This window comes from Curtobacterium sp. CFBP9011 (genome assembly GCF_034045095.1).
Classification (GTDB): domain Bacteria; phylum Actinomycetota; class Actinomycetes; order Actinomycetales; family Microbacteriaceae; genus Curtobacterium.
In genome coordinates this window covers 173,015-283,366 of record NZ_JAXCWN010000005.1, presented here as the reverse complement: position 1 = coordinate 283,366, position 110,352 = coordinate 173,015, and the positions used below count along the sequence as shown (strand labels likewise).

Genomic DNA, 110,352 nt, shown 5'->3' with positions numbered 1-110,352 from the left:
CCCGAACACGAGCGCGAGGACGGCTTCGAACCAGAGCATGACGCCGTTGCCCGCCGCGAGGGACTGCCCCACCGCCAGCGGCACCCACCCCGCCGTGAACCAGAGGGTCCACTCGCTCTGCACCAGTCGCAGCTGCGCCAGCCGTCGGAGCACCCGGACGCGGTGCGGCTCAGCCGGCGCGCGACCGCTGAGGACCCGCTCGATCCCGCGTCGCTCCCGCATCGTCATCCCCGACAGCGGATCGGACCACATCGTCCGCCACGAGCGCGCGCGGCTGATACGCACGACCCCGACCGCCCAGACGACCAGTGCCATCACGAAGGCGCCGGTGCCGATCAGGGACGACGTGTCCGACGGCTGCCGAGCCGGCGGCGTCGTCTGCACGGCCAGCAACCACCCGAGCGCACCGGCGAGCACGACCAGGGCCGCCGCCGCGACCAACCGGCTTCGGAGACGTCGTCCGCTGCGCTGCACCTCCTGCGGTTCGGCACCGTCCGTCAGGAAGGCGGAGCGCTGGTCGACGAACTCCCAGCGCCGGTCGTCGAACGAGAGCGGCGGGACGTCGGCCCAGGCGTCCGGCCGGGAGGCCCGGCTCACGTCGCCGCCGTCGTGTCGCCTTCGCCGGCCGCTTCCTTCGCCCGCTTCAAGCGTGCCTGCGCTTCCCAGAACTCGATCTCGCGCTCGAGCTCGGCGAGTTCCTGCTCGGTGCTCGAGACACGCTTGTCCCCGTGCGCGCTCTTCGCGGCGCCGAGGGTGGCGTACCGGTCCTCGTGACGTGCGGGCTCGAGGTACCGGCCGTGGTTCCGCGGGCCGGCAGCCCAGTCGTGCCCGATCGTGAACCAGACGATGCTGCCGACGACGGGCAGCAGGATCACGAGGATGATCCATGCGACCTTCGGCAGCCCGCGCACCTCGCTGTCGGTCCGCGTGATGATGTCGATCAACGCGAACACGAGCAGGACGACGCTCACGCCGGACAGCAGGATTCCCATGGCCCCGGATCCTATGGGTCCGCTGTGTTCTCCCGCTACACCCGCGGTCGTGATCCGGGCTGGCGCACACCCATCGCCGCCGCGGACGGGCTCACGCAGATGAGCCGGGGGCGTCCTCCGGGGTCGCCCCGGCTCGGAGCACTCGGCGCACGCGGAACACATCAGCCCCGACGACCCCGGCTCCGACGAGGACGAGGACGGCGGACACCGCGTACAACGCACCGAGCGGGAAGTCCGAGGACCCGGCCCCCAGGACGAGGGCACTCCAGACCGTCGCGTACCAGAGCGGCTGTTCGACGCGCAGGAGGTCCGCACGGAGCAGGGCTGCCGCGCGCACGACCCGCCGCCGATCGGCCGGTACCGGGGTCCGACCGGTGACCGCTCGCTGCACGGCCTGGCGTTCCCGGCTGGTCAACACCGTCGTCACCATCGGGTACGCCATGCCCAGGCGTCCGCGGACCCGGTTCCCCTGGATCGTGCGGACGACCACGACGCCCAGGGCCACGCCCACCACCGACAGTCCGGCGACTACGTGGAGGGTGTCGTCGTCTCCGCGGGGCAGGACGGCGAACCCGACCGTCACGACGAGCAGTGCCAGGACGCCGAGCCCCAGGCTCCACCGCGACCACGCACTGACCCGGAGGAGCGAGTCCTCCTCCGCGAGCACCGCTTCCGCGTCTCGGTCAGCCGCCGCCCATCGTCGGGTCACCAGGTCCTGGTCGATGCTCACGTCTCCCGATCGAACACCGTCCGCGACCTCAGAGGACGCATCACCCACGGTCAGAGGGCCGCGACCCACTCGTCCGACCCGTCGGTGAAGCGCTGGTGCTTCCAGATCGGCACCTGCTCCTTCACGAGGTCGACCAGGGCACCGCAGGCCGCGAACGCCTCGGCCCGGTGCCCGGACGCCACGGCTGCGGCGAGCGCGACGTCCCCGATGCCGAGGGCGCCCACACGGTGCAGTACGGCGATGCGGACCTCGGGGTGCTGTTCGGCGATGCTGCGAGCGACCGAGGCGATGACGTCACCGGCGCTCGGGTGCCGTTCGTACTCGAGGGCGGTGACCCCCTTGCCGCCGTCGTGGTCGCGGACGACCCCGGCGAAGGTGACGACGGCTCCGTCCTGGTCCGAGGCGACGACCGCCGACACCTCGTCGACGGTGATCTCCCGGTCGACGACGTCGGCCACGACGACCCGTTCGGCTGCGGTGCCGCTCACGGGGCGCTCCGCGGGGCGTGCCCGTCGCCGTGCAGCTGGGCGAGCAGGTGGTCGAGGAGTCCGTCGAGCACGGCCAGCCCGTCAGCGACCCCGCCGCGGGACCCGGGCAGCGTGACGACGAAGGCCCGACCGCCGACGACCCCGGCGACTCCGCGGCTGAGGAGTGCCGTGGGTCCGGCGCCGGCGAGACCGCGGCGGCGGATCTCCTCGACGATGCCGGGGAGTTCCAGGTCGAGCAGCGGCGCGACGGCTTCGGGGGTGCGGTCGGTGGGGGTGACGCCGGTGCCACCCGTGGTGATGACGACGCGGGCACCACCGCTGACGGCTGCGTTGAGGGTGTCGGCGACGGGGCCGCCGTCGGGGACGATCGCCGGGTCGCCGACGGTGAACCCGCGGGTGCGGAGCCACTCGGCGATGACGGGTCCGGTGCGGTCGAGCGCGGGGTCGGTGGCGGCCGAGGTGGAGACCACGAGGACGGCGGCGCGACCGCGGTCCGGGGTGTCGAGGGTCATGACGCGATCCAGTCGCCGGAACGTCCGCCGTGCTTCTCGAGGACGCGGACGTCCGTGATCGACGCTGCACGGTCGACGGCTTTGACCATGTCGTACACGGTGAGGGCGGCGATGCTGGCGCCGGTCAGGGCCTCCATCTCGACGCCGGTGCGTGAGGTCGTGCGGACGGACACGTGGACGATGACGCGGTCCTCGGCGCCGGTGATGTCGACCTCGACCCCGGCGATCGGCAGCGGGTGGCAGAGCGGGATGAGGTCGGCGGTCTTCTTCACCGCCATGATCGCCGCGATGCGGGCGGTACCGATCACCTCGCCCTTGGGCAGCGAGCCGTCGAGGATCCGGGCGACGACGTCCGGTCGGGTGACGAGCGTCGCGGTGGCGGTGGCGGTGCGTGCGGTGACGTCCTTGTCGGAGACGTCCACCATGTGCGCGCTGCCGTCGGCGCGGACGTGGGACAGGTCGGTCATCGGATGCTCCAGACGGTCAGGACGTCGCCCGGGTCGACCTGGCTTGTGCCGACCGGGACGTGGACGAGGTGCGTGGCTTCCGCGTAGTGCCAGAGCAGGTGCGAGCTCGGCCCGCCGACGAACTGCACACGGCCGTCCACGATGGTCCCGCGGCGGACCTGGTGCTTGCCTGCGGGCGAGGTCGCCGCGTCGGCACTCGGCAGGTCGGCACTCGGACGGGCCTCGGGCAGCCCGGCGGCCCGGGCGAGCACCGGGCGCAGGAACACCTCGAACGACACCAGTGCCGAGACGGGGTTGCCCGGGAAGGCGACGACGGGCACCGACCGGCCGGCGATCGTCACGCTGCCGAGGGCCTGGGGACCGCCCGGCTGCATCGCGACCGGTGTCACCTGGAGTCCCCGGGGCTCGAGCGCCTGGCGGACCACCTCGTACGCCCCGGCGCTGATGCCGCCCGTGGTGAGGACGATGTCCGCCCACTCCCCCACGGCCTGGTCGAGCGCGTCGACGAACCGATCGGCGTCGTCGGGCACCCGGACGCGACGGGTCTCGACGCCGACCTCGGCGAGCGCGGCGGACAGTGCGACACCGTTCGCGTCGCCGATGGCCGCCCCGGCGCGGAGGTCACCGGCCGCGGCGGGACCGCCGCCGTCGAGCAGTTCGCTGCCGGTCGACACGACGAGCACCCGCGGACGACGGAACACGTCGACGGTGGCGACCCCCGCCCCGGCGAGGGCGCCCAGGACGGCGGGGGTCACGGGCTGTCCGGCGCGGGCGATGGCCGACCCGGCGCGCAGGTCGGAACCTGCGACGCGGACGAACGTGCCCGCGACCAGGTCGTCCGGCACCGGCACGACCTCGGCGTCGAGCGCGGCGGGGAAGGCACCGGCGGGGGTCGACTCCACGGGGAAGACGGCATCGGCACCGTCCGGGATCCGCGCCCCGGTCATGATCGGGGCTGCGGTACCCGGCTCGAGGGGTGGGGGCACGAGGCCGGCGGGGATCGGAGCGACGACGCGCAGGGTGGTACCGGCGTCGGCAGCGCGGACGGCGAACCCGTCCATGTGGCTGTTGTCGAACGCGGGCAGCGGGGTCGGTGCGGGCACGGAGGCCGCGAGCACCCGGTAGCCGCGTCCGGCGCCGGACGCCACGGCCAGGTCGACGACCGGCACTGACTCGGCGTCTCCCCGCCCACCCGGCAGGGCCGGCTCGACGAGCGCCTGGACTGCTTCCCGGTGCTGACCGATCGTTCGCACGCGCGCCTCCGAATGGTCCTGACGCGGCGCATCGGACGACGCACCGCTCGCGGGCCGTTCCTGGCCTGCATCTGTAGCGTAACGACGGCGCCGACCAGCGCCGAGGACGACCGGAGGACCTGTGGACAACGAGAAGACGGCAACGATCGGTGTGATCGGTGGATCCGGCCTGTACGAGCTGTTCGAGCCCGGCACCGCCGACGAGATCGACGTCCCGACGCCCTTCGGTGCGACCTCGAGCCCGATCAGCGTCGGCACGATGTCCGGCCGCCGGGTCGCGTTCCTGACGCGCCACGGCCGCGCGCACTCGGTCGCCCCGCACCGCATCGAGCACCGCGCGAACCTCTGGGCGCTGCGCTCACTCGGCGTCCGGGCCGTGGTGTCCTCGAGCGCCGTCGGCGGCCTGCACCCCGACTACGCTCCCGGCACCTTCGTGGTGACGGACCAGCTGATCGACCGGACATGGGGCCGCGCCGACACGTACTTCGAGGACGAGGTGCAGCACCTCTCCTTCGCCGATCCGTTCGACCCGGTGCTCCGTCGTGCGGCGATCGACGCGATCGCCGCCCTGGACGTGCCGTTCCGCCCGACCGGAACGTGCGTCGTCATCCAGGGTCCGCGGTTCTCGAGCCGCGCCGAGTCGGTGTGGATGCGCGAGGCCGGCGGCCACACGATCAACATGACGATGTCGCCCGAGGTCCCGCTGGCGGCCGAGCTCGGCATCGGCACGGTCAACCTGTCGTTCGTCACCGACGCCGACGCGGGCCTGGCCCCGGCCACGGCCACGGACGAGACCACCAGCACCAGCACCGGCACCGGCAGCACCGAGAGCACCGCCAGCACCGACGCCCCGGTCACCCACCAGGCCGTGATGGACCGCCTGGCCCGCGCGAACGAGGTGATCGTCCGCGCGATCGGCTCGATCGTGGCCGCGATCCCCGACGACTACGCCCCGCGTGAGCTCGTGCCGGCGAGCGCCTCCGCCCGCGTGCTGGAGCTCCGCCCGTGACCCGCCTGCTCGTCACCGGCGGCGCCGGGTTCATCGGCTCGACGATCGTCCGGCAGGCCCTGGCCGCCGGGTACGAGGTCCGCGTCCTCGACTCCCTGCGTACCGACGTGCACGGCGATCCGGAGGCCGTGGTCACCGCCCACCGCACCGCCGGCATCGAGCTGGTGCACGGCGACGTCCGCGACCGGGTGGCGCTCGACGCCGCGCTGCACCAGGTCGACGTGGTCTGCCACCAGGCAGCGAAGGTCGGGCTCGGTGTCGACTTCCAGGACGCGCCCGACTACGTGTCGAGCAATGACGCCGGCACCGCGCACGTGCTGGCCGCGATGGACCGGCTGGACCTCGGCCGCCTCGTGGTCGCCAGCTCGATGGTCGTCTACGGCGAGGGCGCGTACACGACCGCGGACGGCGAGCCGCTGCGCCCGCCGGCCCGCCGCCGCGAGGACCTGGACGCCGGGCAGTTCGACCCGATCGGCCCCGACGGCCGCCCGCTGCTGCCGGGCCTGATCGACGAGTCGGCAGCCCTCGACCCGCGGAACGTCTACGCCCAGACGAAGGTCGCGCAGGAGCAGCTGGCCTCGTCGTGGACCCGCGCCACCGGCGGTCGCGCGGTCGCGCTCCGCTACCACAACGTCTACGGCCCGGGCATGCCGGCGAACACGCCCTACGCGGGTGTCGCGTCGCTGTTCCGGTCGGCACTGGCCCGCGGCGAGGCCCCCCGGGTGTTCGAGGACGGCGCACAACGTCGCGACTTCGTGCACGTCGACGACGTCGCGGGCGCGAACCTCGCGGCGATCACCGCGACGGAGTCCGCCCCGGCCGAGTCGTTCCGGGCGTTCAACGTCGGTTCCGGCACGGTCCACACGATCGGCGAGATGGCGGCCGCGATCGCCGGTCCGGACGGCCCGCAGCCGGTCGTCACGGGTGAGTACCGCCTGGGCGACGTCCGCCACGTCACCGCGTCCTCGGCCCGCATCGCCGAGGAGCTCGGCTGGCACGCGCAGGTGGACTTCACCGCGGGCATGCGCGACTTCGCGACAGCCCCGCTCCGCGCCGCGGTGCGCTGACCGGACGACCCCCGGCCACGCCGGTCGGACCCGGCGGTGGTGCCGACCCGACCGCCGGTCCCGCGCCGTCCGCTGGTCCCGATCCGGCCACCGGTCCCGACCCGGCCACCTGCAGGACGGGAGGCACGTCCCCCACTCGGGGCGCGCCTCCCGTCCGACACACTGTCGCGGCCACCTCCACGGTGCGGAGAACGGCCAGCCGGACGCGCCGACACGTACCCCGGTCAGAAACCTCGTGTTGGGTTGGGTGCATGACACAACACCCCGCAGCGGACGCCGTCGGCCCCGAACCGACGCGCCCGACTGACGAGGCGACCACCGCGACCCATCGCTCGGAGCACCCGCACCGAATGGTCTCCATGAGCGTCGACGTGATCCTCCCCTGCCTCGACGAAGCGGACGCGCTGCCGTCCGTCATCGGCCGCCTGCCCGAGGGGTACCGGGCCGTGGTCGTCGACAACGGCTCCACCGACGGTTCGGCCGACGTCGCCCGCGCGCACGGCGCCCTCGTCGTCACCGAGCCGGTCCGCGGATTCGGTTCCGCCTGCGCGGCCGGTGTCGCCGCGGCGACCGCCGACTACGTGGCCTTCTGCGACGCCGACGCGTCGATGGACCCGGCTGAGCTCCCCGCCCTCGTCCAGCGCGTCGCGGACGGCCGGGTCGACCTGGCCCTCGGTCGCCGCGTCCCCACCAGCCGCGGCGCCTGGGCGCCGCACGCACGGTTCGCCAACCGCGTCCTCGCCGTCCTGATGCGCCGCGCGACCGGCTACCGACTGACCGACCTCGGCCCGATGCGCGTGATGCGTCGCGAGGACCTGGTGGCCCTCGACCTCCGCGACCGCCGCAGCGGCTACCCGCTCGAGATGGTCCTCGCCGCGCACGCCGCCGGCTGGCGCGTCGACGAGTCGGACATCGGCTACGCGCAGCGCATCGGCGACAGCAAGGTCACCGGCACGCTCCGCGGCACCGTCAACGCCGTCAAGGACATGTCACGTCTGCTCCGCGCCTACCGACGGGAGGCCCGCACCCGGACCGTCGCGCCCGTGTCGGTCCGCCAGCGGGTCGCCGCCACCTCCGCGGCTGCGGAACCCACCACCGCCGAGGTGCGCTCGTGACCGGCATCACGGTGGCCGTCGTCGCCAAGGAGTGCCTGCCCGGCAAGGTGAAGACACGCCTGACCCCGGCCCTGACGCCTGAGGGTGCTGCCAGGGTCGCCGCCGCCAGCCTCGCGGACACGCTCGCCACGGTGTCGGCGCTGCCGGCGGCTCGCCGTGTCCTCTTCTACGACGGCGACGTCCTGCCCGACGGCGCGGACGGCTTCGACGTCCTGCACCAGCCCGGTGGCGGACTCGACGAGCGCCTGGGCTTCCTGTTCGACACCGTGCAGGAGCCCCTGCTGCTGGTCGGCATGGACACCCCGCAGGTCTCGGTCGACGCCCTCGCCCCCGTGTTCGACGGCGCCGAGCGTGACGCGTGGTTCGGTCCGGCGGAGGACGGCGGCTTCTGGTCGCTGTTCATGCGCCAGCCGACCGGCGACCTGATCCGTGGCGTCCCGATGTCGCAGGACGACACCGGCGCCGTGCAGCTCGAACGCTTGCGGACCGCCGGGCTGGACACGGGCCTCCTGACCGAACTGCTCGACGTCGACACGCTGCCGGACGCCGAGCGCGTCGCAGCCCTCGCCCCCACCACGCGGTTCGCGGCAGCCCTGGCCGACGAGACCACGACGACCACCGGAGGTGTCCGATGACCGACACGACGAGCACCATGCAGGCCTTCGGGGCCGGCGGCGACGAACCGTACGCTCGGGCCCTGCGCTCCGACGGCCGACTCCGGCTGACCGACCCCGACCGTCCGGGCGAAGTCGTCACGATGGACGTCGGACGCTGGAGCGCCGCGGCGGACCGGGTCGACCGGTCCCTGCTCGAGGGCGCCGACGGTCCGGTCATCGACCTCGGCTGCGGGCCGGGGCGCATGCTCGTCGCGGCACTGCGGATGGGGCTGCCGGCACTCGGTGTCGACGTCTCGGCCGAAGCGGTCGCGATCGCCACCCGCTCCGGCGGTCGGGCGGTCCAGGGATCGGTCTTCGAGCCGGTACCGGACGAAGGCCACTGGGACACCGCACTCATCATCGACGGCAACATCGGCATCGGCGGCGACCCGGTCGCCTTGCTCGCCCGTGCTGCCGAGATCGTCCGGGACGGCGGCCGTGTCGTCGTCGAGACGAACCGCGACGCCGACGCCGACCGCACCTACGTCGCCACCGTGACGGACGCCGACGGCCACGCGAGCTCCGCGTTCCCGTGGGCCGAGGTCGGGCTCACTGCACTGCACGCCCACGCCGCCACGGCCGGGCTCACAGCCCGCCAGAGCTGGACCGACGGCGGCCGGCACTTCTGTGAGCTCATCGCCTGACTCCCGTCTTCTTTTGCATGATGCAAGAGAACGACGTAGAGTGGTGCCCAGCAGTCGATGGTGTCGCGGACCCATCGGCTCGATGGTCGCGGCACCTCGGCATGACAGCGAGGAGAGCACCATGAGCACCTTCCCCCTCGGCGGGACCTTCGTCAGCGGACTCCGTCAGCACGACGAGCTCGGCACCTACACCTCGACCGGCCGTGCGATGCGCGTCGACGCGGAGACCGGCACCTACACGGGCGTCCCCGCCGGACACATCGGTCGGTTCGTCGACACCGAGTTCCGTCGTCCGAGCACGGCGACCTCGAGCACGCGGACCGTCACCGGGTCCGTCCGCACCGCGACCGGGTCGTTCCGGACGGCCTGACCCCGGCGCCCGGTGTCCCCAGCACCGTCGGCAGGTCGTCTCGATCCGCCCCCAGAACGGCTCGCCCGCGCGGCGAGCAGCCAGACCGCGAGCGGTCGCACTCCTCGGCTTCCCCCCAGCCCGAGGAAGGCGGCCGCTCGCGTTCGTCCCGGCGGTCCCCCGCGCGGTTCCCCGCAACGGCTCCGCACGGTTCCCCGCACCCGCTCCGCACGGTTCTCCACAACCGTGGGCGCATCCACCACGGCGATGCCAGGATGGGGTCATGAACGACCGTGCCGGAACCCCAGCGACCGCAGACGACCTCGTCGACCTCGATGCGCTCACCGCGGCGTACTACGACCGGGTCCCGGACGTCACGAACCCCGAGCAGAAGGTCGTGTTCGGCACCTCGGGACACCGCGGCTCGTCGCTCGACAGTGCGTTCAACGACACGCACATCGCCGCCATCACGCAGGCCATCGTGGAGTACCGCACAGCGCAGGGCACCGACGGTCCGCTCTTCATCGGACGTGACACCCACGCGCTGTCCGGACCGGCCGAACGCACCGCGCTCGAGGTCCTGGCCGCCAACGGCGTGCACGTCCTCGCCGACGCCGACAACGGGTACGTGCCGACGCCGGCACTGAGCCACGCGATCATCGCCTACAACACGGCCGGACACGACGACACCGCCGACGGCATCGTCATCACCCCGAGCCACAACCCGCCCCGCGACGGCGGCTTCAAGTACAACCCCCCGCACGGTGGCCCCGCCGACAGCGACGCCACCTCGTGGATCGCGGACCGCGCCAACGCGATCATCGCCGGCGGCAACGCCGAGGTGCAGCGCGCCGAGCACGCCACCCACGACGGCTACGACTTCCTGCACAACTACGTCGCCGACCTCGAGAACATCATCGACATCGCGGCGATCAAGCGTGCCGGCGTGAAGATCGGCGCCGACCCGCTCGGGGGCGCCTCGCTGCCGTACTGGAACCTCATCCGCGACCACTACGGCCTGGACCTCACCGTGGTGAACCCGGACGTCGACCCGACCTGGTCGTTCATGACGCTCGACTGGGACGGCAAGATCCGGATGGACCCGTCGAGCCCCTCGGCGATGGCGTCGGTCGTGGCCCGCAAGTACGACTTCGACGTCCTGACGGGCAACGACGCCGACTCCGACCGGCACGGCATCGTCACGCCCGACGGCGGCCTGATGAACCCGAACCACTACCTCGCCGTCGCGATCGAGTACCTCTACGCGCACCGTCCGCAGTGGCGCGACGACGCCGCGATCGGCAAGACCCTGGTGTCGTCGAGCATCATCGACCGCGTCGCCGAGTCCCTGGGCCGTCGTCTGTGGGAGGTCCCGGTCGGCTTCAAGTGGTTCGTCCCCGGGCTGATCGACGGCTCGGTGGCCTTCGGCGGTGAAGAGTCCGCGGGTGCGTCGTTCCTGCGCATGGACGGCACCGCGTGGACGACCGACAAGGACGGCATCATCCTGGCGCTCCTGGCGTCCGAGATCGTCGCCGTCACGGGCAAGACCCCGTCGCAGCTGTACGCCGAACTCACCGAGCGCTTCGGCGACCCGGTGTACCAGCGCGTCGACGCCGCCGCCAGCAAGGAGCAGAAGGCCCGCCTGTCGAAGCTCGACGGCGACGCCATCACCGCCGAGACCCTGGCGGGCGACCCGATCACCGCGAAGCTGTCGAAGGCGCCGGGCAACGATGCCGCCGTCGGTGGTGTCAAGGTCGTCACGGACAAGGCCTGGTTCGCCGCTCGCCCCTCCGGTACCGAGGACGTCTACAAGATCTACGCCGAGAGCTTCGTCGGGCAGGAGCACCTCGAGCAGGTCCAGCGCGAAGCCAAGGAGATCGTCGACGCCGCCCTCGGGTCCTGACAGGCGCTCGGTTCCGTGGAAGGCTGAGCAGCATGGCGTTGTTCGGACGGAAGAAGCCGGTGGCGGAGTCGCTGCCCCTCGTCGTGCTCGCGCAGCGCACCCTGGCGGAGCGCGGTGTCGAGACGACTGTGGACGGGCCGGGCGACGACCCCGCACACGTGCGTCTGCTCGGGGCGGACGGGCAGGTCTACCTGCTCGCGAACCTCGCCGCCCAGGTCCGCGGTGAGAACGACGAGCGCCGGACGGCCATCGTCCGGGCCCACTTCGACCGGATGCTGCAGGCGCACCGTGAGCCGACGCCCGAAGAACTGAGCGCCGACGAGCTGCGGGACCGCGTCCGGCTCCGCCTGCTCGCAGAGGACGGCTCCGACCCGACCGACCTGACGTACGCGCGACCGTTCGCCCCGGGGCTCGTCCTCGGGCTCTGCGTCGACTACCCGACGATGGTGAGCACCCTGGCGACGCAGACGCTGCCGAAGCTCGCGATCGGTGCGGACGAACTCTGGGCGATGGCCCGCTTCAACACGGACGCCGAACCGGTGGACGCGAACGCCGAACTCGCGCCGGGCGTGCACCTCGTCGAGGGCGAGTCGCTGTTCACTGCGTCGAAGGCCGTCAACCTGCCCGCCCTGTTCGGTGCCGCCCCGTTCGGCACCGTGTTCGCCGTCCCGCACCGGCACCTGCTGCTCGCCGTCCCGATCCGCGACGCCGACAGCCTGCAGGCGATCCAGACGCTCGCCGGCCTGCTCGTGCGGATCCTCGGCGACGAGGACGCCGGCCTGCCCGGTGGGCTCCTCAGCCCGCACCTGCTGTTCTCCCGTCACGACCAGGTGTCCACCGTCTCGTCGTTCGACCAGGAGACCGGCGAACTCCGCATCGAGGTCGACGAGCGGTTCCAAGAGGCCCTGGAGCAAGCCGTCGCCTGACGGGTCCCCGCCGGCCACCCCGGAGGTCTGCCCCACATCACGCTGTGGACGGCTGCCGATCTCCACAGGAACGCGTTCCCGGTGCGCGCTGCCGTTGCCCGAGTTGTAACTTTGCACGCAGCGCAAAATCTTCGGGAGTCCCGCACATGACACAGACCGCGACCGCACCCGCGGCCCCCACGACGTCGTCGAACGTCGTGATGAACCACCGCCAGATCCTGCTCGTGATCTACGGCCTGATGGCCGGTATGTTCCTGGGCGCCCTCGACCAGACGATCGTGGGCACGGCGATCCGCACCATCGGCGACGACCTGCACGGTCTCGACCAGCAGGCGTGGGTCACCACCGGGTACCTCATCGCCTCGACGATCACGACGCCCATCTACGGCAAGCTGTCCGACCTCTTCGGTCGACGCCCGCTGTTCATCACGGCGATCGCGATCTTCATCCTCGGCTCGCTCGCCGCGTCGTTCTCGACGTCGATGCTCATGCTCGCCGGGTTCCGTGCCCTGCAGGGTCTCGGCGCGGGTGGCCTGATGTCCCTGCCGCTCGCGATCATGGGCGACATGCTCGCCCCGCGTGAGCGCGCCAAGTACCAGGGCTACTTCCTGGCCGTCTTCGGCATCTCGTCCGTCATCGGCCCGCTCGTCGGCGGTGTCTTCGCCGGCGCGAACGAGCTCCTCTTCATCTCCGGATGGCGCTGGGTCTTCCTGATCAACGTCCCGATCGGCATCATCGCGCTGTTCATGGTGCTGACCTTCCTGCACCTGCCGAAGTACGGCGAGCGCCGCAAGCCCCGCATCGACTGGTGGGGCGCGTCCCTCGTCATCGTGACGCTCGTGCCGCTGCTCCTCATCGCGGAGCAGGGTCGTGAGTGGGGTTGGGGATCCCCCGGCGCCCTCGCCTGCTACGGGGTGGGTGCGCTCGGCCTGATCGCGTTCGTCATCGTCGAGCGGGCGATGGGCGACGACGCGATCCTGCCGCTGAAGCTCTTCAGCTCGCACGTGTTCTCGATGGCGGCCGTGCTGTCGGTGCTCATCGGCTTCGGCATGTTCGGCGCGATGCTGACCATCCCGCTGTACCTGCAGATCGTCAAGGGCGTGACGCCGACCGAGTCCGGGTTCGCGATGCTCCCGATGGTCCTCGGCCTGATGATCTCGTCGATCGCATCCGGTCAGATCGTGTCCCGCACCGGCAAGTACCGGATCTTCCCGGTCACCGGTACGGCCTTCACCGCCGTCGGTTACACGGTCCTGACGTTCCTGACCGCGGACCGGCCGCTCTGGTTCCTGATGACCGGCATGTTCCTCATCGGTCTCGGGCTCGGTCAGCTCATGCAGACGCTGACCCTCGCCGCACAGAACTCCGTCTCGCCGCGGGACATCGGCGTCGCCACGAGTGCCGCCACGTTCTTCCGTCAGATCGGCGGCACGATGGGCACCGCGGTGCTGCTGTCGGTGCTGTTCAGCCTGATGCCGACGAACATCACCGGTGCGCTGCAGAACGAGTCCGACCTGAAGAGCGCCCTGAACGCCGCCCTCAACCCCGCGGTGGCGAACGCCGAGGCGAACAAGGGCGTGATGAACCAGATCTGGGACCCGATCGTCACCCCGATCAAGAAGAACGTCCAGGACGGTCTCGACCAGGGCGCCGTGCAGGCGAAGCAGGCAGCCGACCAGGCCGTGACGAAGCAGGTGACCGCAGCCGTGCAGCAGCAGGTCGACGTGGGCACCATCCCCGCCGCGGCCGCCGACACGGTCATCGCCCAGCAGGTCGCCGACGCGAAGGGCGACGCCGAGCAGCAGGCGCTGCAGACCGCGGCCGCCAAGGTCGGGGCGGACGTCGTCGACGGCACCCTGCAGGTCGACTACTCGAACGCCTCGCAGCGCAGCAACATCGTCGACACGGTCGCGCCGAAGCTCGTCGACCAGCTGCGCGACGGCAAGGGCGGCACCTCGACGAGCACGTCGTCCACCAACGACACGTCGTTCCTCAACGGTTCCGACAAGCGTCTGAGCCGTCCGTTCCTGGTCGGGTTCAGCGACTCGGCGGTCACGGTCTACTGGGTCGGCCTCGCGGTCATCCTGCTGGCATTCGTCCTCACCTGGTTCTTCAAGGTGCCGCCGCTCCGCAAGACCTCGGCGCTGCAGGAGCAGGCCGACGCCGCGCGGAAGACCGCCGACGACGACCGTCTGACCGTCGACGCCCAGCAGGCAGCGGCCGGCTCCGGCTCGCTCGTCTCGCCGGACACCGGGTCGATGTCGATCGTGCCGACCTCGCCGGACGTGCCCGCGCAGCCGCGCTCGGCCCGCTCGGCCGGTGGTTCGCCGGTCTCGGTCCTGCCGACGACGACCACGAGTGCGACGTCGACGGACGACACCCGGGCACCCCTGCCCCACGCGTCCACCCACGGAGCGCACTCGTCGTCGACACCGGTGGACGAGCCTCCCGCAGCGACCGGTGCGATCCGGACGCAGCACGGCGCCCACGCCGCCGGCGACACCGAACCGCCGGCCGACGAGCACCCGCACGGTCGGCACACGGCCGGCTAGCCCCTCGCGGAACGCAACGTGGGCGGTTGCACGCAGCGGTACTCCGCGGTGTGCAGCCGCCCACGTTGCGTGTCGCGGGAGGTGTCCGGCGTAGCGTCCGGAGGATGAGTCTCGAAGTCCGCAACGACACCGACCAGAACCAGTACTCCCTCGTCGAGGACGGCACCGTCATCGGCCTCGCCGCCTACGAGGTCGACGGCGACGCGATCCACTTCGTGCACACCGAGGTCGACCCGGAGCACCGGGGTGGCGGGCACGCCTCGATCCTCGTCGAGCACGCCCTGGACGACGTGCGGGCGAACTCTGAACGCCGGGTCGTCGCCGAGTGCAGCTACGTCGCCGCGTGGCTGGACCGGCACCCGGACCACCAGGACCTGCTCACGCGCTGAGCAGCGTCGGCAGCGAGCCCGACGGCCTCCGCCGGCAGTGCGCCCAACGGGTCGCGCGACGTCTCAGTACGAGCGGTCGTGGGTGCCGGCCCGGTGCGCGCCGCTGCCGGCCCGCGCCGACGGCACCCGGATGAGCACGGTACCGCTGAGCAGGTCATGGTCGTCGCGCGCCGGCGTCGGAGCCTCTCGCGGGAGGCGCGACTGCCGCTCGTACTCGGCCTGCGTCTCGTGTCGGGTCGGCGCGAACACCTCGTCCATCATCGACACGACGCCACCGGATCCGCCCCCGCGTGTGGACTTGTTCGACAGGTCGATCCAGCCCACGCGGTCGGCGATCCACATCACGACGACCGCAGCGGCCACCGCCCCCAGGAAGATCAACCAGTTCACGGCAGCGACGTTACGTGGCCGTCCGGCGGAGGACATCCGCCGCGCGGCTGATCCTCGTGATCCGCACGGACGGCACCGCACTGCCCGCACCGAGTTTCGCGCCCAGCGACACCGCGCGCCACCTCGCGCCCGAGCCCTGTCGCCCAGCGCGAAACTCGGCGGGCGCAGCCGCAGCGGCAGCCCGCGCACCCGCGGCCCCGCGCTCAGGGCACGCGCTCGAGCCACTCCCGCGTCGCGAACTTCGTGTCGACGAGTTCCTGCGCCTTCTGCCGTTCGGCGTCCGTCACGTGCCCCTCGGTCGCGCCGTACAGCGTCGTGAACGTGCCGACGAGCCGGTCGATGATCTCCGCCCGGCTCAGTCCGGTCTGCGACCGCAGCGGGTCGACCCGCTTCGCGGCGCTCGTCGTCCCCTTGTCGCTCATCTTCTCGCGGCCGATCCGGAGGACCTCGACCATCTTCTCGCCGTCCATGTCGTAGCTCATGGTGGCGTGGTGCAGCAGCGACCCGGTGCCCAGGCGCTTCTGCGCGGCGCCGCCGATCTTGCCCTTGGTCGAGGTGATGTCGTTGAGCGGCTGGTAGTACGCGTCGATGCCGAGGGACTTCAGCGCCTCGATCACCCACTCGTCCAGGTACGCGTACGAGTCGGCGAACGTCATGCCCTGCACGAGTTCGGTCGGCACGTACAGCGAGTACGAGATGATCGCGCCGGCGTCCATGAACATCGCGCCGCCACCGGAGATGCGGCGGACGACCTGCACGCCGTACTTCTCGGCTCCGGCCGGGTCGACCTCGTTCTTCAGCGACTGGAACGAGCCGATCACGACGGCCGGCTGGTCCCACTCCCAGATCCGCAGGGTGGGCCCGCGGCGTCCGGCCCCGACCTCTTCGGTGAGGACCTGGTCGAGCGCCAGGTGCTCGTTCGGGCTGATCGGCCCCTCGTGGATGACCTGCCACTCGTAGTCCCGCCACGACGAGGCCCGCGACAGCGCCCGGCGGACCGCGACCCCGACGGACTCGGGCGTGAAGCCGAGCAGGACGGCGTCCTCGGGCAGTGCGTGCCGGACGGCGGCGGCGATGCCGGCCGCGTCGGTGTCGGCGCGCAGGCCGTCGACGGCCTTGTCGATCAGCGGCAGCGCGTCGTCGGGCTCGAGGAAGAAGTCACCCGCCAGGCGGAACTGGTCGATCTTGCCGTCGACGACCTCCAGGTCGACGACGACCAGCTTGCCTCCGGGGACCTTGTACTCACCGTGCATGCCGCCACCCTATTCCGGGAGGCCCGTGGCGGGCCCGGCACGTGCCTCCCGTCCGACAGGCGCGACCGTGCTCAACGCCGCGGGACGGCCCGGTCGAGCCACGCGACGAGGTCGGCGACCACCTCGTCCCGGTTCGTCTCCTTGTAGACCTCGTGCCGCGCCCCGTCGTAGACCTGCACGGTGACGTCGGAGAGCCGCCCACGCCGCCGGTACGCGCGGGCGAGCAACTCGACCGAGCGGGGCCCGCCGAGGGAGTCGTCCGAGCCGACCTGCAGCAGCACCGGCAGGTCGTGCGGGATCCGTCGGCGCGGCAGACCGAGCAACCGCAGGGTGTCGGGCAGCCCGAACAGGCCGATGACGTCCGCCTCGACGACCAGCGGGTCGAGCCCGATCGCCTCGATGACGGCGCGGTCCCGGGTGAGCCACTCGTGCTTCGTCGGGCCGGACGCTGCGTGCCGCCGGTTGAGGTCACCGCCGTTCATCAGCCCCGGGACACGGAGCGCACTGCCCGACAGGACCACGCCGGCGTACTGCTCGGACGAGGTGTTCACGATCCGCTGCGCCATCAGGGAGCCCCACGAGTGGCCGAGCAGCACGACGGGCAGGCCGGGGTCGTCGGCCTTCGCGACCGCGGTCATCTGCTCGACGGCGGCGATCGCGGCCCGGAGCCCGCCCGGACCCAGGCGACCGAGCTTGGTGTGGTCGCCGTCCCACTGCCCCAGGCCGGTGCGGCCGTGCCCGCGATGGTCGTTCACCTGCACGGTCCACCCCGCGCGGACCAGGTCCTGCGCGAGCGGCTCGTACCGGAGGCCGTGCTCCCCGACACCGTGGGCGATCTGCACGACGCCCCGCGGCTTGCCGGCACGCCAGGTCGAGTAGACGATCTCGACACCGTGGGCGTCGACGAACGAGGAGTCGCCGCGGGCGGCGGAGAACGTGGGCACGGCAGCATCCTGGCAGACCCCGGACCTGTTCACCCGGCGTTCACCCGGGGTCGCCTCCCCGGGGCATAGCGTCTCGCGCATGGACGTCCTCGTCACAGTCGTGTTGGTGATCGTGGTGGCCCTCGTGTTCGACTTCACGAACGGGTTCCACGACACCGCGAACGCCATGGCCACCTCGGTGGCCACGGGTGCCCTCAAGCCCCGCACCGCCGTCATCATCTCCGCCGTGCTCAACCTGGTCGGTGCGTTCCTGTCCACCGAGGTGGCGAAGACCGTCTCGCAGGGGATCATCCGCGAGGGTCAGGACGGCATCCACATCTCGCCGACGATGATCTTCGCGGGACTGGTCGGGGCGGTGCTCTGGAACCTGGCGACCTGGTACTTCGGGCTGCCGTCGTCGTCCACGCACGCGCTGTTCGGCGGGCTGATCGGGGCGTCGATCATCGGGGCCGGGCTGAACTCGGTCGACTGGACCACGGTGGTGTCGAAGGTCGTGCTGCCGGCGCTGCTCTCCCCCGTCATCGCGGGCGTGATCGCCCTGGTCGCGACGTACTTCGCCTACCGCCTGACCAAGAACGCCACCACGCACGGTGCCGCGACGGGCTTCCGGCACGGGCAGACGATCTCCGCGTCGCTGGTGTCCCTGGCGCACGGCACGAACGACGCGCAGAAGACGATGGGCGTCATCACGCTGACCCTGATCGCCGCGGGCTACCAGGGCGCCGGTACCGGTCCGGAGCTCTGGGTGATCCTGGCCTGCGGTCTCGCGATCGCTCTCGGCACCTACATGGGCGGCTGGCGCATCATGCAGACCGTCGGCAAGAAGATCTCGGACGTGCAGTCCCCGCAGGGCTTCGCGGCGGAGACCAGTTCGGCCGCGACGATCCTGGTCTCCTCGCACCTGGGCTTCGCGCTGTCGACCACGCACGTGACGAGCGGGTCGGTCATCGGGTCGGGGCTCGGCAAGAAGCTGGCGGACGTCCACTGGGGCGTCGTCGGCAAGATCGTCATCGCGTGGGTCATCACGCTGCCGTCGGCCGCGGTCGTCGGCGGACTCGCGACCTGGCTGGCCTCGACCTCGTCGATCGGCCTGGTCGTCGTGGCACTGCTGGCGCTGGCCGGCGGACTCACGTTCTACTTCCTCGCCCGGCGCAAGCCGATCAGCGCGGACGACGTCCACGAGGGCACCGCGGAGCGCGAGCCCGTGGCCGCCGGGAACTGAGAGGGACACCGATGGACATCGACTTCACCGCCATCGGCACCGTCGCGGGGGTCGGCTTCGTCGCCGCCGTCGGCGTGGTGCTGCTCTACACGCTCGGGCTGCGACTGCTCGGCACCGGTCAGCCCGCTGACGCCGCGGGCGAGAAGACGCAGTACTCCGAGGAGACGCAGCGGTCCGGCACGACGCCGCCGGTCGCGTACCTGGGCGCGGGCGTCTGCTTCGCGCTGTGCATCGCGGCGGTCCTGTACGGCATCTGGATGACGATCCCGCAGTTCCACTGACGCCGGCGTCCGGCTCCGCACGCCCGGAGCCGCGCCTGGGATGATCGGCCGGTGACCCACCACCGCATCGAGACCAGCTCCGACACCGCCGTCGACGTCCTGACCGCCGAGCGAGCGCCGGTGCTGACCGTCGAACCGGGCGACACCGTCACGGTCCACACCCTCAGCGCCGCCGGGTACACCGAACGGCTGTCGGAGCCGGGAGCCGAGGCACCGACGCTCATCGCCTCCCGCCGCGGCCACTGCCTGCTCGGTCCGATCGCCGTCACCGGCGCTCGGCCCGGGCAGGTGCTCGCGGTCCGGTTCGACGACCTGGTGCCGGACGACTGGGGTTACACCGGCTCGGGCGGCGTGGACACCCCGCTGAACCGTGCCCTCGGTCTGGCCGACCCGTCCACGCGGGGCCCGGTGCTCTGGGACGTCGACCCGACCGCGGGCACGGCGCACAACCAGCTCGGGCTCGGTGTGCGGACCGCTCCGTTCCTGGGCTTGGTCGGACTGCCGCCGGAGGCGACGGGTGAGCACTCGACGATCCCCCCGCGGCCGCTCGGCGGCGGCAACATCGACTGCCGGGAGCTCGTCGCCGGCGCCACCCTGTACCTGCCGGTCACCGTCCCGGAGGCGCTGCTCTCGGTCGGTGACGGCCACGCGGCCCAGGGCGACGGCGAGGTCTCCGGCACCGCCGTCGAGTGCGGCATGACGACCACCATGACGCTGACCCTGCTCGACGAGGCCCCGGTCGACGGCATCCACGCCGACACCCCGGCGGGACGCATCACGTTCGGGTTCGACGCCGACCTCAATGCGGCGACCGCGATCGCGCTGGACCGGATGGTCGACTGGATCGCCGGCACGTACGACATCACACGCGCCGAGGCGCTCGGCATGGCGAGCGTCGCCGTCAGCATGCGGGTCACCCAGGTCGCGAACCGCACCTGGGGTGTGCACGCGCTCCTCCCGCAGGACGCGATCCTGACGCGGGCGGCCGGCTGACGCGGGCGGCCGGCTGACGCGACAGTCGGCTGACGGACGGGAGGCCCGGCGGACGTGAGCGGGTCTGCTCACGTCCGCCGGGCCTCCCGTCCGGACCCGCGTCGCGCGGGTTCCCGGTCAGTGCGCGGAGTAGCCGCCGTCGACCAGGTGGTAGCTGCCGCTGATGAACGACGCCTGGTCGCTGAGCAGGAACAGGACGAGTGCGGCGACCTCGGCGTCGGTGCCGAGGCGTCCGGCGGCGTGCTGCGCCTCGAGGCCGGCGAGTTCGTCGCCGCTCAGCGACGAGCGGACCAGCGGGGTGTCGATGAAGCCCGGGCCGACGGCGTTCGTGCGGACGCCCTTCGCCGTGTACTCGAGCGCGGCGACCTTGGTCAGGCCGACGAGGGCGTGCTTCGACGCGACGTAGGCGGCGTTGTTCGCGAGGCCGACCGATCCGAGGACCGACGACATGTTGACGATCGCTCCGCCACCGGCCGCGAGGATCGCCGGGATCTCGTAGCGCAGGCCGTAGAAGACGCCGTCGAGGTCGACGGCGCGGACGCGGTCCCAGGCTGCGACGTCGTACTCGCCGATCGGCTGGGGTGCCGCGCCGATGCCGGCGTTGTTGACGGCCAGGTGCAGGGCGCCGTAGGTGTCGACGGCGAACTGGACGGCACGCTCGTTGTCCGCGGCGATCGACGAGTTCGCGGAGACGGCGGCCGCGGTGCCACCGGCCTGCTCGATCTCGGCGACGACGCGCTCGGCGGCTTCCTGCTTGATGTCCGTGACGACGACGGAGGCTCCCGCTGCCGCGAGCTCCTTCGCGATCGACTCACCGATGCCGCTGCCACCACCGGTGACGATGGCGACCTTGCCCTCGAACCCGTTCATCTGTCCTGCTCCTCCCGTGCCTTCCGGCCCGTGTCGATTGGGCAACACCTGTTGTCCAGGCTCCCACTCTACGCCCGTCGGCCGGGGGTTCGTCGGGCGGGCTGTGGACGGTTCGCTGCACGATCGGGCTGAACCGGTTCGTTCGCTGAACTAATGAGCTAGGCTAACGACTCGTGACCGTCACCGACCCGCTCCCCACCGCCGCGCGTCGTCGCCCGTCGCCCGACCCCTCGCTCGCCAGCGACGTCCGGATCGCCGTGAACCGACTGTCCCGGACCCTGCGCGCGCAGAAGGCCGACACGACCGTCAGCGACGCCCAGTTCTCCGCCCTCGCTCTGCTGCACCGCGAAGGCGCGATGAGCCTCGCCGACCTCAGCCGCCGCGAGGGCGTCACTCCACCATCGATGACCAAGACCGTCACGGCCCTCCTCGACCGCGGCCTGCTCACGAAGGACGGCCACGGCGACGACCGCCGCAAGGTCCTGCTCTGCCCGACCGCGGAGGGCGACGACCTGGTCACCGAGACCCGGCAGCGTCGCGACGGCTGGCTCACCCCGCGCCTCGCGGCCCTCACCCCGGCGGAGCGGAAGACCCTCACCGCCGCCACCGACATCCTCCGGAGGCTCGCCGCCCAGTGAGTGCCATGTTCCGGTCCCTCTCGGGACGCAACTACCGCATCTGGTTCGCCGGTGCCCTCGTGTCGAACATCGGCACGTGGATGCAGCGCACCGCCCAGGACTGGCTCGTCCTCACCCAGCTGACCCATGACGACGCCGTCGCCGTCGGGGTCACCATGGCGCTGCAGTTCGGACCCCAGCTCGTCCTGCTCCCCTGGACCGGGCTCGTCGCCGACCGCTTCGACCGACGGCGGATGCTCATGCTGACGCAGGGACTGATGGGGCTGCTCGGCCTCGGGCTCGCCGTCATGGTGCTCACCGACACCGCGACGCTCTGGTCCCTCTACGGGTTCGCGCTCGCACTCGGGGTCGTCGCCGCGTTCGACACCCCGGTCCGCCAGGCCTTCGTGTCCGACGTCGTCACGGGCGAGCAGGTCTCGAACGCCGTCGCACTCAACTCGGCGTCGTTCAACGCCGCCCGGCTCATCGGCCCCGCCGTCGCCGGTGTGCTCATCGCGGCGATCGGCTCCGGGTGGGTGTTCGTCATCAACGCCGGGTCGTTCCTGGCCGTCCTCATCGCGCTGCGGTTCGTCGACCCGGCGCAGCTCGCCGACCGGGCACGGGCCCCACGCGGCAAGGGGCAGCTGATCGCGGGCTTCCGGTACGTCCGCACCAGACCGGACATCATCGTGGTGCTCTGCATGATCTTCGTCGTCGGGACCTTCGGCGTGAACTTCGCGATCTTCACCTCGACGATGGCGCGTGTGGAGTTCCACCGCGGTGCCGGCGAGTTCGGCCTGCTCAACTCGGTGATGGCGGTCGGATCGGTGCTCGGTGCCCTGCTGTCGGCGCGGCGCGAGGTCCCCCGGATGCGCACGCTGACCATCGCGGCGGGCGGGTTCGGACTCGCCTGCACCGCCGCGGCCTTCGCGCCCACGTACTGGACGTTCGCGATCTTGCTCGCCTTCCTCGGACTCGCCTCGCTGACCTTCATGACCACGGCGAACGCCCTCGTGCAGACCACCACCGAGCCGGCGATGCGCGGCCGGGTGATGGCCCTCTACATGGCGGTCTTCGCCGGCGGCACCCCGCTCGGTGCCCCGATCGTCGGCGCGGTCGCCGATGCCTGGGGGCCGCGGTGGGCGATCGGGGTCGGCGCGATGTCGGGCTTCGTCGCGCTGGCGATCGCGCTCGTCTGGCTCGTCCGGTTCCAGCACGTCCGGCTGCGCTACGACGCGGACAACCGCCTGCACCTGGCGGTCACCCGATCACTGCCCGTCGTCGTCCCGGCGCCGGGCACACGGGCCGCCCGGGCAGCCGTGCGGCGGGACCTGGAGCACGACGAGGCCGTGGTGGAACGGTCGAGTCCGGTCTAGAGCCCGTGCCCGTGCACGGGCCCGTGTCGCACACGGCCCGTGTCAGTGCGCGGGCTCCGGTGCGGTGAACACCCGGCGGTCCAGGGCGGCAGTGATCGCCTCCGCGGCCGCAGCCAGCCTCGAGCCCGCCGTCCGGGCAGCGTCGACGGCGGTCTCCGGCGTCACCGTCTCGAGCTCGGCCCGGGCCGCGCCGAACGCCTGCACCTCGTCCGCCAGGTGCACGCCGACCAGGTCGTCGAGGCACCCCTCACTGCGACGGGCCAGGAACAGCAGCGATCGGGGACTGTGCTCGTCGAGCAGGAGGAACGCGGCCGCGTCCGCCGAGGTGCTGCCGTGTCGGAACTCCCGGTGGAACGCCTCCCCCGCCCCGCAGGCACGGAGCGCGGTTGCCCACGACGTCGCCGAGCCCGGGTCGAGCAGGTCCGAGGCGAGCATCCGTGCGGTCACGGTCAAGCGGGCCAGGGAGCGGCCGAGCGTGAAGAACTCCCACACCTCGTCGCGGCTGACGTCCCCGTCGACCACGCCGACGGCCAGGGCGCTGCGCTCGCGGACCCAGCCGAGGAACTCGTGCGCCTTCTCGCCGACGATCTTCCGCGGCAGCCGGGAGCGCGTCGTGTTGAGGCAGTCCCAGAGTTCGGTGGACACGACGTCCCGTGCCCGACGGGCGTCGTCCCGTGCGACGGCGACGGCCGCGGCGATCGACGCCGGTTCGTGGCGGTCGAGGGCCAGGGCGTCGAGGGTCGCCGCCGGACTGAGGTCGGCATCCGGCAGCACCGCCGCCCCGACCACGGTCCGGAGGTCCCGCCCGACGCCCGGGTCGTCGGACGACGGGTCCCGCCGTGCCAGGTGCACGTCGAGCAGGCGCGCGACGACGTCCGTCCGCTCGACCGCGCCCCCGACACTGTGGACGCTCCTGGCGAGTCGGTTCAGCACGGCGACTCCTGCATGCGGCGAACCTACTGAGGGCTCGTTGCCGGGGTGTTTCCGAGCCGCGTCACCGGTGTTGCGTCGGACCGCGAGGATGAGCGGAAGTCAGTCCTGCGGGCGTTCGGGGGACGCCGCCTGGCCGCACCCTGGACGCTGAGCGTGCAAGTCATCACGCTCGCTAGACAAACTAACTAGAGCGTCTAGCATTGTCCGTATGACTTCCGAGGTGACGACAGCAGCCCCGGGGTTCTGGTACGGCGAGGACTCCCGGGTCGACGCAGTGGACGTGTTGAACGCCCTGCGTCGGTACCGCACTGCCGAGAGTTCTGCCCAGCGTCGCGTGCGTGAGGAACTCGGGATCGGTGAGAACGCGTTGATGGCCCTGCGGGTGCTCGTCGACGCCGAGACCTCCGGCCGGACCGTCAACTCGAAGGAACTCGCGGAGCGCCTCGGCATCACCGCAGCGTCGACCTCGGCGCTCGTTGACCGGCTCGTCCGCTCCGGCCACGTCGAGCGGCACGCGGACCCGGGCGACCGACGCGGCGTCATCCTCACCGCGACCGGCAAGTCGATGCGTCGGGCCCTGGCCGTCATCGGTGACCTGGACTCCCGGGCCGTCGAGGTCGCCCAGCACCTGCCGCCCGAGGACATGGCCGTCGTCGTGGCGTTCCTGCAGCAGATGGCCGGCGCGGTCGACGACACCGACCTCGACCAGGACTGAGCCGGAGCGCGAACTCTCCGTCAGGCCGGCCGCCGAGGACCCCGGCGTACGCTGAGACGATGCGCGAGCCCGAGGACGACATGCCCGCGGCCGAGCTCGACGCCCGCGCCCGGGCCGATGCCGCGCTCCGGCGCATCCGTGACGGAGCGGATCCGACGCGGGAGGCCTTCGACCTCGCGAACACGCTGAACGACGAGTCGGTCAGCCGGTTCGCCCGGCGGCTGCGCGATCTGTTCCGCCGCGCCTGACCCCGCCCCGGACCGGACGGCTCTCCGGCCCCGTCGTCTCGCCCGACCTGTCGTCTTCCCGAACTCGTCGTCGCCGGTGCGGACCGTCTCCGGTCCGCACCGGCGCCGGTCAGAACGCGGTGCCGACCGCCGCGATGTCGTCGCCGCCGTGTCCGGCCGCGCTGGCTTCGGCGTAGACGCGGCCGAGGGCGTCGAGCAGCGTCGTGTCGACGTCCGCGCCCCGTGCCGCATCCGTGATGAGGCCGATGTCCTTGCGGAGGCCGTCGAGTGCGAACTGCGCGGGGTACTCCCCCGCGATCATCGCCGCGCCCTTGGTGTGGGCGTAGGCCGAGTCGCTGGCCGAGCCGTCGATCGCGTCGAGGAACAGCTGCGGGTCGAGTCCGAGCGCGCGGGCGATGGCGAGCGACTGCCCCGTCGCAGCGGTGATCGACGCGATCCACGCGTTGGCGGCGAGCTTGAGCGCCGTGCCCTGTCCGACCTGGTCGCCCGCACGGACGACCTTCGCGCTGATCGCGTCCAGCACCGGGCCGACGAGCGACACCGACTGGTCAGCGCCGGCGACGAGCATGGTGAGCTTGCCCTGTTCGGCCGGGGCCTTGGTGCCGAGCATCATCGCCTCGACCAGGGTGATGCCGTACTTCGCGGCGAGCTGGACGACGGTCTCGGTGCCGGCGACCCCGATCGTCGACGCCTGCACCCAGACGGCGTCCTCCGGAGCGTCACCGGCGGCGTGCTCGAGGACATCGACCACCGCGTCGGTGTCGAACAGGGTCAGCAGGACGACCTGGGCCCCGGACACCGCCTCGGCAGCGTCGGTGACGACCGCCGCGCCGTGCTCGCCGAGCGGCCGGGCGCGGTCCGCGGTGCGGTTCCACACCGTGACGTCGTGCCCCGCTCGGAGCAGCGACTGTGCGACGCCTGCTCCCATCGCTCCGGTTCCCAACACCGACACGCGCACCGTGGTCTCCTCACCGCGTGGCTCCGTGCCACGACGGGGTCGACGCTACGCGGCTTCTCGGGACGCTGACGCAGCAGCGGACCACCTGTGGAGGGACGGCGGAGAACGCCCGTCAGTGCAGGAGACCCCGCGCGGCCAGCCACGGTTCGGGGTCGACCGGACGGCCACCCAGGATCACCTCGAAGTGCAGGTGCGGGCCGGTCGAGACCCCGGTGCTGCCGACCGCGCCGATGCGTTCCCCGACCCCGACCGTCTGACCGGGTCGGACGCCGATGACCGCGAGGTGTCCGTAGCGCGTCTGGGTGCCGTCCGGGTGCCGGAGCAGCACCTGGTTGCCGTAGCCGCCGAACACCCCGGCGGACTCGACGGTGCCGGACATCACCGCGACGACCGGCGTCCCGCTCGCGGCGGCGAAGTCGGTGCCCTGGTGACTCGTCGAACACGCGGCGCACCCGGCGACGTTCCGACCACCGAAGTTGCCGGCCGAGGGGATCGTGCCCGCGACCGGACGGGCCACGGCGACGGTCGACCCGGGCGTCCGGGCGAGCACCACCCCGTCGGTGGTCCGTCCCACCACGGTGAAGTCCGCGCGGGCCGTGGTGTCCGGGGCGGTCCCGTGCACCCGGAAGTCCTGGTTCGGCGGGCCCGGGGCGAGGGCCTCGACCGGGGCGGCGATCGCCGACCGGGGCGCGGTGTCGGTGACGACCAGGCAGGCCGCGAGGGCGATCGACGTCAGTGCGAGGCCACGACGGGCCCAGCAGTGCTGTCGGACGTCGTGCGCCGCGGCGACGATCGATGCCCGGACGAGTGAGACCGTCAGCGCGACCCCGGGCCGGAACCGGCGGTGCGGCCGGCTCATCGGCCGGTGCGCGGCGCTCCCCGCCGACCGTCGCGGTGGACGGATGCTGGAACGACGGGCGCCCGATCGGTGGGCCTGCGGTCGGCTGGCATCGGATCGGTGGGCCTGCGGCCGGCTGGCATCCGGTCGGCCGGCGTGCGATCGACTGGTGCCCGGGAGGGCCTCTGCGGTGCGACGGGCCCGACGGGACCCGTACTGCACCGGGATGGACGACGACACGTCTCCGGCTCAGCCGCGGACGACGCCGCTGGCGACGATCCGCTCGACCTCGATCGCGACGGCGTCGACGACCGCGCGGGTCACGGCGTCGACGACCGCTTCGACCAGGGGCAGCTGCTCCTGGCAGACGACGTGCTCACGGGCGAGGGAGGCGCGGAGGCTCGCGGGGATCCCGTCGATCATCTCGACCAGGTCCGCCGGGACGACGGCGAGCGGCGACGACGGGACAGGGGTCGCGGGACCGTGGACCGCGGCCACGTCGGCACTGGGCACGGTCAGACCGGCCGGTGCGTCGAGATGGACTGCCGGCGCGGTCGAGGCCGACGGAGCGATCGTGGTGGGCGCGTGGGTCCGGGCGGAGGCGGCGGTCGGGGCGGACGCGGCGGTCGAGGCAGACGGGGCGGTCGGGGCAGACGGGGCAGCGCCGGGCTGCGCACTGCGGCGGGCGATCGCGTCGAAGAGGGGCGTGGAGGACATGACGGGCCTTTCCCTGGCGGATTCGGGCGACTCGTCGATGCTGATCCCGACGAGCCGGATCGAGCATAGTATGCGTATTTCACATATGCAATAGTGCGCGTCAGTCGGGTTGCGCGTCCCCGCGGTCGTCGTGGTGCAGCATCCGCTTGACCCGTTCCACGATCGTCGTCGGCGGCTCGTTGTAGACGCCGGCCGGCTCCTGACCGCTGAGGGCCTGGATCGCCGCCGTGACCGCGTCCGTCGCCTGACGCCGCGCACGGCCCGAGCTCGCGGCACCGAAGCCGGACAGGTCCATCGGCTCGCCGAACTCGATCCGCACCCGGGCCAGCCGGGGCACCCGCGACCCGACGGGCTGCACGTGCTCGGTGCCGGTGAGGGCGACGGGGACCACCGGCGCCCCGCTCGTCAGGGCGAGCCACGCCACCCCGGTCCGGCCCCTGTAGAGCCGACCGTCGAGCGAACGGGTGCCCTCGGGGTAGATCGCGAAGGCCTCGCCCGCCTCCAGCCGCGCGAGCCCGAGGTCCAGGGCCTGTTGCGCGGCGGCTCCGGCACCCCGCTCGACGCCGATCGCACCGATGCCGGAGAAGAACGCGCGCGACAGTGCGCCGCGGAAGCCCGTGCCGATGAAGTACTCCTGCTTCGCGAGGAACGACACCTTGCGCGGCGCCAGGAGCGTGATCGTCGGGGAGTCGATGAAGGACCGGTGGTTGCTCGCCAGGATCACCGGACCGCGCTTCGGGACGTTCTTCCGACCGACCACCTCGGGCCGCCACAGCAGTCGTGCGAGCGGCGCCACCACGGCGCGCCCGAGCACGGTGGCGGGCTTCGTCGAACGGGACACACGGCCTCCTGGTGGGCGGGAGGTACCGAGTGTAATGACGGGCCCGGGGGTGACATGCCCCGAGCGGCATGGGTCAGACGGCGGCCGCCACGACGGTGAGGACGGCCCGCCCGTAGGACTCGAGCTTCGCCGCACCGACGCCCGAGATCTCCGACAGCTCGTCGAGGTCGGCGGGCTTCACCGCGGCGATCCCACGCAGGGTGGCGTCGTTGAACACGACGTACGCGGGGACCCCCTGCTCGCGCGCCTGCCCGGCACGCCACTGCCGCAGCGACTCGAACAGCGGCATCGCCTCCTGCGGCATGTCCGACACCACGGCGGTGCGACGGCTCCGACCGGCTCGCGGGGTCTTCACGGGGTCGCGGCGCATCCGGACCTCGACCCGGCCGGCCAGCACCTCGGCGCTCGTCGGGCTGAGGACGAGCGTGCCGTACCCGTCGCCGGACACCGCGACGTACCCCTGCGCCAGCAGCTGTCGGGCCACGGCCTTCCAGTCGGCGTCGGACAGGTCCTGCCCGATGCCGAACGTGGCCAGGGAGTCGTGCCCGAGTTCGGTCACGCGGGGCGACTGCTTGCCGGTGAGGATGTCGACCAGGTGTGCGACGCCGTAGCGCTGGCCGCGCTCGCGGTCGAGCCGCACGATGGTGGAGAGCAGCTTCTGCGCGGGCACCGTGCCGTCCCAGGACTCCGGCGGCGCCAGGCACGTGTCGCAGTTGCCGCACGCCGACGACTCCTGCCCGAAGTACGCGAGCAGGCGCACCCGGCGGCACTCGATCGTCTCGCACAGGGCGAGCATCGCGTCGAGGTGCGCGCTGAGCTGCCGTCGGTGCGCGGCGTCCCCCTCGGACTGGTCGATCATGCGGCGCTGCTGCACGACGTCGTTCAGCCCGTAGGCGAGCCACGCGGTGGAGGGCAGCCCGTCACGCCCGGCACGCCCGGTCTCCTGGTAGTAGCCCTCGACCGACTTCGGCATGTCGAGGTGCGCGACGAAGCGGACGTCGGGCTTGTCGATGCCCATGCCGAACGCGATGGTGGCGACCATCACGATGCCGTCCTCGCGGAGGAACTGGGCCTGGTTCCGCTCCCGCACCCGGGCGTCGAGGCCCGCGTGGTACGGCAGCGCGGCGATGCCCTGCTGCACGAGGGCCGCCGCGGTGCGTTCGACCGAGTTGCGGGACAGGCAGTAGACGATGCCGGCGTCGCCGCTGTGCTCGGTGCGGATGAACGTCAGCAGCTGCTGCATCGCGCCCGTCTTCGGCTCGATCCGGTACTGGATGTTCGGCCGGTCGAAGTCGGCGACGAAGTGCGCGGCGTCGTCGAGCCCGAGCCGAGCCGAGATCTCGCGGTGGGTCTGCGGCGTCGCGGTGGCCGTCAGCGCGATGCGGGGGACGTCCGGCCAGCGTTCGTGGAGCACGCTGAGCTCGAGGTAGTCCGGGCGGAAGTCGTGCCCCCACTGCGCCACACAGTGCGCCTCGTCGATCGCGAAGAGCGCGATCCGGGCCCGGTCGAGCAGGGAACGCGTGGACTCGATCTTCAGTCGTTCGGGTGCCAGGTAGAGCATGTCGACCTGGCCGGTGACGATGTCCCGCTCGACCCGGGCGCGCTCGTCCGGTCCCTGCGTGGAGTTGAGGAACGCGGCTCGCACACCGTTGGCGGCGAGGGCGTCGACCTGGTCCTGCATGAGAGCGATCAGCGGGGAGACGACCACCCCGATGCCGTCGCGGACGAGCGAGGGCACCTGGTAGCAGAGCGACTTGCCGCCGCCGGTCGGCATGAGGACGAGGGCGTCCCCGCCGGCGACCACGCGGTCGATGATCTGGGCCTGTTCACCGCGGAAGGCGTCGTAGCCCCAGACCCGCTGCAGCACGTCGAGCGCAGCGGACCGGGGCCCAGCTGCCTCGGTTCCGGGCGCAGCGACACCACTCGAACTCATGCGACGAGCCTACGGCCGCGTGCCGACACCACCGGACTTGTCCACAGCCGACGCCGCCGGCCCGCCCGCACCCGACCCGACCAGCACCGGGTCGCCGGACGCCCCCGTCTCGTGGCCGCGCGCCGGCACACCCGACCAGCCCGCGCCTCCCGGCCGGAGCCACTGCCGGCCACCCGCCCAGAGCGGCGGCTGCCCACGGAACCGGGGCGCCTCCTGCCCGGGGAACCGGCGGTCGAGCTTCCGCCACCACGCCGTCAGCTCGACGAGTGCCCAGTAGAGCAGCGAGGTGCCGAGCGTCACGACGAACCCCTGCCAGCTGCCCTGCGACCCCTCGCCGGTCAGGTCGACCTGCGACCAGCCCGGGGCCTGCAGCACGAAGATCATGATGTTGTTGAGCGCGTGCTGCAGGACCGTGGCCTCGAGCCCGCCGGTCCGCAGCACGATGACGGCTGCGACCAGTCCGAACGAGCCGACGTCCAGGATGCCCCAGATGTTGTAGCCGTTCGGCACGTGCAGGACGGCGAACAGCACGGTCGACACCGCGACCGCGACGACGGCGCCGACCGCACGGAGCGGGATCCACGAGCCGATCGTCTGCATGAGGAAGCCGCGGAAGACGTACTCCTCGGCCGCGGCCTGGAACGGCACCAGCAGGACCACCAGCAGGATCGTCAGGGTCAGCGTCCGCAGGGTCACGGTCGACTGCCCGAGTTCCGCGGTGTTCCAGTGCAGGCCGCCGTCGGTCGCGACGTACCCGGCGCCCTGGAACAGGAACATCACGACCGCGAGCACCAGGAGCGGCAGCAGGCACCAGCCGAGCCAGCCCCAGCGGACCCGGGTCCGGACCGACGACAGCAGCCCGTAGGGGCCGAGCCCGGCGATCTTCGTGGACAGCATGATCGCCGGCAGCAGCACCACGAGCGACACGAGCGTCAGCGACAGGATGAGCGGGTCGGTCGGGTCGAGCGCGCCGGAAGACAGCTTCTCCGTCAGGTCGGTGAGCCCGGCCGGTCCGCGCTGCGCGCCGATCGGCACGAAGTACGCGATCGCGATGACGATCTGCGACGCCAGGTAGAAGCCGAGGAACACCGCCACGGCGACCAGTGGCCGCCACCACCGCCAGTTCGCATCGACACGGGGCAACCGGTGGTAGGGAACGCTCACGCCGTGCAGAGTACCGGTGCGGGCAGGATGGGACCCGTGATCACCGTGCTGCTCGGCCTGGGTGGCGCCCTCGTCTACGGGGCCGCCGACTTCCTCGGTGGGCTGGCGTCCCGTCGGGTCCGGCCGGTGCGCGTCGCGGCCGTCGCGGCCCTGGTCGGCCTGGTCCCGCTGCTGGTCGGCTTCGCGGTCCTTGGCGGTCGGTTCTCCGAGCAGGCCGTCGTTGCCGGCGTGGTGGCGGGCCTGTCCGGCGCGGTCGGCGTCCTCCTGCTCTACGCGGCCCTCGCGATCGGGCCGATGAGTGTGCTGTCCCCGCTCACCGCCGTCTTCTCCGCGGTCGTCCCGGTCGTCGTCGCGCTCGTCCGCGGCACCGTGCTGTCGCCGCTCGGGGTGGTCGCGCTCGTGGTCGCGGTGGTCGCCGTGGTGCTCGTCGCCGCGGTCCCCGATCCGGGAGGCGCCCGCCTCACCCTCCGCGGGGTCGTCACCGCCGCGGTCGCCGGGTGCGGCTTCGGCGGGGTCGTGCTCGGGTACGACGCCTCGCCGCCCGACTCCGGGGTCGCGACCCTGCTGGTCGCCCGGACACTGCAGGTCGTGCTCCTCGGTGCGGCGGCCCTCGTCACCCTGCGGCTGGGTGGCCGGGTCGGCACACGGCCGGGAGGCACGCCCGCCGCCACGACGACGCCGGACGTCCGCCCCGTGGCCGGGCGGGTGCGGCCTGGGCAGGTGCAGCCCGGGCGGGTGCGGCCCACGCGGGCCCTGGTGCTCGTGGTGATCGGCTGCGGGGTGTTCGACGCGATGGCGAACGTGTTCATCCAGGCCGGCCTGCACTCGAGCGATGACCCGTCGACCCTGCCGGTGATCAGCGTCCTCAACGCGCTGTACCCGATCGGCACCGTGGTGCTCGCCGGCATCGTGCTGCGCGAACGGCTGACCGCGCTGCAGACGACCGGGATCGTGTTGGCGTTCGCGGCGTCGGTCGGGCTCGCGGTGTCCTGACCGCCCGGGTCCACCGGGAGGTGCCTGACAGTCCTCCTGCGGATCGGCTCAGGACGCGGCGGCGATCCCGGGCCCGGTGCGGGCGTCGGTCCCGTCGTTGGAACGGGCGTCGGCATCGTCGTCCGAGATGAGGCGTTTGCCGAGCGAGACCGTGTGGTCGTCGGCGTACCCGAGCGCCTCGTAGAAGGCGACGACCTGCTCGTTGCCGGCGCGGACCTGCAGGTTGACCTTGGGACACCCGAGGTCGGTGAGCAGGCGCTCGAACTCGGCCATCAGCCGCCGGCCGAGTCCGCTCCCCTGCCGGTCCGGCGACACCGCCAGGTAGTTGACCCAGCCCCGGTGCCCGTCGAAACCGGCCATGCCGGCGGCGACCACGGCCTCCCGGTCGGTCGCCACCAGGAAGAGTTCCGGCTGCACGGTGGCCTTCCGTGCGATGTCGCGGCGGGGGTCGTTCCACGGGCGGACCAGGCCGCACGACTCCCAGAGCGCGACGACGGCCTCGGTGTCGGTGGGGCGGAACGGACGGATCACGGTCTCCATCCGCACCACGGTAGCGAGGACGACGGCTGAGGATCGATCACCGATTTGCGGACCGGGCTGTGGAAGACGCCCGCAGCGGGCCGTCGTCGTGGTCTGATAGACCTACTGCGCCGACCTCACCGATCCGGAGCCCCTGTGACCTCTCACGACACGATGCCGTCGCGGCACGATGCCCGCGACGACGACGGCACCGAACGGCCCCGACGTCGGCGACCACGGCAGACGGTCGGGGGCGCGCTCGTCGCCCTGCTGGCCGAACTCCTCATCATCGCGGGTGCCGGCACCGGTCTGTACGTCGTGTGGACCGCCTGGTGGACCGACGTCGTCGCCGTGAACGAGCAGTCGAAGCTCGTGCAGACGCTCGACCAGCCGGAGCCGAAGAAGATCGTCGGCACCGAGCGCCGCGACGCCGCTCCCGTCCTGAGCGAACCGCCGGGGCTGTCGACGGTGTTCGGGACGATGCAGATCCCGCGCTTCGGGTCGGACTACAACCGTCCCATCGGCGAGGGCACCGACCGCGAGAAGGTCCTCAACACCATCGGACTCGGCCACTACCAGGACACCGCGATGCCCGGCGCCGAGGGCAACTTCGCCGTCGCCGGCCACCGTGTCACGTACGGCAAGCCTCTCAACCAGATCGCCGACCTCAAGCCCGGCGACCCGATCGTGGTCCGTGTGACCGACGCCAAGACGAAGTTCGACGTCTGGTACGTCTACAAGGTCACCGACAGCCAGATCGTCACGCCCGACCACATCGAGACCATCGCCCCGGTCCCGAACAAGCCCGGCGTGGAGCCGTCCGCCGAGGACCGCTGGCTGACCCTGACCGCCTGCCACCCGATGTGGTCCGCCGCCCAGCGGTACATCGTGCACGCGAAGATGGACTACTGGATGCAGGCGTCCGACGGCACGCCGAAGGAACTGACGGAGGCCGCCAAGTGATCTTCCCCCTCGTCTGGCGCGTGCTGCCCGGACCCACCGCACTGAAGGTGCTCGAGCTGCTCGTGCTGCTCGTCGCCATCGTGTTCGTGCTCTTCACGTGGGTGTTCCCGTGGATCGCGGCGGACATCCTGCCGCCGCCCGACGGCACCGTGGACTCGACGCCGCACCCCTGACGCCCCGGCTGCCGACGTGCCGTGTGACGACGGTCTGACCGCTCCCGGTGCTCAGACCGTCGTCGTCACGCGCGAACCACCCTCGGGGGTCCGGCGCACCGCGATCCGCTCCGGGATCCGCTGCTTGAGTTCCTCGACGTGGCTGACGATGCCGACCTGGCGTCCGCCGGCGGTCAGGCGGGACAGCTGGCCGATGACGTCGTCGAGCGTCTCCGGGTCGAGCGTGCCGAACCCCTCGTCGACGAACAGCGTGCCGAGGGACACCCCGCCGGCCTCGGCCTGCACCACATCGGCGAGCCCGAGCGCCAGGCAGAGCGAGAACGTGAAGGTCTCGCCGCCGGACAGGCTGCGCGGGTCTCGCGTGCTGTCGGTCAGGTGGTCGCGGACGGCGAGTGCGAGCCCGGTTCGACGGGCCCGGTTGCCGGTCTCCCGCTCGTCGGACGTCTCGAGGGTGAACCGGCCGGCGAGCATCGCCCGCAGCCGGTCGTTGGCCGCGGCGACGACGTCCTCGAAGCGGCGCATCAGCACGTAGGTGCCGAGGGTGATGCCGGTCGGGTTCACGTTCGTGTTCGCTGCCGCGATGTCGGCGAGGCGGACCACGGCCCGGCTCTCGGCGCTCGTGGTGTCCCGGGCGCGGACGGCCCGAGACAGGTCTGCGGCGCACTTGTCGGCGGCGGCCGCCCGGTCGGCTGCGGCGGCAGCAGCCCGGGTCGCGTCGTCGAGGGCGGCGGCTGCGGCGTCCCGTGCGGCCTGTGCGGCGTCCCGGTCGAGCACGGCTGCCGCATCGGCAGCGGCGGCTGCTGCGGCTGCGTCTGCCGCGGCTGCGACCACCGCGGGTTCGGCGAGCCCCGCCTCCACGACGGCCTGCTCACGGTCGGCCGCCGCGACGAGGGCACGCAACCGGTCGGCGTCGGCGCGCCCGAGCGCAGCGGTCCGGGCGGCGGTGACGTCCGTGAAGCCCTGGGCCTGCAGTGCGGCGTCCACCTCGGCCTTGCGGTCGGCGACGTCCCGCTCGGCGGCGGTCACCCGGTCGTCGAGGTCGGCGACGGTGCGGAGGACGGCGACCAGGGCGTCGACCCCGGCGATGACCTCGGCGAGGGTGGCACCGTCATCGGCGTCCCGGTCCGCCGCAGCCAGCGTCTCGGCACCCGCACCCGCAGTCCGGGCCTGCTCGACCACCGCACCGACCGTCCGGCGCGCGTCCTGGACCCGGGCCCGATCCTCGTCGAGGCGGACCTGGTCCCCCTCGATCCGGTCGGCGAGCAGCCGGCTCCGGGTGACCAGCTCGGTGTGGTCGTCCTCGAGCGCACGGGTGGCGCGGTCGTGGGCCTGCAGCTGTCGTCCGTGTTCCTGCACCGCGGCAGCCGCGGCGCGGGCGGCGGCCAGGCGTGCGTCGGCCTCGGCGCGCTGCCGGGCCACCGAGTCGTCGTCGTGCTCCCCGACCGCCTCGGTCAGCCGGACGAGTTCGGCCTGGGCGACGGCGTGGTCGGCCGTCGCGGCGGCGAGGGCACGCTCGGCTTCGGCGCGTGCCACCGCGGCGGTGTCGATCTGCTCGGCGCTCGGGTGGTCGTCCTGCGGTCGTGCCACGGCGGGGTGCTCGACGGCGCCGCACACCGGGCAGGGGTCACCGGGGACGAGCGCGGCACCGAGCTCACCGGCGAGACCGGCGATGCGTCGGGCGCGCAGGTCGTTCTCGGTGGCGAGGGCGGCGGAGGCATGGGTGGCGGCCGTCGTCACCGCGGCGGCTCGGTCCGACGTCCGCTCAGCGGCGACCCGACGCGCGGCGAGCAGATCCGCCAGCTCTCGGGCCGTCTCGACCGCGCGTTCGGCAGCACCGGTGTCGGCGACGGACTCGGCGCACCGCTCGGCGTCGAGGACGATCGCGGCACGCTCGTCCGGACGTGCCGCGAGGGCGGTGGCGGCCTCGGCGAGCCGTGTCTGCGTCCGCTCGAGGTCGGATGTCGCCGACTGCACGGCGGCGGCACGCTGGTCGAGCGACTGCTCGAGGTCGACCAGGTGGCGGGCCTCGGACCGGACCGCGGCGAGCCGGTCGGAGGTGTCCCGCGGTGCGTGGTCGGTCACGTCGTGCCGGTCGCGGACGGCCGAGCGTTCCCCGACCAGGGCGGTCAGACGGTCCTCGGCAGCGGCGGCGCCGTCCGCGACGGCCACGACCACGGCGGCGTGGTCGGCGAGGCCCAGGGCGGTCCGGTGTCCGGCGATCGTCGGAGCGTCCGCCGCCAGCGCGTCCTGCCGGGCGAGCAGTCCGCGTCGCCGGTCGAGGGCGGCCAGCCGGGTGGTCACGTCGTGCAGGTGGGCGACGGCGTGCTCGGCGTCGGCACGTGCCCGGGTGCGGGCCTGCTCGAGTGCGGTGGCGCTCCCCCGCAGTCCCGCGACGACGTCCGGCGCGGTCGACTCGTCGGCGTCGTCGTTCCCCGACGCCTGCTGGAAGCGCCCGAGGGCGTCGCGCACCCGGGCGTCCGCGGCCTCGACCTCCGCCACGGCCGTCCGGCGTCGGGCAGCGAGCTCGTCGGCGGTCCGGTCGTAGATCGCGGTGCCGAACAGGGACTGCAGGAGCTTCCGGCGGTCCTCGCCCGGAGCGCGGAGGAACCGTTGGAACTCGCCCTGCGGCAGGACCACGGTCTGCAGGAACTGGTCGCGGTTCAGCCCGATGACCCGGGCGATCTCGACGCCGATCTCCGGCGCGCGGTGCGAGATCGGCTCGCCGACCAGGTCCGACGGGTCGGCCAGCCGGACCAGCTGCGCCGAGGACTGCTGCCGGATCGTGCCGGTTCCCCGCTGCTTCGGGCGGTCGTACGGCGGGGTGCGGCGGACGCGGTACACGCCGGCGCTCGTCTCGAACACCAGGTCGACGAACGGCTCGACCGCGGGGTCGGCGTGCTGGCTGTGCAGACGGTCGGTGCTGGCGTCGCTGCCCGCGAGCCCGCCGTACAGGGCGTAGACGACGGCGTCGATGATGGTCGACTTGCCCGATCCGGTCGGCCCCTCGAGCAGGAACACCCCGGAGGCGGCCAGGGACGCGAAGTCGATCGACACCAGGTCCGGGTACGGTCCGACGGCCCGGAGCTCGAGGCGGTGCAGGTACATCAGCGTGCTCCCTGCTCGGCCAGGGCGGCGGCCGCGGACTCGTAGGCGTCGCGGAGGATCGCGAGTTCGACGTCGTCCGGGGCACCGCCGGTGGCGTAGGTGACGAAGTCCGCGGCGACCTCCACCGGGTCGCTGGTCGCACTCACCGCTCGGGCGGCGGAGCGTTCCGGGGCGTCGGCGGGCTCGTGGGTGATGGCGAGCGCGTGCGGGAAGCGCTCCTTCACGCGGGCGTACAGCCGCTCGGGGTGCACGGTGTCGGTCACGGCGACGCGGACCCAGGCGTCGACGTGCTCGGCGAACACCCCGGACTCGATCTGCTCGATGGTGCCGCGGACGTCGACGAGGGGTCGGGGCACCGGGGTCGGCAGGAGTTCGACGGTGACCGTGCCGTCCGCCGCCAGGTCGACGAGCGTCACGGACTTGGTGTGGTTCCGCTCGCCGAACGAGAACGCCAGCGGGGAGCCCGCGTACCGGATGCGGTCTCCGGCCCCGACCCGCTGCGGGCCGTGCAGGTGTCCGAGGGCGACGTAGTCGACGCCGTCGAAGGTGGACTCGGCGACACGGTCGACCCCGCCGACGCGGATGTCCTGCTCGCTGTCGCTGGCCAGGGCGCCCCCGACGAAGGCGTGCGCGACGACGACCGAGCGGGTGCCCGGACGGCCGGCCAGGTCGGCACGGACCCGGTCCATCGCGGCTCCGACGACGGCCTGGTGCGAGCGGGTGAGGGGTTCGTCCGGCACCGGCGCGAGCGCGTACCGGACCATGTCGGGCTGCAGGTAGGGCAGGCCGTACACCGCGACCGGACCGCCTCCGTCGTCGGCGTCGACGAGCACCGGTTCCGCCAGCCGGGACGGCTCGGCGAGGATCCGGACGCGGTCGCTCATCACCCCGGCGCCGAACCCGAGGCGGACCGCGGAGTCGTGGTTGCCCGGCGTCACGACGACCGTCGCGGTCTCGGACAGCCGTTCGAGCACGTGCGAGAGCATCCGGACGGCCTCGACCGGGGGGATCGCCCGGTCGTACACGTCGCCGGCGACGACCACGAGGTCGACCGCGCGTTCGCGGACCACCCGCACCAGGTGGTCGAGGAAGACCGCCTGGTGCTCGAGCAGGTCGGCACCGAGCAGCGTGCGTCCGAGGTGCCAGTCGCCCGTGTGCAGGATCCGCATGCGAGCCACGGTAACGGCCGCCGCGGACATCCCGGGACGCCGTGCGGGACCGGTGGAGGACGGTCAGGCGACGCACTCCGCGGCGGCGCCGATGCCGGCGATGGTGAAGGTCCGGACCGTGACCGTGGTCGTGCCCTGAGCGGCGACCGTCCATCCGGCGCCGTAGTCCGCGCGCAGAGTCAGGACGGTGGAGCCCCCGAGCGACAGCCCGCTGCCGCCCGTCAGGGTCAACGACTGCGGTGTCCCCGTCGCTGACGCGGTGGTCCCGGTGACGCCGGCCACGGCGGTGGAGCCGCTCATCAGCTCGGTCCGGACCGGCGCATCACCACCGGTCGCGACCCAGGAGACCGTGGCGGTCTTCACACCCAGGGGCGAGGTGTTCGAGGTGCACTTCAACGACGAGAGGACGGTGGGACGGAGCGTCGCGAGCTGCACGCCCGGGTTGACCGTCCGTGCGGTCCACGGCGCGGCGACCGCGGCCCCCGGCAGGAGCGCCGCGACCACCGCTGCCGTCACGACCACGGCGACGCCGCTGCCCCGGCGGAAGTGTCGCTGTCGCTCCCGGTGCTGCGCCGCGGCCTGCACCCGTGCCGCCCGCCGCCCCGGGGCGGCACCGGAGCCGACGACGGTCGCGGTCCGGTGGGACTCGCCGGACGGGAGGCCCGTGGCGGCGCGGTGCCGCGCCTCCCGTCCGCCCCGTGCGCGCGTGCCCGGTCCGCCGGCGTCGCCACTGGGCCCCTCGGGTCCGCCGCGCCCGTCCGGCCCACCGGGCCCGTCCGGCTCGTCACTGCCGGCTGCCGCTGCCTCGCTGCGTCGCCGGATCGGTCCGTCGGCCCGGCAGAGGACGAGGAGCGCGACGAAGCCGAGGACGACGACCGCGACCCGGGCCCACTCGCCGGTCCGGACCCACACGATCGGCGCGGCCACGTACGGGATCCGGAGGTACCCGACCCCGTGCACGGCTGAGCGGTGCAGAGGTGTCGAATCAGACTGCGGGTTCGCGTCGCCCTTGGTGATGATCGTGCGCTCCGGGCCGTCACTGACGTACCGGTGCATCCGCAGGAGCCCGTCCTGGTCCGGGTCGTCCGCGAGCAGGACACGCCCCGCCTTCACCTGGTCGGACGCGACCGGGCGGGACACGACGACGTCGCCCGGCATCAGCCGCGGTGCCATCGAGCCCGACATCACGGTGGTCGGGGACCAGCCGATGGCGGCGGGTGCCGCGGCCCAGAGCGCGAGTCCGAGCAGGGTGACGACGAGGCCGCGTGCGCAGGTCGCGACGACGACACGGCCCCAGTCGAGGGCGACACGGGCACGAGTCTGCGGGGTGGACCCACCGCTGACGTCGCTGCTCACCATGACTGCCTCCGACCGGGGCCTGTGTGTGGTGCGGGGTCCGACGCCGGGGCGCCGGTCCGCTCAGGAGTTCGGGGCCCCTCAGGAGTTCTGGGCCTCCCAGGTGAGCCCGAGCGAAGCGGTGCCGCCCATGACCGAGCTCGGCGCGCTGGTCGGCACCGTGTACGTGATCTTGTAGACCTGCGTGCCGGCACCGTTCGGCGCCCACGAGCCCACCCCGGTCGAGTAGTCGGTCTTCGACGAGCCGAACGACGCGAGGGTGCCGGAGAACACCGTGCCGCCGGTCGTGGCGGCGACGAAGTTGGTGCACGACCCGAAGCCGCCGCCGGTGCCCTGCTCGACCGTGAGGTTGATGGAGCCCGACAGTGCGTTGGTCGTCGCGGCACCGGTGCCGTAGAGCTTCACCGCGGACGGCAGCGTCCCGGTGGAGGTGACGGTGATGCAGTTGGAGCCGGTCGACCCGGGCTTCAGCGCGGTGGCGTTGAACAGCGCAGTGTTCGAGTCGTCGTCGGAGAGGGCGACACTGCCCGCGTTCCAGTTGCTCGTCGGGTTGACGGTCGTCGCCGAGAAGGCGGAGTAGGAGGCCGTCGAGACGACGGCGCCGGAGGCGATGAGGGCGACCGGGATGGCGATCCAGGCGGCGAGGCGGGCAGCACGAGGCGTGACAGAGGACATGGCGGTGCTCCTGAGGAGAAGTTGTCTGATCGGTGGTCCGGCCGGGCCCGCGGTGGTTGGTCGCGCTACGTGCCGAGGTGGTACGACGGTCAAGTTACTTCGCCGGCGTGCTGCTCACAAGGAAAGAGACACCCCCTCTCCTGGGGGTGGACGGGGCACCGGCCCGAGCGGATGATGACGAGCACGGCGTCCGCCTCGCGGCCCTCCGTCAGCACCCGCACCCGCCCGCGCCCTCGCCCGAGAAGAGCTCCTCCCCCGCATGTCGGAAACCCCCTCGAAGCCCCCGTTCCTCCTCGCCGCCCCGCTCCCCGGTGCGGCCCCCACCTCACCCGTGGTCGCGGCGACCGGGGACGGCGACGACCTCACCGACCTGATGGCAGCGTTCCGTCGCTTCCAGACCCAGAACGCGCGGGTGCTGAGCCGCGAGAGCGCCGCCCGGGGACTCAACGCCACCGACACCCGGTTGGTGTTCTTCCTCGAGACGGCCACCGGCGGCGCCACCCCGAAGCAGGCGGGCGAGTACCTCGGGCTCTCGACCGGAGCGACCACCTCGCTCATCGACCGTCTGGAGCGGCACGGACACCTCGAGCGGCGCCCGAACCCAGCCGACCGCCGGAGCGTGCTGCTGCACCTCACCCCCTCGGGTGCGGCCGTCGCGCAGCAGATCAGCGCGGTCTGGTCGGCTGCGGTCCGCGAGGTCGTCGCCCCGGCCGACCGCGCTCGACTGGCGACGCAGTTCTCGCTGTTCGGCACGGCACTCGAGCGTCACTCCGGAGCCACCAGCGTCTGAACCCGGGCGGGCGTAGCGTCGGGGACATGACCCCCGCCGAACTCCTCGTCGAAGCCTTCTCCCGCGTCCCCGAGACCGTCGGGCGTGCCGTCGACGGCCTGTCGGAGGACCAGCTCGCCTCCCGCCCGGCCGCCGGTGCGAACACGCTCGCCTGGCTCGCCTGGCACATCGCGCGCGGCCAGGACGCCCAGATCGCCGACCTCGCCGACTCCGAGCAGGTCTGGACCGCCGACGGCTGGGTGGAGCGGTTCGGCCTGCCGTTCCCCGCCGAGGCGCTCGGGTACGGCATGTCCCGTGACGACGTCGGTCGTGTCCGGGCGTCCGCGGAGCTCCTGAACGGCTACCTCGGCGCGGTGCACGAGCGCACCGCCGCCTACCTGCACACGCTGTCGCCCGAGGACCTCGACACCGTCGTCGACGAGGCCTGGGACCCGCCCGTGACGGTCGGCACCCGCCTCGTCAGCATCCTCGACGACTGCGTCCAGCACGCCGGACAGGCCGGCTACGCGCGCGGGGTGCTGTTCTTCAACCGCTGACGCACAGACGGACGGGAGGCCCGGTACCAGCTGGTACCGGGCCTCCCGTCCGTCACGTGGTGCGTCCGCGGCGCCGAGACGCCGCGTCAACGCCGAGACGCCGCCGGATCCGGCGGCGTCTCGGCGCTTCGACGGCGTCTCGGACAGACGCCGTCGTGTCGCGGGGTCAGCGCGCGGCGAGCTCCGCGAGGATGCGGTCGCCGGGACCGCTCTCGACGAGGTCCGCCTCGATCTCGGCGTGCTCGAGGATGCCCTCGATCTTCCGGCGACGGCTGCGCGGGACGATCGTGACGACCGTGCCCTCCTTGCCGGCACGACCGGTGCGGCCAGAGCGGTGCATGTACGCCTTGTAGTCGTCCGGCGCGTCGGCCTGCACGACCAGCGAGATGTCGTCGACGTGGATGCCGCGCGCGGCGACGTCCGTGGCGACGAGCACGTTCACCCGGCCGCTGGTGAGCAGCGACAGGTTGCGCGTGCGGCGCGACTGGTTGAGGTCACCGTGCAGCGAGGTCGCGCGGATGCCGGCGTCCTCGAACTGCTCGGCGAGCCGCTCGGCGTAGGCGCGGGTGCGGGCGAAGACGATGGTCTTGCCCTCGCCGGCGACGAGCTCCTCGAGGACCCGGTCCTTGTCGCGCTGCTCGACCACGAGCACGCGGTGGTCGATGGTCGAGGACGCCTGGTCCTCACCCGCGACCTCGTGCACGCTCGGCTCGTGCAGGAACTGCTCGACGAGCGCCGCGACCTGGGTGTCGAGCGTGGCGCTGAACAGCAGCTTCTGCGCGCGGTTGCCCTGCGGGGTGACCTCGGCGGTGGCGCGGAGGATCTCCTGCACCGGCTCGAGGAACCCGAGGTCGCACATGTGGTCGGCCTCGTCGAGGACGGAGATGACGACCTCGCTGAGGTCGAGCTTCCCCTTGTTCAGGAGGTCCTGCACGCGACCCGGGGTGCCGACGATGATGTCGACGCCGCGTTCGAGCGCACCCTCCTGACGGCCGTACGGGACACCGCCGTAGATCTGCGTCGTGAAGAGCCCCACCGAGCGGGCGATCGGCTGCACCGTGCGGTCGATCTGCAGGGCGAGCTCGCGGGTCGGCGCGAGGATGAGCGCACGCGGGGCGCGGCCCATCTTGCGCTTCGTGCCGCCGCCGTGCTCCATGAGCTTCTCGACGAGCGGGGCGCCGAACGCGATGGTCTTGCCGGAGCCCGTGCGGCCGCGGCCGAGGACGTCCTTGCCGGCGAGCACGTCGGGGATCGTCGCGGCCTGGATCGGGAACGGGCTCGCTGCGCCGAGCTCGGCGAGGGCGCGGGAGATGTTGCCGCCGATGCCGAGGTCGCCGAAGGTCACACCGTCGACGTCGGCGGCGATGGTCGCCTCGGCCTGCAGCTTCTCGAGCTTGACGTCGTCCGCGGGGACGAACGGGGTGCGCTCGGTGGGGCGGTCGGTGCGGTCGAAGCTGCGGGGAGCGCGGTCGTCCCGGTCGAAACGACGCGGGCGGTCGTCGTTGTCACGACGGGGCGCGCGGTCGTTGCGGTCGTTGCGGTCGAAGCTGCGCGGAGCGCGCTCGTCCCGGTCGAAGCGGCGCGGGCGGTCGTCGTTGTCACGACGGGGCGCGCGGTCGGAGCGGTCGAAGCTGCGCGGGGCACGGTCGTCACGGTTGAACGAGCGGGGAGCGTCGTTGTCCCGACGGGGCGCGCGGTCGGAGCGGTCGAAGCTGCGCGGGGCGCGGTCGTCACGGTCGAAACGACGCGGGCGGTCGTCGTTGTCACGACGGGGAGCGCGATCGTTGCGGTCGAAGCTGCGGGGAGCGCGGTCGTCACGGTCGAAACGACGCGGGCGGTCGTCGTTGTCCCGACGGGGCGCGCGGTCGTTGCGGTCGTTGCGGTCGAAGCTGCGCGGGGCACGGTCGCCGGAGTCGCGACGGGGTGCGCGGTCGTCGTCCCGACGGGGGCCGCGGTCGTTCCGGTCGAAGCTGCGCGGGGCACGGTCGTCACCGCGTGCGGGACGGCCCGCACCGCGGGGCTCCCACGCCGGACGGCTGCCGCGGCTGTCGCGGGGCTCCCAGTTCGGGCGCTCGCCCGACGACGGACGGGAGCGCCGCTCTTCGGCGTCCCAGCGCTGCTTCTGGCGCGGGGCGGTGGGCTCAGGGGCTCGGAAGCCGCGGTGCTTGGCACTGCGAGCGGCGGGGGTGCCGTTCGGGTGACGAGCACGGTCGGAGCGGTCGGCGCGGGAGTTCGCGCCCTTGTCGTACGGGGCCATGTGTTCTTTCCGGGGTGCAGACGTACCACGCGGCCCGGCAGCGACATCGGCGGGGGCGGTTCGTGGAGAGGGGGTTCATCGCGTCGTCGATCGACGTGATTCCAGCCCTCGAACTACACAACACCCAAACACGTCCGCGACTCGCGAGCCGCGGTGTCGAAGGCCGACCGATCGAGTCTACGCGACCGTGTGCACGAAGGCCAGCGCCGTCGATGGAAGCGGGTCAGGACTCGGCGAGGCGCTGTCGTTGCTCGGCCACGTCGAAGTCGGCGGCCGGCCACGAGAGGTGCATGTCCTCGAGGGCCCGGAGCAGGAGCTGCTGCACGGCGAGGCGGGCGTACCACTTGCGGTTCGCCGGCACGACGTACCAGGGCGCCTGCTCGGTCGAGGTGCGGTCGAACGCCACCTGGTACGCCTGCTGGTACTCGTCCCAGCGCAGACGCTCGTCGATGTCCGCGGGGTTGAACTTCCAGTGCTTGTCCGGCCGGTCCAGCCGGTCACCGAGCCGTTCGCGCTGCTCGTCCTTCGAGATGTGCAGCATCACCTTGACGATCGTGGTGCCCTGCTCGGCCAGACGCGACTCGAAGTCGACGATCGCGCCGTAGCGCCGCTCGATCTCGGCCGGTTCCGCCAGCCCACGGACGCGCTGGATCAGGACGTCCTCGTAGTGGGACCGGTCGAACACCCCGAGCTGTCCGGCGTCCGGCAGCTGTCGTTCGACGCGCCAGAGGAAGTCGTGCTCGCGCTCCTCGGCCGTCGGGGCCTTGAAGCCGGCGTAGTGGACGCCGTTCGGGTCGACAGCGCCGACGACGTGCGAGACGATTCCACCCTTGCCCGCGGTGTCCATCGCCTGCAGGACGAGCAGCACGCACCGCTGGTCGCCCGCGGTCGCCGCCGCCCAGAGACGCTCCTGCAGGGCAGTGAGCCGGGAGGCACCGGCGGCCAGCGCCTCGAGCCCGTCGATCTTCCGGCCGGGGAAACCCGGCGTGCCGTCGGGGTCGACGGTGTCGAGTCGGAACCCGGGACCGACGCGGAGGAGCGGTTCCGGATCGGCGTTCCAGGACTTCTGACGGCTCACGGGATCCTCCTGCGGGTGGGACCACCATCCTGGCACCCGCGGCCACCCCATGTAGCGTGGCTGGCGATGAAGTCCGGCCGTCGTCTCCTGCTCGCGCTCGTCGCCGCGGTCGCGATCGTCGGCGCCGCCGCGTCCTGCAGCGCCGACGGCACGGGCGACCGGAACTCGACGGTCACCGCCGGACCGGTCATCTACCCGCTGTCGCTGCGGTACCACGGCATCGACGTCGTCCAGGACGTCCCCTACGGGCGGGACCCGCTGCAGCAGCTCGACGTGTGCCTGCCGGCCGACAGCCCGCCGGAGAGCACCGCCACCCCGACGGCGACACCGACGGCCGCGCCGACGGAGGCCCCCGACCGGGTCGAGGTCGGCTCCCGTCCGGCGGTGATGATGATCCACGGCGGCAGCTGGTCGCACGGCGACAAGGCGACCGCCGCGTACCGGTCGGTGTGCCAGTACCTCGCCTCCGAGGGCTTCGTGACCTTCAACGTCGACTACCGCCTGGCACCGACCGACCCCTTCCCCGCCGGACTCGACGACGTCCGCCGTGCGCTGGACTACGTGTTCCGAGAGTCCACGCTGCAGACGTACGACGTCGACCCCGGACGCGTGGGCGTGTTCGGCGGCAGCGCGGGTGGCAACCTGGCGGCGATGCTCGCGGTGCAGGACCACGAGTCGACCGCGTACGCCGACGGCTTCCGGATCCGGGCGGTCGTGGACCTCAGCGGCCCAACCGACCTGACGGCCCGTTCGACCGGGTCGGACGGTGTCGCGGCGGCGTTCCAGCGGAAGCAGCTGCTCTACCTCGGATGTGCGTCCTACCGCGCCTGCCCGGCGGCCGAGCGGGCCTCGCCGGAGTACCACGTGACGAAGGCCACGGCGCCGTTCTTCATCGGGCACTCCACGGACGAGTTCATCCCGCTGTGGGAGTCGCAGCGGTTCGCCTCGACGCTGCGCTCGCACGGCGTGCCGGTGACGTTCGTGGCGGTGCAGGGCTCGGCGCACTCGATCGCGCAGCTCGACCAGGCGATGAGTCGACGGGTGACGAACTTCCTCCGCGCCGGCCTGCGCTGACTCCCCCGGCCTGCGCTGACGCCCCGGCCTGCGCTGACGCCCCCGGGCGGGTGGCACCCGGAGCGGGACTTCCGGCGGACCTGCCGGGTCGCCAGACTTCCGGGGTGACCTCCACGCCCCCCGCCCCGATGCCCTCTGCCCAGACGCCGGGCTCCCGCGGACCGCGCCCGTTCGCCGCTCCCCTGACGGGTGTCCGGACCTCGGTGGAGCTGCTGCTCGGGCTGTCGTTCCTGGTCGCGGTGTCCTTCGGTGGCTACGGGGCCGCCGTCGGGCAGGTGTCCGTCGTCGCGCAGCTCGGAGCGCTCGTGTTCCTCGTCACCCTGACGTGCGCGCTCGTGTCGTGGTTCCGTCCGGCGGACCGGGAGCCCAGCGACCGCTGAGCCCCCGACCGGCCGGCGGCTACGACTGCGTCCGTGCGGCCTTCCGCTCGGCCCGACGCTCGCGCGCACCCTCGACCAGGGCGTACAGCGCCGGCAGCACCACGAGCGTCAGCAGCGTCGACGACACCAGACCGCCGATCACGACGAGGGCGAGCGGCTGCGAGATGAAGCCGGACTTGCCGGTCAGCCCGATCGCCATCGGCAGCAGCGCGAAGATCGTCGCGGTCGCCGTCATCAGGATCGGCCGGAGACGACGGGCCGCACCCTCGAGCAGGGCGTCGCGGACCCGGAGCCCTCGTCTGCGGTACTGGTTGACGAGGTCGATGAGCACGATGGCGTTCGTCACGACGATGCCGATGAGCATCAGCAGACCGATCAGGGACGCGACCCCGAGCGGCACCCCGGAGATGATCTGCAGCAGCAGTGCGCCCGTGAAGGCGAACGGCACCGACACGAGCAGCATCAGCGGCTGGAGCAGGCTGCGGAACGTCGCGACCATGATCACGTAGACGATCAGGACGGCGACGACGAGTGCCAGGCCGAGCTGCGAGAACGCGGACGACTGGCTGGCGGCGACACCACCGATCGATGCGGTCGCACCACGGGGCAGGTCGAGCTGGTCGACCGCCTTGGTGACGGACTGCACCGCGGCGCCGAGGTTCGACGCGTCCGGTGTCACGGTGATCGTGGCGGTGCGGGCCGCGTTCGTCGTGGTGACCGTGGTCGGCCCCTCGGACTTCTCGACGGTCGCGACGTCCGTCAGCTTGACGGTGCCGGTGCTCGTCGGGACGTCGAGGTCGCGGAGGGCCGCGATCGTGGTCGGCGGCTCGGCGTCGGCGATGTAGACGTCGAGCGTCGCGTCGTCGATCTCGATGCTGCCGGTGTCCCGCGGCGAGACCGCTGCGGCGACGAGGCCGCCGACCTGGGTCTCGGTGAGTCCCAGGGACGCGGCCTTCGCACGGTCGACGCGGACGGCCAGGAACGGCTCCGCCGCCGACAGGTTGCTCGTCGCCGCCGTCGTGTCCTTGACCGACTGCATGGTCTTCAGGACCTTCTGCGACGCGGTCGCGAGCTGCGACTGGGTCGGCGCGGTGACGTCGACCTCGATGTCGCTGCTGCCGCCGAAGCCACCACCGGAGGACGCGATGGTGATTTCCCCCACGCCGTCGATCCGCTTCAGCGACTTCCGGGCGTCGGCCTGGATCGTGGTCTGATCGGCGTCGGCGTCCGTCGTGACGGCGTACTGCACCGAGGCTGTCCCGCCCCCGCCGAACGCCGCCTGGATGGACTGGCCGCTCGTGCCGATGGTGGTCTGCACGGTGTCGACGCCTGCGACGTCCTGCAGCGCCCGTTCGACCTTGCGTGCGGAGTCGGACTGCACGGCGAGACTCGATCCGGCCTTCAGGTCCTGCGTGACGGTGAACGTGTTCTGGCCGGAGTCGCCGAGGTAGTTCGTCGTGACGAACGGCAGCGAGGCGACCGTGCCGCCGAGGACGACCACGGCGAGCAGCACGACGACGACGGGCTTGCGGACGGCCCAGCGGAGCACCGGCAGGTACACGCGACGCAGTCGGTCCGAGGTTCCTGCGTCGTGCAGGTCGTCGGCCGAGGTGAGCGCACCCTCGGACCCCGGACGGATCGTGTCGAGGTCGGCAGCGGCCGGGTCGGAAGCGGCCGCATCGGCAACGGCCGCGTCGGTCTCCGCCGGTGAGGACACTGCCTCGCCCTGCTTCGCCTTCGCGGGCCGGAGCCACCAGTAGGCCAGCACCGGGACGATCGTCAGCGACACGAGCAGCGAGGCGATGAGCGCCAGGGTGACGGTCACCGCGAACGGTCGGAAGAGCTCACCGACCAGTTCGGCGACGAAGGCTACCGGCAGGAAGACCGCGACGGTCGTCAGTGTCGAAGCGGTGACGGCACCGGCGACCTCCCGCACGGCGTCGAGCACCGCCCGGCCGCGGTCGACGCCCGGCACCATGTGCCGCTTGATGTTCTCGATGACGACGATGGAGTCGTCGACCACGCGACCGATCGCGATGGTCAGTGCCGCCAGCGTGATGATGTTGAGCGTGTACCCCGCGGCGCGCATCCCGATCGCGGCGAGGAGGACCGAGGTCGGGATCGAGATCGCGGTGACCAGGGTGGAGCGCCACGAGAGCAGGAACACCAGGATCACGATGACCGCGAACCCGAGGCCGAGCAGGCCTTCTTCGGCGAGGGAGTCGATCGACTGCTGGATGTAGGGCGCCTGGTCGAAGACGACGGTGAACCGCGGGTCGCCGTCGATCTTCTTCTCGATGCCGGGCAGGGCGTCCCGCACGGTCTTCGAGACGTCGACGGTGTTGGCTTCCTGCGTCTTCGTGATCGAGATCGTCAGCGCCTGCTGGCCGTTCACGCGGCTGATCGAGGTGCGCGGGGACTCCTTGATCGCGACGGTGGCGACGTCGCCGAGCGTGGTGTCGGTGGGGGTGGCCGCGGTGGTCGCGCCGCCGGTCGCCGTGCCGTCGGTCGGAGCGGAGGTGGTCGTGCCACCCGTCGCCGTCGCACCGGTCGCACCGGGGACAGCCGCACCGGCGCCCGTCGCGGCACCGCTCGTGGCACCGCCGCCGGACGTCGAGCCGCCGGAGCCGGACCCCGACGACGAGCTCGACCCCGACGATGAGCTCGTGAGGGGCAGGTCACGGATGTCCTTGAGCGACGCGATCCGCTCACCGGTCTGCACGGACAGGGTCGAGCCGTCCTCGGTCAGCGTGCCGCCGGGGATCAGCGTGCCGTTGTCGTCGAGTGCGTCGGAGATGGCCGTCTGGCTGAGCCCACGGGCGGCGAGCTCGTCCTGGTTCGGCGTGATGACGACGCGGCGTCCCGGGTTGCCGAAGACGTCGGCCTGGCGCACGCCGTCGAGCTTCTCGAGGTCGGGGATCGCCGAGGCCTGCAGCCGGTCGACGAGCTGCTCCTGGTTGCCGGAGGCCGACACCGCGACCTGCAGCACCGGCAGGTCGTCGAACGACCCGGTGACGATCTGGGTCTGCACGGAGTCGGGCAGCGACAGGGCGTTGACCGCGGTCTGGATCTTGTCCTCGGCGCTGGCCAGGTTCGAGCCGTACTGGAACGAGGCCGACACCACGCTCTGCCCGGTGGACGAGGTCGCACTGGTCGACTCGAGGTCCGGCACGACCTGGATCGCCTGTTCGATCTTGGTCGAGACGTCGTTGGACACCACCTCTGGCGTGGCTCCGGGGTAGGCGCTGACGATGGCGACCTGCGGGAACTCGACGCTGGGGATGAGTTCCTGCTTCAGGCTCGACAGGGCGACGCCACCGAAGACGGCGACCACGATCGTCACGAGGGCGATGAGGGCGCGGTTCCGGAGACTGAAGACGGAGAGGAGGTGCACGTCTCGATCCTCGCAGCCGCAGAGCCCGCGCGCGCCTCGCCGGTGCACTCTGTGGACGAACGTGCAGTTTCGGCAGGTCGTGCAGGAGCGGTGCGCTCAGAGCCAGGCGATCCCGACGGAGACCACGGCGACGGCGACCGACCCGACGATCCCGGTGCCCAGCGCGACCACCCGCCCGACCGGTGTCCGGGCCAGCGCGATCCCCACCACGACCACGGCGACCCCGACGGCGATCTGGACGATCCACGTCGTCGAACCGGTGGTCGCGGCGACCTGCAGCAGTCCGCGGACCCCCTCGCCGATGAGCACGGCGGCGGTGACCCCGGCGGCGGCACCCCGCCAGCGGCCGTCCGAGGACCGCACGGCGACGGCGACCGCGCCGGCCAGCAGCCCGGCCGGCAGTGCCATCACGACCCAGAAGTTCGTGAGCGAGAGGGTGTCGACGAAGCCGCGCAGGTTCGTGGCCGCCCAGTACCCGATGTGCATGAGTTCGAGCAGCACCACCCCGAGCACCATCGCCAGGGCCACCCGCAGCCGGCTGCTCCGGCTGCCGCCACGACTCCCCCGGCCGACCCCCGCCGCCAGGACGAGCAGCGCCGCGACGACGAACCACGGTCCGGCGGAGTTCGACACCGTGCCGAGTCCGGGCACGGCCTGCCCGAAGCTCGTGGCGACCCCGGCGAGCAGTGCACCCGTCAACGCCATCGTGACCCGGGCCAGCGGCGGCACCGCGTGCGACGGGTCCGTGCCCGACGAACCAGGAGGACCCGACGAGCCCGCACCCGACGACGTACCCGGCAGTGCGGCGGACGAGGAGGACAGGGTGCTGTGCATGGTCCCGATGCTGCCGTGCCCGCACCGGTCACCGCGTCACCCGCCAGGGCCACCCGCATCCCCCGCGAGAGTGAGAAGGAGAAGGGACGATCAGACGCAGCGCGTCGCACCCGGCTCACACCACCGCCGCCGCCGACCCCCTCGTCGCCACCGCGGCCCCGCCGACCCGCTCCCACGACCGCGCCAACGCCCCGACCAGCCGCTCCCGGTCCGCCCCGGTCACGGTGAACGGCACCCGCAGCGACCGCTCGAACCCACCGTCCGGCCCGAACACCCCGCCTGAGGCCAGCACGACCCCCTCGGACCGTGCGGCGAGCACGAGAGCACTCGACACCGGCCCCCCGAGCCCGACCCACAGGGTCAGCCCGCCCGCCGGTGACGGCACGTCCCACTCCGGCAGTCGCGCCCGGAGCGCGGCCACGAGACCGTCGCGACCGTCGCGGAGGACGTGACGCCGGGCCTCCAGGACGGCCTCGGTCTGCGGGACGAGCTCGCGCGCGACGAGCTGGTCGAGGACCGGCGTGCCGAGGTCGCCGGTCGGCCGGGCGAGGAGCAGCCGCTGCAGCAGTTCCGGGGCGGCGCGCACCCACCCGATCCGCAGCCCGCCCCAGAAGACCTTGGCGGCCGACCCGACCATCACGACCTGACCGGGCGCGTCCGCGGCGAGGGGCCGCGAGGGGACCCCGTCGATGCGCAGTTCCCCCATCGTCTCGTCGGCGACGACGACCGTGCCGACCGCGGCGGCGGCCTCGAGCAGCACCCGGCGGGTGGAGTCGGCCATCGTGGCGCCGGTGGGGTTGTGCAGCTCGGGCATGACGTAGGCGAGCGTCGGGGCCGACCGCCGGATCGTCGCGTCGAGCACCGTCTCGTCCCAGCCACCGCGGACGTCGACGGGCACCGAGACGAGTCGGCCGCCGGCTTCGCGGAGGACCTCGTGGGCGTGCGGGTACGTCGGCGACTCGACCAGGACCGGGTCCCCGCGGCGGACGAGGACCCGGGCGAGCAGGGCGATGGCGTGCTGCGCGCCGATCGTGACGACGACCTCGGACGGGGTGGTCGGCAGGCCCCGTGCGGTGTAGCGGTCGGCGATCGCGGCACGGAGGCCCGCGTCACCGACGGTGTCGTAGCCGATCCCGGCGAGCGCCGCCGGCAGGTGCCGCATCGCCCGTTCGACGGCCTCGGCGACGCCGGGTGCGCTGCGGAGCGCGGCCTTCCGCAGGTCGAGCAGGCCGTCGGGGACGACGCCGGCCAGGTGTTCCGGGTCCGGCCGGCCCTCGAGCGGCAGGCGGATGACGCTGCCGGAGCCGCGGAGCGAGGTGAGGTAGCCGTCCTCGCGAAGGCGCGCGTAGGCGTTGGCCACGGTGGTGCGGGAGACGCCGAGCGCGGTCGCGAGCCCGCGTTCGGCGGGCAGCCGGGCTCCGTGCGGGATCCGGCCGTCGATGACGAGGACCCGGACGGCGTCGGCGAGCGCGTCGTAGGCGGCGGCGTCGGACCCGGCGCGCCAATGCCGGAGCAGCTGGGCGACGGACCGGGCGCTGAGGAGGACGGGCGTCATGGGTCCACGGTAGCCGGATTGGCTCTCGCCCAGCAGGCCAATCTGCGGGACGATCGAGCCATGCCCCGCGCCACCGCCCTCTCCTTGCGCTTCGTGCAACTCGCCGTCGGCCTCTTCCTCTACGGCGCCTCGGTGGCGCTGCAGGTCCGCGCGGTCGTGGGCGTCTCGTCGTGGACGGTCCTGACACAGGGCCTCGAGAACGTCCTGCCGTGGTCGTTCGGCGTCATCACGACGGTGTCGAGCCTGGTGATCCTGCTGTTCTGGATCCCACTGCGCCAGAAGCCGGGCATCGGGACGCTCTGCAACGCGCTGGCGATCGGGCCGGCCGCCGACCTGGTGCTCTGGCTGGTCCCGGAGCCGGGCACCCTGGTCGGCCGCGTCCTGCTCTTCGTCGGCAGCCTGGTCCTGCTCGCGGTCGCGACGGCCTGCTACATCGGCGCCGGCTTCGGCACGGGCGCCCGCGACGGCCTGATGGTCGGGCTGCACGAGCGCCTCGGCTGGCCCCTGTGGGTCGCGCGGACGAGCGTCGAGGTCACGGTCGTCGTCGTCGGCTGGCTGCTCGGCGGCGACGTCGGCGTGGGCACGGTGGTCGCCGCCTTCGCCATCGGTCCGATGGTCCAGCCGCTGATGCGCCACTTCCGCCGGTTCCCGTGGAGTCCGGTCCGGGAGGCCCGTCCCATCCCCGCCACGCCGGTTCCTGACCCTGCGCCGAGCATCCGGCACTGACCCTGGCCGTGCCGCGAAGACGCGATGTATCGTGTCGAAGCAGAACGCGACACATCGCGTCTGGACAGGGAGACGTCATGGCACAGGAGAAGTGGCTCGTCGACGAGCCGAAGGTCATCGACACCGGGATCGTCCGCGCACTGCGGATCGGCCTGGTCGGCGGACAGGTGGACGTCGTCACGCACGATGAACCGACCGCCCGCGTGGAGATCCACCAGGTCTCCGGCAAGCCCATCAAGGTCGAGATCGAGGGCGACACCCTCACCGTCGACCACCCGCAGATGCGCTGGGACGACGTCCTCGGGTTCCTCAAGTCCTTCCGCGGCGGCGGCGCCCGTGCCGACGTCAGCATCCTGGTCCCCCGCGACGTCACCGTGACCATCGGCGTCGTCTCCGCCGGCGTGCTGCTCTCCGGCACCGAACGCGGCGCCACGCTCAACAGCGTCTCCGGCGACGTCGTCCTCGACGGTGTGATCGGCGACGTCGTCGTCAACGCGGTCTCCGGCACCACCACCCTCCGCGACCAGGTCGGTGCCGTCGCGCTCCGCACCGTCTCCGGAGACGTCGTCGCCACCGGTGAGATCCGCCGCTTCACCGCGGACGGGGTGTCCTCGGCGGTCGTCCTCGACCTGCACGGCTCCCCCGACCAGGTGAAGGTGAACACGGTGTCCGGGTCGGTCGACGTGCGCCTCGAGCACGGCACGCCCTACACGAGCACGATCACCACCGCGACCGGCCGTCTGCAGTTCGACGACGCCGAGATCCGCGGCACCCGTGGGTCGTACACGCGGACCGACGGTGAGCTCTCCGGGTCCTACGTCGACGTCCGCATCAACTCGGTCTCCGGCGACGTCGCGATCGTGCACGGCCACGCGCCGAGCACACCCGCTGCACCGACGGCCCCGACGACGCCCGACACACCGCCCGCCCCGGCGGCACCGACCGCGCCGTCCTTCGACGAGCAGGGCGGGACCGTCGCATGAGCCCGGTCTTCGCGCACGGCCACCTGCGCCTCTACCTGCTGGTCCTGCTGGCCGACCACCCGATGCACGGGTACGAGGTCATCACCGCCCTCGGCGACCGCTTCGGCGGCACCTACGTCCCGAGCGCCGGCACCGTCTACCCGCGCCTGGCGAAGCTGGAGGAGGACGGCCTGATCACCGGCACCTCCGACGGCCGCAAGACCGTCTACGCCATCACCGACGCCGGCCGGGCCGAACTCGACGCCCGTGCGGCCGAGGTCGCCCAGCTCGAGAACGGCGTCACCGACAGCGTCAAGTCCCTGGCCGACGGCGTCCGCGCCTCGGTCGGTGCCGCGATGAAGTCGCTCCGTGCCGACCTGGCGGCCGCCGCCGAGCCCGGCGGGTCCGGTGGGTCGGCCGACGCCGGTCCGACCGCGGTCCCGGCAGCGGGTGTCCGGTCCCTCCGCGACGCCGAGATGGCCGTCGCCGTGTTCCGGCAGCAACTCCGCGCCGACCTCCGCCGCCGTGCCGCTCGTGGCACGCTCGACGACGCGGCCGTCCAGCGCCTGCGCGACGGCCTGGAGGCACTGCGCAAGTCCCTCTGACGGGCCGCGCCGACGGGGCGGTCGCGAGCCGCGCCTCCAGGCTGGAGCCGGTGCGTCGGCTCAACCTATCCGTTCCTTCAGGAACAGCACACCGAACCCCTCCGATCCGCGCCGCATCGCGGATCGGAGGGGTTCGTCGGATCCCGTTCGGTCACGGCGGAATACCGTTCGGGCCCGCGGTGTTGCGTTCGCCCACCGATTGAGTAAGTTCGTCGCTCGTGACCAACGAGACCCGGTCGTTGAAAGCCCGACTGATCGGCGACCCACTCCCCTCGGAGAAACTCGAGGGACAGCTCCTCCCGAAGCACCTGGCCCTGCCGATCTTCGCGAGTGACCCGCTGTCCTCTGTGGCGTACGCGCCGCAGGAACTGCTGATGATCCTGCTGCTCGGCGGGATGGCGTTCCTGACGTTCGCCCCGTGGGTGGCGGCGATGGTCGTCCTGCTGCTCGTCGTGGTCGTGGCGTCCTACCGGCAGCTCATCAAGGCGTACCCGTCCGGCGGCGGCGACTACGAGGTCGCACACCGGAACCTCGGCGAACGGGCCGGCCTGGTCGTGGCCAGTGCCCTGCTCGTCGACTACGTCATGACGGTCGCCGTGTCGGTGGCCTCGGGCGTGGACAACATCATCTCGGCGCTGCCGATGCTCAACGAGTTCCGCGTCGAGCTCGCGATCCTGTTCGTCGTGCTGCTGGCGGCCGCGAACCTCCGTGGTGTCCGCGAGTCGAGCAAGGCCTTCGCGGTCCCCACCTACCTGTTCGTCGCGAGCGTCTTCGTGATGGTCGTCACCGGCCTGGTCCGGGTCGCCGCGGGCGACGCCCCCGTCGCCGAGTCCGCTGCGTACACGGTGCAGAACGTCGAGCACACAACCCAGGCGGCCTTCATCCTGCTGCTGCTCCGCGCCTTCGCGTCCGGCTGTTCCGCGCTGACCGGCGTCGAGGCGATCGCGAACGGCGTGCAGGCGTTCCGTCGTCCGAAGATCAAGAACGCCCAGCAGACCCTCGTGCTCATGGGCGGCATCGCGATCGTGCTGTTCATCGGCCTCATCACGCTCGCGCTGGTCTCGCGCGTGCACTACGCCGAGAGCGCCTGTGACCTGCAGGGCTTCGCGGACTGCAGCACCACCCCGCAACGCTCCCTGATCGCCCAGATCGCGGCGGCGACGTTCGGCAACAACTCGGTGCTGTTCTTCGTCATCCAGGCGACGACCGCGGCGGTGCTGCTCCTGGCGGCGAACACCGCGTTCAACGGGTTCCCGCTGCTCGGCTCGATCCTGGCCCGCGACTCGTACGCCCCGAAGGCCCTGTCCACCCGCGGCGACCGCCTGATCTACTCGAACGGCGTCATCCTGCTCGCGCTCGTCGCGGCCGCGCTGCTCATCGTCTACCGGGCGAACGTCACGAGCCTCATCCAGCTCTACATCATCGGCGTCTTCGTGTCCTTCACGCTCGGGCAGAGCGGCATGGTCAAGCACTGGGTGAGCCTGCTCCGCGCCGACCGGGCCGGCACCGCCGACGAGCCGGTGAACCGCGGGCAGGTGCTCCGGAGCCTGACGATCAACTCGATCGGTGCGACCTTCACCTTCGTCGTGCTCGTCATCGTCACGATCACGAAGTTCACGCACGGCGCCTGGTTGGTCTTCGTGATCATGCCCGTGCTGTTCGTGCTGATGCTCGGCGTGAACCGCTACTACCGGGATGTCTCGCACGAGATCCAGGCCGACGTCGAGACCGAGTTCGGCGCCACCGGCGACCACGCGATCGTCCTGGTCAACAAGCTGCAGAAGCCCGTCCTGAAGGCCCTCGACTACGCCATCGCCGCCGAGCACGCCGGACTCGAGGCCGTGCACGTCGCCATCGACGACGCCGACGCCGCCCGGCTGCGCGAACAGTGGGCCGAGCACGGCATCGAGGTCCCGCTGACGATGGTGCCGAGCCCGTACCGCGACATCTCGATGCCGCTCATCAAGTACATCAAGGCGCACCGGCTCGAGCACGGCTCCGAGGTCGTCACCGTCTACACGCCGGTGTTCATCGTCGGCCACTGGTGGGAGGGCCTGCTCCACAACCACCGCGGTCGTCGGATCCGCCGCAAGCTGCTGCTCACGCACGGCGTCACGGTCGCGCTCGTGCCGTGGCTGCTCGACTCCTCCGAACTGCTCTACGGCAAGCGCTCCCGACCCTTCCCGGGCCAGGACCGCCGTGGCGAGCCCGTCCGGCCGGCGCTCCGGCGCTCCCCGCACGGCGTCTTCCGCTCGGAGGCCGAGGAGGACCGGCTCATCCGTTCCGCCCAGCGCAACAGCCTGGAGCCGCAGAAGCTCGCGCACCAGCCGTCGCCGGCCTCCCGTCGTGCCACCCGCCCCGCCGGCCCCGCCGAGGGCGTCGACCCGGCGCTCTGCACCGGCGAGATCCGCTCGCTGGTCGCGGCCACCCCGCCGGTCCCCCGTCCGCACGATGACGATGCGTGACGGTGCCCGGTCGTACGATGTGACCCCATGACGACCGCTCCCGAGGCCCTGCGCACCTTCGCGACCTTCGACGGACACGGCGGCAAGGTGTCGAAGCGGGTCGAGGTGCTCGACCACGAACCGCCCGTGTCGCCGGACGGCCGCTACGACGGCCTGGTCGCCGTGCGCGGCGAACACCCGCTCGGCGCCCTCGACGAGCGCGCCGCGGACGACTCCGCCGAGCTGGCGCGCGGTGTCGCGAGCATCGGCTGGGTGGACCCAGCCACGCTCCGCGACTGGTACCGACCCGACCGGGTCGTGGTGAGCCTCCTGGACGCCCGGCGGTCCGGGCTCGAGCCGGGCGTCTTCGCCGACTCCCGCGGGCGCGGTCGCGTCCGCATCGACGGCCGGGAGGCCCACCTCGCCGCCGACGGTCGGCCCGCGTTCCGTGCACTGGCCGGCACCGCGGACGCGCCCAAGGCGGACGTGCCGTTGCCGATGGACCAGGTGGTCCGCCTCGTCGTCGTGTCGTCCGGCGTGGCCGACACCCTGACCGGAGCGTCCGGGGTGGAGATCGTGACGACGCCCGTCACCCCCGTGCTGTCGCCGGGCGAGTACCCGGTGTACGCCGACGACGTCCCGGGGCTGCCCCCGCGTCCGGCGTCGGGGCGGGTCCTCGTCGCCGCGGCGGTCCTGCTGAACGGGTCGATGCACCGGGTGGACCGACTGGACGAGCCCGCGAACACGCTCTGGATCGAGCGGGGTGGCCGGGTCGTGCCGGTTGCCGCGAGCGACGTCGGCGGCGACCTGGTGCGGTACACGGCGACGCCGGTCTGAGTGCTGTCCGGGCGCTGCGTCTGGATGCCCATTGTCCGCTCACGGCCTGCGGGGGACGCCGGACTGCGCCGCTGGTCGGGGGTGCGGCGTACGGTCCGGGGCATGAGTGATGCAGACCAGAACCAGCCGGAGACCCTCGGCGGAGAACGCCCGGACCCCTCGACCACCGCGAGCAAGGACCCCGAGCAGTGGGTCACCGGCGACGAGCCGATGACCGGCCCGCAGCGCAGCTACCTCGACACCCTCGCCCGTGAAGCCGGCGAGGAACTGTCGGCCGACCTCACCAAGGCCGAGGCCTCGGAGCACATCGAGCGCCTGCAGGAGAAGACCGGACGCGGCGCTTCTTCCTGAGCAACAGTCGTTGCTGTACGGCGGTCCGCAGTTCTGCGGACCGCCGTCTGGCATCCCCCTGACAGACCCCCGGTAGTCACCCCGGTGCCCCGGTTGGATGACACGTCACCACTTAGCGTCGTGGGCATGCGAACCACATCGACCTCCATCGGCCTGACCGTGCTCCGCGTCGTCCTCGGCGTCGTCTTCATCGCCCACGGTGCCCAGAAGTTCAGCCAGGGGATCCCCGGCGTCACCCAGGGCTTCGCCGGCATGGGCGTCCCCTTCGCCGAGGTCGCCGCACCCCTCGTCGCCGGGCTCGAGCTGATCGGCGGTGCACTCCTGGTGCTCGGCGTCGCGACCCGCGTGGTGGCCGTCCTCCTCGCCGTCGACATGGTCGTGGCCGGAGCACTGGCGCACCTGCCCGCCGGGTTCTTCTCGCAGGACGGCGGGTTCGAGTACGTGCTCGTCCTCGCTGCCGGGTCCCTGGCCGTCGCGCTCACCGGGCCGGGGCGGTACTCGGTCGACGCCGTCGTTGCGGGGCGGTCGCGCGGGCGTCGCGGCACCCAGGGGCCCGTCGCCGCCTGACCGCTGCAGCGTCCCCGACAGGTCGAGCCGGGCCGGGCCGGGCCGCCACGAGGCTCGGCTCGGTCATGCTCCCGCTGCCGGCTGCCCGTCGAGTGCGGCGTCGTCTTCAGCGGCGGCGTCGTCGTCGTCGGCCAGCACGGCCAGCACCTGGCGCGCGATCCGGCGGCCGGCCCGGTTCGCCCCGATCGTCGAGGCCTGGGGGCCGTAGCCGGCGAGGAACAGCCGCGGCTCGGCCGCCGACCGACCGTCCTCGACGACGACCCCGCCCGCCTCGGTCCGGAGGCGCAGCGGCGCCAGGTGCCGGAGGTCGGCGCGGAACCCCGTTGCCCAGATCACGGCGTCGGCGTGGACGTGCTCGCCGTCGGCCGTCAGGACCCCGTCACCGTCGAGTCGTGTGAACATCGGTTCAGCTTCGAGGAGCCCCCGGGCCAGGCCACGACGGATCCTCGGGGACACCGGCAACCCGGTCCCGCTGACGATGCTCGGCAGGGTGCGACCGGCCCGGGCAGCGCGGTCCTGGTCCGCGACCGCCGCCACGGCCGCGCCGGTCGCCAGGGCCGGGTCGTCCGACCAGACGACGGGACGCCGGGTGGACCACCGGGTCGACCGGGCGATGCCGTCCAGTTCCAGCAGGAACCCGATCGCGCTCGTGCCACCGCCGACGACCACGACGTCCTGCCCGGCGAACTCCCTCGCGTCGCGGTAGCCCGTCGTGTCGAGCTGCCGGCCACGGAAGGCATCGCGCCCGGGGACCCACGGCACGAACGGGGTGCCCCACGTGCCCGAGGCGTTGACGACCGCCTCGGCTCGGATCGTCCCCGCGACACCGTGCTCGTCGCGGGTCTCGACCAGCAGGGTGTCCGATCCGGGATCGTCACCGTGTCGGACGGCAGTCACCCCGACCGGCCGACGCACGCGGAGGTCGTGGTGCTCCTCGAACCGGCGGTAGTACTCGGCCACGACCTCCCGCGCCGGCCGCGACTGGTCGGCGTCGTCGAACCGGAGGCCCATCTCGTGCATCCCGGGCAGGTCGTGCACTCGGTGGGCGATGCCGAGCCGCAGGGCATCCCACCGGAACTGCCACGCGCCTCCCGTCCCCGGAGCACGGTCCAGGACCACCAGGTCGTGGCCCGCGACGAGGCCCGCGCGCTGCAGGTGCCACGCGACCGAGAGTCCGGCCTGACCAGCACCGATGACGACGACGCGGGCTCGTTCTGCTGGGCGGATCATCACCCTCGATTCTGCTGTGCTCGGGACGCGCCGGGCGAAGTCGGCAACGGGGTACATGGTAAAGTGACGGACAGATTTCAAACCACGAACCGTCTGTTCTTCCCGGGTGCGCACTCGTTGCCCGCCGAGACCGGACACGAGCCGACACAGAGGGGGTCACGCATGGGGCGCGGCCGTCAGAAGGCGAAGCACACCAAGGTCGCCCGGGAGCTGAAGTACTTCAGCCCGGACACGAACTACGGTGCTCTCGAACGCGAACTCTCCGTCGCACAGCAGTCGGACGAGCCGGACTACGTCGACCGTTGGGGCGACGAGTTCGGTGACGAAGGAGACCTCGAGAACCAGACGGACACGAACAAGTCCGCCTGACCTCCCGGTCGATCACGCCGCGCGCCCTCGGGCAGCGCGGCGTTCGTCGTCCCCGGGCGTGACCAGCCGCCGGGGTCGCCGGCGCGCCGAGGCCGTCGGTCGCCGGCTCGTCGGTCGCCGAGGTCGCACGAACTGCCGCCCCGGGCAGCCCCGAGCGGCAGGTCCTGCGACCTCGACGGAGCGCAGGCGGCGCGTCCTGCGACCTCGACGGAGCGCAGGCGGCGCGTCCTGCGACCTCGACCACGCCGGCAGGAGCCGACCAGCGCGCGGGGACTCAGCCTGCGTAGGACCCGACCAGGCGCACGGCCCCGCCGTCGACGCCCTTGGCACCCTGCTCGAACCCGGCCAGGTCGCGCGTGCCGATCGACACCGTGCCGACCTCCCACGCCGGCAGCCCGGCCGACCGGAGCGTCGCGGTCACGCCGTCGACCGACGCTGCCGAGACGACCGCGAACATGCCGATGCCCAGGTTCCAGGTGCCCTCGGTGTCCTCGATCGGCGTGCCGGCCAGCTCCGCGAGGACGCGGAACACCGGCAGCGGCTGCCAGGTGGAACGGTCGACCTCGACCCACGAGCCGACGGGCAGCACGCGCGCCAGGTTCGCCGCGATGCCGCCACCGGTGACGTGGGACAGCGAGTGCACGTCGCCCGGGTGTCCGTCGATCAGCTCGAGCAGCGGGGTCGTGTAGAGGCGGGTGGGCTCGAGCAGGGCCTCGCCGACCAGCCCGCCGAGCTCCGGCAACGTGTCGGTGTAGCCGATGCCGCGCTGGCTCAGGATGTGCCGGACGAGCGAGTACCCGTTCGAGTGCAGCCCGGAGGACTCGATCGCGATGACCACGTCGCCGTCCTGCACCAGGTGCGCGCCGAGCTGCGAACCGGCTTCGACCACGCCGACCGCGGCACCGGCGACGTCGTAGTCGTCCGGTCCGAGCAGGCCCGGGTGTTCCGCGGTCTCGCCGCCGACCAGGGCGGTGCCGGTGGCCGCGCAGCCGCGGGCGATGCCGGCGACGATGTCGGCGATGCGGTTCGGGACGACCCGCCCGCAGGCGATGTAGTCCGTCATGAACAGCGGCGTCGCGCCGACCACGACGATGTCGTCGACGACCATGCCGACCAGGTCCTGCCCGATCGTGTCGTGCTTGTCGATGGCCTGCGCGATCGCGACCTTCGTGCCGACGCCGTCGGTCGAGGTGGCGAGGAGGGGCCGCTCGTAGTCCTTGAGGAACGAGACGTCGTACAGACCGGCGAAGCCGCCGACCCCGCCCAGGACGGACGCGTTGTGCGTCGCCGACACGGCGGACTTCATGAGCTCGACGGCCAGGTCACCGGCAGCGGTGTCGACGCCGGCCTCGGCGTAGGGGTTGGGCATACGTCGTCCTCCGCAGGGCATGGCAGACTTGTTCGGTACCACCCGATCCTACGGTCTGGAGCACCCCGCGAATGTGCGGCATCGTCGGCCTCGTTGCGCAGGGGCCTGCAAACCAATCCATCTACGACGCCCTGCTCCTCCTGCAACACCGGGGACAGGACTCCACGGGCATCGCCACGGTCGACGGGCACGTGCACCACATGCACAAGACCCGCGGCCACGTGCGCGAGGGTTTCCGTACCCGTGACATGCGGGCACTCCTCGGGACGATGGGCCTCGGCCACGTCCGCTACGCCACCCGCGGTGCCGCCGCGAACGAAGAGGAAGCCCAGCCGTTCTACGTGAACGCGCCGTACGGCATCGTCCTCGTGCACAACGGCAACCTGACGAACACGCGGGAACTCACCCGCGAGCTGTTCGACATCGACCGCCGGCACCTCAACACGACCTCGGACACCGAGCTGCTCGTGAACGTCCTGGCGCACGAGCTGCAGGGCCAGGTCCGTGGCACGCACCTCGACCCCGGGCAGGTGTTCGACGCGGTCGAGCGCGTGCACGAGCGGGTCGAGGGCTCGTACGCCACGATCGCGACGATCGCGGGCCACGGCCTGCTGGCGTTCCGCGACCCGTTCGGCATCCGGCCGCTGATCCTCGGGCACAAGTTCGACGACGCCGGCAAGAGCGAGTGGGTCGTCGCGTCCGAGTCCCTGGTGCTCGAGTCCGGCGGCTACGACATCGTCCGCGACGTCGCCCCGGGCGAGGCCGTCTTCATCGAGATGGACGGCACGATGCACGCCCGCCAGTGCGCGAAGGACCCGCGCCTGGTGCCGTGCTCCTTCGAGTACGTCTACCTGGCCCGTCCGGACTCCGTGATGAACGGCATCTCCGTGTACGACGCCCGTCTCCGCCTGGGCAACCGCCTGGCGGACACGATCGAGCAGTACGCCCCGACCGGCGACATCGACGTCGTGATGCCGATCCCGGACTCCAGCCGCCCTGCCGCGATGCAGGTCGCGCAGAAGCTCGGCATCGAGTACCGCGAGGGCTTCTACAAGAACCGCTACGTCGGCCGCACCTTCATCATGCCGGGGCAGGCGGAGCGCAAGCGTTCGGTCCGGCAGAAGCTCAACGCGATGTCGTCCGAGTTCAAGGGCAAGAACATCCTGATCGTGGACGACTCCATCGTGCGCGGCACGACGAGCCGCGAGATCGTCGAGATGGCGCGGGCCGCCGGCGCGAACGAGGTCACCTTCACGAGCGCGGCGCCCCCGGTCCGGTTCCCGCACGTCTACGGCATCAACATGCCGACGCGCGCCGAGCTGATCGCCCACGACCGGAAGATCCCGGAGATCAACCGGGTGCTGGGCAGCGACCACCTGATCTACCAGGAGATCGGTGACATGCGCGACGCGATCATCGAGGGCTCGGACGTCACGGACCTCGAGATGAGCTGCTTCACGGGCGAGTACGTCACCGGTTCGGTGTCGCCGGAGTACCTGGCCTGGGTCGAGGCGAACCAGCTCAGCTGACGTCGGTTCCGCAACGCGCGGACCAACGGACTGGAGGCCCGTCACCAACTGGTGACGGGCCTCCAGTCCGTTGGTGGTCGCGTCCGCGACCGCAGCCTCAGCGCTCGGGGCGTTCCCGGGGTTCCGGCTCGACCGTGCGGTCGGTGTCGGGCACGTCTGTAGCGGCCACGTCGGTGTCGGGCACGTCTGTAGCGGCCACGTCGGTGGCGGGCACGTCGGTGGCGGGCACGTCGGTGGCGGGCACGTCGGTGGCGGGCCGGACGTGCGGTGCCGTGTGGTCCTCGAGCTCACCGTCGACGGTCTCCGGAGCCGGGTCGACGGCGACCCGCTCGGCCGTCAGCCGGGCCGCACGGCGGGACGAGACCTGGTCGAGCACGACGGCGATGACCGCGCCGACGAGCATGCCGATCGAGACGCCGTACAGGCTGAAGTAGCCGACGAGGCCCGCGAAACCGGTGGTCTCCTGCTGGTTGCCGCGATCGATGCCCATCGTGAGCGCGACGACGATGACCGTCACGAAGAAGCCGAGGACGGCGCCGCCGAGGATGAAGACGCTGAAACGGGGGGCGCGTCGGATGGTGACCTGGTCCGGGCTGGTCACCGCGTTCGGCGCCGGCACCGGGCGTTCGTCGGGTCGATCGGTGTTGCTCACGTCCCCATTGTCCCCCACCTTGGGAGGATCCACGCCCGGCAGTTCGTCCGGTGGACGCGAGATGATGGTGCAGGACGGAACACCGTCGAGGACGGAGGTGCGCGATGGTCGAGGAGGCCGCGTCGAGCGAGCGCCGTCCGACGACCGCCCCCGCCCGCCTGTCCTGGCCCGTGATCACCCGTGACGAAGAGGACCGCGCGGTCGCCGTCGTCGGTGAGCACCGGTGGAGTGTCGCCCTCGTGGGGGCCGCCGGGCTCGGGAAGACCACCGTCGCCGCTCGCGTCACCGACCGGGTCGCCGCGCAGGAGCGGGACACGGACCCGCTGGTCGTGCCGATCACCGCCGTGGCCGCCGGGTCCTCGATGCCCTTCGGCGCGGTGTCGGATCGGTTCGGGGACGTCCTGGGCGACGACCTGACCGAACCCGTTCCGGCCGAGGCGCGCCTCCGGGACGCCGCCGAGGCGGAGGGACGCGACCTGCTCCTCCGGGTCGACGACGCCGACCTGCTCGACGCCCTGTCGGCCCGCTACGTCGCCTGGCTCGTGCGGGACCAGCACGCGCGGCTCGTGCTGACCTGCCGGGACTTCACGGCCCTCGCCGAACCGCTGCGGGCGCTGTGGCAGGACGACCTGCTCGAACGCATCGACCTGGAACCGCTCGACGTGGCCGAGGCCTCGTCCCTGATCGAGCGCGCGCTCGGCGCCCCGCTCGAACCGGCGTCGGTGGAGCAGGTCCACCGGGCGACGCAGGGCAACCCGCTGTACCTGCGCGAGGTCGTGCGGGCCGGCCTGTCCTCGGGAGCGCTCGAGCACACCGCCCTGAGCTGGTACTGGCGAGGACGGGTCACGGCGTCGATGAGCCTGGCGGACATGTACCGGACCGAACTCGGGGCGTTGCCGGGCGAGCTCCGGGACGTCGTGGAGATCGTCGCCCTCGCTGAACCGATCCCGCTGTCCCGCCTGATCGCCCTGGTCGACGGACGCGACCTCGACCGCATGGTGGGGCTCGGCTTCGTCCGGATCGACTCGACCGACACCGGCAGCCCGGTCGCGCGCTCCTCGCATCCGCTCATCGGCGAGGTCGTCCGCGCCCTGGTGCCGGTCGCCCGCCGGACCTCGCTGTTCGCCCGCGCCAACGCCTTCCGCACCGACCGGCCGGAGGGGGCACCACCGGCAGCCCGACTCCGCTCGACCCTCTGGGCACTCGAGTGCGGCATCGTGCCCCCGGTCGACCAGCTGCTCGACGCGGCCCGGGTCGCCGGCGGCCTGCAGGAGCACGAGAGCGCCATCGTCCTGACGACCGCGGCCCTCAACGGCGGACCCGACGCCGGCCTCACCCCGACCGACCGGGTGCGCACCCACTGTCTCCGGTCCCTGGCCTACGGGTACAGCAGCGGGCGCGAGGCCGGCCGGCTCGACGCCGAAGCGGCCTGGGGCCTGGTGACCTCGGGCCCGCGGGTCGACGACGTCGCCGTGGTCGAGGCGTGCGAGACCCTCGCGAACCTCCGCCAGTTCCACGACGACGACACCCCGGCGGCCGTCGCCCTCACCGAGTCCGCGATGCAGTTCGTGGACCTCGAGACGGTCGAGCAGCTCCGGCTCCTGCGGCTGTCACACCTCGGCTGGGGTGGCGACTTCACCGAGGTCCGACAGGAGATCGAGCGCACCGGCGTCCTGCACGCCCCGGCGATCCCGCGGTCCTTCCTGCCGATCGCCGCCTGTGCCGTGGCGGCCCTCGGCACCGGCGGGCGACTCGACGAGGCAATCCGGCTCGCGCAGGCGTGCCTGGCCACGGCCGCCGTGCACCTCGAGGACTCCCCGTGGAGCGTCGGCGAGATCGTGTCCGTCATGCACCAGGTCCAGGTGTGGCGGGGCGACATCGCCGAGATGGTGACCCAGGTGCCGGTCAGCCGGTCGGACCCGTTCCTGAAGTACGACTTCACGCTCGAGCTGTTCGGCATCGGCAACCAGGCACTGGGACAACGCCGGTGGTCGGACGCCGTCACCGCGTTCACGGCCGCGTGCGAGCGGTACGCCGTCGACGACCCGGGCGGGTTCGCCGCCTACGCGTGGTCCCGTCTGGCGATGTCACAGGCGTACGCGGGCATGACGGACGCGGCCGCCGAGTCCGTCGAGCGGGCGCGGACGACACCGCTCCGGGCGATGCGGATCCTGGGCGACCAGATCGAGATGACCATCGCGTGGGCCGAGGCGCTGCTCGGCAACCCCGCCGGGCTCTACCGCGCCGACGAGCTGATCGCCCGCGGGACCGCGTCCGGCGCCTGGACACACGTGCTCTACGGGCAGGCGTTGCACTACGTGATGGACATCGCGGCCGGTCGGGACACCGCGTCGTCGCTCGACCGCCTGCAGGACGCGGCGGGACGGGTGGACGGGCCCCTGGCGAGCGCGATCACGCAGTACGCGGACGCACTGCGCTCGGGCGACCGCGGGTGGATCGCCAGCGCCCAGGCCGACCTGGCTGCGTGCGGGATGGCCGTGACCGCTGGACGTCGGACGCAGCCGCTGACGAAGCGGGAGTACGAGGTCGCCCAGCTCGCGGCCCAGGGGTTCTCGAACCGGCGGATCGCCGAGCACCTCGGGCTGTCGGTGCGGACGATCGACGCGCACATGTCGCGGGTGTTCGCGAAGTGGGACCTGCGCTCGCGGTCCGAGCTCGCCGAGATGGTCTGACCCGCCCTTCCGGACGGTCCGCCGGCCCCGCGGCCCCGCCGGCCCCGCCGAGACGCCGGCGTCAGTCCGAGACGCCGCCATCCGGCCGAGACGCCGCCTGATCCTGCGGCGTCTCGGGCGCACCGCGGCGTCTGACGGAGACGGGCCCGTCTCGACGCCGGGCGCCGGGCACCAGACGGACGACGGGCACGTGTGCCGCCAGCAGCCGAGACCAGGCAGCCGTCCTCGTCCGGACGGTGCCGCCCGCGTCCGGGCGCGACGGATCGACCGCAAGAAGTTGCGGGATGCAGCACGACTCGCCGTTCTCGTTGACACAGCGGGCCCGCTTTCGCGTAGCGTTGCGTGTGTCGCCGGGTTCGGACCCGTTCGGGTCGGGTCCGAATCCCGGCGACTTCAACCAGGTTAGAGAACCAGGTGCACGGTCCACATCGGTAGGACCTACCTAATTCCCGCCGGTATCGGCCTGGACCGGCGCAGGTCCAGGTCCGCGCCACCCCAGGACCGGCGCAGGTCCAGGTCCGCGCCACCCCAGGTCCGCACCGGCCGCCGTCTCCGCCTCCCGGCCGATGCGCCCGCGTCCCGCCGCCCGCCAGGCTCGACGGGTGCCGTTCACCATCAGCCACGCGGTCGTCGCCCTGCCGTTCCGCCACACCGTCCTGCCCGTCGCGGCCGTCGCGGTCGGCTCGATGGCCCCCGACGCCGTGCTCTTCGTACCCGCGCTGCCGCCGTACGGCTTCACGCACTCGTGGGTCGGCGTCGTCACGATCGACCTCGCGGTGTCGCTCGTCGTCCTCGCCGGGTGGTGGTTCCTCGTCCGGCCCGCATGGACACCGGTCCTGCCCGCCCGGTACCGCGCGCAGCTGCCCGGCTGGCACCGGCCCGAGCGGGTCCCGCCGGCGCGGGTCCCGCTGGTCGTGGTCGCCTGCGTGCTCGGCAGCGTGACGCACGTCGTCTGGGACGCCTGGTCGCACCCGCACGGCTGGTTCGTCCGGCACGTGGCGGCGCTCCGCTCCGATGTCGGTGGGCACCCGGTGTACTCGCTCGTCCAGGACGCGTCGAGCGCCGGCGGCCTGCTGCTGCTCCTCGTGCTGCTGCTGCGGTGGACGCGCCATGCAGCCACCGCCGGCGACGTGGCGGGGGTGGGGCGGGCCTCCCGTCCGGAGCGGTCCGGCGCGACCACCGCGGCGTCCGGCCGGGAGGCCCGCATCATCCCGGTCGTCGCCCTCGCCGCCGTCCTGCTGGTCGCGCTGGTGACCGCGGGGTCGGTCCTCGGCCGCGGGGGCGGGGTCGGGTCGCTCGTCGTCCGCGAGGCGTTCGTGCTGCCACCCACGGTCGCGGTGACGCTGGTCGTCGGGGCACTCGTGCTGCTGCTGGTGCGACGCGCGCGGTCGGCGGACCGGTCGGGGCTGCCGGACGCGCCGGAGCAGCGCGATGCGCCAGGGCAGACGGGCTCAGGGCAGACAGACGTGTCAGGGCGGACGGACTCAGGGCAGACGGACTCAGGGCAGACGGACCGGCAGGAACGCGGCGAGGTCCGCCCGTGACCCGGAGGCACTGACGCGTCGGGCCGTGTCGGGGTCGTCCCAGCGCAGGCGGCCGGTGGCGAGCGCGAGCCACGTCGCCGGGTCGGTCTCGACGACGTTCGGCGGGGTCCCGCGGGTGTGGCGGGGGCCGGGCACGGCCTGCACGGCCGCGAACGGCGGGACCCGGACCTCCACGCTGTTGCCGGGGACGTCCTCGGCCAGGCGCTGCAGGGTCCAGCGGACGGCGGTCGCCATCGAGGTGCGGTCCGTCGCGCCGGCGGTCACGGCCTCCAGGGCAGCCCGTCCGACGGCGTCTTCGATGGTCCTCGGCGGCATCTCCACAGGCTAGCCGGTGCACTGCGGGCGGCGAGTCGGGCTCGGTAGGGTGATCGCGTGCGAATCCTCGTCCTCGGTTCCGGTGCCCGCGAGCACGCGATCATCACGGCCCTCCTGGCGGAGCAGGCCGCGTCCCCGGACGGTGGCGGTCACGTCATCACGGCCGCGCCGGGCAACGCCGGCATCGCCGCCGACGTCGAGACGGTGTCGCTCGACCCGTCGAACGGCGCCCTGGTGGCGGAGTACGCGTTCGAGAACGACGTCGACCTGGTCGTCGTCGGGCCCGAGGCCCCGCTCATCGCCGGTGTCGCCGACCCGCTCCGCACTCGCGGCATCCCGGTCTTCGGTCCGGGCAAGGCCGCCGCGCAGCTCGAAGGCTCGAAGGCGTTCGCCAAGCGGATCATGGCCGAAGCGGGCGTCCCGACCGGACGCCCGGTGTACGCCGGCACGGTGGACGAAGCCGCCGCGGCGCTCGACGACCTCGGTGCCCCCTACGTCGTCAAGGCCGACGGGCTGGCCGCCGGCAAGGGCGTCCTGGTGACCGAGGACCGTCAGGCGGCGCTCGACCACGCGACCTACTGGCTGCAGCACGGACACGTCGTGGTCGAGGAGTTCCTCGACGGCGAAGAAGTGTCGCTGTTCTTCCTCAGCGACGGGCACGACGTCCGGCCGCTCTCCCCCGCGCAGGACTACAAGCGTCTGGGCGACGGCGACCTCGGGCCGAACACCGGTGGCATGGGCGCCTACTCGCCGCTGCCGTGGCTCGACGAGCGATGGGGCTCCGAGCAGGCCTTCGTGGACGAGGTCACCGAGCTCGTCGCCCTGCCGACCGTCCGCCAGCTCGAACACGAGGGCACGCCCTTCGTCGGACTGCTCTACTGCGGGCTCATCGTCACCGAGCAGGGCGTGCGGGTCATCGAGTTCAACGCGCGGTTCGGCGACCCCGAGACCCAGGTCGTGCTCCCCCGCCTGGCGACCCCGCTGAGCAGCCTGCTGCTGGCCGCCGCCACCGGGCAGCTCGGCAGCACCCCGCGGCCGGAGTTCCGTGACCAGGCGGCCGTCACCGTCGTCCTGGCGAGTGAGGGCTACCCGGAGAACCCGGTCACCGGTCGGGTCATCACCGGGGTGGACGCCGCGAACGCCCGTGACGGCGTCGCCGTCCTGCACGCCGCGACCGGCACCCTCGACGGCGACCTCGTCGCCACCGGCGGACGCGTGCTCAGTGTCGTCGCGACCGGGTCCGACTTCGCCCAGGCGCGCGACCGCGCGTACGCGGGACTGCACGACATCACCCTGCCCGGCGGCCAGTTCCGCACCGACATCGCCACGAAGGTCGTCCGATGAGCACCGCACCCGTCGTCGCCGGCTGGCGACACGTCTCGTCCGGCAAGGTCCGCGAGCTCTACGTGCCGGCCGACACCGCCGACGTCGCCGGCGCCACCGAGCTGCTGCTGCTGGCCTCGGACCGGGTCAGCGCGTACGACTTCGCGCTCGAGCCGCCGATCCCCGGCAAGGGCGAGCTGCTGACGCGGCTGTCCCACTTCTGGTTCGACCAGCTGCGCGACGTCCCGAACCACCTGCTCACGCCGAGCGGCACCACGACCCCGGTCCCGGCCGACGTCGAGGCCCGGTCGATGCACGTCATGCCGCTCCGGATGTTCCCGATCGAGTGCGTCGTCCGCGGGTACCTGGTCGGTAGCGGCTGGGCCGAGTACCAGCAGTCCGGCAGCGTCTGCGGTGTCGCCCTGCCCGCCGGACTGTCCAACGGCGACCGTCTGCCGGAGCCGATCTACACGCCGGCGTACAAGGCACCGCAGGGCGAGCACGACGAGAACATCTCGTTCGAGCGCACCGAGGAACTCGTCGGAGCGGCCGACGCGGCTGCTCTCCGTGACCTCTCGCTCGCGGTGTACTCCGACGCGGCGGCGATCGCCCTGCATCGCGGGGTCGTCATCGCGGACACGAAGTTCGAGTTCGGGCGCGACGCCGACGGGCTGATCCGCATCGCCGACGAGGTCCTGACGAGCGACTCCAGCCGCTACTGGGACGCCGCCGCGTACGAGTCGGGCAACCGCACGGACTCGTTCGACAAGCAGATCGTCCGCGACTGGCTCAGCGCCAACTGGGACCGCACCGGCACGCCGCCGGTGCTGCCGGACGAGGTCGTCGCCCGGACGGCCGCCCGGTACCGGGAACTCATCGAGCGCCTCGGCGCCTGACGCGGGTCAGGCGTCGCGGGAGACCACGACGACGGTCAGGTCGTCGCCCGGGTCGTGCTCGATCGCACGCCCGCGGACGCCGGCCAGGAACGCCCCGAGGTCCGACGACTTCCGGTACAGCGCACCGAGGCGGGACAGCGACGCCAGGGTCGAGTCCCAGAGCTCGAGCGCCCCGTCGCTGACCAGCACGAGCGAGTCCCCCGGTTCGAGGACGAGCTGCCCGACGGCACGGTCGATGCCGACCGGGTGCAGGCCGATCGGCAGGTCGACGGAGCGCAGGACGGTCTCGGTGCCGTCGGCGTGCAGGTGCAGCACGAGGCCGTGCCCCGCGTCGACGAAGTCGAGCCGGCCCGTGGTGGTGTCGAGTCGGCCGTGGAAGAGCGTGGCGAAGGCCTCGGCTGCGCTGAGGTCCGGCGCCACCTGCTCCTCGAGCGCGGCGACGGCGGTCGGCGGGACCTCGTTGCACCGGGCGAGCAGTGCACCGCGCATCCCGGCGGCGAGGAGGCCGGCGGCCATGCCCTTCCCCATCACGTCCGCGACGGTCAGGTCGACCGTGTCGCCGGCCACACGCCACTCGTGGAAGTCACCCGACACGATGCCGTACGGGATCGACGTGCCGCCGATCGTCCACCCCGGCAGGTCGACGGTCCGCGGCTGCAGACCCGTCAGGACGGCACGGATCCGGTCGTCGTCGAGGCCCGTGGCGAGCTCGCGCTCCGCCCAGACTGCGAGTTCCTGCAGCAGGACGACGTCGTCCGCGGTGAGGGTCCGGGGCTCCGGGTCGATGAGGCAGAGCGTGCCGACCTTCGTCGCGTCGGCGCCCACGTGCAGCGGGACCCCGGCGTAGAAGCGGACGTTCGGGTCGTCGTTCACCATCGGCAGGTCCGAGAACCGCTGGTCGTCGCGGGCGTCCGCCACGACCACGGGACCGTCCTGGTGCAGGGTCCGTCCGCAGAAGGTGTCACGGAGCGGCGTCGACCCGGGGAACACCGCGTCGGACTGCTGGGACTTGTGGAAGAGCAGGTCGTCGCCCGCCAGGTTGAGGAAGGAACCGGCGACGCCGAAGGCCTCGCGTGCGATCCGGGTGATGCGTTCGAAGCGCTCCTCGGGCCCGCTCTGCACCACGTCCAGGGCGGCCAGGAGGGCAGCACGACGAGCGGTTTCGGGAGCGGAAGCCTGATCCGCATGCTGCTCCACGTGCTCGATGCTCATGCCTCCACGCTAACGCGGATACCGGACAGCGCCCTCGTCCTGTGTCCAGAACGCATGCCCCCAGTGGACGGGTCACCCGGCCGCCGCCGCGTACTCTGGGGCCGTGCTCCGCCGTGTCGTCCCCGTCCTCGCCCTGGCCTGTGGCGCGACCCTGGCCCTCACCGGCTGCGGCGCGCAGAACCCGACCGGGCAGGTGTCCGTCACGGTGTCGCAGAACGCCGCCGACCACCCGTACCAGGTGAAGGTGTTCCTGCCGAACGGGGAACCGTCGTCGCACCAGCAGGTCTACCCGGGGGACACCGCCGACTTCGCGGGCGTGCCCCTCGGCGAGGTCACCGTCCGCGCCGGCGACCTGTGCCCGGAGCGGGCCCAGGTCCGTGCCGACCAGGTCGCGAAGGTGACGCTGACGACCGTCGGGTGCTGAGCCTCCCGGCCGGGAGGCGCGGTGCGGGCCCGCCCCGTCACCCCGCGGTGCGTCACCCCGCGGTGCGTCACCCCGCGCTGCGTCACCCCGCGCTGCGTCACTTCGCGCTGCGTCACTTCGCTTCGCTTCGGGCACCGCGTCCCACTCCGCGCCGTAGCGCGACAGCACCGACCACCGGTCGGCCGGCCAGGTGATGACGAACGCGCGGCCCACGACGTCGTCCAGCGGGACGTTGCCGTGGATGCGCGAGTCGGCCGAGTTGTACCGGTTGTCGCCCATCACCCAGATCCGCCCCTTCGGCACCGTGATCGAGAAGTCGTCACCCGACACCCGCTTCACGTCCGCCGGCAGCCGCACGTACGGCTCGTCGACGGCGTGCCCGTTCACCGACAGCCGGCCCTGGGCGTCGCAGCACTGCACGCGGTCGCCCGGCAGCCCGATGACCCGCTTGATGAGGTCGTCGCCCTGCCCCGGGCCGAGCCACGCGTTCGGGTCGCGGAAGACGACGACGTCCCCGCGCTCGAGCGGCATCACGTGCGGCACGAGCTCGTTGACGAGCACGCGGTCGCCGACGAGCAGGGTGTTCTCCATCGACTCCGACGGGATGTAGAACGAGCGCACCAGGTACGCCTTGACCAGGAACGAGGCGAGTAGCGCCAGCACGACGATGACCACCAGGTCGCGGATGAACCGCTTCGTCGACCTGCGGCGTTCGTCCGCGGGGCTCGCCTCGGGTGCCTCGGTGCTCAATGTGTCGCCACCACCTTCACCAGCGAGATGGCGAGCGCGACCGCGGCGAGCACGATCCCGCCCCACAGCCCCAGGAACGAGGGCCGCTTCCCACTGAACCGCTGCAGGACCACCCCGACCAGGCCGATGCGGACGACCAGGATGACGACCGCCGCGATCTGCGCGCCCTCTGCCGGCAGCCACCCGACCCACGCGGCCGCGTAGAGCACCGCCGGGATGAGCCCGGAGGTCGCGATCGGGTTCGCGTTCCGGGTGATCACCGCGACGGTCTCGCGACGGGCGTCCTCGTCGTCGGTGGCACCGATCGAGTGCGCCACCAGGTGCGACAGGACGTGCGCCAGGTAGGTCAGGACCGCGGTCGCCAGCACCGTCAACACCGCGGCGCCGTGCTCGATCTGCTCCGGCGAGACCGCGATCGCGACGGCGAGCACGGTGATGTTGCCGTAGATGTACGACGACATGCGGTCGCGGGCCTGCTCGACCGGCAGGTCTTCGGGTCGCGGGCGGCGACCTCGGCGTTCAGGGGGCATCGGTCCATCTTGGCCCGTCCCGGCCGGGTCCGGCTGACGAGCAACCGGATGCGATGCCAAGGTGGTCAGGACCGTGCACCGCCGCACGGCCGGGATGGAGGCCCGCATGACGAACCGCAGACCACTCGCCCTGGTGACCGGGGTCGGCCGACGAGCCGGCATCGGCGCCGCGATCGCGATCCGCCTCGCGACCGACGGCTGGGACCTCGCGATCAGCTGGTGGGGGCCGTACGACGAGCGGGTGCACGGGGCTGCCGACCCGGCGGGGGTGGACGCGGTCGTCGCGGAGTGTGTGGCGGCGGGAGCTGCCGTGACGCGCCTCCCGGTCGACCTGGGGGATCCGGAGCAGGCGGCCGCCCTCGTCGGCCGTGCCGAGGCCGAGGCGGGCGCACCGGTGACCGCCGTCGTCATGTCGCACTGCGAGTCGGCGGACTCCGACTTCGCGACGACGACCGTCGAGTCGTTCGACAAGCACCTGGCCGTGAACGTGCGCGCGCCGTTCCTCATCGTCCAGGCCTACGCGCGACGACTGCGGGAGGGTGCCGACGTGCCGCTCTACCGCCGCCGGGTGATCGCGCTGACGAGCGACCACGTCGGGTTCAACCTGCCGTACGGCACCAGCAAGGGGGCGCTCGACCGGCTGATCGTCGGAGCGGCGATCGAGCTCGGCGACGTCCGGGTGAGCGCGAACACCATCAACCCGGGGCCGAACGACACCGGGTGGATGACGGACGAGATCCGGCAGTCCGCCGTCGACCAGACCCCGCTCGGACGGCCGTCGATGCCGACCGACACCGCCGCGCTCGTCGGGTTCCTGTGCGGGCCGGACGGTGGCTGGGTGAACGGGCAGCTGCTCAAGACGGACGGTGGGTTCAGCGCGAAGTGAGGGTGTCGGGGCACTCGGGCTCGTTTGGTTGACGCGTCAACGATCTCGGCGCAGACTGAGCGGATGAACTCGCAGGACCTCCTCGCCGCGGACACCGGGATGGGCGCCGTCACGCTCCGGGTCGCCGACCTCGATGCCATGACGGCGTTCTACCGGGACGGTGTGCGGCTGACGGTGCTCGTGCAGGAGGGGGCGCGGGTCGTGCTCGGGCGGCCGGCGGCGGGCGGGGGTGTGGTGTCGGCTGGTGGCACGGTGCCGGCGGGTGGCGATGTGCCGGTCGGGGGCACGGTGCTGGCGGGTGGTGCTGTGCCGGCGGGTGGTGCGCTCGACGTGCCCGTCGTCGTGCTCGAGCACGAGCCCGCGCTCCGGCACGCAAGCCCCGGACAGGCCGGCCTGTTCCACACCGCCGTCGTGTTCGACGACCGTGCGGACCTGGCCGCCGCGCTGTACTCCGTCGCCACGCGGTACCCGCAGTCGTTCACCGGCAGCGCCGACCACCTGATCAGCAACGCGTTCTACTTCACCGACCCGGAGGGCAACGGCGTCGAGCTGTACTGGGACCGCGACCGCACCGAGTGGTCGTGGACGCACGGGTCGATCGACATGGACACCGTGTACATCGACCCGAACGCGTTCCTGCAGGAGCACCTCACCCCCGAGGCGCTCGAGCACGCGGACGCCCGACCCGGCCGAGTCGGCCACGTGCACCTGTCGGTCGGGGACGTGGCCGCAGCGAAGGCGTTCTACGTCGACACGCTCGGCTTCGCGACCACCGCGGCGATGGGCAGCCAGGCGTTGTTCGTCAGCGCCGGCGGGTACCACCACCACATGGCGATGAACACGTGGAACTCCCGGGGAGCGGGTCGCCGGCAGCAGGCGCTCGGCCTCGGGTTGGTCCGGATCGAGGTCCCGGCCGTCGACGACCTCGGCGCGCTGACCACGCGCATGCGCGATGCCGGGGTGCAGACCGCGGACGACGGACGGACGGTCGCGTTCGAGGACCCGTGGGCGAACCGCATCGAGGTGACCACCGCAGGTCGCGGGTGACGTAATGGGCGTGCGCCGCGCCTCCCGGTCACCGTCATCGGGTGCGGAAGTACCGGTGCAGGTCACGCTCCCGGATCAGCGCGACGCTCGCGGCTCCCCCGACGACGACACCGACGAGTCCGAGCGCGCTGAGCACTGCGGCACCGGTGAGGATCGGCAGACCGTCGCCGGCCGGCAGGCCCCGGACCATCACGACGGACACGGCGAGTGCCAGCGTCGCGCCCACCGAGCCCCACGCCAGGTGTTGGACCGCGATGCCGAGCGCCTGCGCCGCCACACCGACCCCGACGTGACGGTCCGAGGCGATGGACAACCGCCGACGCAGCACCGCAGCGGACCCGACGATGAGCCCGAGTGCGAGCGCCACCGCCTCGAGCACGCCCGGGGCAGGCGGTTCGCTCGGGAGGAACGTCGTGCCGGATCGCGGGTTCAGCTGGCCGAGCGTCGACCGTTCGCCGTCCTCGGAACCGCTCGCCGGCAGCAGCGTCCGCCGGAGCGCGGCGACGGCGGACTCGTCCGCCGGCCAGATCGTCGCCCAGCACGTATCGAAGGGCGCGCCGTCGTCAGCGGCGGGTGCCAGGACCGCGTACGACAGCTCGGGGTCGCGGCCGTCGTCCGGGTAGGCGTAGACCCCGGCGACCGGGACCGGGCCGTCCGGGGTGGCGATGCGCTGGCCCACCCGGACGCCGAGGACGTCGGCCACCTCGGGGGCGACGACGACACCCGCGTCAGCCGTGGACCCGGCGACGCTGAACAGTGCGGTCGCTCCGCCGGTCACCTCGTAGGTCGGGATCGAGCTTCCCGGGAGCGCCGCGACGACCATGCCGTCCTCGGTCTTCCGGAAGGCCCCGGCGGCCAGCACGTTCGGCTCGTCGGCCAGTGCCGCGCACGCTCGCCCGTCGATCCGTCCGGCAGCCGTGAACACCTGCGTTGCGGCACCGGACGTCACCCACTGGGCGGCGGCGCGGACGTCGGCTGTGACGGTGACGGTCCGGCTGCCGACGACTCCGGCGAGCAGCACCGCCAGGACCACCGCGCAGACGACCCCGGCGCCGGCACCCGAGCTGAGGTCCCGCCAGGCTTCCCGGAGCACCTCGATCGTCCGCATGCGGGGCCGTCTCACCGGAACGCCCCGAGGTCCAGGACCGCCCCGCACGCCGCCCGGGTGGCGTCGTCGTGCGTCGCGACGACGACGGTGGTGCCGGCGGCTGCGAGTTCGGCGATCACGTCGTTCACCTCGGCCGCGGTCGTCCGGTCGAGTTGCGCGGTGGGTTCGTCGACGAGCATCAGCGTCGGGGCCGCAGCGACGCCCCGCGCGAGCATCAGCCGCTGCGCTTCCCCACCCGAGAGTTCGCGGAACCGCGCTGTGGCCCGGCCCGCGAGACCGAAACGCTCGAGGACGACCATGGCCCGGTCCTCGGCCGCACGTCGACGCATCCCTCGGGCGAGCAACGGCAGGGTCACGTGGTCGAGGGCGGTCCGGCGCGCCACCCCGTGCGGGTTCTGGAACACCCACAGCACGGCGGCGTCATCGGGCAGCTCCACGCGTCCGGAGGTCGGAGCGGTCATCCGGGCGAGGATCGCGAGCAGCGTCGACTTCCCGGAGCCGCTCGGGCCCACCAACGCCGTCACGGTGCCCTCGTCGAAGGTCCGGTCGACGTCGTGGAACAGCTCGGTGCCGTTCGGCCAGCGGTGCCCGACGCCGCTGAGGCTCACCGGCACGGCCGACCACCCTCCGGTGTCGCGCGGATGCGGTCGAGTGTGGTCCCCGATCCGGCCCGGACGAAGGACTGACCGAGTTCCGAACCGACGACCTCGACCCGGACGGGATCCCCGGTCACCGGTTGGACGCACGCGTGGTCGTCCCGGAGGTCCCAGAGCGCGGTCGGGGGGACGACCTGGACAGTGAGCGGCTCGGCGAGCGCCCACGTCGCCGGCAGCGTGGGGACACCGTCGGCGGACGCCACCGTCGCGGCGTACTCCGGCAGCACGCCGATCTGTGCGAGTGCTGCCGGGTCCGTCACCACCCCGTGGTCGTCGACGGCACTGCGGAACTGTCCGACGGTGATCGCACGCGGGCCGGCCACGACGTCCGCCGGGAGCTGCTCGATCCGTGCTCCGCGCAGTTCGGCGGGCAGCTCGACGAGCGTGCCGTCGGCGTCCACCGGCGCCCCGACCACTGCCGTGCAGGTCCGGACCGTTGCCTCTGCCGCGGGGATCCACGCGAAGGCCGAGCGCTCGATCGTGCCGTCCGAGAGCGCCGAACGGGGAACGTCGTGGGCCAGGAGGAACGACCGCGCTGCCCGGAGCGTCCCCGGTCCGACGATCCCGTCGACGGTGATCCTCGAACCAAGTCGAGCGAGTTCCTGTTGCAGTCCGCGGACGTCCTCGCCCCGGTCGTCGTCGTGGAGGTCTCGGAACAGCGGCGTCCCACTGGCCAACGCGATCACCGGCAGGTCGTCGACCCGGGCGATCTCCGTGCCGCTCCGGAGGACTCCGCCGGTCGCACACGACGACGACGTGACGATGCCGGTCCGGCTCGTGACCACAGCGCGGGGCGCACCGGTGTCGAGCGCCAGCTGCACCTGGTGTTCGTCGGCGTCCGACCGCTCGGTGACCGCCACCGTCTCGACCGGGGTCGCCGTCCGCAGGGCCGCGGGCGGATCGGCCGGGAGTGCGAAGACCGCGCCGACACCGGCGGCTGCAGCGACCAGCAGGCTGCCGAGACCGAGGAGCGAGCCGGACAGCATGCTGTTGCGCCGCCCGCTCATCCCTGCCGCCAGAGGCCGAGTGGGTCGAGTCGACACTGCACGGCAGCGGGGTCGTACTCGTCGAACGAGAAGCTGCCGGTGTCGTTCTCAGACCGCCATCGGCGTTCCGTGTAGTCAGCGCCGACGAGCCCGGACTTCCGCAGACACGCGGCGGTGATCTTCGCGTCGTCCTGCTTCTCAGGGTTCCGTCGAGTCTCGGTGAAGAGGTACGTGATGCTGTGGTCCCATCTGTCGAGGCACGCGAGCCGCAGCTGCTCGAGCGCGGCGTCCACGTCCTTCGTGAGTTCGCTTCCGTCCGAGGCCGTCACCTCGTAGGTGTTCTCCTCGGTCCACTCGAGGTCGAAGCCGCCGTCGCGCATGCACGTCTGCACTCGACGGTGCGAATCACTGACCTCAGCAGCGGTCACGACACCGTCCGCCAACACGTTCCGTTCGTAGGGCGAGCCCTCGTCTCGAGCCTGCGCGAACTCCGCACCCCATGGACCGTCCGCCGGTGCAGAGCGAGTGCCGTGACGAGCATCGGTTGAACCGGAGGTGCAGCCAGCGAGGGCTCCAGTCGCGAGCATCACGGCGAGGAACCGGACCGCCGTCGGTAGCGAGAGCAACTCACGCGCCGATCAGGCTCGGACCATTCCGTACTGCGTCACGTTGGGGTAGCAGAGCTTCTCGAACGACCAAGCATAGGCACCGACGGTGTTGCCGTACTTCTTCGTGCTGTTCTTGATGATGTTGAAGTGGACCGCCCTGCCGCACCCCGTGTAGTTCTTGCCCTTCGTCTGGGTGATCTGACCCCAGCACGCCGAAGCCGTCGCCTCTGGAGCCGACACTGCATCGAACGCAACCCCTCCGCTGACGACGATGCCGACGAGCGCAGTACTGATGAGCAACTTCTTCCTGATGGTTTCCTCTCTGTTCGCCACGGGCCTCGTGGCAGTCGGAACTGCTGCAATTTCGGAAGCAGAGTGCAGGTCCGCTTCTCGGCGGACCCTTCCGCTGCGCCGTCCGCTCATCCCTGCCGCAAGAGGCCGAGAGGGTCGAGTCGACACCGGGTCGCCTCCGGGGACCACTCCTCGAAGGAGAAGTGGTCATCGGCCTGTTCGCTCCGCCATCGCCGTTGTGTGTAGTCCGCGCTGACGACTCCCGAGCGCTGCAGACATGCCACCTGGATCGTGGCCTCGGCCCGGTGCTCAGGGTTCCGTCGGACCGCGTCGAACAGCATCGAGATGTGATGGTCGAACCGCCGCGAGCAGTCAGCCAGGTACGACGCGACCTGTTCGATGCTCTCGCTCTGACGATGCAACGGATCGATGTCGGCAGCACCGTCACGGTGTTCCTCGTACCGGTACCCGTGGCCCCGCATGCACGTGCTCGTCCGTGCTCGTGCATCAGCGCGTTCGTCGGCGGTGATCACCCCGTCCGACAGGATCCCCACTTGGTACGGAGCCACCGCTGCCTCCGCGAACTCCACCGCCCATGGACCGGCGGCAGCGAAGACGGCTGGGTCGATCCGATGAGGGGTCGGCTCGACGGGACCTGGAGCCGACTGGGCGCATCCGCTCAGGGCCAAGGCGGACACCGCCCATGCCACGCACCACCGCCGCCGCCTCACGGCGTCCGCCACAGCCCGAGCGGATCGAGCGTGCACTGCCTCGCTGCCGTGTCGTACTCCGGGAACGAGAACACCCCCGCGTCGTACTCGGCCCGCCACTTCCGCTCGCTGTAGTCCTTGCCGACCAACCCGGCCTGCTGCAGGCACCTGACGGTGATCGCCGCCTCGTCTTGCTTCTGCGGGTTCCGACGCGTCGACTCGAAGAGGAAGGTGATGCTCTCGTCGTACTTCTTCTCGCAGGCTTCGAGAACACGGTTCGTCTTGCTCATGTCGTTACTCGGCGGCGCACCCTTCAGGCTGCCGATCTCGAATCCGCCATCAGTTGCGTAGGAGATCGAGTACCCGGAATCGGCCAGGCATCGGCGAACGTGATGGTGAGTTTCCTCGAGCTCAGCAGCTGTGACCCTCCCGTCGCTCAGCACGCCTGCTTCGTAATCTGAGACGCCGAGTGACAGCGCCTCGCGGAATTCAGGTTCCCACGGGCCGGCAGATCCGAGTGGCGCGTCGATCTCGGGCGTCGGTATCGGCCCAGCATTCGCACTCGAGCACCCCGCGGCGACGAGCGAGACCACGGCCGCGCCGACGAGAGCCCTGCAGACACGACCGCGATCACGCCCGCTCATCTACTTGGCCGTCATGCCGTACGACACGACGTTCGCCCAACAGGCGTTCTGCGTCGAGTACTTGCCCCGCCCGACCCAGGCGCCGTACCGCGGGTTGCTGTTCCTGATCGCGTCCCAGTGCCGGGACGACGAACACGTGTTGTTCTTGCCCTTCCAGATGCTGACCGAGCCGTAGCAGGCCGCCGCCTCTGCCCGGGGTGCGGTCGCGGCATCGAGCGCGACCGTGCCGCTGACGAGCGTGCCCACGACGGCTGCGCCGAGGATCAACTTCGTGATCATGTCCATTCCCTCCATCTCTGCGAGCCCCTCGCAGTGATGTGCAACGTATTACCCTTCACCGGCCGACGCAACTATTCATGTCGCATCTCGAATAGCCCAAGATGGGCGTATGAGCGAAGACATCCGGTGGGAGGTGGTCGAGGAGAGCGCACTGACGCTCACCGACCACGAGGCGATCGCAGCGATGCTGGCGCAGGCGTTCCCGAGCTGGTCGCACTGGTACGTCGGGGGCCGGAGCTGGTCCGGGATGCAACCCGAGCGCCGCGTGCTCGGCCGGACCGCGGACGGCGTCGTCCTGGCCCACGTCGGCATCCGCCGGATGTTCGTCACGGTCGGCGGCGAGGACGTCCTGGTGGGCGACACCGGCCTGGTCGGTGTCTCACCACGCTTGCAGGGCACCGGGGTGGGCCGCGAGCTGATGGAGCGGGTGCACGACGTGCTCGACGGGCTCCGCGTGCCGTACGGCTTCCTCGGCGCCGGCGAGGACCGGATCCCCTTCTACGCCCACATGGGCTGGCACGAGTTCCCCGAAGCGATCGGCACCTTCAGCGCCTTCACCGCGGAGGGCGCCGGCGTCGTCGAGACCGAGCAGGGCGGCTGGATGGTCCGGCCGGTGACGGCCCGGCTCGAGGACTGGCCGGAGGGTCCGATCCTCCTCAACGGCCAGCAGGTCTGAGAGACCCGATCCCGACGCGCCCGCCTGTGGTCGCCGAGCGGTCAGGAACGGTCGCACCGGGCCTCCCGGAACGACGGTTGCTGACCACTCGACGGAACTGAGCGGGGAGTCTCGACCGGTCGGGGCGCCATGCGCTCCGGGCGGCCGAGCAGGCGGGCCGACAGACAACAGACGGGAGGCGCGGTGCGAGTCGAACTCGCACCGCGCCTCCCGTCTGTGCCCCAGTTGCTACGCCTCGACGGCGACCTTCTGCGGGTCCTCGTTCGAACCCGGCGCGCTCGGCGCGACGGCCGCACGGACGCGCGCACCGAGGTCGGGGTCCACGCTCGTCCAGTAGGCGAAGACGCGCTCCCGCAGGTCGTCGCGCGTCACCTTGGAGACGTGGCCGGCGATGTTGCCGACGAGACGCTCGCGAGCGGCGTCGTCGAGGACCTCGCGGTAGAGCGTGCCCGCCTGGCCGAAGTCGTCGTCCTCGGGGTGCAGGGTCGCGGCGGAGCGCTGGAGCGCACCGTCGGACTCCCAGCCCGGGGCGTCGTCAGTCGCGGTCGGGTCGGCGTGGGCGCCACCGAGCGAGTTCGGCGCGTACACGGGGACTTCCGACTTCTGGAAGTCGAAGCGCATCCCGCCGTCCTTCGAGTACGAGTGCACCTCGTTCTTCGGGGCGTTGACCGGCAGCTGCGCGTGGTTCGTGCCGACCCGGTAGCGGTGGGCGTCCGCGTAGCTGAAGATGCGCGCGAGGAGCATCTTGTCCGGGCTGGCCGCGATGCCGGGCACGAAGTTCGAGGGGGCGAAGGTCGCCTGCTCGATCTGCGCGAAGTAGTTCTCCGGGTTGCGGTTGAGCTCCATCGTGCCGACCTCGATGAGGGGGTAGTCCGCGTGCGGCCACACCTTCGTCAGGTCGAACGGGTTGAAGCGGTACTCGGCCGCCTCGTCGTAGGGCATGACCTGCACCTTGAGGGTCCAGCGCGGGAAGTCCTGGCGCTCGATGGCCTCGTGGAGGTCGCGGATGTGGAAGTCCGCGTCCTCGCCGGCGATGCGGTCGGCGTCCTGCTGGGTCAGGGTCTTGTGACCCTGCTCGGTGATGAAGTGGTACTTCACCCAGAAGCGCTCGCCCTCGGCGTTGACCCACTGGTAGGTGTGCGAACCGAAGCCGTCCATGTTCCGCCAGCTGGCCGGCAGACCACGGTCACCCATGAGCCACGTGACCTGGTGCGCCGACTCGGGCGACAGCGTCCAGAAGTCCCACTGCATGTCGTGGTCGCGGAGGTGCGAGCCCGGCAGGCGCTTCTGCGAGCGGATGAAGTCCGGGAACTTGATGCCGTCGCGGATGAAGAACACCGGGGTGTTGTTGCCGACGAGGTCGTAGTTGCCCTCGGACGTGTAGAACTTCAGCGCGAAGCCACGGGGGTCGCGCCAGGTGTCGGGCGAGCCCTGCTCACCGGCGACGCTCGAGAAGCGGGCGAGCATCTCGGTGGTCTGGCCGGGCTGGAGGAACGCGGCACGCGTGTACTGCGAGACGTCGTGCGTGACGGTGAAGGTACCGAACGCTCCGCCGCCCTTGGCGTGCACGACGCGCTCCGGGATGCGCTCACGGTTGAACTGGGCGAGCTTCTCGACCAGGTAGTGGTCGTGCAGGGCGAGGGGGCCGTCGGCCCCGACTCCCATGGAGTGCTGGTCACTGGAGACCGGGGCCCCGCTGTTGGTCGTGGTGGTGGGCGTGTTCTGGTCGGACACGGTTCCTCCTCAGGTGGAACGTAGGTTCGGTCAGGATGGCTCGGGTCGGTTCGCAGCCACGGCATCGGTGTCGATGCCGCTCTGCTCGGCTGCCGCACACTGCTCGCAGATCCCCCAGTAGGTGACCTCGGCGGTGGTGACGGCGAAGCCGTGGGTCTCGGACGGCGTCAGGCACGGTGCGTGTCCGACGGCGCAGTCCACGTCACCGATCGCACCGCACATGGTGCAGACGATGTGGTGGTGGTTGTCGCCCGTCCGCCGTTCGTAGCGGGCGGGGCTGCCCGCCGGTTCGATGCGGCGCACGAGGCCGGCGCCGGTCAGTGCGCCGAGGACGCCGTAGACCGCCTGGTGACTGGTGGTCGGGAGTTCGGCGGCGAGCGCCGTGACCAGGTCGTCGGCGGTGGTGTGCGGTCGGGTCTCGATGGCCCGGAGGGCGGCGAGACGCGGCGCGGTGACGCGGAGGCCGGCTCCGCGGAGCAGTTCGGTGCCGTCGACCATGCGGAGCCCTTCTCTTGCAGGATTCAAGACAACGCCCACTGTACACGGCTGAGGCGGTCGTGCGGGCGACACATGCGCCTCCCGGAATGCAATGTGTCACGATCGTGTCGCGATCGGCTGGACCCTGCCTGGGAGGGGTGGAACGACCGGTAGCGTCCTGCCATGTCCATGCAGCAGGCCGACGCGTCGGCGAACACCGCTCAGGACGTCCGGGGGGCCATCGCGCAGCGGGACCTGGTCGTCGACCTCATCCGGACGGCCTGCGTCGTCCTCGTCGTCATCGTGCACGTCACGATGGTCGGCGTCGGCTCCGACGCCGCGGGTCTCCGGGTGACGAGCCCGCTGCAGGAACTGCCCTGGTACGTGGCGGCGACCTGGATCGGCCAGGTCATGCCCCTCTTCTTCGTCGTCGGCGGCTTCGCGAGCGCGGTCGGCTGGCGCAGCACCGTCGCCCGTGGTGGTGGGGCGCGGGACTGGGTCGCGACCCGGCTCGTGCGGCTGTACCGGCCGGCGGTGCCCCTGTTCGCGGTGCTCGCGATCGGGCTCGGCATCGCAACCGTCCTCGGGACACCGGCGGACCTGCTGAGCGAGCTGGCGTTCGGGATCGGGTCGCCGCTCTGGTTCCTCGCCGCCTACGGAATCACGCAGTGCTGCGTGCCGCTGATGGCCCGGCTGCACGCCAGCGCTCCGTGGCGCACCCTGGCGGTGCTGCTCCTGCTGGCCACGGTGGTCGACGCGGTCCGCCTCGGCACCGGGGTCGCCGAGGTCGGGCTCCTCAACCTCGGTCCCGTGTGGCTGTTCGCGCAGCAGCTCGGGTTCCTCTGGGCCGACGGCTGGTTCGCCCGACGCTCGAAGCTCCTGCTGGCGGGAGTCGCGGTCGTCGCCTACGCCGTCCTCGTGCCGATCACCTCGGTCGGACTCTGGGCGCCGGACATGCTGCAGGACCTCAACCCGCCGATGCTCCCGCTGGCACTGCTCGCGGTCGGGCAGGCCTGCCTGGTCCAGCTCGTCCACGCCCCCCTGACGCGGCTGATGCACACCCGTCCCGCGCAGGCCGTCGTGTTCCTGCTCGGCCGCGACGGCATGACGATCTACCTGTGGCACCTGCCGCTCTTCATCCTGCTCAACGGCATCGGGCTGCTCGTCGGGCTGCCGTTCCCCGACCCGGGCTCGCGCACCTGGTGGGCCACCCGTGTGATCGCGGTGGTCGTCCTGCTCGCCGCCACCCTCGGCGTCGCCCGGGCCGTCCGGCGCTTCGACCGCCCGCTCCCCCGCCTGGTCCCCGGTGCGGACCGCCCGGCCTGGCCGGTCCTCGCGGTCGCGGCGCTCTGCACGATCGGCCCGGCGTTCGCGGTGATGCAGCTGCACCTCTCGTTCCCGCTCGCGCTCCTCGGAGCGGTCGCCATCCCGGTCGGCACGGGGTTGCTGAGCAAGACGGTCGCGGCCCGGGGCGTGCGGACCATGTAGGGATCCTCATCTGGCGGAGCCGGGTCGGGCCTCCCGTCCGGAGGAAGATGTCTCCCGCAGCGCGACCACCGGGAGGCACCCCACGCCGTCACCCTCCGAGTTCTGGAGCACCTGGCACCTCGACCCCCTGGCGGCGGTGCTCCTCGTCGTCGCGGCCGTCGCGTACGGCGCCGGTCTCGTCGCCGCACACCGCCGCGGCACCCGCTGGCCGTGGTGGCGGACCCTGGCGTTCGTCGCCGCGCTCGCCCTGTTCGCCGTCGTGCAGTTCGGGATCGTCGGCCAGTACGACCGCCAGCTGCGGTGGGCCTTCGTCCTGCGGATCGCCGTCCTCTTCTTCGCGGTCCCCACCTTCGCCGCGCTGTCCGGCCCGTTCGCGTTGCTGCGGACGGGAGGCCCGACCCACCTCGCCGAGTCCGCCGACGCCGTCCTGCGGTCGCGCCCGGCACGGTTCCTCGGCAACGCGATCGTCTCGCCGTTGGTCGCCCTCGCGCTGTTCTGCGTGATGCTCACTCCGCTGGCGGCCGTGCTCCGGCAGTCCCTGGTCAGCAGCGTGGGGATCACCGTCCTGGTGCCCGTCCTCGGCTTCGGCCTGCTCGCACCGCTGTCCGAGGTCGGGGTGCTCCGCTCCTCTGCCTTCGCCACCGCCGAGTTCCTGCTGGCGTTCGTGGAGCTCGTGCTCGACGCGGTGCCGGCCGTCGTGATGCGTGTCAGCGACCACGTGCTGGACGGAGCCGGACGGGTGGCGTTGCACGTGCCGTGGGCGCCGTCGCCGCTGCGCGACCAGCACCTGGCGGGCGACCTGCTGTGGTTCATCGCGGAGGTGGCGGACGTCCCCGTGCTCATCGCCCTCTTCATCCGGTGGCAGCGCTCCGACCGCCGCGAGGCTCGCGAGGTCGACGACCTGACGGACGAGCAGATGGACGCGCTGACGCGGGAGCACCTGCAGCGTCGGCCCTGAGGGGTGAGGGGCGCGGGCCGGAGGTCCGGCCTGCCGGCGCGAGCGGGCGGAACACCAGGGTCTGCGCACTTCTAGCCGCGCAGATCTGCCCGTTCGATCCGCGCCGGGCGTCCGCTGCGCGCGAGCGGGCGGAAGAACCGGGTGCCGCGAGCACAGGGGGTGCGAATCCGCCCGCTCGACGCGGGGCGGGCCTCCCGGGCTGGCTGGCAAGTGCGCGGGACGGGGTGAGCGGGCGGAATCGCCCGCCCAGGGCGACCCGGGAGGCGCGTATCCGCCCGCTCGCCAGCCTGCGTCCGCCTCGGGGACGACTCACGGGCAGCGCACCTCCGCGAGCGGGCGGAATCCCCCGGTTCCGCGGACGCCAGCGGCGCACTTCCGCCCGCTCGGCAACCACGCCGGCTGGCCCCGACACCGCCGGGGACCGCTCCGACACGACGGAACCCCGGCCCCTCGAGGAGGGACCGGGGTTCCGGTGGTGCAGGACGCTCGGGCTACGCCTCGACGTGCTTGCCCGGGTGCTGCCCGGCGGCGAGCTCGTCCGCGGCGGTCGCGGGTGCGGCGGCCGCGGCGTGGGCACCGACGTGCTCCCGCTCGTCGTCGGCCGGAGCCGCGTCGGCGGACCCGTCGGGCTGCGTGGCGACCGATCCGGTCTGCTTCCAGGCGACGGTCTGCTTCGGCTTCGCCAGGAACAGCGCGGCCACGATGGCGGCGATGAGCACGACGGCCGGCAGGACGAGGGACTGGCCCATGGCTCGCGAGAACGGCTCGAGCAGGAACCCGGGCAGCGACCCGGTCTGCTCGGCACCAGCGCCGGAACCGCCGGACTGCTGCGGGAACTCGGCGGTGATGCGGGCCTCCATCAGGGCGGCGATGCCGGCGGAACCGAGCACTGCACCGATCTGACGGGTGGTGTTGTAGACGCCCGAGCCGGCACCGGCCAGACGCGGCGGCAGGTTGCGCGTGGCGGAGACGGACAGCGGTCCCCACATGCAGGCGTTGGCGAGGCCGAGCAGGGCGCTCGGCAGGAGCACCCAGCCCCAGTCGGCGTTGGCGGCGATCAGCGCACCGAACCAGAACAGGCCACCGGAGAAGCAGGCGAGGCCGAAGGAGGCCACCCAGCGCGGGTTCCAGACGTTGAGCTTCTTGCCGACGAACGGCGCGAGACCGGCCGAGATGACCGCCTGCGGCACGAGCAGCAGTGCGGCCTGGGTCGGCGAGAAGCGCAGGACGTCCTGGGCCCAGAGCATGATCGGCAGCGCGAAGGACGAGATGGCGACGCCGACCGCGGTGATCGCGATGTTCGCCAGGGTGAAGTTGCGGTCCTTGAACAGGCCGAGGGGCAGCAGCGGTTCGCCCTTCTGCACGCCCTGCCAGACGACGAACGCGACGAGCACGACGATGCCGGCGATGATCAGCGACCAGACCGAGATCGGGCCGGTGATGGTGCCCCAGTCGTACGTCTCGCCCTCCTGGATGCCGAAGACGAGCAGGAACAGACCGACGGCGGAGAGCACGATGCCCAGGTAGTCGAAGCGGTGACCGTGGCGCTCGAAGGACGGGACGAACTTCTGCGCGAGGACGAACGCGACGATGCCGACGGGGACGTTGACGAAGAAGATCCACTCCCAGCCGAAGCCGTCGACGAGCAGGCCGCCGACGATCGGGCCGACGAGCGACGCGACACCGGCGACCGCACCCCAGAGGCCCATGGCCGCGCCGCGGTTCTGCGGCGGGAAGATCCGCGTGATGACGGACATCGTCTGCGGGGTCATCATCGCGGCGCCGAGGCCCTGCACGACGCGGGCGAGGATGAGCATCTCGATCGACCCGGCGAGACCACACCACAGGCTGGCGAGGGTGAAGACGACGAGCCCGACCTGGTAGAGCACCTTCGGGCCGAAGCGGTCACCGAGACGGCCGGTGATGAGGAGGGGCACGGCGTACGCCAGCAGGTAGGCGCTGGTCACCCAGATGACGGCGTTGATGTCGGCGTCGAGCGCCTTCGCGATGGTCGGCGTCGCGACCGAGACGATCGTCGAGTCGACGAGGATCATGAAGAAGCCGACGACGAGTGCCCAGAGCGCTGGCCACGGCTTCTTGCCGTGCTCCAGGTCGGCGGCGGTTGATGCGGATGTCATCGAGTGGTGTCCTTGCTGTTGCTGTTCATCGTGTTGTCTGCGGGGGCGTGGGGTCCGGGACCCGGACCGCCCCAGGGGACGTCGCCACGCTCGATGCGTGCGACGGTGGCGTGCAACCACTCGATCTGCGCGGCGAGCATGGCACGGACGTACGACACGTCCAGCCAGTACCGCTCGGGCAGGTCCTTGGCCCGGACGACGTCGAGGATCTCGTCCGTCTCGGCCTGCTTGCGCTCGAGGGCGGAGGCACGTGCGGACAGGGCGCAGACCGCCTCGTCGCGCGCGATGTTCTCGATCTCGGCGACGGCCAGGTGGAAGACCGGGTACTCGTCCGCGGGCTCGGCGAGCAGGTGGAGCAGACCGTCGTGGAGGACCGTCCTGCCCTGGTCCGTGATGGCGTACGTCGTGCGCTCGGGCCGGTTCCCCTCGCGCTCGGTACCCACTGCCTGGGCGTGACCGAGCTCGACGAGTCGCCCGACCTGGTGGTAGAGCGTGCCGGGCCGGACCTTGACGTTCCGGGCGTCCCGTCGGTGCACCATCGTCTGGAACATCTCGTAGGGGTGGGTGGGACCCTCGTTCAAGAGCCCGAGTGCCGCGTAGGCGAGGGGCGTCAGTTCCGACACCGTGCCTCCCGGGGGTGTGTGGACGTGCGAGTGGTTCTAACGGTCGAAGCCGAATGTTCGACTTGGAATAGTACGTCGTGGACCAGTTCTCCACAAGCGCCCGACGCGCCGTGCGCTGGACCTAGACTGGACACGTCCCCACCCGACCCCTGTGCTGGAGTGAACACGTGCCAACGATCGTCGTCGAGGTCATGCCGAAGGCCGAGATCCTCGACCCCCAGGGCAAGGCCGTGGGCAACGCCCTGGCCCGCCTCGGCAAGAACGACCTGACCAACGTCCGCATCGGCAAGCGATTCGAGGTGTCCGTCGACGGCCCCGTCGACGACGCCACGCTCGCCGAGGTCCGCGAGATCGCGGTCGACGTCTTCTCGAACGCCGTCATCGAGGACGTCGTCTCCGTGAGCGTCGTCGAGTGACGATGCGCATCGGGGTCATCACCTTCCCCGGGTCGCTCGACGACCGCGACGCCCAGCGCGCCGTGCGTCTCGCCGGGGCGGAGCCGGTCGCGCTCTGGCACGGTGACCACGACCTCCAGGGTGTCGACGCGATCGTCCTGCCGGGCGGGTTCTCGTACGGGGACTACCTCCGTGCCGGTGCCATCGCCGCCAAGGCCCCGATCATGGCCGAGGTCATCGACGTCGCCGGCAAGGGCATGCCCGTGCTCGGCATCTGCAACGGCTTCCAGATGCTCGCCGAAGCCCGTCTGGTCCCCGGCGCGCACACGCGGAACGCCCACCAGCAGTTCATCCGCCGCGACCAGGTGCTCCGCGTCGAGAACGCCGACACCGCCTGGACCTCGGGCTTCGACGCGCAGCAGGAGATCACCATCCCGCTGAAGAACGCCGACGGCCGCTTCGTCGCCGACGCGGACGAGATCAAGCGCATCGAGGACAACGGCCAGGTGGTCTTCCGCTACGTCGGCGTCAACCCGAACGGGTCGATCGACGACATCGCCGGTGTCTCGAACGAGCGCGGCAACGTCGTCGGCCTGATGCCGCACCCCGAGCACGCAACGGAGCCCGGGTTCGGCCCGGACACCCGCGCCGCCATGGCCTCCGGTACGGACGGCCTCACCTTCTTCACCTCCGTGATCGAGCGCGCGCTCGTCAAGTGACCGCGACTCCAGCGCCCGCGACTCCAGTGACAGGGAACGACAACACCGTGACCACGCCCGTCCGCCCGAAGCCCGACACCGTCCAGGACGCCGCTGAGACGCCCGACAAGGAACAGCCCTACGCGGCGCTCGGGCTGAAGGCCGACGAGTACGCGAAGATCCGCGAGATCCTCGGTCGCCGCCCCACCTCGGGTGAGCTCGCCATGTACTCGGTCATGTGGTCCGAGCACTGCTCCTACAAGTCGAGCAAGAACTACCTCCGACAGTTCGGCAAGAAGGTCACGCCGGAGATGACCAAGAACCTGATGGTCGGCATGGGCGAGAACGCCGGTGTCGTCGACGTCGGCGACGGCTGGGCGGTGACCTTCAAGGTCGAGTCGCACAACCACCCGTCCTACGTCGAGCCGTACCAGGGCGCGGCCACCGGTGTCGGCGGCATCGTCCGCGACATCATCTCGATGGGTGCCCGTCCGGTCGCGGTGATGGACCAGCTCCGCTTCGGCGCGATCGACCACGAGGACACCGCACGCGTCGTGCACGGCGTCGTCGGCGGCATCTCGTTCTACGGCAACTGCCTGGGCCTGCCGAACATCGGCGGCGAGACCTACTTCGACCCGGTGTACCAGGGCAACCCGCTGGTGAACGCCCTGGCGGTCGGCGTCCTGCGTCACGAAGACCTGCACCTGGCGAACGCCTCCGGTGCGGGCAACAAGGTCGTGCTCTTCGGTGCCCGCACGGGTGGCGACGGCATCGGCGGTGCCTCGATCCTCGCGTCCGACACCTTCACCGAGGGCGGCCCGACCAAGCGTCCGGCCGTCCAGGTGGGCGACCCGTTCGCCGAGAAGGTCCTCATCGAGTGCTGCCTCGAGCTGTTCCAGAAGGAGCTCGTCGAGGGCATCCAGGACCTCGGCGCCGCGGGCATCTCCTGCGCGACCAGCGAGCTCGCGAGCAACGGCGACGGTGGGATGCACATCTCCCTCGACGACGTCCTGCTCCGCGACCCGTCGCTCACGGCAGAGGAGATCCTCATGTCGGAGAGCCAGGAACGCATGATGGCGGTCGTCCGCCCCGACAAGCTCGACGCCTTCCTCGAGGTCGTCGGCAAGTGGGAGGTCGAGACCAGCGTGCTCGGCGAGGTCACCGGCACCGGCCGTCTCGTCATCGACTGGCAGGGCCAGGAGATCGTCAACGTCGACCCGCGCACCGTCGCCGTCGACGGCCCCGTGTACGACCGCCCGGTCGCCTACCCGACCTGGATCGACGCGCTGCAGGCCGACGGCGCCGAGTCGCTCGACCGTCCGGAGACCGGCCCGGCCCTCAAGGCGCAGTTCCTGCAGCTGCTCGGGTCGCCGAACCTCTCCGACAAGCGCTGGGTCACGAACCAGTACGACACGTACGTCCTCGGCAACACCGCGCTGTCCTTCCCCGACGACGGCGGCATGATCCGCGTCGACGAGGAGACCGGCCTCGGCGTCGCGATCGCCACGGACGCCAACGGCCGCTACTGCCAGCTCGACCCGAAGCAGGGCGCCCGGCTGGCCCTGGCCGAGGCGTACCGGAACGTCGCCGTCACCGGTGCCGTCCCCGCCGCGGTCACCGACTGCCTGAACTTCGGCTCGCCGGAGAACCCCGAGGTCATGTGGCAGTTCTCCGAGGCCGTCGAGGGCCTGGCGGACGGCTGCATGGAACTCGGCATCCCGGTCACCGGCGGCAACGTGTCGTTCTACAACCAGACCGGTGACACCCCGATCCACCCGACGCCCGTCGTCGGTGTCCTCGGCGTGATCGACGACGTCGCCAAGCGCATCCCCTCGGGTTGGCAGGATGACGGCCACAACATCTACCTGCTCGGCACCACGAGCCTCGAGCTCGACGGTTCGGCCTGGGCCGGCACCGTGCACGACCACCTCGGTGGGCGTCCGCCGATGGTGGACCTCGGGCGCGAGAAGGCCCTGGCGGAGCTCATCGCCGCCGCCGCCGACGAGCAGCTGCTGACGAGCGCACACGACCTGGCGGACGGCGGCCTCGGCCAGACCCTCGCCGAGTCGGTGCTCCGCTTCGGTCTCGGGGCCCGCGTCGTGCTCGACGAGCTCGAGTCCCGTGACGGCGTGGACACCGCGACCGCGCTGTTCTCCGAGTCGACCGGCCGCGTCATCGTGACCGTCCGGCGCGAGGACGACGTGCGATTCCAGGGCCTCTGCACGGGCCGGGGCTACCCGGTGCTGCGCATCGGTGTGACCGACGCCACGTCGGGCTCGCTCGAGGTCCAGGGTGCGTTCGAAGCGACGATCGACGAGCTCCGCGGTGCACACGGCGCGACCCTGCCGTCGTACTTCGGCGACGTCATCAAGGAGAACGTCACCGAGGGCTACGTCGGTCGCGGGCCGCTGGACGACCACGGCTCCTTCTCGCCGCGCACGGACTCCTGACCCCGGTGCCGATCGTCACGCTGCCCCTGCCGGAACTGGTCGACGGTTTCGGCCCGGTGCCGGACGGCATCGAGCTCGACGTCTGGGACGTCGAGGCGCCGTACGCACGGGCCGACGAGGTCGCCATCGCGTTCCTGCCGTTCTACTTCGGTGGACGACACCGGTGGCAGTTCGTGCACGACCTGCCGAACCTCGAGCTGCTGCAGCTGCCGAGCGCCGGGTACGAGTGGGCGACCCCGCACGTGCCCGGTCATGCCCGGCTGGCGAACGGCCGCGGCATCCACGACGACGAGACCGCCGAGTTGGCCGTCGGGTTGGCGCTGACCTCGCTGCGTGAGATCGCCGCGTTCCAGTTCGACCGCGCCGAGCAGCGGTGGGACGCGCGCGTGACCCGGTCACTGGCCGACCGCCGGGTGACCGTCGTCGGCTACGGCGCGATCGGCTCGGCCATCGCGACGCGCTTCGAGGCGTTCCGCACCCACGTCACCGTCGTCGCCCGGACCGCTCGTGAGCAGGACGGCCGGCAGGTGCACGCGTTCGGCGAGTTGCCGGAACTCGCCCGCACGACGGACGTGCTCGTGCTCATCGCGCCGCTCACCGACGAGACCGAGGGACTCGTGGACGCGGACCTCCTCGCCGCACTGCCCGACGGCGCGCTCGTGGTGAACGTCGCGCGCGGCAAGGTCGTCGACACGGATGCTCTGGTGGCGGAACTCCGCTCGTGCCGGATCTCGGCGGCGCTCGACGTCACCGATCCGGAACCCCTGCCCGCCGACCACGCGCTCTGGACGACACCGAACACCGTGCTGACGCCGCACGTCGGCGGCAACACGGACCTGAGCATCCCGCGGTCGCTCGACCTGATCCGGCGTCAGGTCGCAGCACTGGCAGAGGGCCGGGCCTTCGAGAACGTCATCGACCTGCCGGTCGAACAGGCCTGACCCGACGGTCGAGCAGGCACGGCCTGGACCAGGCCTGACCACTGCGCCGGAGCGGACAGCGAACGCTGGTCACCCGGGACGCAGACCGGCTACCCCAGCGGGATGACGCAGGCCGGGCTGCCGACGGCGATCTGCCCGACCGCCTCCCCCGGCACGCCGTCGTCCCCGACCGGCAGCACCGCCACGGCGTCCGACATCTGGTTCGCGACGAGCAGGTAGCCGGGCACCCGGGCGAAGTGGCGCGGCCAGACCCCGCCGGCCGAGGCCGCCCCGACCACGTGGAGCCCGTCATCGACCGTGTCGAGCACCACGATCTGGTCGCGGCCACGGACGGCGACGGTGACCAGGCGGCGCTCGTCGACCTCGATGTGGCTGAGGAGCGAGGGCACATCGGGGCCGTTCAGGACGGAGGTGGCGCAGACCTCCCGGAACGACCCGGACTCGTCGCGGCGGAGGCGGTACACCCGCCCGTCGAGTTCGCCCGCGACGATCAGGTCCCGGTCGACCCAGGCCATGTGCCGCGGTCCGGCGCCCGGTGTGACGTGGTGCACCCGCAGCGGTTCGATCGAGACCGAGCCGGCGTCGGCGCTGATCCGGAACTCGTGCAGGGCGTCCCCACCGAGGTCGGCGACCAGCACGGTGCCGTCGGGTGTGGCGATCGACTGGTGGGCGTGCGGGCCTTCCTGTCGGTCTTCGTCGGGGCCGGTGGCGTCGGGCAGGACCTCGGTCGCGAGGGCAGCGTCGGGCAGCACGGCGGACACACCGGCACCCTGCCCCGCGACGCCGTGCACCGCAGCGCTCGCGCCGGCGTCAACGCCAGCCCCAACTCCAGCGCCACCGCCATGCACCGCACCCGCAGACGACGCCGCATACGCTTCCGCCGCCTGCAGCGACACCGCGGTCACCGTCCCGGAGACGTAGTTCGTGACGACGAGCGCCCCCGAGGGGTCGACCCGCACGTGGCAGGGTGCGTCCCCACCGGCGGGGGCGTCCCACAGGTGCTCGAGCGCGGACCCGGACCGGCGGAACGCGTGGACCCCGCCGTCGATCGTCTCGGAGACCGCGTAGACCCGGTCCCCGTCGACCGCCAGGAACGACGGGTCGTCGAGCACCGCGACGGTCGACACCACGTCACCGTCGAGGATCGAGATGCCGGTCGCGTTGCCGCCCCCGGTCGGCGTGTACGAGCCGATCAGCAGGTGCAGCGGCGGCAGGGTCACAGTTCACCGACGGCGATGCGCTCGTGGTGGTGGATGACCTCCGCGACGATGAAGTTGAGGAACTTCTCGGCGAAGGCGGGGTCGAGGTGCGACTCCTCCGCCAGGGCTCGGAGCCGGGCGACCTGGGTCTGCTCGCGCGAGGGGTCCGCAGCCGGCATGCCCGCCGCGGCCTTGAGGTACCCGACCCGCTGCGTGTACTTGAACCGTTCGGCGAGCATGTGGATCACGGCAGCGTCGATGTTGTCGATGCTCTGCCGGATGCCCTGCAGCTCGGCCACGGCGTCGTCATCGGTCGTCCCTCGGGCCTCGTTCATGGTCAGAGCCTACTGATCGAGGGGGTCGCGGACGAGATGTGACCGCACGATCCTCCCGATGCTGGGAGGATGGTCATCATGACGGTTCTGCTGGCGATCTCCGGTGTCTTCGCGGTCCTGGCGGGCCTGGTGCACGCGTACATCTTCTTCCTCGAGTCGGTGGCGTGGACGAGCCCCCGGGTTCGACGCATCTTCAACATCTCGAGTGAGGCCGAGGCGCAGGCGACCCGCTCGCTCGCCTTCAACCAGGGCTTCTACAACCTGTTCCTGGCCATCGGCGCGATCCTCGGTGTCGTGATGGTGCTCGCCGGCAACGGTGCGACCGGCTGGACGCTCGTCGTCTTCTCGTGCGCGAGCATGCTCGGTGCCGCCGTCGTCCTCGTCGGCACCGGCCGCAAGTACCTGCGGTCCGCGTCGATGCAGGGTGCCTTCCCGCTGCTCGCGCTCCTGTTCGCGTTCGTGGGCTCGCTCGCCGGATCCTGACCCGCGCCTCCCGTCCGGCACGCGACGCGCCCGGCCTGGAGGCCCGCCCCACCCCGCGCGGACCGGCCCACGTCCGGCGCCCTGCCGGCCCGGACCGCGCAGCCCGCTGCCGCGGCACCCACGCACAACACAAACCGGCCCGCACCACGACATCCCGTGGTGCGGGCCGGTTCCGGTTGTGCGGGTCCCGCTTGCGCCGCGCAGCGCCCGCCAGGCGCAGCGCCGTGGCGCCCCAGCGCCCGCAGCGGCTCCGGCGCCCGCAGCGCCCGCGGCGGCCCGGCGCCCCCCGGCCTCAGCCGAGCTTGGACGCGAACTCGTCCGGCAGCCGCTTCAACGCCCACTCGATCGCGGCGGTCGTCCCGAGCGAGAACGCGTTCGAGACGTCGGCGTCGTCCACGACGATGGAGTGCCCGGCCTCGACCGACGGCACCTTCTGGAACAGCGGGTCCGCGGTGGCCTTCGACGCGTCGACGTAGATCGGCAGCACGACGGTCAGGTCGGCGTCCAGCAGGTCGAGGTTCTCGTTCGACAGTGAGACCGAGAACTGCTTGCCGGCGGCCTTGTCGATCGCGGACGGGATCGTGAAGCCGAGGTTCTGCATGAACGTCGCGCGGCTGTCGCGGGAGGCGTAGACGCCGAAGCCCTCGGACGTGTACGCGCCGATCGCAGCCGTCTTGCCCTTGAATTCCGGGTGCGCCTTGCGTGCGGCGGCGTACGAGTCGTCGAGGTCGCTGAGCAGCTTCTTGCCCTCGGACTCCTTGCCCAGAGCCTTCGAGATCATGTCGACCTGCTGCGTGGTGGAGGTGAGGTAGTTCTCGCCGCCCTTCGGGATCGCGACGGTCGGGGCGATGGCGGACAGCTTGTCGTAGCGGTCCTTGTCGCCGGAGGACTTCAGGTCGAGGATCAGGTCCGGCTTGAGCTTGAGGATGTCTTCGTAGCTGGGCTCGAGCGTCTTGATGATCTTCGGGGACTTCTTGTACGCCCCCTTGAGCCACGGGCCGACGCCGTCGCCACCGAAGGCGAGCCAGTCACTGGCGCCGACGGGCTGCACGCCGAGTTCGAGGGCGGTCTCAGCGTCTCCCCAGCCGAGGGCGACGACACGCTTCGGGGCGGAGTCGATCGTCGTGGTGCCGAGCCCGGTCGTGATCGACACGGGGAAGGCGCCGTCGGACGAGCCGGCGGCGGACGACGAGGACGAGGGGCTCGACGAGGAGCAACCGGCCAGCACGAGCGCGGCCGCGACGACGGCGCCGGCCGCGGCGAGCACACGCCCGGAACGGCGCTTGGAGAGGGAGGATCGGATCACGAAGGGTAGCCTAACCTAAGGGCTCACAGACCGGGTGGGCGTCGGGTCCTGCCTGGATAGGCTGCGCGCGTGGCCCTCACCTTCCCTGACGCCGACCGCACCGAACTCGCCGTTCTCGGCTCCCCGATCGCGCACTCGCTCTCCCCCACGCTGCACGCTGCGGCCTACGACGTGCTCGGGGTGCCGTTCTCGTACGGGAGGCACGAGGTCGCCTCCGGTGGGCTCGCCGCGTTCGTCGCGGGGCTCGGCTCCGAATGGCGTGGCCTCAGTCTCACGATGCCGCTGAAGCGCGAGGTGCTCCCCCTGCTCGACCGGACGACCCCGCTCGTCGACGAGCTCGGGGTCGCGAACACGGTCGCGTTCCGCCGCGAGGGCTCGTCGGTCGTCCTGGCGGGTGCGAACACCGACGTCGAGGGGATCGTCCGCCCGGTCGCGGCGCTCGGTCACGTGCCGGGCGAGGCCACGATCCTGGGCGGCGGGGCGACCGCGGCGAGCGCCCTCACTGCGTCCCTGCGACTCGGCGCCTCGCTGGTCCGGGTGTTCTTGCGTGACACCGGCAAGGCGGGCGACCTGGTGCTGCTGGCGGCTCGACTCGGTGTGACGCTCGAGGTCCACGACCTGCGGGACCTCGGTTCGGCGGACCCGATGGGCTTCGTGGTGTCGACGCTGCCGGGGGGCGCGGCGGACGAACTGCCCCTCGTGCCGTCCGGTCCGGACGCGGTGCTGTTCGACGTGGCGTACGAGCCGTGGCCGACCCGGGCCGCCACGGCGTGGACGGCGGCGGGCGGCCGGGTGCTGAACGGCCTCGACATGCTCAGCGAGCAGGCGATTGGGCAGATCCGTTTCTTCCTGACCGGGGACGAGGACGAACTGCTGCCCGCCGAGGCCGAGGTCCGCCGGGCCATGCGCGCTGCCGTGGGCCTGCCGGAGACCATCGGCTGACGCGGGCCACGGCGAGACGCCCCCGTCCCCGTCCGGCGCCGCCGATCGCCCGAGACGCCGCCGACTTCCGCGGCGTCTCGGGCAGACCGCGGCGTCTCACCGAGACACCGGCGTCTCGTCGGACGGACGCCCGCAGCTCAGCTGGCCACCAGGACGAGTGCAGCGATCAGGAAGCACGACAGCCCTCCGATCGCGAGCACCACGATCACGATCGTGACGGGACCACCGAAATGCTGCGTCCGATGGCCGTTCCGACGTCGCGATAGCCGACGTTGTGCCTGCGCGCCAGAGGTGGCCACGACTGCCAGCAAGACGCCGAGCGCAACGATCACGGAGCCGTCCATCAGACGCAGACGCGCTTGCTGGACCACTTGATCCGGTTCGCCCGGTCGAGCAACACGGTGCCGACGAAGACGTCTGAGGGCTTCCGCAATGCCATGGTCTGCCTTCCGTTCAGGATCGCGACGACGTCGTCGCTCGTCGATCCTGCCAGATCTGGTATTCCATACACCGGGATTTCTCAGATGAGACCATCGGGTCCCGCATCCCTCCCCACCGACCGCCCGTCAGGCCACGACGCCGTCGACGTAGTACCAGTGCCCGCCCTCGCGGACGAAGTCGCTCGTCTCCTCGAGCGTCCCGCGCTCGGTGTCGGAGCGCCACCACGCGCGGAAGGTGACGGTGCCGGCGGAGTCGAACGGGCCTCCCGACCGGGTGCCGACGATGTCGAGCCGCGTCCAGCGCTGCCCGGGGTCCAGGTCGAGCGACTCCGGCCGGGTGCGCGGGTGCCAGCTGCGGAGCAGGTACTCCGGCAAGCCGAGCGCGAAGGCGGAGAACCGCGACCGCATCAGCCGCTCGGCGGTGGGTGCGGGCGCACCGGCATGGAGGGGGCCGCAGCACTCGTCGTAGGGGTTGCCGCTCAGGCAGGGGCAGCGGTCGGGGCTCACCGCTCCAGCCTAGGGAGCGGTGAGCACCGCGGGCGCGTCAGTCGACGAGCGAGAGCGTCACCGTGATGTTGCCGCGCGTGGCGTTCGAGTACGGGCAGATGGTGTGCGCGAGCTCGACCAGCCGCTGTCGTTCGGGTCCGGCGACGCTCGGTGCGTAGACGTCGAGCTCGACGGCCAGGCCGAAGCCGCCCGAGCCGTTGCCGCCGATGCTGACCTCGGCGGAGACCTCGGCGCCGGTGGTGTCCAGCGTCAGCTCACGGCCGGCGGCGTGCAGCGCGCCGAGGAAGCAGGCGGCGTACCCGGCGGCGAAGAGCTGCTCGGGGTTGGTGCCCTCGCCGCTGCCGCCCATCTCCTTCGGCGGTCGGGTGTCGAGGTCGATCCGGTCGTCCTCGGTGCGGACGTGTCCGTCGCGGCCGCCTCCGGTGGCGTGGGCGGCTGCGGTGTAGACGATGTCGAGACTCATGCCGCCAGGTGATCGACCGTCGCTGGACGATCGCTGTGGAGGCCCGGGGTCGCGCGACCGGGGCGCCGCACCACCGCAGATGGCCGGGCGTGTCCGAGCGATCCTCAGCGGGAGCCGGTAGACAGGGGCCGTGTTCCGACTGGGGTGGCAGGTGTTCCGTGCGCGGTTCGGCGAGGACGTCTCGCCGAAGCGCTTCCGACGAGCCGTCACCGCGGGCGTCGTCGTGGGGCTCCTCGCAGCCCTGGTGCTCGGCCTCACCGCCGTGAACACCGGCTGGATCGACTCCGGACCCGTCCGGGCGACGATCGTGGTGGCGCTCGCCGCGCTGGCGGCCGGCCTGGTCACCGTCGGGTGCTTCCCGCTCGCGCAGACCCACGAGCCGCTCGCCACGATCGACGGCGAACGAGTCCGTCCGGAGACGATGCGGCTGGCCCGCGACTCCGTGCAGCGCTACCTGGTCCCGCAGCCGCCCGAGATGCGACCCGAGGACCGCGCCGACGTCCTGCACGACACGGCACTGGTGCGGCGGACACTCGTGGTCGACGTCGCACGGGCCGCAGCGGTCCTGATCGGCTGCTCGCTCGCGGGCATCGCGCTGCTCACCACCAGCGAACGGGCCACGGTGGGCTTCACGATGACACTCCTGGTCGTCTGGACCCTCCCCGCCACGTTCCTGCAGCTCGGCCGGACCGAGCGTGCGCACCGCGCCGCAGCCGCGTCACCGCCGTCCGAGACCCCTGCCACGCCCTCGGCCGCACGCAACCGGTTCCCGTCCGGATCGAAGATCGGGCTGCCCGGAGACTGACCCGGGTGACGCCAGGCGCCACTCGGGACAGGATGAGCGCATGGACCCCCGCCAGCTCTTCGCCACGACCGCGGCCTGGTTCGTCGAGGTCGTCGATGCCCTCCCGACGCCGGCGGACGACCCCGCGCTCTGGACCGCCCCGGCGCTCGGCGTCTGGGACGTCCGCGCCCTCGTCGGACACACGAACCGCGCACTGCTGACCGTCGCCGCCTACCTGTCGGCGAAGGACTCCCCCGACGAGTCCCACGACGTCGTGGACGCCGTGGGCTACCTCCGCGCCACCGCGGGCTCCGTCGCCGACCCCGACGACGTCGCCGCCCGGGGCGTCGCCGCCGGCGCTGCGCTCGGCTCCGAACCGGCAGCTGCGGTGGCCTTGGCTCGTGACCGCGCACTCGCTGCGGTCGACACCGCTGGACGGGAGGCCCGCATCACCGTCGTGGGCGGCCTGCGTCTCACCGTGGACGAGTACCTCCGCACCCGGGTGCTGGAACTCGTCGTGCACGGGGACGACCTGGTGCGTGCGGTCGCCGGAGCCGGCCACGTCGTGGACGTCGCGGTGCCGGTGGAGGCGGTGCGGGCCTCCAGTCTGTTGCTCGCCGAGGCGGCGGTCCGGCGTGGGGACGGGCCGCTGTTACTGCGGGCACTGTCGGGCCGCGGCACGTTGCCGGCGGGCTACAGCGCGCTCTGACCGCGGGGGTACCACAACTGTTCGCTTCGGCGTACAGTTCTGGTACTCGTCGTCGCGCGAACGGAGGAGCCATGGCCGAGATGACCGCCGCCGAGTACGCGGCTGCCCAGGGCATCTCCGTGCGCCGGGTGCAGGCAGCAGCAGCGTCCGGAGCCCTCCCCGCCCGCCGGCTCGCCGGGCGGTGGCTCATCGATGTCGGAGCACCACGACGCAGCCGGGCCGGACGGCCGCTGTCCGCACGGTCGTCCCGAGCGCTCTGCAGCCGTCTCTCCGGCGACACGGACTGGGCTGACGGCCTGTCGAACACCGAGCGAGCGCGGGTCCGCGCCCGCTTGGACTCGCTCCCCGAGTCGCGGGTCCCGTGGCAGGTCATCGCCGACTGGACGCGAGCAGAGCATGCTGCGCCGGTCGGGTACCGGGTGGCGGACGGCGACCTCGACGACCTCGCGCAGGACCGCCGGCTGGTCGCCACCGGTGTCAGTGATCCGCGCGTCGGCGTCAGCGACGCGGGGATCGTCGTCGCGCACATCGCCCGCGCCGATCTGGAGACGGTCGAGCGGGAGTTCCTCCTGGTGCCGGTGCGCGACCGTCCCAACGCGCTGCTGTACGTCGACGACGAGCGCCCGAACCGACCCGTTCCACTCGGAACGCTGATCTTCGACCTCGCGCACAGCGCCGGATCTCGCGAGCGCTCGGTCGTGGGCGACCTGGTCAGGACTGCGCTGTGACCGTCATCGCACCGCCCCTGCGCCCGGTGCAGGCAGCTGCATGGCCCGCTCTCTTCGACCTCCACGACCGACTCCCGACCGGCTGGGCGCTGGTCGGGGGTCAGATGGTGCAGTCCTTGTGCTGGGAGCGCGGCGCGCTCCCCAACCGTCCGACTCACGATGCCGACACTGCCCTCGACGTCCGAGCCCGGCCACGCATGCTCCTCGAGTTCACGACTGCGCTGCGCGAGCTCGGCTTCGTCGCCGACGGCGAGAGCTTCGAGGGCCACCAGCACCGCTGGGTGCGAGGAGGAGCACAGATCGACGTCCTCATCCCACGGTTCCTCGGCGAGCGCGCTGCAGGTCGGCGAGGCGCGACCGGGGGGACGACGATCGCAGCGCCCGGCGCACAAGGAGCGCTCTGGCGAGCCGTTCCGGTGGAGTTCGTCGTCAACGGCAGGACCGGGATCGTCCCTCGGCCGACGTTGCAGGGTGCGCTGCTCTCGAAGGCAGCCGCGGTGGAGATCGTCGGCGCTGACCCAGACCGACATCTCTCGGACATCGCCACCTTGGCAGCGCTGGTCACTCGACGTGACGCCGTCGGCGCTGATCTCACGAAGACCGAACGGCGGCGAGTCCTGTCCGCAGTGGCCCGGATCCGTCGGGATCCGTCGGTCCTGCGGGCTGCTGGCGTGGACGAGGTCACACTCGAACGCCTCCAACTGGCGATCCGCGCCAGCTGACCAGCACCCACGTCAGCGGCTCCGTGCACACTGGGCTCATGTGTGGCCGCTTCGTCGTCTCCGACACCACCGCTGACCTGCTGCCCGAACTCGTCGGGGAGCTCGCGGCGCGCACCGAGCACGTCGACGAGGACACCGGCGAGGTCCACGCCGGCCTCGCGCCGAGCTGGAACGTCGCGCCGACCGACCCCGTGTACGCGGTCCGACAGCGGCACGGGCAGCGCGAACTGCCGCAGATCAGCTGGGGCTTCGTGCCGAGCTGGGCGAAGGACTTCCAGAAGCAGCGCCCGAAGCCGATCAACGCCCGCATCGAGACCGTCGCCACGAGCGGCATGTTCAAGCGGGCGTTCGCGACGAACCGGTGCATCGTTCCGGCGCAGGGCTACTACGAGTGGGTCGTGCGCGAGGACGGCAAGGAGCCGCACTTCGTCCACGAGCCCGGCGGAGCGCTTGCGATGGCCGGTGTCGTCAGCGCCTGGCCCGACCCCACGAAGCCCGAGGACGACCCGGACAAGTGGCGACTGTCGCTCGCGATCATCACGCGGGACGCCCACGTCGCTCCGGGTGAGGTGCACGACCGGATGCCGGCGTTCCTGACCCCCGACGGCTACGACGCCTGGCTCGGCGACGGTGCCGGCGCGAACGACCTGCTCGCCCTCCTCGACCGTGAGTCACTCGAGGTCGCGGCAGGCCTCGAGCAGTACGAGGTCGCTCGGACAGTGAACAGTGTGCGGAACGACGGGCCGCACCTCATCGAGCCGCTGTTCTGATCGCCCGCTCCTCCAGGGGGATCCACCCCTCCGTCACCGCGAGGCAAGACCTCCGAGGTAGGCGGTGAGGACGCGACGTGAGTCGATCGGGCCGACGCGAGCGATGCGGTAGAGCAGGAGCGCGTCGACCAGGCCGACGAAGTCGACCGCGGCCGCAGGGGCGCCGGGCACGCCCAGCGCGCGGAGGATCTGCTCTGCGGTGGCGATGAGTGCGGCGCGGAGGGGGTCCGCCGCGGTCAGGGGCGTCCGCAGCGCATCGTCGGCCCGCAGTTCGGTGAGCAACGCCAGTCGCGCTGCCTGGGCATCGTGCTCGCGCGCCAGTGTCTCGAGGAACGCCTCCGCGATGCGGATCGCGGTATCGACGTCGAGGACGGGAGGCACGGCCACGGTCTCGAGCATGGCCGCGAGACGTTCGGAGATCCGAGCGACCACGAGGGCCGTGAGTTCGTTCCGGCTCCGCGCGTAGTAGGAGGTCGATCCCGCTGGGACCCCGGCCTCTGCGTCGACCGCCCGGTGCGTCAGCGCGCGCACGCCCTCGCGTGCGACCAGCCGCAGACCAGCGTCTGCCAGGGACTTCCGCCGCTCAGACACCAGTCGATCGTAGTATCCTCTACATCTGTAGAGACACGAGGGGGACGGCATGCAGGTTGCAGTGGTGGGTGGGGGCGCTTCCGGACGCGCGATCGAACGGGCGCTGCAGGCACGGGGGTGCGACGTGACGCAACATTCGCGAGCGACCGGTTTCGACGTGCTCCGTGACGACGCCACGAAGCGACTGGCGGGAGCTGACGTCATCGTCGAGGCGACCGGCATGTTCACCACGAGCCGGCGGCGCGCCACCGACTTCTTCGGCCACTCGACACGAGCGATCGCCGCAGCCGCGACGGACCTCCAGGCGCACCACGTGCTCCTGTCGATCGTCAACTGCACGCTGCCCGCGGTGCAGGGGTACGGGTACTTCGCCGGCAAGACCGTCCAGGAGCAGATCGCGAGGGACGTGAGCCCGCGACTCACGATCGTGCGCTCGACACAGTGGTTCGAGTTCGCTCGACAGAACCTCGAGCGGATGCGGACCGGGCCGTTCGCACTCGTGCCCGGCATGACCATCGCGCCGGTCGCACTCGACAGCGTCGCGACGGTCGTCGCCGACGTCGCCACGGGCCTCCGGACCGAGACAGAGGTCGACGTTGCGGGCCCGGAGACGATGACGCTGTGGGAGATGACGCGATCCCTGCCCGACCGGGGTGTGGTCGCGGTCCCGTTGCCGATCCCGGGCGCGATGGGGCGGGCCTTCCGGAACGGGGCGCTGGTTCCCGGAGCAGAAGCCGAGGTCATCGGTCCGCGGTTCGCAGAGTGGCTGGGGAGCCAGGAGGCAGCGGACTCCGCGGCACGATGAGCAGACTCGCCACTGTCTACGGTGGTGCCATGCGGTCCCTCACCACCCTCGACGCCTGGTCGGCAGACGACGTCGAAGCGGTCTTCGCCCTCGCTGACGCCTACGACCGGGGCCGCGGTCCGACGACGCATGGTGCAGCCGTCCTCTTCTTCCCGTCGACGAGCCTGCGCACGCGTGTGACGTTCGAACGCGGAGCGTCCCTGATGGGCTTGCAGCCGATCGTGTTCCCGGACACGACGCTCGACAAACTGGAGGCGCTCGCGGACGTCGCCGAGTACCTGGCTCCTTGGGCCGACATCGTCGTGGCCCGGCACCCGGACCTGGCGGTCATCGAGCAGCTGGCCGCGGCGCAGGCGCTGCCCGTCGTGAACGCGATGACCAACGAGAACCATCCGTGCGAGGTGCTCGCCGACCTGTTCTCGCTGCGCCGACACGGCGACATCACCCCGCTCCGCTTCCTCTTCGTGGGCGCGGACGGCAACATCGCCCGCGCCTGGCAAGAGGCCGCTCGCGTCCTGCGGCTCGACCTGGTGCAGTGCTGCCCCGCTGACCTCGCGACTCCGGGTGCGGTCTGGACCGACGACCTGGAGGCTGCGGTGCGGTCAGCAGACGTGGTCCTGACCGACGGACCCGGCCGTCATGCCGACGCGCTCGCGCCGTTCCGCGTCACCGCGGAGCTGCTCGACCGGGCGCCGGCCGGAGTCCGCTTCGCGCCCTGCCCGCCGTTCATCCGCGGCCGAGAGGTGAGCGCCGACGCGATCGACCACCCCGCCTTCGTCGGGCACGCCTTCAAGGCACCGCTGCTCCCCGTGCAGCAGGCCGTCATGGCGCTCTGTCTGGACCTCGGATGACGACCCCACTGGCAGCCTGCTTCGACCTGGACGGCACGCTGTTCGACCACGCCGGCGCCGCTCGGGAAGGGGCAGCGGCGTTCCTCGAGCGCCACGGAGCGGAGAGCACTGAGGCCGCGCTCGCCTCCTGGTTCGCCGCAGAGGAAGAGCAGTTCGAACGGTGGCGTCTCGGGGAGGTCAGCTTCCCTGAGCAACGTCGGCAGCGCCTCCGGACCGTCCTGCCGCCGCTCGGTTGCGTCGTCCCCGCAGACGACGCGGGGGTCGACGCGATGTTCGCGGACTACCTCCGCTCGTACCGGGCAGCGTGGCGGACGTTCCCCGACGTCGCGGACCTCCTGCGAGACCTCCGTGCGCAGGGGTACCGCGTCGGGCTCCTCACCAACGGGTCCGAGGAACAGCAGCTCGACAAGCTCGCGCAGACCGGCATCGACCAGCTGTTCGACGTCGTGTGCGTCTCGGAGCGGATCGGGTTCCAGAAGCCCGACGCCGGTGCATTCGCGGCACTCGCGGCCGAGGTGGGGGTCCGCCCCGCCGACTGCGCCTTCTTCGGCGACGATCCCGTCCGCGATGTGGCGGGTGCCCGATCTGCCGGGATGCGAGGCGTCCTGATCGACCGCGCGACGCAGGACCCGGCGGGCGTCAGTGCCCTCGTGTTCTCGACCATGGCCTCCAGGGGTGACACCGGCGCAGCAGAGTCGTAGCGTGTCAGGAAGTCGAACGAGGGGGACGACCATGAAGTGGACAGCCAGTGACATCGTCATCGCGGTCTGTGCGGGGATCTGCCTGGTGCTCGGAGTCGTGGTGGCACCGGCCGCATCCGGATCCGTCTGGATCCCGGTGCTGATCGGGCTCGCGCTGACGGTGATGCTCGTGCAGGTCCGACGGCAGCGGAGCCGTCGCGCCGGATGACCTCGCGTCCTCGGTCGACGCTGGAGCTGGTGCAGCCGAGTCCGGAGCTGCGCGACGCCTGGCTGGAGGCCCATCACGAGTGGGGACCCGGCCTCCATGAGGACGGTTTCGGCATCGGACCGGCGGACGACGTCGAGAGCGCGGACGGGTTCCGGGCGTGGCGCGAACGCTTGCGGCACGACCCCACGTCCCTCTGGTGGATCGTCGACGCCGGAACCGTGCTGGGCGGCATCGCACTGAGGTGCGCGGAGGACGAGCGGGTACCGCGCTTGGGCCACGTCGGGTACGGCGTCCGCCCGTCCGCGCGCGGCCGAGGTGTCGGCGCGTGGGCGCTCCGTGAGGTACTGGCCTTCGCGGAAGAGCACGGGTGGGGCTCGGTCACCGCTGTCTGTCACGACGACAACGCGGGGTCGATCGCGACGCTGGAACGCGTGGGTGGGATCATCGTCGCGCGGGATGACCGCGGGGCCGTCCGACTCCGCCGCTACGCGATCCCGCTGGGGAACCCCACCGTCGGATGACCCGTCGCTTCGGTACCGTGCTCGTGTGTCGTCGCTGAACCTCCCGGTCTTCTCCTGCAGCCTCGACCCGGCGAGCGTGAGCCGCCGACTCGCCGAACAGGTTGCTGACGCCATCGCCAGCCAGGGACACCGGAGCACGGTCGTCGACCTGGCTGACGTCTCGCTGCCGCCGTTCGACAACGACGGTGTCTTCGACAGTGACGTGTTCCACGCCGTGCACCGCGTCATCGACGAAGCGGACGGCGTCGTCCTCGCCTTCCCGATCTACAACTGGGCGCCGTCGTCGACGGTGAAGTCGCTCATCGAGTCCACCGGCGCGACCGGTGCGGGTCGGCGCGCGGCGTGGTTCGACAAGGTCGTCACGTTCGTCTGCGCTGCCGGTCTGCCGCACAGCACGATGGCGACCGGACCACTCGCACAGTCACTGATGCTGGACTTCAAGTGCATCGTGAACCCCTACACGGCGTACTTCTCTGAGCGGGACTGGGACGGCGACCAGCTGCGGCCGGACCGCGCGGATCGTCTCGAAAAGACGGTGTCGGTCCACGTCGAACTGGCGCAACTGCTGCAGGGCAGGACGTACTCGTCGGACTGGGAGGTCTGACGTTCGGCGACGAACCGGTCGCGCGGACCGCCGGGAGCCTTGCGCCACGGCCCTCAGCCCCACCATCATGGCGAGGTACCGCGGTGCCGAGGATGATCGTCGAAGCCCAGGCCGACTTGTCTGCCGACTGACAGCTCGCACCGCGTCGGAGGCATCGTCCATGGCGACTGCGCATGCTCCTTCGTCGTTTCTCCTCGGAGCCATCCGCTCGGCACGCTCCCGCTACGGGGGCGTCCTCCGCCGTCCAGGCGCGCTCGGGTTCTTCCTGCCAGCGGCGCTCGCCCGTCTCGGCGTCGCGATGACCGGGCTCGGCTTGCTGTTCTCGGTCCAGCACGCGTCGGGGTCCTTCGCCGTCGCCGGCGCCGCGACGGGCTCGTTCGCCGTCGCCGAGGCAGCGGTGGGACCGCAGGTCGCCCACCTCGTGGACCGTTGGGGACAGTCGGTGACGGTGCCGGCGGTCACCGTCGTCCACGTCGTGGCCGTCATCGCCGCGGTCCTCCTCGCCGGGTCGGCTCCGGTCGCGGTCACGCTGGCGGCCGTCGTCCTCGCCGGTGCCGCGATGCCGCAGCCCGGCGCGCTGTCGGCGGCACGGTGGGCGGGCCTCCTGGCCGAACCGACGGCGTTCCGCGTCGCGTTCTCGCTCGAGGCGACCGTCAACGACGTGGTGTTCCTGGTCGGGCCGGTTCTCGCGACGCTCGCGAGTTCGGTCCTGGTCCCCTGGGCCGGGTCGGCCGCGGCGGCGATGCTCGTTGCGGTCGGCTGCGGCATCGTGTCGCTGCAGCGGCGCACCGCCCCGCGACCGCACGGGCCGCGGGGGTCCGACGCCCGGAGGGCGTCGCACGTCCTCGCCGTGCCGGGCTTCCGCTGGACGCTCGGCGTGAACCTCGGGCTGGGCTGCTTCTTCGGCGCCGTTCCGCTCCTCGTCACGGCCGTCGCCGCCGCCCGGGGCATGCAACCCCTCATCGGAGTCGTCCTTGCCCTGTCCAGTGCGGCGAGCATCGTGGCAGGGCTCGCCTACGGCGCACTCCGGACGAGTCCGCGGCCACAGGTCGTCCAGCTGGTCGCGTCGATCGTGCTCGCCGTGGCCGTCCTGATCGGGGCCGCGTGGCCGACGCTCGCGGGCTTGATGGTGATGCTGCTCGTCGGCGGTACGGCGATCGCTCCACTCGTCGCGTCGTCATCACAGATCGTGCAGGCGACGGTGCCGGCTGCGGCGCTGACACAGGGGTTCACCTGGATCAACTCCGCATCGGCCGCGGGCATCGCCCTCGGCGCTGCGCTCACGGGCGCGCTCGTCGCGCACTCCGGCGTCGGCGCTGCGGCGATCGGCGTCTGCGGTCTCGTCCTGATCGCGGTGGCGTCCGCCGTCGTGGCGGCACGCCGCTGACTCCATCCGAGGGCGACGAGCACCAGCCGGGAGGCGCGGCAACCGTCCGTCAGACGAGCTCGCGTCGGTAGTACACGAGCGCCGCGCTGCGTCGGACCTCGACGAAGCCGTTCTTCTCGAGGACCCGCTGCGAGGCGACGTTCGCGATGTCGGTGTCCGCGCCGGCCGACCGCGCCCCGTTGTCGGCCGCGTGCTGGAGCGCCAGCTCGACGGCCTCGGTCGCGAGCCCTGCACCCCGGGCCGACGGGACGAGCCCGTACCCGAACTCCACGGTCCCGGTGCCGTCCGGCGGCCCGAAGAACCCGATGCCGCCGACCGCCGAGCCGTCCGATCGCCGCCGGATCAGGTACATGGTGAAGACCGGGTCGGGGCTCGATGCAGCCCCGAGCGACCGCAGCGGGTCGAGCTCGTCCGCGAACGGGTACTCCGGATGCCAGTCGTCCCCCGGCTGCTCGTCACGCGCGACGATGCGGCGCGCGAGCTCCGGCGAGATGACGTCGAGCACGGTTCGACCACCGACGAGGACCACACCCCGACAGTACTGTCGTCGGATGCACTGCACGTTCCTCACCCACCCCGAGGTCGTCGTGGACCCGGCCGTGCCGATCGAGGACTGGGGCCTGTCACCGCAGGGAGCTGCTCGCGCCGGACGCGCCGCTTCCGTCCTGGCCCGGCCGGAGCGGCTGGTCAGCAGCACCGAGCGGAAGGCGCTCGACACCGCCGCGGTGCTCGCCAGGTCGTGGCAGCTCGACGCCGAAGTCGACGCGCGACTGGGCGAGATGGACCGCAGCGCCACGGGCTACCTCGACCCGCAGGAGTTCGCGCCGACCGTCGATGCGTTCTTCGCCCGGCCTCTGGAGTCGGTCCGCGGATGGGAACGGGCCGTCGATGCGCAGCGCCGGATCGAGCAGGCGGTCCGTCAGCTCGTCGCCGAGACACCGCAGCGGTCGATCGTGTTCGTGGCGCACGGCGGGGTCGGGGCGCTCCTGCTGGCGAGCCTCACCCGGGTCCCGATCACCCGCGAGCTCGACCAGCCGGGCATCGGCAGCATGTTCCGGTTCGACCCGACGCGCTGGGAGGCACTGTCCACCTGGCAATGGATCGCCTGAACCAGCGGGTCGGCTGACACGACGGGTCGAACGGCGACGGTCCCCCGTCAGGGACCCGGAGTGAAGCCGGGCAGCAGCCCCACACCCGACCCGACCACCAGCGGTGCCAGCACGACGACGAACGCGCCGATCCTCACCACCACGGCGCCGACCAGCGAGACGAGCGCGGTCAGCAGCCCGAGGAGCCCCACGAGCCCGGCCGCCCGGCCGGCGTCGCCGCCGCCCGGAACAGCGGTCATCGCGCTCGAGAACAGAGCGCGCATCGGGTCGTCAGCCATCCCGGCACAGTAGCCCGGCAACCCGGGGGTCAGCCCCACCCCGTTCCGGCAGGTGGCCGCATTCCCGGGCAGGTACCCCGCCGAGACGATGGACCCATGACCTCGACGCAGCACCGCACCACGAACGACACCACACCCGACACCACCCCGGCCACCACCCGGTCCGAGCGTTCCGCCCTGACTTCCGCGGTCGGCGTCCTCGGCATGGGCGTCATCGTCCTGGCCCTCGCCGGCTGCAGTGTCGTGAAGCCGTACCTGCCCGAGCAGCAGGAGCACTTCGACACCTACGCCGATGCCCCGTCGACGGTGAACTCGAAGGACCTCGCCTGGTTCATGCCGAAGTGGGTGCCGGCGGATGCGAAGGACATCGACGTCCGGCTCGACACGAGCAAGCCCGGCTACGTCATCGGCTTCACGTCGGCCGACGGGGTCGACACGAGCGCGTGCAAGTCGGTCGACGGCGCGAAGGGCGGGCCGGCGATGACCGCGGGCTTCCTGCCCGACCGGCTGCCGACGACGTCCCTCGTCACCTGCGGCGACGGACGCCTCACCACCGAGGTCGACGGCCGCTGGTACGGCTGGACCCCGGTCG

The 110,352-nt window shown here is 72.0% G+C and carries 118 protein-coding genes and 1 pseudogene (2 of these 119 only partly in view); 63 read left to right on the top strand and 56 right to left on the bottom strand.

Features of this window, described 5'->3' with window-relative positions; all coding sequences use genetic code 11:
- From SOM35_RS12770 to SOM35_RS12740, 7 genes are all read right to left on the bottom strand, one after another.
- A protein-coding gene (locus SOM35_RS12770) for a hypothetical protein (RefSeq protein WP_320515672.1) crosses the window boundary here: on the bottom strand, nt 1-597 show its 5' portion. The gene continues 66 nt to the left of window position 1, outside the view; only the first 597 of its 663 coding nucleotides appear in the window; the start codon lies at nt 595-597; its stop codon lies off the left edge, out of view.
- The gene (locus tag SOM35_RS12765; RefSeq protein WP_320515671.1) at nt 594-992 is read right to left on the bottom strand and encodes a PLD nuclease N-terminal domain-containing protein; all 399 of its coding nucleotides are present in this window, start codon (nt 990-992) and stop codon (nt 594-596) included. Before SOM35_RS12765 ends, SOM35_RS12770 begins: the two co-directional genes overlap by 4 nt.
- Before the next feature lie 91 nt (nt 993-1,083).
- Nucleotides 1,084-1,722 carry a hypothetical protein gene (locus SOM35_RS12760; RefSeq protein ID WP_320515670.1) on the bottom strand — a complete coding sequence of 213 codons (639 nt, stop codon included), beginning with the start codon at nt 1,720-1,722 and terminating at the stop codon, nt 1,084-1,086.
- 50 nt (nt 1,723-1,772) lie between these two features.
- Entirely contained in the window at nt 1,773-2,210 is a 438-nt protein-coding gene (locus SOM35_RS12755; RefSeq protein WP_320515669.1) for a molybdenum cofactor biosynthesis protein MoaE, read from the bottom strand.
- Nucleotides 2,207-2,722, bottom strand: a complete 516-nt coding sequence (locus SOM35_RS12750) for a MogA/MoaB family molybdenum cofactor biosynthesis protein (RefSeq protein WP_320515668.1) — start codon at nt 2,720-2,722, stop codon at nt 2,207-2,209. Before SOM35_RS12750 ends, SOM35_RS12755 begins: the two co-directional genes overlap by 4 nt.
- Nucleotides 2,719-3,189: a cyclic pyranopterin monophosphate synthase MoaC gene (gene moaC / locus SOM35_RS12745; RefSeq protein ID WP_320515667.1), complete on the bottom strand. Its 471-nt coding sequence runs from the start codon at nt 3,187-3,189 to the stop codon at nt 2,719-2,721. Before moaC ends, SOM35_RS12750 begins: the two co-directional genes overlap by 4 nt.
- Nucleotides 3,186-4,442, bottom strand: a complete 1,257-nt coding sequence (locus tag SOM35_RS12740; protein ID WP_320515666.1) for a molybdopterin molybdotransferase MoeA — start codon at nt 4,440-4,442, stop codon at nt 3,186-3,188. The genes moaC and SOM35_RS12740 overlap by 4 nt, the downstream gene beginning before the upstream one ends.
- Nucleotides 4,443-4,563: 121 nt before the next feature.
- On the opposite strand from SOM35_RS12740, the gene SOM35_RS12735 reads away from it, so the two are divergent.
- From SOM35_RS12735 to SOM35_RS12690, 10 genes are all read left to right on the top strand, one after another.
- Nucleotides 4,564-5,451: an MTAP family purine nucleoside phosphorylase gene (locus SOM35_RS12735; RefSeq protein WP_320515665.1), complete on the top strand. Its 888-nt coding sequence runs from the start codon at nt 4,564-4,566 to the stop codon at nt 5,449-5,451.
- On the top strand, nt 5,448-6,518 hold the full coding sequence (locus SOM35_RS12730) for an NAD-dependent epimerase/dehydratase family protein (protein ID WP_221852519.1): 1,071 nt from the start codon (nt 5,448-5,450) through the stop codon (nt 6,516-6,518). Before SOM35_RS12735 ends, SOM35_RS12730 begins: the two co-directional genes overlap by 4 nt.
- Before the next feature lie 359 nt (nt 6,519-6,877).
- Entirely contained in the window at nt 6,878-7,633 is a 756-nt protein-coding gene (locus SOM35_RS12725) for a glycosyltransferase family 2 protein (RefSeq protein WP_308118890.1), read from the top strand.
- Nucleotides 7,630-8,268 carry a TIGR04282 family arsenosugar biosynthesis glycosyltransferase gene (locus SOM35_RS12720; protein ID WP_320515664.1) on the top strand — a complete coding sequence of 213 codons (639 nt, stop codon included), beginning with the start codon at nt 7,630-7,632 and terminating at the stop codon, nt 8,266-8,268. The genes SOM35_RS12725 and SOM35_RS12720 overlap by 4 nt, the downstream gene beginning before the upstream one ends.
- Nucleotides 8,265-8,933 (top strand): class I SAM-dependent methyltransferase, encoded by a 669-nt coding sequence (locus SOM35_RS12715; RefSeq protein WP_320515663.1) that lies wholly within the window; start codon nt 8,265-8,267, stop codon nt 8,931-8,933. Before SOM35_RS12720 ends, SOM35_RS12715 begins: the two co-directional genes overlap by 4 nt.
- A gap of 121 nt (nt 8,934-9,054) precedes the next feature.
- Entirely contained in the window at nt 9,055-9,303 is a 249-nt protein-coding gene (locus SOM35_RS12710) for a hypothetical protein (protein WP_301221984.1), read from the top strand.
- 262 nt (nt 9,304-9,565) lie between these two features.
- Complete coding sequence (pgm, locus tag SOM35_RS12705) at nt 9,566-11,185, top strand: phosphoglucomutase (alpha-D-glucose-1,6-bisphosphate-dependent) (RefSeq protein WP_320515662.1); 1,620 nt, start codon at nt 9,566-9,568, stop codon at nt 11,183-11,185.
- 32 nt (nt 11,186-11,217) lie between these two features.
- Nucleotides 11,218-12,111 carry a hypothetical protein gene (locus SOM35_RS12700; RefSeq protein WP_221852510.1) on the top strand — a complete coding sequence of 298 codons (894 nt, stop codon included), beginning with the start codon at nt 11,218-11,220 and terminating at the stop codon, nt 12,109-12,111.
- Between the two features lie 146 nt (nt 12,112-12,257).
- Complete coding sequence (locus SOM35_RS12695; protein ID WP_320515661.1) at nt 12,258-14,663, top strand: MDR family MFS transporter; 2,406 nt, start codon at nt 12,258-12,260, stop codon at nt 14,661-14,663.
- A 104-nt stretch (nt 14,664-14,767) separates the two neighbouring features.
- Nucleotides 14,768-15,052: a GNAT family N-acetyltransferase gene (locus SOM35_RS12690; RefSeq protein WP_253467395.1), complete on the top strand. Its 285-nt coding sequence runs from the start codon at nt 14,768-14,770 to the stop codon at nt 15,050-15,052.
- 63 nt (nt 15,053-15,115) lie between these two features.
- Here SOM35_RS12690 and SOM35_RS12685 read toward each other — a convergent pair whose 3' ends face one another.
- From SOM35_RS12685 to SOM35_RS12675, 3 genes are all read right to left on the bottom strand, one after another.
- Nucleotides 15,116-15,442, bottom strand: a complete 327-nt coding sequence (locus SOM35_RS12685) for a hypothetical protein (protein ID WP_320515660.1) — start codon at nt 15,440-15,442, stop codon at nt 15,116-15,118.
- Between the two features lie 203 nt (nt 15,443-15,645).
- Nucleotides 15,646-16,695 (bottom strand): lipoate-protein ligase LplAB, encoded by a 1,050-nt coding sequence (locus SOM35_RS12680; RefSeq protein ID WP_320515659.1) that lies wholly within the window; start codon nt 16,693-16,695, stop codon nt 15,646-15,648.
- Between the two features lie 71 nt (nt 16,696-16,766).
- Nucleotides 16,767-17,639, bottom strand: coding sequence for an alpha/beta hydrolase (locus tag SOM35_RS12675; RefSeq protein WP_308118888.1), 873 nt, complete (start codon nt 17,637-17,639; stop codon nt 16,767-16,769).
- A gap of 79 nt (nt 17,640-17,718) precedes the next feature.
- Between SOM35_RS12675 and SOM35_RS12670 the strand changes: the two genes are divergently transcribed.
- Genes SOM35_RS12670 through SOM35_RS12660 form a run of 3 tightly spaced genes read left to right on the top strand, consistent with a single transcriptional unit; the run spans nt 17,719 to nt 20,135 of the window.
- Complete coding sequence (locus SOM35_RS12670; RefSeq protein WP_221852499.1) at nt 17,719-18,861, top strand: inorganic phosphate transporter; 1,143 nt, start codon at nt 17,719-17,721, stop codon at nt 18,859-18,861.
- An 11-nt stretch (nt 18,862-18,872) separates the two neighbouring features.
- Complete coding sequence (locus tag SOM35_RS12665) at nt 18,873-19,142, top strand: hypothetical protein (RefSeq protein WP_290157665.1); 270 nt, start codon at nt 18,873-18,875, stop codon at nt 19,140-19,142.
- Between the two features lie 51 nt (nt 19,143-19,193).
- Nucleotides 19,194-20,135 (top strand): acetamidase/formamidase family protein, encoded by a 942-nt coding sequence (locus tag SOM35_RS12660; protein WP_320515658.1) that lies wholly within the window; start codon nt 19,194-19,196, stop codon nt 20,133-20,135.
- Between the two features lie 117 nt (nt 20,136-20,252).
- Here the strand turns inward: SOM35_RS12660 and SOM35_RS12655 are convergent, their stop codons facing one another.
- The gene (locus SOM35_RS12655; protein ID WP_111074947.1) at nt 20,253-21,005 is read right to left on the bottom strand and encodes an SDR family NAD(P)-dependent oxidoreductase; all 753 of its coding nucleotides are present in this window, start codon (nt 21,003-21,005) and stop codon (nt 20,253-20,255) included.
- 173 nt (nt 21,006-21,178) lie between these two features.
- Here SOM35_RS12655 and SOM35_RS12650 point away from each other — a divergent pair, with 173 nt between their 5' ends.
- Together SOM35_RS12650 and SOM35_RS12645 are read left to right on the top strand one after the other, a co-directional pair.
- On the top strand, nt 21,179-21,643 hold the full coding sequence (locus SOM35_RS12650) for a MarR family winged helix-turn-helix transcriptional regulator (protein WP_320515657.1): 465 nt from the start codon (nt 21,179-21,181) through the stop codon (nt 21,641-21,643).
- Complete coding sequence (locus tag SOM35_RS12645) at nt 21,640-22,998, top strand: MFS transporter (protein WP_414648571.1); 1,359 nt, start codon at nt 21,640-21,642, stop codon at nt 22,996-22,998. The genes SOM35_RS12650 and SOM35_RS12645 overlap by 4 nt, the downstream gene beginning before the upstream one ends.
- A gap of 42 nt (nt 22,999-23,040) precedes the next feature.
- Here SOM35_RS12645 and SOM35_RS12640 read toward each other — a convergent pair whose 3' ends face one another.
- Nucleotides 23,041-23,931: an alpha-E domain-containing protein gene (locus SOM35_RS12640; protein ID WP_320515655.1), complete on the bottom strand. Its 891-nt coding sequence runs from the start codon at nt 23,929-23,931 to the stop codon at nt 23,041-23,043.
- A gap of 208 nt (nt 23,932-24,139) precedes the next feature.
- On the opposite strand from SOM35_RS12640, the gene SOM35_RS12635 reads away from it, so the two are divergent.
- Entirely contained in the window at nt 24,140-24,646 is a 507-nt protein-coding gene (locus SOM35_RS12635; protein ID WP_111074943.1) for a MarR family winged helix-turn-helix transcriptional regulator, read from the top strand.
- 59 nt (nt 24,647-24,705) lie between these two features.
- On the top strand, nt 24,706-24,894 hold the full coding sequence (locus SOM35_RS12630; protein WP_253467369.1) for a hypothetical protein: 189 nt from the start codon (nt 24,706-24,708) through the stop codon (nt 24,892-24,894).
- Between the two features lie 109 nt (nt 24,895-25,003).
- On the opposite strand, the gene SOM35_RS12625 is transcribed toward SOM35_RS12630, so the two are convergent.
- From SOM35_RS12625 to SOM35_RS12600, 6 genes are all read right to left on the bottom strand, one after another.
- Nucleotides 25,004-25,846: an NAD(P)-dependent oxidoreductase gene (locus SOM35_RS12625; RefSeq protein WP_320515654.1), complete on the bottom strand. Its 843-nt coding sequence runs from the start codon at nt 25,844-25,846 to the stop codon at nt 25,004-25,006.
- Nucleotides 25,847-25,964: 118 nt separating this feature from the next.
- On the bottom strand, nt 25,965-26,711 hold the full coding sequence (locus SOM35_RS12620) for a M23 family metallopeptidase (RefSeq protein ID WP_320515653.1): 747 nt from the start codon (nt 26,709-26,711) through the stop codon (nt 25,965-25,967).
- 228 nt (nt 26,712-26,939) lie between these two features.
- Complete coding sequence (locus SOM35_RS12615; protein WP_320515652.1) at nt 26,940-27,407, bottom strand: hypothetical protein; 468 nt, start codon at nt 27,405-27,407, stop codon at nt 26,940-26,942.
- A 100-nt stretch (nt 27,408-27,507) separates the two neighbouring features.
- Nucleotides 27,508-28,248 carry a lysophospholipid acyltransferase family protein gene (locus SOM35_RS12610; protein WP_320515651.1) on the bottom strand — a complete coding sequence of 247 codons (741 nt, stop codon included), beginning with the start codon at nt 28,246-28,248 and terminating at the stop codon, nt 27,508-27,510.
- 73 nt (nt 28,249-28,321) lie between these two features.
- The gene (recQ, locus tag SOM35_RS12605; protein WP_290157648.1) at nt 28,322-30,181 is read right to left on the bottom strand and encodes a DNA helicase RecQ; all 1,860 of its coding nucleotides are present in this window, start codon (nt 30,179-30,181) and stop codon (nt 28,322-28,324) included.
- A gap of 9 nt (nt 30,182-30,190) precedes the next feature.
- On the bottom strand, nt 30,191-31,345 hold the full coding sequence (locus tag SOM35_RS12600) for a CPBP family intramembrane glutamic endopeptidase (RefSeq protein WP_320515650.1): 1,155 nt from the start codon (nt 31,343-31,345) through the stop codon (nt 30,191-30,193).
- 36 nt (nt 31,346-31,381) lie between these two features.
- On the opposite strand from SOM35_RS12600, the gene SOM35_RS12595 reads away from it, so the two are divergent.
- Complete coding sequence (locus SOM35_RS12595) at nt 31,382-32,338, top strand: EamA family transporter (protein ID WP_320515649.1); 957 nt, start codon at nt 31,382-31,384, stop codon at nt 32,336-32,338.
- A gap of 48 nt (nt 32,339-32,386) precedes the next feature.
- On the opposite strand, the gene SOM35_RS12590 is transcribed toward SOM35_RS12595, so the two are convergent.
- A complete protein-coding gene (locus SOM35_RS12590) occupies nt 32,387-32,878 on the bottom strand; it encodes a GNAT family acetyltransferase (RefSeq protein WP_320515648.1) in 492 nt (163 codons plus the stop codon).
- 135 nt (nt 32,879-33,013) lie between these two features.
- On the opposite strand from SOM35_RS12590, the gene SOM35_RS12585 reads away from it, so the two are divergent.
- Both SOM35_RS12585 and SOM35_RS12580 read left to right on the top strand, forming a co-directional pair.
- On the top strand, nt 33,014-33,820 hold the full coding sequence (locus tag SOM35_RS12585) for a class E sortase (protein ID WP_320515647.1): 807 nt from the start codon (nt 33,014-33,016) through the stop codon (nt 33,818-33,820).
- A complete protein-coding gene (locus tag SOM35_RS12580) occupies nt 33,817-33,993 on the top strand; it encodes a hypothetical protein (protein WP_181439253.1) in 177 nt (58 codons plus the stop codon). Before SOM35_RS12585 ends, SOM35_RS12580 begins: the two co-directional genes overlap by 4 nt.
- 51 nt (nt 33,994-34,044) lie before the next feature.
- Here SOM35_RS12580 and SOM35_RS12575 read toward each other — a convergent pair whose 3' ends face one another.
- From SOM35_RS12575 to SOM35_RS12560, 4 genes are all read right to left on the bottom strand, one after another.
- Entirely contained in the window at nt 34,045-37,098 is a 3,054-nt protein-coding gene (locus SOM35_RS12575) for an SMC family ATPase (protein ID WP_320515646.1), read from the bottom strand.
- Nucleotides 37,098-38,267, bottom strand: a complete 1,170-nt coding sequence (locus SOM35_RS12570) for an exonuclease SbcCD subunit D (protein WP_320515645.1) — start codon at nt 38,265-38,267, stop codon at nt 37,098-37,100. The genes SOM35_RS12575 and SOM35_RS12570 overlap by 1 nt, the downstream gene beginning before the upstream one ends.
- A gap of 63 nt (nt 38,268-38,330) precedes the next feature.
- A complete protein-coding gene (locus SOM35_RS12565) occupies nt 38,331-39,626 on the bottom strand; it encodes a S24/S26 family peptidase (protein WP_320515644.1) in 1,296 nt (431 codons plus the stop codon).
- Between the two features lie 78 nt (nt 39,627-39,704).
- Nucleotides 39,705-40,298, bottom strand: coding sequence for a hypothetical protein (locus SOM35_RS12560; RefSeq protein WP_111074930.1), 594 nt, complete (start codon nt 40,296-40,298; stop codon nt 39,705-39,707).
- 259 nt (nt 40,299-40,557) lie between these two features.
- Here SOM35_RS12560 and SOM35_RS12555 point away from each other — a divergent pair, with 259 nt between their 5' ends.
- Together SOM35_RS12555 and SOM35_RS12550 are read left to right on the top strand one after the other, a co-directional pair.
- Nucleotides 40,558-41,088: a MarR family winged helix-turn-helix transcriptional regulator gene (locus tag SOM35_RS12555; protein ID WP_320515643.1), complete on the top strand. Its 531-nt coding sequence runs from the start codon at nt 40,558-40,560 to the stop codon at nt 41,086-41,088.
- Between the two features lie 26 nt (nt 41,089-41,114).
- Entirely contained in the window at nt 41,115-41,624 is a 510-nt protein-coding gene (locus SOM35_RS12550; RefSeq protein ID WP_320515642.1) for a mycothiol transferase, read from the top strand.
- A gap of 166 nt (nt 41,625-41,790) precedes the next feature.
- Here the strand turns inward: SOM35_RS12550 and SOM35_RS12545 are convergent, their stop codons facing one another.
- Both SOM35_RS12545 and SOM35_RS12540 read right to left on the bottom strand, forming a co-directional pair.
- The gene (locus tag SOM35_RS12545) at nt 41,791-43,881 is read right to left on the bottom strand and encodes a DEAD/DEAH box helicase (protein WP_320515641.1); all 2,091 of its coding nucleotides are present in this window, start codon (nt 43,879-43,881) and stop codon (nt 41,791-41,793) included.
- 223 nt (nt 43,882-44,104) lie between these two features.
- Nucleotides 44,105-44,959 carry a polyphosphate kinase 2 family protein gene (locus SOM35_RS12540; RefSeq protein ID WP_320515640.1) on the bottom strand — a complete coding sequence of 285 codons (855 nt, stop codon included), beginning with the start codon at nt 44,957-44,959 and terminating at the stop codon, nt 44,105-44,107.
- A gap of 66 nt (nt 44,960-45,025) precedes the next feature.
- Between SOM35_RS12540 and SOM35_RS12535 the strand changes: the two genes are divergently transcribed.
- Both SOM35_RS12535 and SOM35_RS12530 read left to right on the top strand, forming a co-directional pair.
- Nucleotides 45,026-46,033, top strand: coding sequence for an alpha/beta hydrolase (locus SOM35_RS12535; protein ID WP_320515639.1), 1,008 nt, complete (start codon nt 45,026-45,028; stop codon nt 46,031-46,033).
- A gap of 104 nt (nt 46,034-46,137) precedes the next feature.
- On the top strand, nt 46,138-46,413 hold the full coding sequence (locus tag SOM35_RS12530; RefSeq protein ID WP_320515638.1) for a hypothetical protein: 276 nt from the start codon (nt 46,138-46,140) through the stop codon (nt 46,411-46,413).
- A 19-nt stretch (nt 46,414-46,432) separates the two neighbouring features.
- On the opposite strand, the gene SOM35_RS12525 is transcribed toward SOM35_RS12530, so the two are convergent.
- The 3 genes from SOM35_RS12525 to yczR form a co-directional block, all read right to left on the bottom strand.
- A complete protein-coding gene (locus SOM35_RS12525; RefSeq protein ID WP_320515637.1) occupies nt 46,433-49,807 on the bottom strand; it encodes an efflux RND transporter permease subunit in 3,375 nt (1,124 codons plus the stop codon).
- Between the two features lie 96 nt (nt 49,808-49,903).
- Nucleotides 49,904-50,641, bottom strand: coding sequence for a DUF6518 family protein (locus tag SOM35_RS12520; protein ID WP_320515636.1), 738 nt, complete (start codon nt 50,639-50,641; stop codon nt 49,904-49,906).
- A 115-nt stretch (nt 50,642-50,756) separates the two neighbouring features.
- Nucleotides 50,757-52,196: a MocR-like transcription factor YczR gene (gene yczR / locus SOM35_RS12515; protein WP_320515635.1), complete on the bottom strand. Its 1,440-nt coding sequence runs from the start codon at nt 52,194-52,196 to the stop codon at nt 50,757-50,759.
- 60 nt (nt 52,197-52,256) lie between these two features.
- Between yczR and yczE the strand changes: the two genes are divergently transcribed.
- The 7 genes from yczE (at nt 52,257) to SOM35_RS12480 (ending at nt 58,688) form a co-directional block, all read left to right on the top strand.
- Entirely contained in the window at nt 52,257-52,922 is a 666-nt protein-coding gene (yczE, locus tag SOM35_RS12510) for a membrane protein YczE (RefSeq protein WP_320515634.1), read from the top strand.
- Nucleotides 52,923-52,999: 77 nt separating this feature from the next.
- The gene (locus SOM35_RS12505) at nt 53,000-53,905 is read left to right on the top strand and encodes a DUF4097 family beta strand repeat-containing protein (protein ID WP_320515633.1); all 906 of its coding nucleotides are present in this window, start codon (nt 53,000-53,002) and stop codon (nt 53,903-53,905) included.
- On the top strand, nt 53,902-54,489 hold the full coding sequence (locus SOM35_RS12500) for a PadR family transcriptional regulator (protein WP_290158395.1): 588 nt from the start codon (nt 53,902-53,904) through the stop codon (nt 54,487-54,489). The genes SOM35_RS12505 and SOM35_RS12500 overlap by 4 nt, the downstream gene beginning before the upstream one ends.
- A gap of 218 nt (nt 54,490-54,707) precedes the next feature.
- Complete coding sequence (locus SOM35_RS12495; RefSeq protein ID WP_290158396.1) at nt 54,708-56,954, top strand: APC family permease; 2,247 nt, start codon at nt 54,708-54,710, stop codon at nt 56,952-56,954.
- A 27-nt stretch (nt 56,955-56,981) separates the two neighbouring features.
- Entirely contained in the window at nt 56,982-57,770 is a 789-nt protein-coding gene (locus SOM35_RS12490) for a hypothetical protein (RefSeq protein ID WP_320515632.1), read from the top strand.
- 102 nt (nt 57,771-57,872) lie between these two features.
- The gene (locus SOM35_RS12485; RefSeq protein WP_111074916.1) at nt 57,873-58,121 is read left to right on the top strand and encodes a DUF3072 domain-containing protein; all 249 of its coding nucleotides are present in this window, start codon (nt 57,873-57,875) and stop codon (nt 58,119-58,121) included.
- 126 nt (nt 58,122-58,247) lie between these two features.
- A complete protein-coding gene (locus SOM35_RS12480; RefSeq protein ID WP_320515631.1) occupies nt 58,248-58,688 on the top strand; it encodes a DoxX family protein in 441 nt (146 codons plus the stop codon).
- Nucleotides 58,689-58,751: 63 nt separating this feature from the next.
- Here SOM35_RS12480 and SOM35_RS12475 read toward each other — a convergent pair whose 3' ends face one another.
- Nucleotides 58,752-59,918, bottom strand: a complete 1,167-nt coding sequence (locus SOM35_RS12475) for an FAD-dependent oxidoreductase (protein WP_320515630.1) — start codon at nt 59,916-59,918, stop codon at nt 58,752-58,754.
- A 162-nt stretch (nt 59,919-60,080) separates the two neighbouring features.
- On the opposite strand from SOM35_RS12475, the gene SOM35_RS12470 reads away from it, so the two are divergent.
- On the top strand, nt 60,081-60,287 hold the full coding sequence (locus tag SOM35_RS12470) for a DUF3073 domain-containing protein (RefSeq protein ID WP_111074913.1): 207 nt from the start codon (nt 60,081-60,083) through the stop codon (nt 60,285-60,287).
- 274 nt (nt 60,288-60,561) lie between these two features.
- Here SOM35_RS12470 and purM read toward each other — a convergent pair whose 3' ends face one another.
- Nucleotides 60,562-61,656, bottom strand: coding sequence for a phosphoribosylformylglycinamidine cyclo-ligase (gene purM, locus SOM35_RS12465; protein ID WP_320515629.1), 1,095 nt, complete (start codon nt 61,654-61,656; stop codon nt 60,562-60,564).
- 71 nt (nt 61,657-61,727) lie between these two features.
- Here purM and purF point away from each other — a divergent pair, with 71 nt between their 5' ends.
- Nucleotides 61,728-63,185 carry an amidophosphoribosyltransferase gene (gene purF / locus SOM35_RS12460; RefSeq protein WP_320515628.1) on the top strand — a complete coding sequence of 486 codons (1,458 nt, stop codon included), beginning with the start codon at nt 61,728-61,730 and terminating at the stop codon, nt 63,183-63,185.
- Between the two features lie 97 nt (nt 63,186-63,282).
- Here the strand turns inward: purF and SOM35_RS12455 are convergent, their stop codons facing one another.
- Nucleotides 63,283-63,837, bottom strand: a complete 555-nt coding sequence (locus tag SOM35_RS12455) for a hypothetical protein (RefSeq protein WP_320515627.1) — start codon at nt 63,835-63,837, stop codon at nt 63,283-63,285.
- 104 nt (nt 63,838-63,941) lie between these two features.
- Between SOM35_RS12455 and SOM35_RS12450 the strand changes: the two genes are divergently transcribed.
- A complete protein-coding gene (locus tag SOM35_RS12450) occupies nt 63,942-66,530 on the top strand; it encodes a helix-turn-helix transcriptional regulator (RefSeq protein ID WP_320515626.1) in 2,589 nt (862 codons plus the stop codon).
- Nucleotides 66,531-67,132: 602 nt separating this feature from the next.
- A complete protein-coding gene (locus SOM35_RS12445; RefSeq protein WP_320515625.1) occupies nt 67,133-68,074 on the top strand; it encodes a DUF4184 family protein in 942 nt (313 codons plus the stop codon).
- On the opposite strand, the gene SOM35_RS12440 is transcribed toward SOM35_RS12445, so the two are convergent.
- The gene (locus SOM35_RS12440; RefSeq protein ID WP_221851837.1) at nt 68,030-68,389 is read right to left on the bottom strand and encodes a sterol carrier family protein; all 360 of its coding nucleotides are present in this window, start codon (nt 68,387-68,389) and stop codon (nt 68,030-68,032) included. The genes SOM35_RS12445 and SOM35_RS12440 overlap by 45 nt on opposite strands.
- Nucleotides 68,390-68,446: 57 nt before the next feature.
- Between SOM35_RS12440 and purD the strand changes: the two genes are divergently transcribed.
- Both purD and SOM35_RS12430 read left to right on the top strand, forming a co-directional pair.
- Nucleotides 68,447-69,733: a phosphoribosylamine--glycine ligase gene (gene purD / locus SOM35_RS12435; protein WP_320515624.1), complete on the top strand. Its 1,287-nt coding sequence runs from the start codon at nt 68,447-68,449 to the stop codon at nt 69,731-69,733.
- The gene (locus tag SOM35_RS12430) at nt 69,730-70,608 is read left to right on the top strand and encodes a phosphoribosylaminoimidazolesuccinocarboxamide synthase (protein WP_320515623.1); all 879 of its coding nucleotides are present in this window, start codon (nt 69,730-69,732) and stop codon (nt 70,606-70,608) included. The genes purD and SOM35_RS12430 overlap by 4 nt, the downstream gene beginning before the upstream one ends.
- Before the next feature lie 6 nt (nt 70,609-70,614).
- On the opposite strand, the gene SOM35_RS12425 is transcribed toward SOM35_RS12430, so the two are convergent.
- Nucleotides 70,615-71,820 (bottom strand): GAF domain-containing SpoIIE family protein phosphatase, encoded by a 1,206-nt coding sequence (locus SOM35_RS12425; protein WP_320515622.1) that lies wholly within the window; start codon nt 71,818-71,820, stop codon nt 70,615-70,617.
- Nucleotides 71,821-71,923: 103 nt separating this feature from the next.
- On the opposite strand from SOM35_RS12425, the gene SOM35_RS12420 reads away from it, so the two are divergent.
- Entirely contained in the window at nt 71,924-72,244 is a 321-nt protein-coding gene (locus tag SOM35_RS12420) for a hypothetical protein (RefSeq protein WP_320515684.1), read from the top strand.
- Between the two features lie 237 nt (nt 72,245-72,481).
- Here the strand turns inward: SOM35_RS12420 and lepB are convergent.
- A pseudogene (lepB, locus tag SOM35_RS12415) lies at nt 72,482-72,907 on the bottom strand (signal peptidase I); the annotation flags it as partial.
- A gap of 83 nt (nt 72,908-72,990) precedes the next feature.
- A complete protein-coding gene (locus SOM35_RS12410) occupies nt 72,991-73,524 on the bottom strand; it encodes a hypothetical protein (RefSeq protein WP_253467275.1) in 534 nt (177 codons plus the stop codon).
- Nucleotides 73,525-73,630: 106 nt separating this feature from the next.
- On the opposite strand from SOM35_RS12410, the gene SOM35_RS12405 reads away from it, so the two are divergent.
- Both SOM35_RS12405 and SOM35_RS12400 read left to right on the top strand, forming a co-directional pair.
- A complete protein-coding gene (locus SOM35_RS12405) occupies nt 73,631-74,410 on the top strand; it encodes an SDR family oxidoreductase (RefSeq protein WP_320515621.1) in 780 nt (259 codons plus the stop codon).
- A gap of 63 nt (nt 74,411-74,473) precedes the next feature.
- The gene (locus tag SOM35_RS12400; protein WP_320515620.1) at nt 74,474-75,457 is read left to right on the top strand and encodes a VOC family protein; all 984 of its coding nucleotides are present in this window, start codon (nt 74,474-74,476) and stop codon (nt 75,455-75,457) included.
- A 34-nt stretch (nt 75,458-75,491) separates the two neighbouring features.
- On the opposite strand, the gene SOM35_RS12395 is transcribed toward SOM35_RS12400, so the two are convergent.
- From SOM35_RS12395 to SOM35_RS12360, 8 genes are all read right to left on the bottom strand, one after another.
- Nucleotides 75,492-76,565, bottom strand: a complete 1,074-nt coding sequence (locus SOM35_RS12395; protein ID WP_320515619.1) for a hypothetical protein — start codon at nt 76,563-76,565, stop codon at nt 75,492-75,494.
- Between the two features lie 11 nt (nt 76,566-76,576).
- On the bottom strand, nt 76,577-77,179 hold the full coding sequence (locus SOM35_RS12390; RefSeq protein ID WP_320515618.1) for an ABC transporter ATP-binding protein: 603 nt from the start codon (nt 77,177-77,179) through the stop codon (nt 76,577-76,579).
- Nucleotides 77,170-78,228 carry a peptidoglycan-binding domain-containing protein gene (locus tag SOM35_RS12385; protein ID WP_320515617.1) on the bottom strand — a complete coding sequence of 353 codons (1,059 nt, stop codon included), beginning with the start codon at nt 78,226-78,228 and terminating at the stop codon, nt 77,170-77,172. Before SOM35_RS12385 ends, SOM35_RS12390 begins: the two co-directional genes overlap by 10 nt.
- Nucleotides 78,225-78,635: a hypothetical protein gene (locus SOM35_RS12380; RefSeq protein ID WP_320515616.1), complete on the bottom strand. Its 411-nt coding sequence runs from the start codon at nt 78,633-78,635 to the stop codon at nt 78,225-78,227. The genes SOM35_RS12385 and SOM35_RS12380 overlap by 4 nt, the downstream gene beginning before the upstream one ends.
- Nucleotides 78,636-78,845: 210 nt before the next feature.
- The gene (locus SOM35_RS12375) at nt 78,846-79,148 is read right to left on the bottom strand and encodes a hypothetical protein (RefSeq protein ID WP_320515615.1); all 303 of its coding nucleotides are present in this window, start codon (nt 79,146-79,148) and stop codon (nt 78,846-78,848) included.
- Nucleotides 79,149-79,234: 86 nt separating this feature from the next.
- Entirely contained in the window at nt 79,235-79,675 is a 441-nt protein-coding gene (locus SOM35_RS12370; RefSeq protein WP_320515614.1) for a hypothetical protein, read from the bottom strand.
- Nucleotides 79,676-79,833: 158 nt separating this feature from the next.
- Nucleotides 79,834-80,106, bottom strand: coding sequence for a hypothetical protein (locus SOM35_RS12365; RefSeq protein ID WP_320515613.1), 273 nt, complete (start codon nt 80,104-80,106; stop codon nt 79,834-79,836).
- A 354-nt stretch (nt 80,107-80,460) separates the two neighbouring features.
- A complete protein-coding gene (locus tag SOM35_RS12360; protein ID WP_320515612.1) occupies nt 80,461-80,739 on the bottom strand; it encodes a hypothetical protein in 279 nt (92 codons plus the stop codon).
- A 109-nt stretch (nt 80,740-80,848) separates the two neighbouring features.
- Here SOM35_RS12360 and SOM35_RS12355 point away from each other — a divergent pair, with 109 nt between their 5' ends.
- Nucleotides 80,849-81,415, top strand: a complete 567-nt coding sequence (locus SOM35_RS12355) for a GNAT family N-acetyltransferase (protein ID WP_320515611.1) — start codon at nt 80,849-80,851, stop codon at nt 81,413-81,415.
- A 228-nt stretch (nt 81,416-81,643) separates the two neighbouring features.
- Here the strand turns inward: SOM35_RS12355 and SOM35_RS12350 are convergent, their stop codons facing one another.
- Together SOM35_RS12350 and SOM35_RS12345 are read right to left on the bottom strand one after the other, a co-directional pair.
- Complete coding sequence (locus SOM35_RS12350) at nt 81,644-83,149, bottom strand: catalase (protein WP_221851477.1); 1,506 nt, start codon at nt 83,147-83,149, stop codon at nt 81,644-81,646.
- A gap of 30 nt (nt 83,150-83,179) precedes the next feature.
- Nucleotides 83,180-83,647, bottom strand: a complete 468-nt coding sequence (locus SOM35_RS12345; RefSeq protein ID WP_320515610.1) for a Fur family transcriptional regulator — start codon at nt 83,645-83,647, stop codon at nt 83,180-83,182.
- 162 nt (nt 83,648-83,809) lie between these two features.
- Between SOM35_RS12345 and SOM35_RS12340 the strand changes: the two genes are divergently transcribed.
- Together SOM35_RS12340 and SOM35_RS12335 are read left to right on the top strand one after the other, a co-directional pair.
- On the top strand, nt 83,810-85,114 hold the full coding sequence (locus SOM35_RS12340) for an acyltransferase family protein (RefSeq protein ID WP_320515609.1): 1,305 nt from the start codon (nt 83,810-83,812) through the stop codon (nt 85,112-85,114).
- 136 nt (nt 85,115-85,250) lie between these two features.
- Nucleotides 85,251-86,072, top strand: a complete 822-nt coding sequence (locus SOM35_RS12335; RefSeq protein WP_320515608.1) for a cytochrome c oxidase assembly protein — start codon at nt 85,251-85,253, stop codon at nt 86,070-86,072.
- Nucleotides 86,073-86,563: 491 nt separating this feature from the next.
- Here SOM35_RS12335 and SOM35_RS12330 read toward each other — a convergent pair whose 3' ends face one another.
- Together SOM35_RS12330 and SOM35_RS12325 are read right to left on the bottom strand one after the other, a co-directional pair.
- On the bottom strand, nt 86,564-88,210 hold the full coding sequence (locus SOM35_RS12330; protein ID WP_301222193.1) for a DHA2 family efflux MFS transporter permease subunit: 1,647 nt from the start codon (nt 88,208-88,210) through the stop codon (nt 86,564-86,566).
- A complete protein-coding gene (locus tag SOM35_RS12325) occupies nt 88,207-88,833 on the bottom strand; it encodes a PadR family transcriptional regulator (RefSeq protein ID WP_320515607.1) in 627 nt (208 codons plus the stop codon). Before SOM35_RS12325 ends, SOM35_RS12330 begins: the two co-directional genes overlap by 4 nt.
- Before the next feature lie 167 nt (nt 88,834-89,000).
- On the opposite strand from SOM35_RS12325, the gene purS reads away from it, so the two are divergent.
- From purS to SOM35_RS12305, 4 genes are read left to right on the top strand one after another with little or no spacing between them, the layout of a single operon-like run.
- Entirely contained in the window at nt 89,001-89,249 is a 249-nt protein-coding gene (purS, locus tag SOM35_RS12320; protein ID WP_111074888.1) for a phosphoribosylformylglycinamidine synthase subunit PurS, read from the top strand.
- A 2-nt stretch (nt 89,250-89,251) separates the two neighbouring features.
- Nucleotides 89,252-89,947: a phosphoribosylformylglycinamidine synthase subunit PurQ gene (gene purQ / locus SOM35_RS12315; protein WP_111074887.1), complete on the top strand. Its 696-nt coding sequence runs from the start codon at nt 89,252-89,254 to the stop codon at nt 89,945-89,947.
- A 47-nt stretch (nt 89,948-89,994) separates the two neighbouring features.
- Nucleotides 89,995-92,376 (top strand): phosphoribosylformylglycinamidine synthase subunit PurL, encoded by a 2,382-nt coding sequence (purL, locus tag SOM35_RS12310; protein WP_290158101.1) that lies wholly within the window; start codon nt 89,995-89,997, stop codon nt 92,374-92,376.
- A gap of 5 nt (nt 92,377-92,381) precedes the next feature.
- Entirely contained in the window at nt 92,382-93,317 is a 936-nt protein-coding gene (locus SOM35_RS12305) for a 2-hydroxyacid dehydrogenase (protein ID WP_320515606.1), read from the top strand.
- A gap of 89 nt (nt 93,318-93,406) precedes the next feature.
- Here SOM35_RS12305 and SOM35_RS12300 read toward each other — a convergent pair whose 3' ends face one another.
- Together SOM35_RS12300 and SOM35_RS12295 are read right to left on the bottom strand one after the other, a co-directional pair.
- Nucleotides 93,407-94,537 carry a lactonase family protein gene (locus tag SOM35_RS12300; RefSeq protein ID WP_320515605.1) on the bottom strand — a complete coding sequence of 377 codons (1,131 nt, stop codon included), beginning with the start codon at nt 94,535-94,537 and terminating at the stop codon, nt 93,407-93,409.
- Complete coding sequence (locus tag SOM35_RS12295; protein ID WP_111074883.1) at nt 94,534-94,851, bottom strand: chorismate mutase; 318 nt, start codon at nt 94,849-94,851, stop codon at nt 94,534-94,536. Before SOM35_RS12295 ends, SOM35_RS12300 begins: the two co-directional genes overlap by 4 nt.
- Before the next feature lie 78 nt (nt 94,852-94,929).
- Here SOM35_RS12295 and SOM35_RS12290 point away from each other — a divergent pair, with 78 nt between their 5' ends.
- Nucleotides 94,930-95,334 (top strand): DUF1304 domain-containing protein, encoded by a 405-nt coding sequence (locus SOM35_RS12290; RefSeq protein WP_181439244.1) that lies wholly within the window; start codon nt 94,930-94,932, stop codon nt 95,332-95,334.
- Nucleotides 95,335-95,626: 292 nt separating this feature from the next.
- Here the strand turns inward: SOM35_RS12290 and SOM35_RS12285 are convergent, their stop codons facing one another.
- On the bottom strand, nt 95,627-96,640 hold the full coding sequence (locus SOM35_RS12285) for an iron-siderophore ABC transporter substrate-binding protein (protein ID WP_320515604.1): 1,014 nt from the start codon (nt 96,638-96,640) through the stop codon (nt 95,627-95,629).
- A gap of 69 nt (nt 96,641-96,709) precedes the next feature.
- On the opposite strand from SOM35_RS12285, the gene SOM35_RS12280 reads away from it, so the two are divergent.
- Nucleotides 96,710-97,582 (top strand): shikimate dehydrogenase family protein, encoded by an 873-nt coding sequence (locus SOM35_RS12280; protein ID WP_320515603.1) that lies wholly within the window; start codon nt 96,710-96,712, stop codon nt 97,580-97,582.
- Nucleotides 97,583-97,719: 137 nt separating this feature from the next.
- Here SOM35_RS12280 and SOM35_RS12275 read toward each other — a convergent pair whose 3' ends face one another.
- The 3 genes from SOM35_RS12275 to SOM35_RS12265 form a co-directional block, all read right to left on the bottom strand.
- Nucleotides 97,720-97,914, bottom strand: a complete 195-nt coding sequence (locus SOM35_RS12275; RefSeq protein ID WP_320515602.1) for a hypothetical protein — start codon at nt 97,912-97,914, stop codon at nt 97,720-97,722.
- Between the two features lie 234 nt (nt 97,915-98,148).
- Nucleotides 98,149-98,529 (bottom strand): YchJ family protein, encoded by a 381-nt coding sequence (locus SOM35_RS12270; protein ID WP_320515601.1) that lies wholly within the window; start codon nt 98,527-98,529, stop codon nt 98,149-98,151.
- Between the two features lie 37 nt (nt 98,530-98,566).
- Nucleotides 98,567-98,992: an organic hydroperoxide resistance protein gene (locus tag SOM35_RS12265; RefSeq protein WP_111074879.1), complete on the bottom strand. Its 426-nt coding sequence runs from the start codon at nt 98,990-98,992 to the stop codon at nt 98,567-98,569.
- A gap of 130 nt (nt 98,993-99,122) precedes the next feature.
- On the opposite strand from SOM35_RS12265, the gene SOM35_RS12260 reads away from it, so the two are divergent.
- The 5 genes from SOM35_RS12260 (at nt 99,123) to SOM35_RS12240 (ending at nt 102,705) form a co-directional block, all read left to right on the top strand.
- Nucleotides 99,123-99,797, top strand: coding sequence for a hypothetical protein (locus SOM35_RS12260; protein WP_320515600.1), 675 nt, complete (start codon nt 99,123-99,125; stop codon nt 99,795-99,797).
- Between the two features lie 40 nt (nt 99,798-99,837).
- Nucleotides 99,838-100,485 (top strand): maleylpyruvate isomerase N-terminal domain-containing protein, encoded by a 648-nt coding sequence (locus SOM35_RS12255; RefSeq protein WP_320515599.1) that lies wholly within the window; start codon nt 99,838-99,840, stop codon nt 100,483-100,485.
- 71 nt (nt 100,486-100,556) lie between these two features.
- Nucleotides 100,557-101,213, top strand: a complete 657-nt coding sequence (locus SOM35_RS12250) for a hypothetical protein (protein WP_320515598.1) — start codon at nt 100,557-100,559, stop codon at nt 101,211-101,213.
- 197 nt (nt 101,214-101,410) lie between these two features.
- Nucleotides 101,411-101,935: a hypothetical protein gene (locus tag SOM35_RS12245; protein WP_320515597.1), complete on the top strand. Its 525-nt coding sequence runs from the start codon at nt 101,411-101,413 to the stop codon at nt 101,933-101,935.
- Between the two features lie 38 nt (nt 101,936-101,973).
- Nucleotides 101,974-102,705: an SOS response-associated peptidase gene (locus tag SOM35_RS12240; protein ID WP_320515596.1), complete on the top strand. Its 732-nt coding sequence runs from the start codon at nt 101,974-101,976 to the stop codon at nt 102,703-102,705.
- 33 nt (nt 102,706-102,738) lie between these two features.
- Here SOM35_RS12240 and SOM35_RS12235 read toward each other — a convergent pair whose 3' ends face one another.
- Entirely contained in the window at nt 102,739-103,296 is a 558-nt protein-coding gene (locus SOM35_RS12235; protein ID WP_320515595.1) for a TetR/AcrR family transcriptional regulator, read from the bottom strand.
- A 124-nt stretch (nt 103,297-103,420) separates the two neighbouring features.
- Between SOM35_RS12235 and SOM35_RS12230 the strand changes: the two genes are divergently transcribed.
- The 7 genes from SOM35_RS12230 (at nt 103,421) to SOM35_RS12200 (ending at nt 108,373) form a co-directional block, all read left to right on the top strand.
- Nucleotides 103,421-104,101 (top strand): SDR family oxidoreductase, encoded by a 681-nt coding sequence (locus SOM35_RS12230; RefSeq protein ID WP_320515594.1) that lies wholly within the window; start codon nt 103,421-103,423, stop codon nt 104,099-104,101.
- A 29-nt stretch (nt 104,102-104,130) separates the two neighbouring features.
- On the top strand, nt 104,131-104,952 hold the full coding sequence (locus SOM35_RS12225; RefSeq protein WP_320515593.1) for an ornithine carbamoyltransferase: 822 nt from the start codon (nt 104,131-104,133) through the stop codon (nt 104,950-104,952).
- Nucleotides 104,949-105,653 (top strand): HAD family hydrolase, encoded by a 705-nt coding sequence (locus tag SOM35_RS12220; RefSeq protein WP_320515592.1) that lies wholly within the window; start codon nt 104,949-104,951, stop codon nt 105,651-105,653. Before SOM35_RS12225 ends, SOM35_RS12220 begins: the two co-directional genes overlap by 4 nt.
- A 31-nt stretch (nt 105,654-105,684) precedes the next feature.
- A complete protein-coding gene (locus SOM35_RS12215) occupies nt 105,685-105,861 on the top strand; it encodes a hypothetical protein (protein ID WP_320515591.1) in 177 nt (58 codons plus the stop codon).
- Nucleotides 105,862-105,890: 29 nt separating this feature from the next.
- Nucleotides 105,891-106,382 carry a GNAT family N-acetyltransferase gene (locus tag SOM35_RS12210; RefSeq protein ID WP_320515590.1) on the top strand — a complete coding sequence of 164 codons (492 nt, stop codon included), beginning with the start codon at nt 105,891-105,893 and terminating at the stop codon, nt 106,380-106,382.
- Nucleotides 106,383-106,407: 25 nt separating this feature from the next.
- The gene (locus SOM35_RS12205; protein ID WP_320515589.1) at nt 106,408-106,986 is read left to right on the top strand and encodes an NADPH-dependent FMN reductase; all 579 of its coding nucleotides are present in this window, start codon (nt 106,408-106,410) and stop codon (nt 106,984-106,986) included.
- Between the two features lie 160 nt (nt 106,987-107,146).
- Complete coding sequence (locus SOM35_RS12200) at nt 107,147-108,373, top strand: MFS transporter (protein WP_320515588.1); 1,227 nt, start codon at nt 107,147-107,149, stop codon at nt 108,371-108,373.
- 49 nt (nt 108,374-108,422) lie between these two features.
- On the opposite strand, the gene SOM35_RS12195 is transcribed toward SOM35_RS12200, so the two are convergent.
- Nucleotides 108,423-108,902, bottom strand: a complete 480-nt coding sequence (locus tag SOM35_RS12195; protein ID WP_320515587.1) for a GNAT family N-acetyltransferase — start codon at nt 108,900-108,902, stop codon at nt 108,423-108,425.
- A gap of 22 nt (nt 108,903-108,924) precedes the next feature.
- Here SOM35_RS12195 and SOM35_RS12190 point away from each other — a divergent pair, with 22 nt between their 5' ends.
- Nucleotides 108,925-109,482, top strand: coding sequence for a histidine phosphatase family protein (locus SOM35_RS12190; protein ID WP_320515586.1), 558 nt, complete (start codon nt 108,925-108,927; stop codon nt 109,480-109,482).
- A gap of 47 nt (nt 109,483-109,529) precedes the next feature.
- Here the strand turns inward: SOM35_RS12190 and SOM35_RS12185 are convergent, their stop codons facing one another.
- Nucleotides 109,530-109,760 carry a hypothetical protein gene (locus SOM35_RS12185; protein ID WP_320515585.1) on the bottom strand — a complete coding sequence of 77 codons (231 nt, stop codon included), beginning with the start codon at nt 109,758-109,760 and terminating at the stop codon, nt 109,530-109,532.
- Nucleotides 109,761-109,856: 96 nt separating this feature from the next.
- On the opposite strand from SOM35_RS12185, the gene SOM35_RS12180 reads away from it, so the two are divergent.
- On the top strand, nt 109,857-110,352 hold the 5' portion of the coding sequence (locus SOM35_RS12180; RefSeq protein ID WP_320515584.1) for a hypothetical protein. Its footprint extends 44 nt past the window's final position; 496 of the gene's 540 nt are visible here — the first part of the coding sequence; its start codon is at nt 109,857-109,859; its stop codon lies off the right edge, out of view.

What these genes read in the sequence shown, in the direction of transcription:
- SOM35_RS12290 (WP_181439244.1), top strand. Translation starts at nt 94,930, where the DNA reads ATGACGGTTCTGCTGGCGATCTCCGGTGTCTTCGCGGTCCTGGCGGGC.
- SOM35_RS12535 (WP_320515639.1), top strand. Translation starts at nt 45,026, where the DNA reads ATGAAGTCCGGCCGTCGTCTCCTGCTCGCGCTCGTCGCCGCGGTCGCG.
- SOM35_RS12750 (WP_320515668.1), bottom strand. Translation starts at nt 2,722, where the DNA reads ATGACCCTCGACACCCCGGACCGCGGTCGCGCCGCCGTCCTCGTGGTC.
- SOM35_RS12615 (WP_320515652.1), bottom strand. Translation starts at nt 27,407, where the DNA reads ATGTCCTCCACGCCCCTCTTCGACGCGATCGCCCGCCGCAGTGCGCAG.
- SOM35_RS12565 (WP_320515644.1), bottom strand. Translation starts at nt 39,626, where the DNA reads ATGGTGAGCAGCGACGTCAGCGGTGGGTCCACCCCGCAGACTCGTGCC.
- SOM35_RS12665 (WP_290157665.1), top strand. Translation starts at nt 18,873, where the DNA reads ATGGACATCGACTTCACCGCCATCGGCACCGTCGCGGGGGTCGGCTTC.
- yczE (WP_320515634.1), top strand. Translation starts at nt 52,257, where the DNA reads ATGCCCCGCGCCACCGCCCTCTCCTTGCGCTTCGTGCAACTCGCCGTC.
- SOM35_RS12555 (WP_320515643.1), top strand. Translation starts at nt 40,558, where the DNA reads ATGTCGGAAACCCCCTCGAAGCCCCCGTTCCTCCTCGCCGCCCCGCTC.
- SOM35_RS12765 (WP_320515671.1), bottom strand. Translation starts at nt 992, where the DNA reads ATGGGAATCCTGCTGTCCGGCGTGAGCGTCGTCCTGCTCGTGTTCGCG.
- SOM35_RS12635 (WP_111074943.1), top strand. Translation starts at nt 24,140, where the DNA reads ATGACTTCCGAGGTGACGACAGCAGCCCCGGGGTTCTGGTACGGCGAG.
- SOM35_RS12690 (WP_253467395.1), top strand. Translation starts at nt 14,768, where the DNA reads ATGAGTCTCGAAGTCCGCAACGACACCGACCAGAACCAGTACTCCCTC.
- SOM35_RS12245 (WP_320515597.1), top strand. Translation starts at nt 101,411, where the DNA reads ATGCTCCTCGAGTTCACGACTGCGCTGCGCGAGCTCGGCTTCGTCGCC.
- SOM35_RS12200 (WP_320515588.1), top strand. Translation starts at nt 107,147, where the DNA reads ATGGCGACTGCGCATGCTCCTTCGTCGTTTCTCCTCGGAGCCATCCGC.
- SOM35_RS12355 (WP_320515611.1), top strand. Translation starts at nt 80,849, where the DNA reads ATGAGCGAAGACATCCGGTGGGAGGTGGTCGAGGAGAGCGCACTGACG.
- SOM35_RS12630 (WP_253467369.1), top strand. Translation starts at nt 24,706, where the DNA reads ATGCGCGAGCCCGAGGACGACATGCCCGCGGCCGAGCTCGACGCCCGC.
- SOM35_RS12430 (WP_320515623.1), top strand. Translation starts at nt 69,730, where the DNA reads ATGAGCACCGCACCCGTCGTCGCCGGCTGGCGACACGTCTCGTCCGGC.
- SOM35_RS12520 (WP_320515636.1), bottom strand. Translation starts at nt 50,641, where the DNA reads ATGCACAGCACCCTGTCCTCCTCGTCCGCCGCACTGCCGGGTACGTCG.
- SOM35_RS12345 (WP_320515610.1), bottom strand. Translation starts at nt 83,647, where the DNA reads ATGGTCGACGGCACCGAACTGCTCCGCGGAGCCGGCCTCCGCGTCACC.
- purM (WP_320515629.1), bottom strand. Translation starts at nt 61,656, where the DNA reads ATGCCCAACCCCTACGCCGAGGCCGGCGTCGACACCGCTGCCGGTGAC.
- SOM35_RS12590 (WP_320515648.1), bottom strand. Translation starts at nt 32,878, where the DNA reads ATGGAGACCGTGATCCGTCCGTTCCGCCCCACCGACACCGAGGCCGTC.
- SOM35_RS12220 (WP_320515592.1), top strand. Translation starts at nt 104,949, where the DNA reads ATGACGACCCCACTGGCAGCCTGCTTCGACCTGGACGGCACGCTGTTC.
- SOM35_RS12240 (WP_320515596.1), top strand. Translation starts at nt 101,974, where the DNA reads ATGTGTGGCCGCTTCGTCGTCTCCGACACCACCGCTGACCTGCTGCCC.
- SOM35_RS12385 (WP_320515617.1), bottom strand. Translation starts at nt 78,228, where the DNA reads ATGAGCGGGCGGCGCAACAGCATGCTGTCCGGCTCGCTCCTCGGTCTC.
- SOM35_RS12500 (WP_290158395.1), top strand. Translation starts at nt 53,902, where the DNA reads ATGAGCCCGGTCTTCGCGCACGGCCACCTGCGCCTCTACCTGCTGGTC.
- SOM35_RS12550 (WP_320515642.1), top strand. Translation starts at nt 41,115, where the DNA reads ATGACCCCCGCCGAACTCCTCGTCGAAGCCTTCTCCCGCGTCCCCGAG.
- SOM35_RS12695 (WP_320515661.1), top strand. Translation starts at nt 12,258, where the DNA reads ATGACACAGACCGCGACCGCACCCGCGGCCCCCACGACGTCGTCGAAC.
- SOM35_RS12725 (WP_308118890.1), top strand. Translation starts at nt 6,878, where the DNA reads ATGAGCGTCGACGTGATCCTCCCCTGCCTCGACGAAGCGGACGCGCTG.
- SOM35_RS12715 (WP_320515663.1), top strand. Translation starts at nt 8,265, where the DNA reads ATGACCGACACGACGAGCACCATGCAGGCCTTCGGGGCCGGCGGCGAC.
- SOM35_RS12440 (WP_221851837.1), bottom strand. Translation starts at nt 68,389, where the DNA reads ATGCCGCCGAGGACCATCGAAGACGCCGTCGGACGGGCTGCCCTGGAG.
- moaC (WP_320515667.1), bottom strand. Translation starts at nt 3,189, where the DNA reads ATGACCGACCTGTCCCACGTCCGCGCCGACGGCAGCGCGCACATGGTG.
- SOM35_RS12185 (WP_320515585.1), bottom strand. Translation starts at nt 109,760, where the DNA reads ATGGCTGACGACCCGATGCGCGCTCTGTTCTCGAGCGCGATGACCGCT.
- SOM35_RS12680 (WP_320515659.1), bottom strand. Translation starts at nt 16,695, where the DNA reads ATGCACGGTGAGTACAAGGTCCCCGGAGGCAAGCTGGTCGTCGTCGAC.
- SOM35_RS12255 (WP_320515599.1), top strand. Translation starts at nt 99,838, where the DNA reads ATGGACCCCCGCCAGCTCTTCGCCACGACCGCGGCCTGGTTCGTCGAG.
- SOM35_RS12365 (WP_320515613.1), bottom strand. Translation starts at nt 80,106, where the DNA reads ATGAGCAAGACGAACCGTGTTCTCGAAGCCTGCGAGAAGAAGTACGAC.
- SOM35_RS12215 (WP_320515591.1), top strand. Translation starts at nt 105,685, where the DNA reads ATGAAGTGGACAGCCAGTGACATCGTCATCGCGGTCTGTGCGGGGATC.
- SOM35_RS12295 (WP_111074883.1), bottom strand. Translation starts at nt 94,851, where the DNA reads ATGAACGAGGCCCGAGGGACGACCGATGACGACGCCGTGGCCGAGCTG.
- SOM35_RS12360 (WP_320515612.1), bottom strand. Translation starts at nt 80,739, where the DNA reads ATGATCACGAAGTTGATCCTCGGCGCAGCCGTCGTGGGCACGCTCGTC.
- SOM35_RS12620 (WP_320515653.1), bottom strand. Translation starts at nt 26,711, where the DNA reads ATGAGCCGGCCGCACCGCCGGTTCCGGCCCGGGGTCGCGCTGACGGTC.
- SOM35_RS12485 (WP_111074916.1), top strand. Translation starts at nt 57,873, where the DNA reads ATGAGTGATGCAGACCAGAACCAGCCGGAGACCCTCGGCGGAGAACGC.
- SOM35_RS12475 (WP_320515630.1), bottom strand. Translation starts at nt 59,918, where the DNA reads ATGATCCGCCCAGCAGAACGAGCCCGCGTCGTCGTCATCGGTGCTGGT.
- SOM35_RS12560 (WP_111074930.1), bottom strand. Translation starts at nt 40,298, where the DNA reads ATGTCCTCTGTCACGCCTCGTGCTGCCCGCCTCGCCGCCTGGATCGCC.
- SOM35_RS12570 (WP_320515645.1), bottom strand. Translation starts at nt 38,267, where the DNA reads ATGCGGATCCTGCACACGGGCGACTGGCACCTCGGACGCACGCTGCTC.
- SOM35_RS12190 (WP_320515586.1), top strand. Translation starts at nt 108,925, where the DNA reads ATGCACTGCACGTTCCTCACCCACCCCGAGGTCGTCGTGGACCCGGCC.
- SOM35_RS12710 (WP_301221984.1), top strand. Translation starts at nt 9,055, where the DNA reads ATGAGCACCTTCCCCCTCGGCGGGACCTTCGTCAGCGGACTCCGTCAG.
- SOM35_RS12655 (WP_111074947.1), bottom strand. Translation starts at nt 21,005, where the DNA reads ATGAACGGGTTCGAGGGCAAGGTCGCCATCGTCACCGGTGGTGGCAGC.
- SOM35_RS12490 (WP_320515632.1), top strand. Translation starts at nt 56,982, where the DNA reads ATGACGACCGCTCCCGAGGCCCTGCGCACCTTCGCGACCTTCGACGGA.
- pgm (WP_320515662.1), top strand. Translation starts at nt 9,566, where the DNA reads ATGAACGACCGTGCCGGAACCCCAGCGACCGCAGACGACCTCGTCGAC.
- purF (WP_320515628.1), top strand. Translation starts at nt 61,728, where the DNA reads ATGTGCGGCATCGTCGGCCTCGTTGCGCAGGGGCCTGCAAACCAATCC.
- SOM35_RS12265 (WP_111074879.1), bottom strand. Translation starts at nt 98,992, where the DNA reads ATGAGTCTCGACATCGTCTACACCGCAGCCGCCCACGCCACCGGAGGC.
- SOM35_RS12480 (WP_320515631.1), top strand. Translation starts at nt 58,248, where the DNA reads ATGCGAACCACATCGACCTCCATCGGCCTGACCGTGCTCCGCGTCGTC.
- purQ (WP_111074887.1), top strand. Translation starts at nt 89,252, where the DNA reads ATGCGCATCGGGGTCATCACCTTCCCCGGGTCGCTCGACGACCGCGAC.
- SOM35_RS12425 (WP_320515622.1), bottom strand. Translation starts at nt 71,820, where the DNA reads ATGAGCATCGAGCACGTGGAGCAGCATGCGGATCAGGCTTCCGCTCCC.
- SOM35_RS12340 (WP_320515609.1), top strand. Translation starts at nt 83,810, where the DNA reads ATGTCCATGCAGCAGGCCGACGCGTCGGCGAACACCGCTCAGGACGTC.
- SOM35_RS12505 (WP_320515633.1), top strand. Translation starts at nt 53,000, where the DNA reads ATGGCACAGGAGAAGTGGCTCGTCGACGAGCCGAAGGTCATCGACACC.
- SOM35_RS12395 (WP_320515619.1), bottom strand. Translation starts at nt 76,565, where the DNA reads ATGCGGACGATCGAGGTGCTCCGGGAAGCCTGGCGGGACCTCAGCTCG.
- recQ (WP_290157648.1), bottom strand. Translation starts at nt 30,181, where the DNA reads ATGAGTTCGAGTGGTGTCGCTGCGCCCGGAACCGAGGCAGCTGGGCCC.
- SOM35_RS12670 (WP_221852499.1), top strand. Translation starts at nt 17,719, where the DNA reads ATGGACGTCCTCGTCACAGTCGTGTTGGTGATCGTGGTGGCCCTCGTG.
- SOM35_RS12575 (WP_320515646.1), bottom strand. Translation starts at nt 37,098, where the DNA reads ATGTACCTGCACCGCCTCGAGCTCCGGGCCGTCGGACCGTACCCGGAC.
- SOM35_RS12405 (WP_320515621.1), top strand. Translation starts at nt 73,631, where the DNA reads ATGACGAACCGCAGACCACTCGCCCTGGTGACCGGGGTCGGCCGACGA.
- SOM35_RS12410 (WP_253467275.1), bottom strand. Translation starts at nt 73,524, where the DNA reads ATGCCCCCTGAACGCCGAGGTCGCCGCCCGCGACCCGAAGACCTGCCG.
- SOM35_RS12400 (WP_320515620.1), top strand. Translation starts at nt 74,474, where the DNA reads ATGAACTCGCAGGACCTCCTCGCCGCGGACACCGGGATGGGCGCCGTC.
- SOM35_RS12545 (WP_320515641.1), bottom strand. Translation starts at nt 43,881, where the DNA reads ATGGCCCCGTACGACAAGGGCGCGAACTCCCGCGCCGACCGCTCCGAC.
- SOM35_RS12470 (WP_111074913.1), top strand. Translation starts at nt 60,081, where the DNA reads ATGGGGCGCGGCCGTCAGAAGGCGAAGCACACCAAGGTCGCCCGGGAG.
- SOM35_RS12450 (WP_320515626.1), top strand. Translation starts at nt 63,942, where the DNA reads ATGGTCGAGGAGGCCGCGTCGAGCGAGCGCCGTCCGACGACCGCCCCC.
- SOM35_RS12250 (WP_320515598.1), top strand. Translation starts at nt 100,557, where the DNA reads ATGGCCGAGATGACCGCCGCCGAGTACGCGGCTGCCCAGGGCATCTCC.
- yczR (WP_320515635.1), bottom strand. Translation starts at nt 52,196, where the DNA reads ATGACGCCCGTCCTCCTCAGCGCCCGGTCCGTCGCCCAGCTGCTCCGG.
- SOM35_RS12330 (WP_301222193.1), bottom strand. Translation starts at nt 88,210, where the DNA reads ATGACATCCGCATCAACCGCCGCCGACCTGGAGCACGGCAAGAAGCCG.
- SOM35_RS12700 (WP_221852510.1), top strand. Translation starts at nt 11,218, where the DNA reads ATGGCGTTGTTCGGACGGAAGAAGCCGGTGGCGGAGTCGCTGCCCCTC.
- SOM35_RS12225 (WP_320515593.1), top strand. Translation starts at nt 104,131, where the DNA reads ATGCGGTCCCTCACCACCCTCGACGCCTGGTCGGCAGACGACGTCGAA.